Origin of the sequence: Myroides gitamensis (genome assembly GCF_029894455.1) — a bacterium.
GTDB lineage: Bacteria > Bacteroidota > Bacteroidia > Flavobacteriales > Flavobacteriaceae > Flavobacterium > Flavobacterium odoratum.
Window position 1 is genome coordinate 3,747,334 of record NZ_JARYHN010000001.1, and the last position, 115,343, is coordinate 3,862,676.

91 protein-coding genes, 6 tRNA genes and 3 pseudogenes (2 of these 100 only partly in view) are annotated in these 115,343 nt (G+C 36.4%); 70 read left to right on the forward strand and 30 right to left on the reverse strand.

Annotated elements, in window-relative coordinates:
- Nucleotides 1-1,641: the 5' portion of a lysine--tRNA ligase gene (lysS, locus tag M2306_RS16640; RefSeq protein WP_259188899.1), read on the reverse strand. Its footprint begins 60 nt before the window's first position; only the first 1,641 of its 1,701 coding nucleotides appear in the window; it begins with the start codon at nucleotides 1,639-1,641; its stop codon lies beyond the left edge, outside the window.
- Nucleotides 1,642-1,838: 197 nt separating this feature from the next.
- Between lysS and M2306_RS16645 the strand changes: the two genes are divergently transcribed.
- The 3 genes from M2306_RS16645 (at nucleotide 1,839) to rpe (ending at nucleotide 3,449) form a co-directional block, all read left to right on the forward strand.
- Complete coding sequence (locus M2306_RS16645) at nucleotides 1,839-2,003, forward strand: YqaE/Pmp3 family membrane protein (protein ID WP_115091784.1); 165 nt, start codon at nucleotides 1,839-1,841, stop codon at nucleotides 2,001-2,003.
- A gap of 10 nt (nucleotides 2,004-2,013) precedes the next feature.
- Nucleotides 2,014-2,718, forward strand: coding sequence for a lipoyl(octanoyl) transferase LipB (gene lipB, locus M2306_RS16650; RefSeq protein ID WP_115091783.1), 705 nt, complete (start codon nucleotides 2,014-2,016; stop codon nucleotides 2,716-2,718).
- A gap of 71 nt (nucleotides 2,719-2,789) precedes the next feature.
- Nucleotides 2,790-3,449 carry a ribulose-phosphate 3-epimerase gene (gene rpe / locus M2306_RS16655; RefSeq protein WP_115091782.1) on the forward strand — a complete coding sequence of 220 codons (660 nt, stop codon included), beginning with the start codon at nucleotides 2,790-2,792 and terminating at the stop codon, nucleotides 3,447-3,449.
- A 101-nt stretch (nucleotides 3,450-3,550) separates the two neighbouring features.
- Here the strand turns inward: rpe and groL are convergent.
- From groL to miaB, 7 genes and pseudogenes are all read right to left on the reverse strand, one after another.
- Nucleotides 3,551-5,180 (reverse strand): annotated as a pseudogene (groL, locus tag M2306_RS16660) (chaperonin GroEL).
- A 41-nt stretch (nucleotides 5,181-5,221) separates the two neighbouring features.
- A complete protein-coding gene (locus M2306_RS16665) occupies nucleotides 5,222-5,497 on the reverse strand; it encodes a co-chaperone GroES (protein ID WP_002987642.1) in 276 nt (91 codons plus the stop codon).
- A gap of 155 nt (nucleotides 5,498-5,652) precedes the next feature.
- Nucleotides 5,653-6,042, reverse strand: coding sequence for a preprotein translocase subunit SecG (gene secG, locus M2306_RS16670; protein ID WP_002987641.1), 390 nt, complete (start codon nucleotides 6,040-6,042; stop codon nucleotides 5,653-5,655).
- 2 nt (nucleotides 6,043-6,044) lie between these two features.
- The gene (locus tag M2306_RS16675) at nucleotides 6,045-7,031 is read right to left on the reverse strand and encodes a tetratricopeptide repeat protein (RefSeq protein WP_115091779.1); all 987 of its coding nucleotides are present in this window, start codon (nucleotides 7,029-7,031) and stop codon (nucleotides 6,045-6,047) included.
- A gap of 19 nt (nucleotides 7,032-7,050) precedes the next feature.
- Nucleotides 7,051-7,554, reverse strand: a complete 504-nt coding sequence (locus tag M2306_RS16680; RefSeq protein WP_002987639.1) for an LptE family protein — start codon at nucleotides 7,552-7,554, stop codon at nucleotides 7,051-7,053.
- Between the two features lie 3 nt (nucleotides 7,555-7,557).
- A complete protein-coding gene (locus M2306_RS16685) occupies nucleotides 7,558-8,856 on the reverse strand; it encodes a sigma-54 interaction domain-containing protein (protein ID WP_115091778.1) in 1,299 nt (432 codons plus the stop codon).
- Between the two features lie 37 nt (nucleotides 8,857-8,893).
- Nucleotides 8,894-10,345 carry a tRNA (N6-isopentenyl adenosine(37)-C2)-methylthiotransferase MiaB gene (gene miaB, locus M2306_RS16690; RefSeq protein ID WP_115091777.1) on the reverse strand — a complete coding sequence of 484 codons (1,452 nt, stop codon included), beginning with the start codon at nucleotides 10,343-10,345 and terminating at the stop codon, nucleotides 8,894-8,896.
- A gap of 657 nt (nucleotides 10,346-11,002) precedes the next feature.
- Here miaB and topA point away from each other — a divergent pair.
- The 11 genes and pseudogenes from topA (at nucleotide 11,003) to M2306_RS16745 (ending at nucleotide 25,029) form a co-directional block, all read left to right on the forward strand.
- Entirely contained in the window at nucleotides 11,003-13,528 is a 2,526-nt protein-coding gene (topA, locus tag M2306_RS16695; protein WP_498882901.1) for a type I DNA topoisomerase, read from the forward strand.
- A 14-nt stretch (nucleotides 13,529-13,542) separates the two neighbouring features.
- Nucleotides 13,543-14,691, forward strand: a complete 1,149-nt coding sequence (locus M2306_RS16700; protein WP_259188891.1) for a formimidoylglutamase — start codon at nucleotides 13,543-13,545, stop codon at nucleotides 14,689-14,691.
- A 128-nt stretch (nucleotides 14,692-14,819) separates the two neighbouring features.
- Nucleotides 14,820-16,220 (forward strand): T9SS ring complex lipoprotein PorK/GldK, encoded by a 1,401-nt coding sequence (gene porK / locus M2306_RS16705; RefSeq protein ID WP_115091774.1) that lies wholly within the window; start codon nucleotides 14,820-14,822, stop codon nucleotides 16,218-16,220.
- A 55-nt stretch (nucleotides 16,221-16,275) separates the two neighbouring features.
- Nucleotides 16,276-16,947, forward strand: coding sequence for a type IX secretion system motor protein PorL/GldL (gene porL, locus M2306_RS16710; RefSeq protein WP_060873966.1), 672 nt, complete (start codon nucleotides 16,276-16,278; stop codon nucleotides 16,945-16,947).
- A 26-nt stretch (nucleotides 16,948-16,973) separates the two neighbouring features.
- Nucleotides 16,974-18,539, forward strand: a complete 1,566-nt coding sequence (gene porM, locus M2306_RS16715) for a type IX secretion system motor protein PorM/GldM (protein ID WP_115091773.1) — start codon at nucleotides 16,974-16,976, stop codon at nucleotides 18,537-18,539.
- 36 nt (nucleotides 18,540-18,575) lie between these two features.
- Nucleotides 18,576-19,463 (forward strand): type IX secretion system ring subunit PorN/GldN, encoded by an 888-nt coding sequence (porN, locus tag M2306_RS16720; RefSeq protein ID WP_002987631.1) that lies wholly within the window; start codon nucleotides 18,576-18,578, stop codon nucleotides 19,461-19,463.
- A 55-nt stretch (nucleotides 19,464-19,518) separates the two neighbouring features.
- Nucleotides 19,519-20,588: pseudogene (locus M2306_RS16725) on the forward strand (NAD(P)/FAD-dependent oxidoreductase).
- Nucleotides 20,589-20,593: 5 nt separating this feature from the next.
- Nucleotides 20,594-22,514 (forward strand): annotated as a pseudogene (locus tag M2306_RS16730) (ABC-F family ATP-binding cassette domain-containing protein).
- 97 nt (nucleotides 22,515-22,611) lie between these two features.
- Nucleotides 22,612-23,181, forward strand: coding sequence for a hypothetical protein (locus tag M2306_RS16735; protein WP_259188888.1), 570 nt, complete (start codon nucleotides 22,612-22,614; stop codon nucleotides 23,179-23,181).
- Complete coding sequence (locus tag M2306_RS16740; protein WP_259188887.1) at nucleotides 23,174-23,812, forward strand: alpha/beta hydrolase; 639 nt, start codon at nucleotides 23,174-23,176, stop codon at nucleotides 23,810-23,812. Before M2306_RS16735 ends, M2306_RS16740 begins: the two co-directional genes overlap by 8 nt.
- Nucleotides 23,813-23,997: 185 nt before the next feature.
- Nucleotides 23,998-25,029 (forward strand): SseB family protein, encoded by a 1,032-nt coding sequence (locus tag M2306_RS16745; protein WP_259188886.1) that lies wholly within the window; start codon nucleotides 23,998-24,000, stop codon nucleotides 25,027-25,029.
- Between the two features lie 62 nt (nucleotides 25,030-25,091).
- Here M2306_RS16745 and M2306_RS16750 read toward each other — a convergent pair.
- The 4 genes from M2306_RS16750 to M2306_RS16765 form a co-directional block, all read right to left on the reverse strand.
- Nucleotides 25,092-25,164, reverse strand: a tRNA-Met gene (locus M2306_RS16750).
- A gap of 121 nt (nucleotides 25,165-25,285) precedes the next feature.
- A complete protein-coding gene (locus tag M2306_RS16755) occupies nucleotides 25,286-25,903 on the reverse strand; it encodes an NAD(P)H-dependent oxidoreductase (RefSeq protein ID WP_259188885.1) in 618 nt (205 codons plus the stop codon).
- A 4-nt stretch (nucleotides 25,904-25,907) separates the two neighbouring features.
- The gene (locus tag M2306_RS16760; protein WP_259188884.1) at nucleotides 25,908-26,861 is read right to left on the reverse strand and encodes an alpha/beta hydrolase; all 954 of its coding nucleotides are present in this window, start codon (nucleotides 26,859-26,861) and stop codon (nucleotides 25,908-25,910) included.
- Between the two features lies 1 nt (nucleotide 26,862).
- Nucleotides 26,863-27,810, reverse strand: coding sequence for an NADP-dependent oxidoreductase (locus M2306_RS16765; RefSeq protein ID WP_259188954.1), 948 nt, complete (start codon nucleotides 27,808-27,810; stop codon nucleotides 26,863-26,865).
- Nucleotides 27,811-27,897: 87 nt separating this feature from the next.
- On the opposite strand from M2306_RS16765, the gene M2306_RS16770 reads away from it, so the two are divergent.
- Nucleotides 27,898-28,746: a helix-turn-helix domain-containing protein gene (locus M2306_RS16770; protein ID WP_259188882.1), complete on the forward strand. Its 849-nt coding sequence runs from the start codon at nucleotides 27,898-27,900 to the stop codon at nucleotides 28,744-28,746.
- Between the two features lie 53 nt (nucleotides 28,747-28,799).
- Here M2306_RS16770 and M2306_RS16775 read toward each other — a convergent pair whose 3' ends face one another.
- The 3 genes from M2306_RS16775 to M2306_RS16785 all read right to left on the reverse strand — a co-directional run bounded on the left by M2306_RS16775 (nucleotide 28,800) and on the right by M2306_RS16785 (nucleotide 30,640).
- The gene (locus tag M2306_RS16775; protein ID WP_115091765.1) at nucleotides 28,800-29,432 is read right to left on the reverse strand and encodes a peroxiredoxin-like family protein; all 633 of its coding nucleotides are present in this window, start codon (nucleotides 29,430-29,432) and stop codon (nucleotides 28,800-28,802) included.
- A 335-nt stretch (nucleotides 29,433-29,767) separates the two neighbouring features.
- Nucleotides 29,768-29,840, reverse strand: a tRNA-Met gene (locus tag M2306_RS16780).
- Nucleotides 29,841-29,983: 143 nt separating this feature from the next.
- On the reverse strand, nucleotides 29,984-30,640 hold the full coding sequence (locus M2306_RS16785; RefSeq protein WP_259188878.1) for a CatB-related O-acetyltransferase: 657 nt from the start codon (nucleotides 30,638-30,640) through the stop codon (nucleotides 29,984-29,986).
- 164 nt (nucleotides 30,641-30,804) lie between these two features.
- On the opposite strand from M2306_RS16785, the gene era reads away from it, so the two are divergent.
- The 3 genes from era to M2306_RS16800 all read left to right on the forward strand — a co-directional run bounded on the left by era (nucleotide 30,805) and on the right by M2306_RS16800 (nucleotide 35,896).
- The gene (gene era / locus M2306_RS16790; protein WP_002987618.1) at nucleotides 30,805-31,692 is read left to right on the forward strand and encodes a GTPase Era; all 888 of its coding nucleotides are present in this window, start codon (nucleotides 30,805-30,807) and stop codon (nucleotides 31,690-31,692) included.
- Between the two features lie 66 nt (nucleotides 31,693-31,758).
- Nucleotides 31,759-33,072: a ribosome biogenesis GTPase Der gene (der, locus tag M2306_RS16795; RefSeq protein ID WP_002987617.1), complete on the forward strand. Its 1,314-nt coding sequence runs from the start codon at nucleotides 31,759-31,761 to the stop codon at nucleotides 33,070-33,072.
- Nucleotides 33,073-33,133: 61 nt separating this feature from the next.
- Nucleotides 33,134-35,896 carry an outer membrane beta-barrel protein gene (locus M2306_RS16800; protein WP_259188877.1) on the forward strand — a complete coding sequence of 921 codons (2,763 nt, stop codon included), beginning with the start codon at nucleotides 33,134-33,136 and terminating at the stop codon, nucleotides 35,894-35,896.
- A 54-nt stretch (nucleotides 35,897-35,950) separates the two neighbouring features.
- On the opposite strand, the gene M2306_RS16805 is transcribed toward M2306_RS16800, so the two are convergent.
- From M2306_RS16805 to M2306_RS16825, 5 genes are read right to left on the reverse strand one after another with little or no spacing between them, the layout of a single operon-like run.
- Nucleotides 35,951-36,775 carry a TPM domain-containing protein gene (locus M2306_RS16805; protein ID WP_002987615.1) on the reverse strand — a complete coding sequence of 275 codons (825 nt, stop codon included), beginning with the start codon at nucleotides 36,773-36,775 and terminating at the stop codon, nucleotides 35,951-35,953.
- A 6-nt stretch (nucleotides 36,776-36,781) separates the two neighbouring features.
- Nucleotides 36,782-37,222, reverse strand: coding sequence for a TPM domain-containing protein (locus M2306_RS16810; RefSeq protein ID WP_115091761.1), 441 nt, complete (start codon nucleotides 37,220-37,222; stop codon nucleotides 36,782-36,784).
- A 6-nt stretch (nucleotides 37,223-37,228) separates the two neighbouring features.
- The gene (locus M2306_RS16815) at nucleotides 37,229-37,813 is read right to left on the reverse strand and encodes a LemA family protein (protein ID WP_002987613.1); all 585 of its coding nucleotides are present in this window, start codon (nucleotides 37,811-37,813) and stop codon (nucleotides 37,229-37,231) included.
- A gap of 15 nt (nucleotides 37,814-37,828) precedes the next feature.
- Nucleotides 37,829-38,158: a MerR family transcriptional regulator gene (locus tag M2306_RS16820; RefSeq protein ID WP_002987612.1), complete on the reverse strand. Its 330-nt coding sequence runs from the start codon at nucleotides 38,156-38,158 to the stop codon at nucleotides 37,829-37,831.
- Nucleotides 38,158-39,135 carry a M23 family metallopeptidase gene (locus M2306_RS16825; RefSeq protein WP_115091760.1) on the reverse strand — a complete coding sequence of 326 codons (978 nt, stop codon included), beginning with the start codon at nucleotides 39,133-39,135 and terminating at the stop codon, nucleotides 38,158-38,160. Before M2306_RS16825 ends, M2306_RS16820 begins: the two co-directional genes overlap by 1 nt.
- 217 nt (nucleotides 39,136-39,352) lie before the next feature.
- On the opposite strand from M2306_RS16825, the gene alaS reads away from it, so the two are divergent.
- Genes alaS through M2306_RS16840 form a run of 3 tightly spaced genes read left to right on the forward strand, consistent with a single transcriptional unit; the run spans nucleotide 39,353 to nucleotide 43,651 of the window.
- Nucleotides 39,353-41,989, forward strand: coding sequence for an alanine--tRNA ligase (alaS, locus tag M2306_RS16830; protein WP_259188874.1), 2,637 nt, complete (start codon nucleotides 39,353-39,355; stop codon nucleotides 41,987-41,989).
- A gap of 60 nt (nucleotides 41,990-42,049) precedes the next feature.
- Nucleotides 42,050-43,006, forward strand: a complete 957-nt coding sequence (locus M2306_RS16835) for a GSCFA domain-containing protein (RefSeq protein WP_115091758.1) — start codon at nucleotides 42,050-42,052, stop codon at nucleotides 43,004-43,006.
- Between the two features lie 12 nt (nucleotides 43,007-43,018).
- Nucleotides 43,019-43,651, forward strand: coding sequence for a DUF4230 domain-containing protein (locus tag M2306_RS16840; protein ID WP_259188873.1), 633 nt, complete (start codon nucleotides 43,019-43,021; stop codon nucleotides 43,649-43,651).
- A gap of 1 nt (nucleotide 43,652) precedes the next feature.
- Here the strand turns inward: M2306_RS16840 and M2306_RS16845 are convergent, their stop codons facing one another.
- On the reverse strand, nucleotides 43,653-45,401 hold the full coding sequence (locus M2306_RS16845) for an aromatic amino acid hydroxylase (RefSeq protein ID WP_115091756.1): 1,749 nt from the start codon (nucleotides 45,399-45,401) through the stop codon (nucleotides 43,653-43,655).
- 361 nt (nucleotides 45,402-45,762) lie between these two features.
- On the opposite strand from M2306_RS16845, the gene M2306_RS16850 reads away from it, so the two are divergent.
- Entirely contained in the window at nucleotides 45,763-46,908 is a 1,146-nt protein-coding gene (locus tag M2306_RS16850) for a hypothetical protein (RefSeq protein ID WP_259188872.1), read from the forward strand.
- Nucleotides 46,909-47,296: 388 nt separating this feature from the next.
- Here the strand turns inward: M2306_RS16850 and M2306_RS16855 are convergent, their stop codons facing one another.
- Complete coding sequence (locus M2306_RS16855) at nucleotides 47,297-47,857, reverse strand: DUF4136 domain-containing protein (protein ID WP_115091754.1); 561 nt, start codon at nucleotides 47,855-47,857, stop codon at nucleotides 47,297-47,299.
- Between the two features lie 20 nt (nucleotides 47,858-47,877).
- Entirely contained in the window at nucleotides 47,878-49,866 is a 1,989-nt protein-coding gene (hutU, locus tag M2306_RS16860; protein ID WP_259188869.1) for a urocanate hydratase, read from the reverse strand.
- 218 nt (nucleotides 49,867-50,084) lie between these two features.
- On the opposite strand from hutU, the gene M2306_RS16865 reads away from it, so the two are divergent.
- From M2306_RS16865 to hemL, 3 genes are read left to right on the forward strand one after another with little or no spacing between them, the layout of a single operon-like run.
- Entirely contained in the window at nucleotides 50,085-50,969 is an 885-nt protein-coding gene (locus M2306_RS16865) for a 1-aminocyclopropane-1-carboxylate deaminase/D-cysteine desulfhydrase (protein WP_115091752.1), read from the forward strand.
- A gap of 4 nt (nucleotides 50,970-50,973) precedes the next feature.
- The gene (locus tag M2306_RS16870; RefSeq protein ID WP_259188867.1) at nucleotides 50,974-51,897 is read left to right on the forward strand and encodes a glucosaminidase domain-containing protein; all 924 of its coding nucleotides are present in this window, start codon (nucleotides 50,974-50,976) and stop codon (nucleotides 51,895-51,897) included.
- Nucleotides 51,898-51,903: 6 nt separating this feature from the next.
- The gene (gene hemL, locus M2306_RS16875; RefSeq protein WP_259188864.1) at nucleotides 51,904-53,184 is read left to right on the forward strand and encodes a glutamate-1-semialdehyde 2,1-aminomutase; all 1,281 of its coding nucleotides are present in this window, start codon (nucleotides 51,904-51,906) and stop codon (nucleotides 53,182-53,184) included.
- Nucleotides 53,185-53,248: 64 nt separating this feature from the next.
- On the opposite strand, the gene rnhB is transcribed toward hemL, so the two are convergent.
- Complete coding sequence (gene rnhB, locus M2306_RS16880) at nucleotides 53,249-53,848, reverse strand: ribonuclease HII (protein WP_259188952.1); 600 nt, start codon at nucleotides 53,846-53,848, stop codon at nucleotides 53,249-53,251.
- Nucleotides 53,849-54,293: 445 nt separating this feature from the next.
- On the opposite strand from rnhB, the gene M2306_RS16885 reads away from it, so the two are divergent.
- The 11 genes from M2306_RS16885 (at nucleotide 54,294) to M2306_RS16935 (ending at nucleotide 75,038) form a co-directional block, all read left to right on the forward strand.
- A complete protein-coding gene (locus M2306_RS16885) occupies nucleotides 54,294-57,350 on the forward strand; it encodes a SusC/RagA family TonB-linked outer membrane protein (protein WP_259188862.1) in 3,057 nt (1,018 codons plus the stop codon).
- Between the two features lie 6 nt (nucleotides 57,351-57,356).
- Nucleotides 57,357-58,874, forward strand: coding sequence for a RagB/SusD family nutrient uptake outer membrane protein (locus M2306_RS16890; protein WP_259188860.1), 1,518 nt, complete (start codon nucleotides 57,357-57,359; stop codon nucleotides 58,872-58,874).
- 756 nt (nucleotides 58,875-59,630) lie between these two features.
- Nucleotides 59,631-62,813 carry a SusC/RagA family TonB-linked outer membrane protein gene (locus M2306_RS16895; protein ID WP_259188858.1) on the forward strand — a complete coding sequence of 1,061 codons (3,183 nt, stop codon included), beginning with the start codon at nucleotides 59,631-59,633 and terminating at the stop codon, nucleotides 62,811-62,813.
- Between the two features lie 13 nt (nucleotides 62,814-62,826).
- Nucleotides 62,827-64,287: a SusD/RagB family nutrient-binding outer membrane lipoprotein gene (locus M2306_RS16900; protein WP_115091744.1), complete on the forward strand. Its 1,461-nt coding sequence runs from the start codon at nucleotides 62,827-62,829 to the stop codon at nucleotides 64,285-64,287.
- 361 nt (nucleotides 64,288-64,648) lie between these two features.
- Nucleotides 64,649-67,672 carry a SusC/RagA family TonB-linked outer membrane protein gene (locus M2306_RS16905; protein WP_259188856.1) on the forward strand — a complete coding sequence of 1,008 codons (3,024 nt, stop codon included), beginning with the start codon at nucleotides 64,649-64,651 and terminating at the stop codon, nucleotides 67,670-67,672.
- Nucleotides 67,673-67,677: 5 nt separating this feature from the next.
- The gene (locus tag M2306_RS16910; RefSeq protein WP_259188854.1) at nucleotides 67,678-69,132 is read left to right on the forward strand and encodes a RagB/SusD family nutrient uptake outer membrane protein; all 1,455 of its coding nucleotides are present in this window, start codon (nucleotides 67,678-67,680) and stop codon (nucleotides 69,130-69,132) included.
- A gap of 123 nt (nucleotides 69,133-69,255) precedes the next feature.
- On the forward strand, nucleotides 69,256-71,286 hold the full coding sequence (locus M2306_RS16915; protein ID WP_259188852.1) for a putative porin: 2,031 nt from the start codon (nucleotides 69,256-69,258) through the stop codon (nucleotides 71,284-71,286).
- Between the two features lie 104 nt (nucleotides 71,287-71,390).
- Nucleotides 71,391-72,680 carry a DUF2851 family protein gene (locus M2306_RS16920; RefSeq protein WP_259188851.1) on the forward strand — a complete coding sequence of 430 codons (1,290 nt, stop codon included), beginning with the start codon at nucleotides 71,391-71,393 and terminating at the stop codon, nucleotides 72,678-72,680.
- 28 nt (nucleotides 72,681-72,708) lie between these two features.
- On the forward strand, nucleotides 72,709-72,930 hold the full coding sequence (locus M2306_RS16925) for a hypothetical protein (protein WP_002987586.1): 222 nt from the start codon (nucleotides 72,709-72,711) through the stop codon (nucleotides 72,928-72,930).
- 54 nt (nucleotides 72,931-72,984) lie between these two features.
- A complete protein-coding gene (locus M2306_RS16930) occupies nucleotides 72,985-73,884 on the forward strand; it encodes a ComEA family DNA-binding protein (protein ID WP_259188849.1) in 900 nt (299 codons plus the stop codon).
- Nucleotides 73,885-73,895: 11 nt separating this feature from the next.
- Nucleotides 73,896-75,038, forward strand: a complete 1,143-nt coding sequence (locus M2306_RS16935; RefSeq protein WP_002987583.1) for an acyl-CoA dehydrogenase family protein — start codon at nucleotides 73,896-73,898, stop codon at nucleotides 75,036-75,038.
- 78 nt (nucleotides 75,039-75,116) lie between these two features.
- Here M2306_RS16935 and M2306_RS16940 read toward each other — a convergent pair whose 3' ends face one another.
- Nucleotides 75,117-76,301, reverse strand: coding sequence for a dicarboxylate/amino acid:cation symporter (locus M2306_RS16940; RefSeq protein ID WP_259188843.1), 1,185 nt, complete (start codon nucleotides 76,299-76,301; stop codon nucleotides 75,117-75,119).
- Between the two features lie 343 nt (nucleotides 76,302-76,644).
- Between M2306_RS16940 and M2306_RS16945 the strand changes: the two genes are divergently transcribed.
- From M2306_RS16945 to M2306_RS17075, 27 genes are all read left to right on the forward strand, one after another.
- The gene (locus M2306_RS16945) at nucleotides 76,645-78,777 is read left to right on the forward strand and encodes a TonB-dependent receptor (RefSeq protein WP_259188841.1); all 2,133 of its coding nucleotides are present in this window, start codon (nucleotides 76,645-76,647) and stop codon (nucleotides 78,775-78,777) included.
- An 83-nt stretch (nucleotides 78,778-78,860) separates the two neighbouring features.
- Nucleotides 78,861-79,499: a tetratricopeptide repeat protein gene (locus M2306_RS16950; protein WP_259188838.1), complete on the forward strand. Its 639-nt coding sequence runs from the start codon at nucleotides 78,861-78,863 to the stop codon at nucleotides 79,497-79,499.
- A 29-nt stretch (nucleotides 79,500-79,528) separates the two neighbouring features.
- A complete protein-coding gene (locus M2306_RS16955) occupies nucleotides 79,529-80,605 on the forward strand; it encodes a sensor histidine kinase (RefSeq protein ID WP_259188837.1) in 1,077 nt (358 codons plus the stop codon).
- Nucleotides 80,606-80,610: 5 nt separating this feature from the next.
- Nucleotides 80,611-81,357 (forward strand): LytR/AlgR family response regulator transcription factor, encoded by a 747-nt coding sequence (locus tag M2306_RS16960; protein WP_259188836.1) that lies wholly within the window; start codon nucleotides 80,611-80,613, stop codon nucleotides 81,355-81,357.
- A gap of 160 nt (nucleotides 81,358-81,517) precedes the next feature.
- The gene (gene rpsU / locus M2306_RS16965) at nucleotides 81,518-81,712 is read left to right on the forward strand and encodes a 30S ribosomal protein S21 (RefSeq protein WP_115091733.1); all 195 of its coding nucleotides are present in this window, start codon (nucleotides 81,518-81,520) and stop codon (nucleotides 81,710-81,712) included.
- A 68-nt stretch (nucleotides 81,713-81,780) separates the two neighbouring features.
- Nucleotides 81,781-82,680: a tyrosine-type recombinase/integrase gene (locus M2306_RS16970; protein WP_259188834.1), complete on the forward strand. Its 900-nt coding sequence runs from the start codon at nucleotides 81,781-81,783 to the stop codon at nucleotides 82,678-82,680.
- 22 nt (nucleotides 82,681-82,702) lie between these two features.
- The gene (gene hpf, locus M2306_RS16975; RefSeq protein ID WP_060874009.1) at nucleotides 82,703-83,002 is read left to right on the forward strand and encodes a ribosome hibernation-promoting factor, HPF/YfiA family; all 300 of its coding nucleotides are present in this window, start codon (nucleotides 82,703-82,705) and stop codon (nucleotides 83,000-83,002) included.
- Between the two features lie 93 nt (nucleotides 83,003-83,095).
- Nucleotides 83,096-83,169: transfer RNA gene (locus M2306_RS16980), tRNA-Thr, on the forward strand.
- A gap of 29 nt (nucleotides 83,170-83,198) precedes the next feature.
- A tRNA-Tyr gene (locus M2306_RS16985) sits at nucleotides 83,199-83,279 on the forward strand.
- Between the two features lie 23 nt (nucleotides 83,280-83,302).
- Nucleotides 83,303-83,374: transfer RNA gene (locus tag M2306_RS16990), tRNA-Thr, on the forward strand.
- 58 nt (nucleotides 83,375-83,432) lie between these two features.
- The gene (gene tuf, locus M2306_RS16995; RefSeq protein WP_259188833.1) at nucleotides 83,433-84,620 is read left to right on the forward strand and encodes an elongation factor Tu; all 1,188 of its coding nucleotides are present in this window, start codon (nucleotides 83,433-83,435) and stop codon (nucleotides 84,618-84,620) included.
- A 58-nt stretch (nucleotides 84,621-84,678) separates the two neighbouring features.
- A tRNA-Trp gene (locus tag M2306_RS17000) sits at nucleotides 84,679-84,749 on the forward strand.
- Nucleotides 84,750-84,764: 15 nt separating this feature from the next.
- Nucleotides 84,765-84,962, forward strand: a complete 198-nt coding sequence (gene secE / locus M2306_RS17005) for a preprotein translocase subunit SecE (RefSeq protein ID WP_115092778.1) — start codon at nucleotides 84,765-84,767, stop codon at nucleotides 84,960-84,962.
- A gap of 12 nt (nucleotides 84,963-84,974) precedes the next feature.
- Nucleotides 84,975-85,529: a transcription termination/antitermination protein NusG gene (gene nusG, locus M2306_RS17010; protein WP_060874010.1), complete on the forward strand. Its 555-nt coding sequence runs from the start codon at nucleotides 84,975-84,977 to the stop codon at nucleotides 85,527-85,529.
- Nucleotides 85,530-85,583: 54 nt separating this feature from the next.
- Nucleotides 85,584-86,021: a 50S ribosomal protein L11 gene (rplK, locus tag M2306_RS17015; RefSeq protein WP_115091730.1), complete on the forward strand. Its 438-nt coding sequence runs from the start codon at nucleotides 85,584-85,586 to the stop codon at nucleotides 86,019-86,021.
- Between the two features lie 18 nt (nucleotides 86,022-86,039).
- On the forward strand, nucleotides 86,040-86,729 hold the full coding sequence (gene rplA / locus M2306_RS17020) for a 50S ribosomal protein L1 (protein ID WP_115091729.1): 690 nt from the start codon (nucleotides 86,040-86,042) through the stop codon (nucleotides 86,727-86,729).
- Between the two features lie 22 nt (nucleotides 86,730-86,751).
- On the forward strand, nucleotides 86,752-87,240 hold the full coding sequence (gene rplJ, locus M2306_RS17025) for a 50S ribosomal protein L10 (RefSeq protein ID WP_002987566.1): 489 nt from the start codon (nucleotides 86,752-86,754) through the stop codon (nucleotides 87,238-87,240).
- Between the two features lie 85 nt (nucleotides 87,241-87,325).
- Entirely contained in the window at nucleotides 87,326-87,694 is a 369-nt protein-coding gene (rplL, locus tag M2306_RS17030; protein ID WP_002987565.1) for a 50S ribosomal protein L7/L12, read from the forward strand.
- A 127-nt stretch (nucleotides 87,695-87,821) separates the two neighbouring features.
- On the forward strand, nucleotides 87,822-91,634 hold the full coding sequence (gene rpoB / locus M2306_RS17035) for a DNA-directed RNA polymerase subunit beta (protein ID WP_002987563.1): 3,813 nt from the start codon (nucleotides 87,822-87,824) through the stop codon (nucleotides 91,632-91,634).
- A 71-nt stretch (nucleotides 91,635-91,705) separates the two neighbouring features.
- Nucleotides 91,706-96,001, forward strand: coding sequence for a DNA-directed RNA polymerase subunit beta' (rpoC, locus tag M2306_RS17040; protein WP_259188829.1), 4,296 nt, complete (start codon nucleotides 91,706-91,708; stop codon nucleotides 95,999-96,001).
- 3 nt (nucleotides 96,002-96,004) lie between these two features.
- Entirely contained in the window at nucleotides 96,005-96,316 is a 312-nt protein-coding gene (locus tag M2306_RS17045) for a DUF3467 domain-containing protein (RefSeq protein WP_259188828.1), read from the forward strand.
- Nucleotides 96,317-97,359: 1,043 nt separating this feature from the next.
- Nucleotides 97,360-98,358 carry a pyruvate dehydrogenase (acetyl-transferring) E1 component subunit alpha gene (gene pdhA, locus M2306_RS17050; RefSeq protein ID WP_259188827.1) on the forward strand — a complete coding sequence of 333 codons (999 nt, stop codon included), beginning with the start codon at nucleotides 97,360-97,362 and terminating at the stop codon, nucleotides 98,356-98,358.
- A 9-nt stretch (nucleotides 98,359-98,367) separates the two neighbouring features.
- Nucleotides 98,368-99,984 carry a pyruvate dehydrogenase complex dihydrolipoamide acetyltransferase gene (locus tag M2306_RS17055; RefSeq protein WP_259188826.1) on the forward strand — a complete coding sequence of 539 codons (1,617 nt, stop codon included), beginning with the start codon at nucleotides 98,368-98,370 and terminating at the stop codon, nucleotides 99,982-99,984.
- 119 nt (nucleotides 99,985-100,103) lie between these two features.
- Nucleotides 100,104-101,051: a M28 family metallopeptidase gene (locus M2306_RS17060; protein ID WP_259188825.1), complete on the forward strand. Its 948-nt coding sequence runs from the start codon at nucleotides 100,104-100,106 to the stop codon at nucleotides 101,049-101,051.
- A 2-nt stretch (nucleotides 101,052-101,053) separates the two neighbouring features.
- Complete coding sequence (locus M2306_RS17065; protein WP_259188824.1) at nucleotides 101,054-101,731, forward strand: SDR family NAD(P)-dependent oxidoreductase; 678 nt, start codon at nucleotides 101,054-101,056, stop codon at nucleotides 101,729-101,731.
- An 11-nt stretch (nucleotides 101,732-101,742) separates the two neighbouring features.
- Nucleotides 101,743-102,366, forward strand: a complete 624-nt coding sequence (locus M2306_RS17070; RefSeq protein WP_002987555.1) for an ImmA/IrrE family metallo-endopeptidase — start codon at nucleotides 101,743-101,745, stop codon at nucleotides 102,364-102,366.
- Nucleotides 102,367-102,376: 10 nt separating this feature from the next.
- The gene (locus tag M2306_RS17075; protein WP_259188823.1) at nucleotides 102,377-103,447 is read left to right on the forward strand and encodes a mannose-1-phosphate guanylyltransferase; all 1,071 of its coding nucleotides are present in this window, start codon (nucleotides 102,377-102,379) and stop codon (nucleotides 103,445-103,447) included.
- Between the two features lie 31 nt (nucleotides 103,448-103,478).
- Here the strand turns inward: M2306_RS17075 and M2306_RS17080 are convergent, their stop codons facing one another.
- The 3 genes from M2306_RS17080 to M2306_RS17090 are packed head-to-tail and all read right to left on the reverse strand — an operon-like array spanning nucleotide 103,479 to nucleotide 106,848.
- Nucleotides 103,479-103,658, reverse strand: a complete 180-nt coding sequence (locus M2306_RS17080; RefSeq protein WP_498882902.1) for a hypothetical protein — start codon at nucleotides 103,656-103,658, stop codon at nucleotides 103,479-103,481.
- Nucleotides 103,651-105,273: a cytochrome c peroxidase gene (locus M2306_RS17085; RefSeq protein WP_498882903.1), complete on the reverse strand. Its 1,623-nt coding sequence runs from the start codon at nucleotides 105,271-105,273 to the stop codon at nucleotides 103,651-103,653. Before M2306_RS17085 ends, M2306_RS17080 begins: the two co-directional genes overlap by 8 nt.
- Nucleotides 105,274-105,333: 60 nt before the next feature.
- Entirely contained in the window at nucleotides 105,334-106,848 is a 1,515-nt protein-coding gene (locus M2306_RS17090; RefSeq protein ID WP_115091721.1) for a hypothetical protein, read from the reverse strand.
- Between the two features lie 222 nt (nucleotides 106,849-107,070).
- On the opposite strand from M2306_RS17090, the gene M2306_RS17095 reads away from it, so the two are divergent.
- A complete protein-coding gene (locus tag M2306_RS17095) occupies nucleotides 107,071-107,805 on the forward strand; it encodes a sterol desaturase family protein (protein WP_115091720.1) in 735 nt (244 codons plus the stop codon).
- A gap of 74 nt (nucleotides 107,806-107,879) precedes the next feature.
- Here the strand turns inward: M2306_RS17095 and purE are convergent, their stop codons facing one another.
- The gene (gene purE / locus M2306_RS17100) at nucleotides 107,880-108,362 is read right to left on the reverse strand and encodes a 5-(carboxyamino)imidazole ribonucleotide mutase (protein ID WP_002987549.1); all 483 of its coding nucleotides are present in this window, start codon (nucleotides 108,360-108,362) and stop codon (nucleotides 107,880-107,882) included.
- Nucleotides 108,363-108,365: 3 nt separating this feature from the next.
- Nucleotides 108,366-109,520 (reverse strand): 5-(carboxyamino)imidazole ribonucleotide synthase, encoded by a 1,155-nt coding sequence (locus tag M2306_RS17105; RefSeq protein WP_115091719.1) that lies wholly within the window; start codon nucleotides 109,518-109,520, stop codon nucleotides 108,366-108,368.
- Nucleotides 109,521-110,127: 607 nt separating this feature from the next.
- Here M2306_RS17105 and hpt point away from each other — a divergent pair.
- The 6 genes from hpt to M2306_RS17135 form a co-directional block, all read left to right on the forward strand.
- Nucleotides 110,128-110,661 carry a hypoxanthine phosphoribosyltransferase gene (gene hpt, locus M2306_RS17110; protein ID WP_002987547.1) on the forward strand — a complete coding sequence of 178 codons (534 nt, stop codon included), beginning with the start codon at nucleotides 110,128-110,130 and terminating at the stop codon, nucleotides 110,659-110,661.
- A 33-nt stretch (nucleotides 110,662-110,694) separates the two neighbouring features.
- Complete coding sequence (locus tag M2306_RS17115) at nucleotides 110,695-111,270, forward strand: adenylate kinase (RefSeq protein ID WP_002987546.1); 576 nt, start codon at nucleotides 110,695-110,697, stop codon at nucleotides 111,268-111,270.
- Nucleotides 111,271-111,323: 53 nt separating this feature from the next.
- Nucleotides 111,324-112,325 carry a GTPase ObgE gene (obgE, locus tag M2306_RS17120; protein WP_259188815.1) on the forward strand — a complete coding sequence of 334 codons (1,002 nt, stop codon included), beginning with the start codon at nucleotides 111,324-111,326 and terminating at the stop codon, nucleotides 112,323-112,325.
- Between the two features lie 173 nt (nucleotides 112,326-112,498).
- The gene (locus M2306_RS17125) at nucleotides 112,499-114,817 is read left to right on the forward strand and encodes a putative monovalent cation/H+ antiporter subunit A (RefSeq protein ID WP_259188814.1); all 2,319 of its coding nucleotides are present in this window, start codon (nucleotides 112,499-112,501) and stop codon (nucleotides 114,815-114,817) included.
- Nucleotides 114,798-115,238 (forward strand): Na+/H+ antiporter subunit B, encoded by a 441-nt coding sequence (locus tag M2306_RS17130; RefSeq protein WP_115091716.1) that lies wholly within the window; start codon nucleotides 114,798-114,800, stop codon nucleotides 115,236-115,238. The genes M2306_RS17125 and M2306_RS17130 overlap by 20 nt, the downstream gene beginning before the upstream one ends.
- 18 nt (nucleotides 115,239-115,256) lie before the next feature.
- On the forward strand, nucleotides 115,257-115,343 hold the 5' portion of the coding sequence (locus M2306_RS17135) for a Na+/H+ antiporter subunit C (protein ID WP_002987540.1). The gene runs 267 nt beyond the window's last position; 87 of the gene's 354 nt are visible here — the first part of the coding sequence; the start codon lies at nucleotides 115,257-115,259; its stop codon lies beyond the right edge, outside the window.

The following is a 115,343-nucleotide window of genomic DNA, read 5'->3' on the forward strand; positions in this document are numbered from 1 at the left end:
TGAGGAAAGCGCTTTCATGGCTTTATCCCATTTCTTACCACTTAAAGCGGCTTGTTCTTTTAGTGAACCTAGCTCCACTTTATTTTCGTTTTTCTCTAGAATTTGGATGATGATTTTCTCTTCATCTGATAATTCTACAGTTGGAGCTGTTTTCTCTGGTCTCATTTGAGGGAAGAACAATACTTCTTGGATTGAAGGATTATTCGTTAAGAACATGGCTAAACGATCCATTCCAATCCCCATTCCAGAAGTAGGAGGCATTCCGTATTCTAAAGCGCGTAAGAAATCTTGATCAATGAACATCGCTTCATCATCTCCACGATCCGCTAAAGCCATTTGAGCTTCAAAACGCTCTCTTTGGTCAATCGGGTCATTTAACTCTGAATATGCATTGGCTACTTCTTTTCCACAAACCATTAATTCAAAACGCTCGGTTAGTTCTGGATTATCACGGTGTGCTTTGGTTAAGGGAGACATTTCTTTTGGATAATCTGTGATAAATGTAGGTTGGATGTAGTTCCCCTCGCATTTTTCACCGAAAATCTCATCGATTAATTTTCCTTTCCCCATCGTTTCATCTACTGGAATACCCATACCTAAAGCAGCTTGACGAATTTCATCTTCTGTTTTTCCGGTAATGTCAAAACCAGTAAATTCTTTAATCGAATCAGCCATAGTGATTCGTTTATAAGGGGCTTTAAAGTCAATCTCATGTTCGCCAAAAATAGCTTTTGAAGAACCGTTTACTGCCATTGCACAATGCTCTAATAAACGCTCTGTGAAGTCCATCATCCAGTTGTAGTCTTTATAAGCTACATAGATTTCCATTACGGTAAATTCTGGATTATGGGTTCTGTCCATTCCTTCGTTACGGAAGTTTTTAGCGAACTCATAAACTCCGTCAAAACCACCTACGATTAAACGCTTCAAATACAATTCGTTTGCGATACGCAAATACAATGGAATATCCAAGGCGTTGTGATGAGTCATGAATGGACGTGCAGCAGCTCCACCAGGGATAGACTGTAATACAGGTGTTTCAACCTCCATATAGCCAGATTCATTGAAGAATTGACGCATAGCGTTAAACAACTTCGTACGTTTAATAAACGTCTCCTTGATTGAAGGATTAACAACTAAATCTACATAACGCATTCTGTAACGCAATTCAGGATCTGTAAAAGCATCGAATGTATTACCTTCTGCATCTGTCTTAGGCAATGGTAACGGACGTAAAGATTTACTCAATAGAGAAAGCCCTTGTACACGTACTGTTTTTTCTCCTACTTGCGTTGTAAATAATTCCCCTTCGATACCAATGATATCTCCTAAGTCAATTAGTTTTTTGTAAACTTCGTTATATAAATCTTTGTTCTCACCTGGACAAAGTTCATCTCTGTTGATGTATAATTGAATCTTTCCTTCACTGTCTTGAATGGTTGCGAAAGAAGCTTTTCCTTGAATACGAGAAGACATTAATCTTCCTGCCACAATTACCTTCTTACCTTCTTCAAAACCGTTCTTTATCTGCTTGGATGTATGATTTACTGGAAATAAGTTAGCAGGATAAGGATTCACACCAAGCTCTTGCAATTTTGCGAGCTTCTCTCTTCTGATGATTTCTTGTTCTGAAAGTTGCATAATAATTGTGAATTATGAATTAATTTATAAAGTGCAAATATAGGTAATCTTTAAAAATTAGTACCCATTGTATCTCGCCAAATGTCAGTTAATTAGTCAATTGATCTTTTTGAGCGGATTTCAAGCGTGGGTTTAACTGAATTTATAGCCGTAATTCATAAAAAATGACGAAATTTGTAGTATATAAATAAGTGATTATGAGTATTTGGAGAGTAATCTTGTCTATTATTTTTCCGCCTATCGCTGTGTTTGATAAAGGGTGCGGATCCATAATAATTGTTTTTCTTTTAACCCTAGCAGGTTGGATTCCTGGTGTTATCGGAGCGTTAGTTATTCTTAATAATCCAAAATATAACCGCTAAGTTTGTAAACATGAATAGAGAAGTGACCCTAATTGATTTAGGTGAAAAAGACTATAAAGATACTTGGGCGTATCAAGAAGAACTTTTTCAATCGGTTTTAGATATCAAAATCAAGAATAGAAGAGAGGAAACGGAAGAGCCAACACCCAATTATTTTTTGTTTGTTGAGCACCCTCATGTATATACCTTAGGAAAAAGTGGAGATATGGAGAATCTTTTGCTGGATGAAGAACAATTAAAAGCAAAAGGAGCGACATTCTATAAGATAAATAGAGGAGGAGATATTACGTATCACGGACCAGGTCAGATTGTAGGGTATCCCATTTTAGATTTAGAAAACTTTTTTACTGATATTCACAAGTATTTGCGTTTGTTAGAAGAAACGATGATTCTTGTACTGAAAGACTATGGTATTGAAGCAGGGAGAAGTGAAGGGGAAACAGGCGTTTGGTTAGGCGTAGGAACCCCGTTTGCAAGGAAGATATGTGCGATGGGTGTACGTGCTTCTCGCTGGGTAACAATGCATGGTTTTGCCTTGAATGTCAATTCAGATTTAGGATATTTTGACAATATTATTCCTTGTGGAATCCGCGGAAAAGGGGTGACTTCTTTGCATGTGGAATTAGGAGTAAATTACGTAGATGAAGATGAGGTACGCGCTAAAATTATCAAGTACTTTGCCGAATTATTTGAAGCGACTATAAAAGAACAATAACATAATTTATAAAATCCTGAGCGGACTTTCCTCTTCGGATTTTTTTATCTTTGTACAAACAACACAACAGTATGAAAAATATAAAGATAGCGCCATCAGTTTTGGCTGCCGATTTTGCAAATCTACAACGCGATATCGAAATGATTAATGAAAGCCAAGCAGATTGGTTTCACGTTGATATTATGGACGGAGTTTTCGTACCAAACATCTCTTTTGGAATGCCCGTTTTAGCGGCAATCAATAAACATGCAAAGAAAACATTGGATGTGCATTTGATGATTGTAGATCCCGATCGTTATATCAAAACATTTAAAGAATTAGGTACAGATATTTTAACGGTACACTATGAAGCTTGTACACATTTACACCGTACAATACAAGCCATCAAAGCGGAAGGAATGCAAGCTGGAGTAGCCTTAAATCCACATACACCAGTTGCTGTTTTAGAAGACATCATTCAAGATCTAGATTTAGTTTTGATTATGAGTGTAAACCCAGGGTTTGGCGGACAGAGCTTTATTGAAAATACGTATGAGAAAGTGCGTAAGTTAAAAGCGATGATTGATGCTAAAGGAGCAAATGTAATCATTGAGATTGACGGAGGTGTAAATAGTAAGAATGCCAAAGCATTAGTTGATGCAGGTGCAAGTGCCTTAGTAGCAGGAAATTTTGTGTTTAGTGCTGCGGATCCGATGGCAACAATTGCTGATTTGAAAGAAATCGTTGGATAGAAAATAGAGAAAAGAAATGAGTAAGGGAAAACATCTCATTACCTATAATAAAAAAAGGCTTGAACATTTGTTCAAGCCTTTTTTTATTATAGGGTGTGAAATTACATCATTCCTGGCATACCTCCGCCCATTGGCATTCCTCCACCGTTTTCGTCTTTAATATCAACTAAAGCACACTCTGTGATAAGGATCATACCTGCAACTGAAGCTGCGTTTTCTAAAGCAACTCTTGTTACTTTCTTAGGATCGATTACACCTGCTTGTAGCATATCGATGTATTCGTTTGTTTTTGCGTTGTATCCGAAGTTATTGTTTCCTTCTAATACTTTAGCCACAACTACAGAACCTTCTAAACCTGCGTTTTCAACAATCGTTCTCAATGGAGACTCTACTGCTTTAGCGATGATTTGGATTCCTGTTTCTTCGTCTGCATTAATTGCGTTGATGCTGTTTAAGTTTGCTTTTGCTCTTAGTAAAGCAACTCCACCACCTGCAACAATTCCTTCTTCGATTGCCGCTCTAGTAGCATGTAAAGCATCGTCAACTCTGTCTTTTTTCTCTTTCATCTCTACTTCCGTAGCAGCTCCTACATATAATACAGCAACACCACCAGCTAATTTAGCTAGACGCTCTTGTAATTTTTCTTTATCATAGTCAGATGTAGTTGTTTCCATCTGTGCTTTGATTTGGTTAACTCTGTTTTGAATCATATCTGATTCTCCACTTCCGCTAACGATTGTTGTGTTGTCTTTGTCAATGTTTACACGCTTACATGTACCTAACATTTCCAATGACGTATTTTCTAACGTATATCCTTGCTCTTCAGAAATTACTACACCACCAGTTAAGATAGCGATATCTTCTAACATTGCTTTTCTTCTATCACCAAAACCAGGTGCTTTTACAGCAGCAATTTTTAAAGCCCCTCTTAATTTGTTTACAACTAAAGTAGAAAGTGCTTCTCCATCAACATCTTCAGCGATGATCAATAGTGGTTTTCCAGACTGAGCAACAGGCTCTAATACAGGAAGTAATTCTTTTAAAGAAGATACTTTTTTGTCGTATAATAAAATGTAAGGAGAATCTAGTTCCACTTCCATTTTTTCTGAATTGGTAACGAAATAAGGAGATAAGTATCCTCTGTCAAATTGCATTCCTTCTACTACATCAACAAATGTTTCAGTACCTTTTGCTTCTTCAACTGTGATTACTCCTTCTTTACCAACTTTTTCAAAAGCTTGAGCGATTAATTCTCCGATGAATTCGTCGTTGTTTGCAGAAATAGAAGCGATTTGTTGGATTTTATCCATTGATCCACCTACTTCTTGTGCTTGGTCTTTTAAATGGCTTACGATTACTTCAACCGCTTTGTCCATTCCGCGTTTTAAGTCCATTGGATTTGCTCCAGCAGCCACGTTTTTCAATCCTTCTTTAACGATAGCTTGCGCTAATACCGTAGCTGTTGTTGTTCCATCTCCAGCTAAATCGTTTGTTTTAGAAGCAACTTCTTTTACCATTTGAGCACCCATGTTCTCTAATGCATCTTCTAACTCTACTTCTTTAGCTACAGAAACACCATCTTTCGTTACAGTTGGAGCACCAAATGCTTTTCCGATGATTACGTTTCTTCCTTTTGGTCCTAAAGTTACTTTAACAGCATTTGCTAAAGCGTCAACACCGCGTTTTAAACCTTCGCGTGCTTCAATGTCGAATTTAAATATCTTTTGCCATGATTTAGTCTTGTTTTACTTTGTGTGTTATTATTCAATTTATTAAACAATCGCTAAGATGTCATCTTCACGCATGATTAGGTAATCTTTACCTTCTAATTTCAGCTCTGTTCCTGCATACTTACCATACAATACTGTATCGCCTACTTGTACCGTCATGTTGTGGTCTTTTGTACCGTTTCCTACAGCGACTACTGTCCCTTTTTGTGGTTTTTCTTTCGCTGTGTCAGGAATAAAAAGACCAGAAGCAGTTTTTGTTTCTGCTGGTTGAGGTTCAATAAGAACTCTATCCGCAAGTGGTTTAATGTTTAATGCCATAGTGTTTATAGTTTATAAAAATTGAATTATTTATATTAGTTCTAAATGCTATATAAATAGTCATAAAGTGTGCCAAACCTTGTATTGACACCTATTGCCAAAAAAAAATGCCAACTTGACAGCTGGCATTCTATAACGAAAAGTAAAATACTTTCTTATTCTTGTGTAGTTTCAGGTGTTGAAGTCTCGCTAGTAGCTGGAGCCTCAGTTCCTGTTGTTGATTCTGTCGTGTTTTCTGTGTTAGCTGCAGCAGGAACAGTAGGTTGTGCTGGCATTGCTGCGTTAGGATCTAAAAGTTTAGAATCTCCAACTGCACCACCACTAAAGCTAATGCTCGACATTAAGATTAGGATGATTAACACCGCTCCTAAAGTCCAAGTACTCTTATCTAAGAAGTCATTCGTGTTTTTTACACCTCCTGCAACAGTAGATCCTCCAAAAGATGAGTCTAAACCTCCACCTTTAGGATTTTGTACCATAATAACCACAATTAATAAAAAACATACGATAGCAATCAATACTAAAAATACTGTAAATGTGTTCATGCTTATAAACTATTATGTTGTTGTAACGCTTTTATATCTAATATTTGGTTTGCAAAGAAACTACTTTTTTCTGGATATTTCAAAATTAAAATCTCATAAGCTTGTATTGCTTTTTGATATTTTTTTTGCTCCAAATAAATTTTGGCTAAGGTCTCCGTCATTAAACTGGTATTCTCTTGTACCGATAATTCAACATTTATGGGGCTTGCCGTAACTTTTTTTGTTGGGATAATTTTAGGATTTGTTTCGATGAATTTATCAATCATGGCTTGTTTTTTCTCCAAACTTTTTTGAAAATTTTTTTCATCTTCCGTAATTATCTCTTCTTTTTCTTCCTTTTCAGCCTGTATTTCCTCGTTTTTTGTGTCCAATTCACGGACAATTGGCTGTTGTTTGGAAAGCTTTAACCATTCTTGAAACGAGTATTTTTCTCCTGCTTCAAAAGCTAAAGGTTTCCCAATTTCTAGCTTATCTTCCAATTCTTCAACAGGAGAAACTGTCATTTGTTCTTCTTGAACTAGAGGTTCTACTATTGAGATGGATTCCAATTGTACCGTTTCTTCTTCTATTTCTTTTTCCTTGTCATCCACCAAAGAAGGGCTTTCTTGTACGATTTCATACGCAACTTTGGAGATATTTTGCAACAATGTGCTGATATTCTGCTCTGGATCTTTGTCTTTTTCCTTTACTTCAGGCTCAATTTCTTCCTCAATTTCATCTGCTATTTCGATAGATAAAGGAGTGTAAGCAGTAAAATCATCTGAAACAATGAAGCTAAATAAAATATCGCGGTCTAGGGTATAGGCAGCGGTTTTTTTGAGCTCTTGGTTGTATGAGGTGCTTTCATTTGAATAAAGGGCTTTCAGGTACAAACTGCGTATAGCCTGTACATAAGGGTACTGCTCAAGTAATTGTTTTAATTCTTGAATGTCTGAACGCTGTACTTGTGTTGGATCAGCTAAGTAAGTATGTAAAGTAGCTATATTCAAATTAATTCTTATTGATCTTTTACCATTTTGCTAGGGATTCATTGAATACATCTTGCGTAATTCTTTCGTAAATTTCGTCTAAGGCTGTATTTAATGTGGCTCCTACTAATTGTGCATTAGCATCATAGTCATAATAGAAAGAGAATCGTTTTTCAAAATCATCTTCTGCATTTCGTTTGTTTGTAAAGCGCACGTTAATGGCAATATACAAACGGTTTTGTGCGGCTCTCTGATCCGCAGTTGCTGTCATCGGGCTGATTCGGTAATCGACAATTTCACCTTCATAAACTAAATCTGCATCAGAATTAGTTAGGGTTAAACTGGTTTGATTCTGAATCAAATCTTGCAAGGCTAGGGTGAAGGTACGTTCAATTCCTGGCTCAACCAATGGCGCATTATTTTGAAAATAATTCACTTGGAAAGAATCAGCATCAATTTTTCCTGTTCCCGTAAAGTTATAGTACTTACAACTTTGTAAGCCTAAAGTTATAAAAAGAATGATAAGAACTGGTTTAAACTTCATCATTTATAAGTTATATTGTTTAATCTTTCGATATAAAGTTCGTTCTGAAATACCGAGCTCTTCGGCAGCCGCTTTTCTTTTTCCCTTGTTGCGTTCCAAAGATTTACGGATTAATTCTACTTCCTGTTCTTCCAGATTAAGCGGTTCGTCTTCCACTGTTTCTGCAATTAGGTAGTTGTCATCATCATCTTCATTTTCAATAATGGTAGGATGATACGTAGGATGAACTGGCTGTGAAGGATGGGCAGCATGTGAATTACTGTTTTCCAACTGTAGAATATCCGAAGGATTAGTCGGATAATCCACCGATTCATTTTTACTGCCATAGATGCGTTGAATCAGGTGCTGATTACTCTCTTGTACCTGGCCTTTATCTTGTTTTAAGAGCTCTAAGGTCAGTTTTTTTAGATCTGTAATATCATTGCGCATGTCAAAGAGAATTTTGTATAAAATCTCTCGTTCTGTACTGAAATCGCTCTCCGCTTTTTTACTCTGTACGACAGAAGGTAATTGTCTGTCGTGGTTGGGTAAATACGTCTGTAAAATCGGAAGTGTAATTTCTCTGTTTGTTTCCAATACAGATATTTCCTCTGCCACATTTCGCAATTGTCTGATGTTTCCATCCCAGCGATAGCGAATTAAAAAATTAGCTGCATTCGCATCTAAGCGAACAGGAGGCATTTTGTATTTATGTGCAAAATCCGAAGCGAATTTTCTAAACAACAAATGAATGTCTTCTCCTCTTTCTCGAAGTGGAGGCAAGCTAATCTCAATGGTACTCAAACGGTAGTATAAATCCTCTCTAAATTTACCCTTTTGTATTGCCTCAATCATATTGACATTGGTCGCTGCAATAATGCGAATATCCGTTTTTTGAACACGTGAGGAACCTACTTTAATAAATTCTCCATTTTCCAAAATACGCAATAAACGAACCTGCGTAGTGAGCGGCAATTCACCTACTTCATCTAAAAAAATAGTACCGCCATTCGCTTCTTCAAAATAACCTTCTCGCGTGCTAATTGCACCCGTAAAAGCTCCTTTTTCGTGACCAAATAGCTCACTGTCAATTGTTCCTTCAGGAATAGCACCACAGTTTACAGCAATGTATTTGCCATGCTTGCGGTGGGATAGGGAATGGATGATTTTGGGAATACTTTCTTTCCCAACTCCACTTTCTCCTGTAACTAAAACCGAAATATCCGTTGGCGCAACTTGTATTGCTTTTTGGATCGCACGGTTGAGCTTAGGATCATTACCTATAATTTCAAATCGTTGTTTAATCGCTTGAACATTTTCCATGTAGTGAACTTTTTCGTACTATTTTTTCAAAAGGTGATTAATCTTCTTGCATTGGTGAATAACCAACAGCCTTACCGATTAAGGTGGCAGAAGTACAATCTTCAACGTAAACTTCTACAAAGTCACCTACTTTATAATTTTCTTTCGGGAATACAACTGTTGTATTCTGTGAATTTCTTCCACTCCATTCTAAATCTGAACGCTTTGATGTTTTTTCAATCAAAACCTCTACGGTTTGTCCTACAAAACGCTTTGTACGTTCTAAGCTAATCTTACCTTGTACTGCGATAATTTCGCTTAAACGGCGTTTTTTCACTTCTTCTGGAATGTCGTCTTCTAGTTTACGTGCAGCTAATGTACCTGGACGTTCTGAGTAAGCAAACATGAAACCAAAGTCGTAGCGAACATGCTCCATTAATGAAAGCGTATCTTGGTGGTCTTCCTCTGTTTCTGTTGGGAAACCTGTAATCATATCTTGTGAAAGAGAAATATCTGGAATTAACGCGTAAATCTTGTCTACTAATTCGATGTATTCTTCTCTTGTATGTTGACGATTCATCTCTTGTAAGATACGAGTACTTCCTGATTGAACAGGTAAGTGAATGTATTTACAGATGTTGTCGTGATTTGCAATGACCTCAATTACTTCCATGTGCATATCCTGTGGATTTGAAGTCGAAAAACGAAATCTCATCTTCGGGAATTTTGTAGCACATAAGTCTAAAAGCTGAGCGAAATCAACCGCTGTTGCTTTTTGAATTTCTGAGGCTTTGTCGTAATCTTTCTTTAATCCTCCTCCATACCAAAGGTAACTATCTACGTTTTGACCTAACAAAGTAATTTCTTTGAAGCCTCTTTCGTATAAATCTTGAATTTCTGAAATAATACTGTGTGGTTCTCTACTGCGTTCACGTCCTCTTGTAAAAGGGACAACACAAAACGTACACATATTGTCACAACCTCTTGTAATCGATACAAAAGCAGTAACCCCATTACTTTGTAAACGAACAGGAGCAATATCACCATAGGTTTCATCTTTCGATAAAATTACATTGATGGCATCTCTACCTTCATCTACTTCTTTTAACAGGTTAGGAAGATCTTTGTAAGCATCAGGTCCTACAACCATATCCACAATCTTCTCTTCTTCTAAGAATTTACTTTTTAGACGTTCCGCCATACAACCTAAAACACCCACTTTCATTCCTGGATTTTTTTTCTTTACTCGGTTGTATTGGTCTAAGCGTTTGCGTACTGTTTGTTCAGCTTTGTCGCGTATAGAACAAGTGTTTACTAAAACTAAATCAGCTTCTTCTAAGTTATTGGTTGTATTGTATCCTGCGTCAGATAAAATGGAAGCAACGATTTCACTATCTGAAAAATTCATTTGACAACCATAGCTCTCAATAAAAAGCTTTTTAGTGTTGTCTCTATTCTGTTCTAGCTGTAAGCTCGTTCCTTGTTTATTTTCGTCAATTACCTTTTCCATATGATTATTTAAAAGGGAGTTTTATTTTAAGTCACAAAGATAGTTTAATTTTATTTGCTGACAAGTTGACAGCTTTATATTTAAGAAGCTCTTAGCGATTTTATTGCAATGAAGAGGTAATCTTTTATTCCGGAGGTTCTATTTGAACGGAACTGCTGCTTTAAATGTGCGGCTAATAGAATTTTGAAGCACAGTTGAGGAATGGTTTGAATAGGTCGTGAGAAAACTAAAAAAAGAGTTACGCAAGCTTTTTTTAGTAACAAAAGTTGAGTTTTACGCAGAGATGAACTACGATAATTAATACCAGTAGAAATATGAATTTTGCGATGAAAAGGAGTAGTTATTACTAAGTGAAAAATCGTTTTTTTTAGTACAGAAATAAGCGGATTTTCCTTATATTATAGGTGTTCTGAATTTATGTAAGAAGTAAAATACACAAGAAGGTATGCGTTAATTACTTTTGTTTTTTTACTTTTGAACGAATTTCTGATTATATAAGGTGTTGGGTAAAAAAAAGAATTTTTTTCTAATCAACGTTAAAAAAGTGTATATTTTTTAAATCATCGGAAAGGATTTTAAGAGAAAGTATGAATTATATCGGTTGAAGTAGAAATATTAAGAAAAAACGCATATTTTTGCTTCACAAAAGAATGAAGTATGGCAAAGAATTTAGTGATCGTGGAGTCGCCTGCAAAGGCAAAAACAATTGAGAAATTTTTAGGAAAAGATTATCAGGTAGAATCTAGTTATGGACATATAGCGGATTTACCTTCTAAAGAGATAGGAGTTAATGTAGAAGATAATTTTAAACCCAAATATGAGGTTTCTAGTGATAAGAAAGCAGTAGTAAAGAAACTAAAAGATCTTTCTAAAAATGCAGAAGTTGTTTGGTTAGCTTCCGATGAGGACCGTGAGGGTGAGGCTATTGCTTGGCATTTGGCAGAAGAGTTAAAACTAGATCAAAACAAAACAAAACGCATTGTTTTTCACGAAATTACTAAGTCAGCAATTCTAAAAGCGATTGATAACCCAAGAGGGATTAATTATAATTTAGTAAATGCACAACAAGCTAGACGTGTATTAGACCGTTTGGTGGGGTATGAGTTATCACCCGTATTGTGGAAAAAAGTAAAAGGAGGGTTATCTGCTGGACGTGTTCAGTCTGTAGCTGTTCGATTAATTGTTGAAAGAGAGAAAGAGATCAACGATTTTAAAATCGAATCTTCTTATATTATAACAGCAGAATTTAAAACTGCTGAAGGCAAAGTTGTCAAAGCAAGATTATCAAAGAATTTTGCTAGTGAACAAGAAGCCAAAGATTTTTTAAACCTTAATATAGGAGCAAACTATGCCATTAAGGATTTAGAAACAAAACCCGCTAAAAAATCACCAGCCGCACCATTTACAACATCAACATTACAACAGGAAGCAGCGCGTAAGTTGTATTATTCTGTTGGACAGACTATGATGTTAGCACAGCGTTTGTACGAAGAAGGATATATCACCTATATGAGAACCGATAGTGTGAATTTATCTGAAGAAGCGACCAAAGCTGCTGCTGCTGAAATTGCAAAATCATATGGTGCAGAATATGTACAATCAAGAAGTTATGTAACAAAGAGCAAAGGAGCACAAGAAGCGCACGAGGCAATTAGACCTACGAATATGGCTTTGCACTCTGTGCCTTTGGATAGAGATCAAGCGCGTTTGTACGATTTGATCTGGAAACGTACGTTAGCTTCTCAGATGAGTGATGCTAAATTGGAGCGTACGAATGTGAAAATCGGTGCGAATAAATACAGCGATTTATTCGTAGCTACTGGTGAAGTGTTGTTATTTGACGGGTTCTTAAAGGTATACTTAGAAGGACATGATGACGAAGAAGAAGAAGTTGAAGGAATCTTACCACACTTAAAAGTAGGAGAGTCACTTTTATCTAATGCAATTGTGGCAACACAACGCTTTAGTAAACCTGCTGCTCGTTATACAGAAGCTTCTTTAGTAAAGAAACTAGAAGAATTAGGAATTGGACGACCATCTACCTATGCACCAACGATTTCTACAATCATTGCACGTAATTATGTAGAAAAAGGAACAACAGAAGGAAAAGAGCGCAATTATAAAGTAATGACGCTAGCTCAAGCTGCTGTGACTGAAAAAGTGTTGGTTGAAAAAACAGGGTCAGATAAAGGAAAAATGATTCCGACTGATATTGGAATTATTGTCAACGATTTCTTAGTGAAGAATTTCAAAACAATCTTAGATTATAACTTTACGGCGAAAGTAGAAGAAGATTTTGATGCTATTGCTGCAGGAGAAGAAGAAGATTGGGCGAAGATGATGCGTGAGTTTTACGATCACTTTCATCCAACAGTAAAAGATGTTGAAGAAAATGCAGAGCGTGAATCAGGGGAACGTATTTTAGGTACGGATCCTGCTTCTGGTAAACCAGTGCTAGTTCGTTTAGGGAAATTCGGGCCTATGGCTCAAATTGGTGATGCTGAAGATGAAAATAAACAATTTGCAAGTTTAGCGCCAGATCAAAATATAGGAACAATCACTTTAGAAGAAGCATTAAAGCTATTCTTATTGCCTCGTATGTTAGGGGAATATAAAGGAGAAGAAGTAGAAGCAAATAATGGACGATTTGGTCCTTATGTACGCGTTGGAAAAACGTTTATTTCTTTGCCGAAAGGGTTAGAACCACTAGATGTGTCTTACGAAAAAGCGTTAGAGTTTATTCAAGAAAAAGAGGAAGCAGATAGGCCAATTGCTACTTATCAAGATTTACCAGTACAAAAAGGTGTAGGGCGATTTGGTCCTTACTTGAAGTGGAATAATATCTTTATCAATGTCAATAAGAAATACAACTTCGATAATTTATCGAATCAAGATATCACTGAATTGATTGAAGATAAAATTCAGAAAGAAAAAGATAAGGTCATTCACGATTGGACAGCAGAAGGTATTCGCGTGGAGAAAGCAAGATGGGGAAGATCAGTTATCTTAAAAGGTAAAGTAAAAATAGAGTTATCTAAGGATGTAGATGCACAAGCTTTAACCTTGGATGAGGTCAAAGCAATGATTGAGGCGAAAACACCTGCGAAGAAAACAAAGGCTACAGCAGCTAAAAAAACAGCAGCTAAAAAAGCTACAACTAAGAAAACAACGACCAAGAAATAATTGAATAGTAAGGCATGTTAGAACTTTTACGTCCAGTTAGTATTGAATTTAGAAATTACATCGATGGATTACCTAGCCAAAGTTTAGGTAAAAAAGTTTATTTCCATTCCGGTGGTACTTTCGATAAGTACGAGCAATATAAAATCGCTATTATAGGTGTAACTGATAATAGAGGATTAGCTTCGGAACCTGCTATGGTGGACCTGATGAAAGTTAGAAAAGCTTTTTATACGTTATTTCCTGGGAATTGGAATGTTCGAATAGCAGATTTAGGGGATATTACACCCGGTGAATCGATGGAGGATACTTATTTTCTATTAAGGAAAATTGTAGAAGATTTAGTAAAGAACGGAACAATTCCTGTGGTGATAGGAGGAAGCCAAGATTTGACCTATGCGTTATATCGAGGTTATGATAAATTAGAACAAATGGTAAACCTCGTTTGCATCGATCATAAATTAGATGTAGCAAAAGATGGAGGCCATGCGGCAGAAAGTTTCCTGTCGAGAATTATTCTAGAAGAACCGAATAATTTGTTTAATTTTTCAAACTTAGGCTACCAAACGTATTATAATTCGCAAGAAGAGATCGATTTAATTGAAAGTTTATACTTTGAAGCGTACCGAGTTGGAGAAATTATTAATAATATTGCATTGGCGGAACCAGTATTGCGCGATGCGGATATTGTAAGTATCGACGTCAACGCTGTAAAGTCAAGTGATTCAGGGAATTTTGCTACCTATAATCCCAACGGATTTGATGGAAGAGAGATTTGTTCTTTGGCTCGTTATAGTGGATTAAGCGATAAAGTTAGTACTTTTGGTATATTTAATTATAATAATCAAACAAATGAAACGTTATTATTAGGACAAATATTGTGGTATTTTATTGAAGGAGTTAATTATCGCTACAATGAATATCCATTTGCCTGTAAGGATAATTATATAAAATATATAGTGCCTTTTGATGATTACGAGAATTTGATATTTTACAAGAGCGATATTTCCGGAAGGTGGTGGATAGAAGTGAATGTTGGGACGGGTGTTAATGAAAAGTTAACAAAGAAAATATTGCTGCCTTGTAGCTATGAAGATTACGAAAAGGCGACCGCTCAGCAATTACCTGATAGATGGTGGAGAGCATTTAAAAAGAGTTTAGTTTAAGCTTGAAAAATTTAACATTTACATATGTTAAATATAAACTAAATTTTTTATAGCTTTGTTTTTGAAAATTAAAAATAATTGAATACGTTTACATTTTTAAGAAGTATATAAGAAAACCTAAATAATATATGAAGAAGATCATTACGTTAGGAGCAGTTTTAGCTTTGGTATGCAGCTGTGGTACTGGAGATCGAGGTGAGTTGTTAGGCGGAGTAGAAGGTAAGAGATGGTCAACTACGAAGCCTCATGGTATGTCTTTAGTTCCAGGTGGAACTTTTACAATGGGACAATCAAACGAAGATTTCCTTGGTGCACAAGATGCTCCAACAAAAACGGTAACTGTTGGTTCATTCTACATGGATGAGACTGCTGTTACAAATAACCAGTACAGAAAATTTGTGGATTGGGTAAAGGATTCGGTTATCCGAACTCGTTTAGCTATTGCTGCGGATGATATGGGATTGACTCCAGATGGTGGTGGTATTGGTGCTTATGCATTTCTAGATAATGAAGAAAATCTAGATCGTATGACGCCTTATCAAAGATATATGTATGAAAACTACTACAGCATGGATAGCAGCGATGATATGTATGCAGGTAGAAGATTGAATAAAAAAGTGAACTTACCTGTATCGGTAGATCGTTATCCAGACGAATATTATGTTGAAGTAATGGACTCTTTATACATTCCAGCTTCTGAAACATATAACGGATTAGGTATGTTTGATGCTTCTAAAATTAAATTCAAATACACGTATGTGGATTTAGAAGGAGCAATGAAAGATAAAGGAGTTGATCCTCGTGGAAAACGTAGCAGACATTTAAAAACGGAAACGTTATTAATCTATCCTGATACAACACGTTGGATTAAAGAATTCCAATACTCTTATAACGAGCCAATGCACAATGATTATTTCTGGCACGAAGCTTTTGGTGAATATCCTGTTGTGGGTGTAAACTGGAATCAAGCTAGAGCGTTTGCAGCATGGAGAACGTTATATAAAAACACATTCTTACGTTCAAAACGTTTACCTTCTGAAGTACATGAGTACAGATTGCCAATGGAAAGCGAATGGGAATTTGCAGCTAGAGGTGGTTTAGAAGGAGCTATGTATCCTTGGGGTGGTCCATATACAACAGATGAAAAAGGTTGTTTTATGGCAAACTTCAAACCTAGTCGTTTTGACTATGCAGCGGATGGAGCTACTTATACAGCTGAAGCACGTGCTTATCCACCAAACGGATATAATTTATACAATATGTCTGGAAACGTAGCAGAATGGACAAGTTCACCATATGATTCATCATCGTATGATTTCATGTCAAGCTTAAAACCAAAAAACAGAAGATCAGATACGCCATTAAAAGTAGTTAGAGGGGGATCTTGGAGAGACCCAGCTTATATGTTACAAGTTGCTACACGTGATTCAGAATACGCAGATTCTGCTAGATCATACATCGGATTTAGAACAGTACAATCTGTTTCAGGATCTATGTCTAGAAGCAATGCGTCTAAAATGGCTAGATAACCAGAACCAAAACAATTATAGATTATAGACAAACAATTAAAACAATTAAAAAATTATGGCAATACCTAAAAAAGTAATGAACTTCTGTTATGGAATGGGGGCTTCAGTTGTGATTATCGGTGCATTATTTAAGATTACGCACATGGAGTTAGGTCCAATTAATGGAAATAATATGCTAACTTTAGGATTGGTTGTAGAAGCTCTTATTTTTGCGATATCTGCTTTTGAACCAGTTGATGACGAGTTAGATTGGTCTAAAGTGTATCCAGAATTAAAAGGTGGAGAACCAACACAAGTTAGAGGTGGTGGTAGTGCTGTAGGATTTGTTGGCGGTGGAACAACAGAAGAACAAGGTATGTTATCTAAAAAATTAGATGATTTATTGAAAGAAGCGAAAATTGACGGAGAGTTAATGAATAGTTTAAGCAAAAGTATCAGAAACTTTGAAGCAGCATCAAAAGAGATTGCTCCAACAGTTGACTCTGTAGCTTCTACTAGAAAATATGCAGAAGAAATGTCAATGGCTGCTGCTCAATTGGAATCTTTAAACTCAATGTATAAAGTACAATTGGAAAGTGCTACTCGTAACGCTGAAATCAATAAAGAAGTTGCCGAAAATAATATCAAATTAAAAGAGCAAATGTCTGCTTTAACAAGCAACTTGTCTTCTTTAAACACTGTTTATGGAGGTATGCTTTCTGCAATGGGAAACCGTGGTGCTAATTAATTTATAATCAGATAAAGTTATAAATAATGGCAGGAGGAGCAAAATTGACGCCTAGGCAAAGGATGATTAACCTTATGTATCTTGTGTTCATCGCGATGATGGCACTTCAGATGTCAAAGGAGGTTTTATCAGCTTTTGGTATGGTAAACGATAAATTTGAATCGGCGAACGTTTCGGCGATAGACAATAATGACAGATTATTAGGAGGTTTAGAAGCTAAATCAGCGGATGATCCAACTCGTTTTGGCGAGCCTTATAAGAAAGCTAAGCAAGTAGCTGCTGTAACGAAAGAGTTTTACGATTACGTTGCTACAGTTAAAAAACAAATTACAGATCCATTAGAAGCACAACGTATTGATGGTAAACTACCAGCGGAGCGTATGGAAAAAGGGGATGTAATTGATCAAGCTTGGTTTAGTGGCGATAAATACTCTACACAAGGAGAGGAATTTATTGGAGCAATTGAAAAATATAAGAGTGCAATTTTAGGTATAGTAGGTGAAGACGTTAAGTTTCAACCAATTGTTGTAGATTTGCAAAATAGATTTGATATTTCTGATGTAAAAGACGGAGAAGGAGTTGTAAAGCCTTATTTAAATTACAATTTCCAAGGATTTCCAGCAATTGCATCATTGACGAAATTATCTACGATGCAAAATGATGCAATGGTTATTGAGCACGAAATTTACAATAGCTTATTAGGGAATACATTGAGTCAAGCGGCTTCAATGCGTAACTATGCAGCTATCGTAATTCCTGAGAAATCGGCTTTCTTTGCTGGAGAACAGTTTAAAGGTAAAGTAGTATTAGGTCGTTATGATAAATCTACAGTTCCTACGGAAGTAATTGTAAATGGACAAAAAGTTGATTTATCAAAAGCTTTAGAAGATGGACAAGTAAACTTGAGCTTTGGAACTGGTAACGTTGGTGAGCATGATGTAAAAGGTAAATTTACATTCATGGAAGACGGAAAACCAGTTGAAATCGACATCAAAGGAAACTATGTTGTTGTACCAAAACCAAATTCAGCGAATATCTCAGCAGATAAAATGAACGTGGTGTACCGTGGGGTAACAAACCCAATGACAATTTCTTTTGCTGGTATTTCTGATGATAAAGTAGTAGCTTCTGCTCCTGGTTTATCTAAAGGAGGAAAAGCAGGACAGTATAACATGCGTCCACAAGCAGGTAGAGAAGTTACAATTAATGTAACTGGAAAATTACCTGACGGAACATCTGTAAGCGATAAAAAAGTATTTAGAATTAAAGATATTCCTGCACCTCGTGGTACAGTTCGTGGTGAATACGCTGCGAAAGGACCTAAGTCTAACTTAGAAGTGGTTACCATCGGTGCAAAATTAGAAGATTTTGATTTTGAATTAGGTTTAACAGTTACAGGATTTGTATTGCAAGTTCCAGGACAACCATCTGTGGTAGTTCAAGGGAATAGAATGAATGACAGAGCGAAAGCTGCGATTTCTAAAGCAAGACTAGGAGATGTGGTTGTTATTTCTGATATCAAGGTACGTTTAGACGGTGCAAGTGATTATGCATTGAAGAAAACAGCACCTTGTACATTCGAAATCATGTAATTTCGAAATAAATAAAAGAAGAAAACTTTGAATAATATGAACTGGAAAAAAATTTCACTATTTGTAGCATTTTCAATATTCTCATTGCAATCATTTGCACAAAGCAACTTATTAAATGCTAAGTCTGCTGAGGAAATTGGAATGAAAAGTATTCAAGATATATACGTACAAAGCGAAGGACCAATTCCATACGGGTATGTAGCAGATAAGGATATCCTATTTGGTATTAAAGTATGGGAAAACATTTCTCTTGAAGAGAAAGCTAATGAGTCTTATTACTATCCAATCGAAGAGGTATCTGGAGATGGAAGAAAATCAATGTTCCAAGCTTTGATTGATGGTATTAAGTCTGGAACTATCACAGAAGTATACGATGATAGTGACTTTAAAAGAAAAAGAACATTAAAGGAACTTGAAACATCTTTCGTGAAAGTTGATACTACAGATGCTGGTATTGAATACTATAATGCTGGTGAAAAAATTCCAGAGGAATATATTCAACGTATTGAATTACGTCCATCTGATGTAAAATCGTATCACGTGTTGGGATTGTGGTTTTTTGACCGCAATGAGGGACAGTTAAAATATCGTTTATTAGGAATTGCTCCAGTAGTAGTTGACTTATACACGAAAGGAGCTGATGTAGAAAACGCAGTAGAGCTTTTCTGGATTTTCTTCCCAGATGCTAGAACTACTTTGTTTGATGCTCAGGTATTTAACTCTAAAAACCCAATGAATCCTATGAACTTTGATCATTTGTTAAATGCTAGACGCTTTAGCTCTACGATTTACAAAGCAGATAATCAATATGGGGATTCTCGTATTAACGATTACATCAAAGGTGGAGAGTTAAGTCAATTATTTGAAGGCGAACGCATCAAAGAATTGATCAGAAACCTTGAAGATGATTTATGGAATTACTAATTTTGTAATTACTAATTTATAAAGCTCTTATCTAAATTAGATAAGAGCTTTTTTTATGATTTCAATTATGGTGGATTATATTGTTGTAGGAACGGGATTAGCTGGTATTGCTTTCACAGAAAAGCTAGCACAAGAAGGGAAAACGTTTGTTGTGATTGATTCAGAAGAACGTTCTTCTTCGTTAATTGCTGGAGGTATGTACACAATCCTGTTGTACTCAAACGCTTTACGGATGTTTGGAAAGTGAAGGAGCAATTAGTTATAGCTGAAGTGTTTTATCCTGCCTTAGAAGCAAAATTACAAGTGAAATGCTGGTATCCGATGGACTTATACCGTCGTCTCGCTTCTATTGAAGAACAGAATAATTGGTTTCAAGCAGCTGATCGACCAAATTTAAATACCTTTTTATCGCCCGAAATTGTAAAGATGCAACTAGATGGTGTAGATTTGTCCTTCGGTTTAGGAAAAGTAAAGGCAACAGGGTATCTGGAAACAGATGATTTAATTCCTGCTTATCGCCGTTATTTGACACAAATTGGATGTTACAAAAGGGAAACTTTTGATTACGACCAGTTGGTATATCATGAAAATGGTATTTCATATAAAGGAATAGAAGCTGGACGCATTGTCTTTGCAGAAGGTTTTGGTCTATTGCAAAATCCCTTTTTTAAAGAATTGCCCTTGGATGGAACAAAAGGAGAGCTGATGATTGTTAAAATTCCAGGTTTGAAATGTGATTTTATGTTGAAAGCAGGTGTATTTTTGATTCCGATTGGAGAGGATAAATACAAACTAGGCGCTACATATAACTGGGAGGATAAAACAGATGTTCCTACAAAAGAAGGAAGAGAAGAACTAATCGAAGGGTTGAAGAGTTTTATTGATTTAGATTTTGAAATAATAGAACACATTGCGGGGATTCGTCCTACGGTGAAAGATCGCCGTCCTTTGTTGGGAAGAAGTTTAGAATCAGATCGTATTTTTGTGTTGAATGGATTGGGGACACGTGGGGTTTTACTCGCACCTTATTTAGCAGAACAATTATATAATTACATAGAAAAAGATAGGGCGTTGGAGGAAAATATCTCCATCCATCGCTACAAAAAGTTTAAATTAAAGAAGTAGTATTTATGTTGAATATACATAATTTGTCTGTTTCGTTTGCAGGAGAATATTTATTTGAAAGCGTAACATTCAAAATTGGGGCTGGTGACCGTGTTGGTTTGGTTGGAAAAAATGGAGCTGGAAAGTCAACGATGTTGAAACTTTTATCCCGCGATATGGAACCCGATACAGGAAGTATCGCAATGGAAAAAGAGCTTAAAATTGGGTTTTTACGTCAGGATATTGATTTTATTCCTGGAAGAACGGTACTAGAAGAAGCTTACCAAGCCTTTGTTGAAATTAAAGAAGTTGAAGCGGCATTAGATCGCGTGAATAAAGAATTAACTGAACGTACCGATTATGAATCAGAATCGTACAGCGAGTTAATTGAGAAATTAAGTGATTTAACCCATCGTTATGAAATTATCGGTGGATATAATTACGTGGGTAATACAGAGCGTATCTTACAAGGATTAGGATTTAAACGTGAAGATTTTGAGAACCTTACAGATACCTTTTCTGGAGGATGGCGTATGCGTATCGAATTAGCAAAATTGTTGTTACAAGATAATGATGTGCTTTTACTCGATGAGCCGACCAAACCACTTGGATATTGAAAGTATTATTTGGTTGGAACAATTTCTAAGAAGTTATCCAGGAGCCGTGGTGATTATTTCCCACGATAAAATGTTCTTGGATAATGTGACGAATCGCACCATTGAAATATCATTAGGTAAGATTTACGATTTTGATAAACCGTATTCTGCCTATTTGTTGTTGCGCGAAGAATTGCGTGAAATGCAATTAGCGACTCAAAAAAATCAAGCAAAAAAAATAGAGGAGACTGAGAAGCTAATTGAGCGTTTCCGCTACAAAGCTTCCAAGGCAGCAATGGCACAATCGCTAATTAAGAAATTAGACAAGGTTGAGCGTATTGAGGTTGATGAAGATGATAATGCTGTAATGAATATTTCGTTTCCAGTGAGTATTGATCCCGGTAAGGTTGTATTGGAAATGGAAGGAGTTACAAAGCGCTTTGGTGATAAAGTCATTTTTAAAGATGTCGATTTCTTAATTGAACGCGGAAGTAAGATTGCGTTTGTTGGACAAAATGGACAAGGAAAATCTACATTGATTAAAGCGGTGATGAAAGAGTTTGAATATGATGGAGCAATTAAATTGGGACATAACGTTCAAATTGGATATTTCGCTCAGAATCAAGCAGACTATCTAGATGGAGAGAAAACCCTTTTAGATACGATGTTAGACGCTGCAACTGATGGAAATCGCGTAAAAGTACGCGATATGCTAGGTGCTTTCTTATTTAGAGGGGATGATGTAGAGAAGAAAGTAAAAGTGCTATCTGGAGGAGAGCGAAATCGCTTGGCTTTATGTCGTATGTTACTTTCTCCTATCAATGTCTTGCTGATGGATGAGCCGACCAACCACTTGGATATAAAATCGAAGAATGTGTTGAAACAGGCGTTACTAAACTTTAAAGGTACCTTGATTTTGGTTTCACACGACCGTGATTTCCTACAAGGATTAACTAATTTGGTTTATGAATTCAAAGACCAAAAGATTAAAGAATACTTGGGGGATATCAACTATTTCTTAGAAGAACGCAAAGCGCAAAATATGCGTGAAATCGAAAAGAAAAGTGAGAAGAAAGAGCCTCAAGTTGAAGTGAAAGTCGAGGTAAAGAAAGTCGAAGCTTTATCATACGAAGATCAAAAGAAGCAAAAAACGCTTCAAAATAGATTGAGTAAAATAGAAAGTGAAATCAATGAGCTTGAAAAGAAAGTCGCTAAAGACGACGAACGATTAGCCGCTGATTATGAAAAACTGATGCAAGATGAGAGCTTTTTTAAAGCCTATGAGCAGAACAAAAAGAAAATAGAAGCATTGATGCAGGAATGGGAAGATGTAGCTGCAGAGTTGATGTAAATGGATATAGAAAAGGTTTGTGTGATTCACACAAACCTTTTTTTATGGTCTCGGTTTAAGATTAGTTGTTTTTGCTTACATTTAATAAAAAAATACAATGAAAGTATATCGAACATTTTGGGTTTTAGGTATGGTTTGCCTCGGGTTATGGAGCACAACAACTACCGCGCAAACGAAACAAAAAACAGATTTGTCAGCTGCAATGCCAACTAAGGTTGGGCTTCAAGATATAGATAAGTTGCATTACAATTTTGCAATTGAAGTGGAAAACCAACTGTATGGTGGATATAGTTTATTGGGCATAAACCCAAAGAGTTTTGCTACTGTCAAAGTAGAGGAAGGTCTTTTTCCAGTTGGGACGACTACTTATGAGAAGAAGATTATCCTGCCACTGAAAGAAGGACATAAATCGAATTTAGTGGTCTTGGAACAGTGGGCCAAACAAAATATCAGCTACAAAGGGAAATTGATTTTTATGATCGATGGAGTGGTGTTGAATACGCAACCTAATTTGGTGCTATTGGACCAAAATTATATTGTGGATTACGCCGTTATTCCCTTGGATCAATTGGATTTGACAGAAGTTACAGCTGTTGTTCAGTTGAGAATGAAATCTGCAGCTAATGTTAAGGCGATGTCTGCAGCGAAAAAAAGGAAGCGTGAATAAAATTTATGTTCTTAGTGGGTTAGGAGTAGATGAACGTGTGTTTGATACGTTTGGATTTAACGATAGTATTGTTCATTTTATCTCTTGGATGCCTCCTTTGAAGAAAGAATCGTTGGCTGATTATGCCAAGCGTATTGCCATGCAAATCGAAGATGAACATCCCGTTATTATTGGTCTATCTTTCGGAGGTATGGTTGCAGTGGAGATTGCTAAAATTCGGAAAGTAAAGAAAGTAATCATATTGGCTTCTGCTAAAGAAAGAGCAGAATTACCTAAACTATATCTTTTTATTGGCCAATGGAGATTACATAGGCTTATGCCTTCATTTGTATTAAAACAATGTAATTTTTTAACGTACTGGTTTTTTGGAGTGGATACCGAAAAAGAAAAAAAATTGCTTCAAACGATTATATTAGATACAGATGAAAGATTTCTAACATGGGCAATTCATGCTATTCTTACTTGGCAAAACAAAGAAATACCCGCTAATTTAGTTCATATTCATGGTAGCGAGGATCGTATTTTACCTTGCAATCTGGTTAAGTATGATTATTTAATCGAGGATGGCGGGCATTTTATGACAGTTAATCGCGCGCAAGAAATTGAACAGATAATACGAGCGGTGATTTAAACCTAGTTGGGAAGTTCAATTTGTATGGCGCATTGTTAAACGTTGGTGATGCTTTGGTATGCAATAGTTGGAAGGAAGATTAAAAGTGTTGTATCTTTAGTGGTTACAGCTAAACGCTCAACGTTATTCAATTATGAATATAGAGGAGTGCTAAACGCCAATGAAACAAGTCTAAAAGAAAGTAAATGAAATTATTTGATATTTTTAAAAAGAAAAAAGAACAACCCTCTACTTTTCCTGAAAATGAATTAGAACGTTATTTAATAGAAGGAGCATCTAGTATTGATGCACAGAAATATTTTTACCAAAAGTTAATGTGGAATCAACTGATTGTGTTGACTCCAGATGGTATGGAATTGGAAGAAGGAGAGCAAATGGTCGGAGGAAATACCACTGTCAAATTGGTGTCTTTTGATGGAGGGTATATTCCTGTATTTACCTCGTTGAATCGCGTTTTTGATCAGGATATTATGAAGGAAAAAGTATCCTACATTAGTTTGAAGGGACAAGATTTATTCAGTATGACTAAAGGTTCTACTTTCATTTTAAATCCTTATTCACCTTATCATAAAGAATTATTACCTGCGGAGATTGAGCAGTTGATGAATGGTACGATATACGATCAAATTGATGCAGACGAAGCAGAAAGACAACATATTGAACAATTCAATACCCTCTATGATCTAGCTTGTGAAAAACAAAAGGACCTGATACTATTAGGTGGGTACCGCATGCAGGAATTGAATGCTAAAGATCAAGTAAGATTAGAAGAGTCTGTACATTATTTTGAACAATGTCTAGCGTTAATTGAAGATCATTGGCCTAGTATGGTGTTGATGGCAAAAGCATTGCAGCGCTTGGAACGTCATGAAGAAGCATTTGCCTTATTAGAAAAAGCATTTGTGATTAATGAAGAGAATCATTCTATTCCGATGGAAGCTGCTTTAGAGGCCGTTCATTTACAAGATTTGGAAAAGGCTTTGTACTATTCAGCAGCGTCTATGGAACGAAAACCCAATGATTTTGCTTTAATGGGCAATCACGCCATGAATTTGGTATTGGCAGAACGTGATGGGGAAGCCTTGGCATTGATTGAAGAAGCCTTAGTATTAGCACCCAAGGATGAAGTCAATGAAAATATAAAAAACTTAATTAAGGATGTGATGGCAGGTGATCGTAAACGACCTACAATGGAGGAAACTGTGAACGGTAAATAGTAAACCGTTCACCATAAACCAAAAAAAAAGACCTAATCGTTAGATTAAGTCTTTTGGCTTAGTAGCGGGAACAGGACTCGAACCTGTGACCTTCGGGTTATGAGCCCGACGAGCTGCCTACTGCTCTATCCCGCGCTATTGTGGTGCAAATATACAAACTAATAATGGTATAAAACAAATAAAAAGAACAAATAGTTTTAAAAAATATTTGAATTATATTGTAACTGGTTGGTTGTTAGTTTTATATGTAATTTTTTTAATTCAAAATATCGCTTGATACTGCTGTAAAAAGGTGTTTTTTGACATCTTCTTTCGCTTTTTCCTTCATTTGTAAGAGGAGTTGATGAATATCATTCGGGCTATAATCATTCAACGGGCCAAAAACTTCCGCTTGTTCTACTTCTACACCACAATAAGCTAATATGCCTTCTTTTAAAGGAATGGAACCACTAGCGTGATATACGGATTGATGAATTTCTGGAGATAAATCGCCCATGGTTACTATAATACGTGCTGTTTTACCTTGTAAAAGCCCTTCAGTATGTGTTGAAGTATGATGCTTAAACACTAATCCTGGTAAAAATAGACGATCAAAGAATCCCTTCATGATTGCAGGCATGCCCACCCACCACATCGGATGTATCCAAACTTGATGAGTACTCCAATAGATATCATCTAATGCACGGAGTAAATCAGGTTCTAATTCCATGCGTTTTGCATAGCCGTACTGGAGGTTGGGATTAAAGTGTAATTCACCAATAGCGAGATAGCGCACAGTGGCGCCTAAAGCTTGAGCAGTTTCGATATAGGTTTGTGCTAAGGTAGCATTAAGACTAGTTGGATTTGGATGTCCATTGATGACTAAGAGATTCATGTGATTATCGGATAAAAATGGTTTTTAAATAAGTAAGTTGTTCTTGCCAAAAGTCGCGTGCCATGGCGGTTGGAAAAAAGTCAAATACATGCGTTGCACCTTTTACTTCAAAAAAGGTTGTTGGAACTTGAGCTTCCTTGAGTTGATCAACATATTGTTTAGCCTCATCCTTGAGGGGATCAAACTCCGCTACAATTAAAGTAGTTGGAGGAAGATCTGCAAAATTTGATTGCAGGTAAGGTACAGCATATGGAAGTGGAGTCTCATGATGGGGGGCTAAATAGTACTTCCACATGAAAGCGGCAGCAGCTTTGGTTTGCATAGGAGCATCAGCTAAGGTCTGCATGGAAGGCGTGAGCAAACGATGGTCCATCGGAGGATAGAGCAAATATTGATGCTGTAGTACAACTTCTTGTTTGTCTCGAGCAAGATGAGCGAGCGAAGCTGCAATAGTCCCACCCGCACTACTTCCGCCAATGCTGATGTTTTCTTTATTTCCTCCCAATTGGCCTGCTTCTTGCGCCACCCAAAGTAATACATCATAAGCATCTTCTAAGGCTGCGGGAAATGGATGTTCAGGTGCTAAACGATAATCAACAGATACAATTGAAATATTCAAGGCTACCGCCATAGGGTAAAAAATAAAATCATATTGTTCTGGTGTACCGTAAATAAAAGCACCCCCATGAAAATACATTAACAAGGGAAGATTGCTTTGTCCCAATGGTCGATAGGTTCTTAATCTGATGGTTCGATTAAGCTCTCGAGAGGGGATTTCAAGGTTTTCAACGACTAGACCCTCTGGAATTGCTAAAGGCTCTTCGGTATCTGCTAATTGTTGTTCTTCGATGCGAATTTGCGCAGGGTTATGAGCCAGTAGATAGTCATAGTCAATTTGGTTATAAGGACTTTCATTAATGGCTTGTAGCAGCTCGATGGAAATATCTTGTTGTATCATATTAAAATTCAATTACTATTTTTCCTACGGTATGTCCGCTTTCTAGTTGGAGATGGGCTTGTGGTAATTCGTCAAAAGAATAAATGTGCGACAGATGGGGTTTGATATGACCTGCTGCTAATAGTTGAGTAATCTGCTTCATATCCTCTTGACTAGAATACACTGACATAAAATAACAAGCGTGTAGAAATTTAGCTTGTGCCTTTTGTTCATCTTCTTTTGTATACCCAGAGGGTAGAGCGACAATGGTTCCAAAAGGTTTGAGTATCGCAACGGATTTTTGAAAATTTGAACCTCCAATAGATTCTAAGACAAAATCAAGGTTACTCAATTCTTTTTCAAAATCAACTTGACGGTAATCCAGATGCTCGTCTGCGCCCAAAGAAAGTACAAAATCTTTATTGACTGCGGAAGATGTTGCAATAACGTACGCACCAAGGTATTTCGCGATTTGTACAGCAAAATGCCCAACACCACCAGCAGCGGCATGAATAAGTAAGCAATCATGAGGGCGTAATTTCCCGTAAGCTGTAAAAGCTTGCCAAGCCGTCAGTGCAGCTAGTGTGCTCGCAGCAGCTTCTGCATGGGAAATATAGGTAGGTTTTAATGCTAAATGATGGGCGGGTGCAGCGACGTATGCTGCATACGTTTGGCCGTGCCCTACAAAGTTGACCATACCAAATACTTCATCTCCAATGGAAAAATCAGTCACAGCACTACCTATTTGTACGACAACTCCTGAAATATCCCATCCTAAAATTAAGGGATGATGTTGAAGTAGCTGTTCAGCTAAGGGAGCTTGACGGGTGCGAACTTTTACATCTACTGGATTGATGCTAATTGCTTTGGTTTGAATGAGTACTTCATTCGCTTGCAGTTGGGGAATTGGAATATCTTTATACTGGAGGTGTTCAATTCCTCCAAATCCTTCTAATGTAATGGCTTTCATCATCTTCTATTTTGTTTTATACAAAAATAGACTGATATGATGAGGTTTATTAGGTATAAATCAAGTGTATTTCGGTATCTTTGCAGTATGGCAAAAGAGAATATGTACCAGGCCCTTGAGGTGTATTATGAAAAAGTAGAGGTTTGTCCTTTGCGCGATAGGCAGTTTAATTTTTTTGAACTCGTTTATGTCATTTCAGGAAAAGGGAGTCATGCTGTAAATGGCAATCGCATTTCATATAAAGTAGGAGATCTGTTCTTGATTACTCCCCAAGATTGCCATGAATTTGATTTAGAGGGGATGTGTGAATTTATGGCGATTCGTTTTGGCGAATCCTATGTCAAGGAATATCAATGGAAGAGTATTGATCATATCGAATGCTTGTTGTATTATGCTTCTCATTTATCAGCTTCAGTGTTAGTGCACGAAGAAGATAAACGTCTTGTCACTCAATTGATGCACACCCTACAAGAAGTATTGAAGGTAGAGTTGATGTATAATGAAGATTTAATTCGACCAATTGTCAATGCGATATTGGTGATTGCCGCTCGCAATATAGCTCGAATTCAGTTGAAGCCGATGGGGGTTACTACTGATGCGAAAATTGTGCAAATACTCAGCTATATCCAAGAACACATTCGCGAACCAGAACAGTTGAAAGTGGCCGTAGTTGCAGCGCATTTTGGACTTTCAGAAACATATTTAGGGAGTTATTTCCGCAAACAAGCAGGTGAATCCTTTCAAGCGTATATTTCAGCATATAAAATTCGACTAATCGAACATCGTTTGCTCTTTAGTGAAATGCGAATCAATGAAATTGTCCATGAATTTGGATTTGCAGATGAAAGTCATTGCAATAAATTTTTTAAACGACACAAAGGGATGAGTATGTCAGCTTTTCGAAAAGCCAATGTGGCGGTAACGAAGATAGCTTGATTCGCCTCTATAAAAACAAGGAAGGTCTATGCATGCATAGACCTTCCTTGTTTTTATAGAGATTTTATTATTTCATCTATATCAACTCGATTCATATAATTAGAATCGATAAACGTATAAGTAATGGTTCCCGTTTGATCCAATACAAAAACAGCAGGAACTGGTAGTTCGTTGTTCTCATTTTCATTGAAAGAAGAAAGTGTAATACCTAAATTTTGATAGATAGGTAGTACGAAGTCTTGCAAGGGAAAAGATATACCCAATTGTTTAGCTAAACTATTGTCTGGATCGGTCAATACATCAAAACCTAGCGCATGGTTGTTTTTTAATTCTTCATTATACGTTGCCATCTGTGGTGAAATAGCAACTAATGTAGCTCCTTTTAGGTCGTGTAAACGATCTTGTAAAGCTTTTAATTCAAGATTACAGTACGGACACCAATTTCCTCGAAAGAAAGCAAGGATAACGTTTCCTTTTTTCAAGAGTTCTTTTAGTTCAACTGGCTGATTAAACGTATTCGGAAGTTTAAAATTAGGAAAAACTTGGCCTACTTTTGGAGCTTGATTTTCTAATCCTTGACTTTTTAAATCGGCAATGGATTGACCAAAAGCTTCCAGTATTTCTGGAGGTAATTGAGAAGCTAGATTTTCATTTAGCGCTTCAATTTGTTGGACTAATGTTGTCATGTTTACGATATTTTACCTGCAAATTTTTTGAAATAAAAGCAAAATAACAATACCGCATATTTTTGTCCCTAAGGGATAAAAAAGTCAATATTAAAGTAGGGGAGGGATGTCGTCAAAAAAAGATAAATAAAATTTGATAGCCGAAGAGGTAGTCCTTTATCATCTCAGGGAATGTGAATGGATAAAAATATAATTTTTACACCATTTCCTATTTTACTCTTGGTCCATTCACCGTAAACTGTGCTTGCTCTAAGTTTTTTTGTACTTGATCTGCCAGCAGTTCACCGTAAACCAAAAAAAAAGACCTAATCGTTAGATTAAGTCCTTTGGCTTAGTAGCGGGAACAGGACTCGAACCTGTGACCTTCGGGTTATGAGCCCGACGAGCTGCCTACTGCTCTATCCCGCGCTATTGTGGTACAAAGATACAAACTAATATGAGTACAAACCAAGTAAATCAAGGAAAAACTTTTGATAAAAAAGTTTGAGTTAGTCTTTGTTTGTTCTAATCTGCTGGGCAATAGGGGGATGTGTGGCGATATTTTTTTTAAATTATTTGAGTATGTTGTTCGTTTGGTCGTATAATTGGCTTTTTTCCTCTAAAACAGCAATAGCATTGGCACTGATGTAAGGTTGTAACGTTTTAAATTTCGCTTCAGGCCAATCATAAAGGTTTAATTGTAGTAAGCGTGTGATGGTTGCTTCATCAAATCTCGTTTTGATGGGCTTTGCAGGATTGCCTGCTACAAGTGTATATGGAGCTACATCTTTAGTGACTACTGCTCCGGAGGCAATTATAGCTCCTTCTCCTATCGTAATGCCAGGCATAATCATTGCACGCATACCAATCCAAGCTCCATCCCCAATGAGGGTATCTCCTTTTCCTTCATAAGATTCTACTATGGTTTCAATAAAGGGATATAAGCTGAACCAATCAGTGCGGTGTGTATTATTACCCCCCATTAAGATTACGGCTTCTGCAGCAATGCAAACATAAGAACCAATATAAAGTTGATCAATGGGCCAAGCGGGTTCCCATTGGCTCGCACTATAAGCATCTCCATATAAATAGCGTACAACACTTTCTTCAAATGAACCACTCCAAGCGGCACTGTAATAACTTGTACTTCCTTTAATGTGTATATTGGGATTTTTAACCGTTTCGTGTAAATATTCTACTATCGACCAATGTTTTTGGTTTGTAATCATAAAATTGTATTTGCTTTAAAAAAGATAAAGCTAGTAAAATCGCATATAAATCAAAATTTTGATCCCTAAAAAAGCCTTTTGGGAAGGATTTAAGTCGAGTTCTTTCATTTTTTTTCAACTATCTCATTGATAAAAACTACCTTTGTAGCGAAAAATATATTTTTATGGCACATAAAGCTGGATTTGTGAACATTATAGGTAATCCCAATGTAGGGAAATCTACCCTAATGAATGCATTAGTAGGAGAGCGATTATCAATAATTACATCAAAAGCACAAACAACAAGACATCGTATTCTAGGAATTGTAAATGAAGAGGAGTATCAAATTGTATTTTCGGATACCCCTGGTATTATTAAACCAGCGTATGAATTACAAGCTTCGATGATGGACTTTGTAAAATCTGCTTTTGAAGACGCAGATGTCTTGATTTATATGGTAGAGGTTGGAGAAAAAGAATTGAAAGACGAAGCTTTTTTCAATCGCATTATTCACTCTAAAGTGCCTATCTTATTGTTGTTGAATAAAATTGATAAATCCAATCAAGTTCAATTAGAGGAACAAGTAGAATTGTGGACATCAAAAGTGCCTAATGCTGAGATTTTTCCTATTTCGGCTTTAGAGAAATTTAATACACAAGCCGTATTTGATCGCATTTTGGAGCTAATTCCAGAATCGCCCCCTTATTATGCAAAGGATGCTTTGACAGATAAATCAGAACGTTTCTTTGTTAATGAAATCATTCGCGAGAAGATTTTATTGAATTACGATAAAGAGATTCCGTATGCTGTAGAAGTTGAGACAGAAGAATTCTTAGAAGAAGAGGAGATCATTCGCATCAAAGCCATTATTATGGTGGAACGCGACACACAAAAGGGAATTTTGATTGGTCATAAAGGAGCTGCATTGAAAAAGGTAGGAATTGCTGCCCGTATAGAAATGGAGAAATTCTTTGATAAAAAAGTGCATTTAGAGCTTTTTGTGAAGGTGAATAAAGATTGGAGATCGAGCGATTATCAGTTGAAACGTTTCGGATACAATCAAAAAAAATAGAGAAATTAAATAATAGCGTCAAATATTGCATTGAAATATTAACTTTGCGAGATATTTAAATAGTATATGAGTAGTATAGTAGCCATAGTTGGGAGACCAAACGTAGGGAAATCCACTTTCTTTAATCGATTGATTCAAAGGAGAGAGGCAATTGTAGATTCGGTTAGCGGGGTAACCCGTGATAGAAACTACGGCAAATCAGAATGGAATGGAAGAGAGTTTTCTGTCATTGATACAGGAGGATATATAAAAGGTTCTGATGATGTTTTTGAAGAAGAAATCAGACGCCAAGTAGCATTAGCTATTGAAGAGGCTGATGTTATCATATTTGTAGTTGATGTAGAGGAGGGAATTACTCCAATGGATGCTGAGGTAGCTAAATTATTACACCGTGAAACAAAACCTGTTTTTGTTGCAGTGAATAAGGTAGATAGTGGAAAGCGCATGGAAGATACCTATGAGTTCTACAATTTAGGATTGGGTGAAATTTATCCAATTGCCGGAATGAGCGGTAGTGGAACAGGTGATTTATTAGATGAAGTAATCAAAGTATTGCCAGAAGAGGAAGTAAGAGAAGAGAGTGAAGATGGAGAACTACCTCGTTTTGCAGTAGTAGGACGTCCAAATGCTGGAAAATCAAGTTTTATCAATGCTTTAATTGGCGAAGATCGTTATATCGTAACAGATATTGCTGGTACAACAAGAGATGCCATTGATACGCGTTTTACGCAATTCGGATTTGACTTTAATTTAGTTGATACTGCGGGGATCCGTAGAAAGACAAAAGTAAAAGAAGATTTAGAGTTCTATTCTGTTATGCGTTCTATTCGCGCCATTGAACACAGTGATGTTTGTATCCTGATGGTAGACGCTACGAGAGGGTTTGAAGGACAAGATCAAAATATTTTCTGGTTAGCAGAGAAAAATAGAAAAGGAATTGTTATTTTAGTAAATAAGTGGGACTTGATTGACAAGGACACACTAACGTCAAAACAATTCGAGGATAAAATTCGCGAAAGCATTGCTCCGTTTACGGATGTGCCTATTGTGTTCACGTCAACTATTACAAAACAACGTTTATTAAAAGCGTTAGAAACTGCAGTTCAAGTATATGAAAATAGAAAAAATCGCATTTCTACGTCTAAATTTAATGAAACGATGTTGCCAATCATTGAACATACTCCTCCTCCAGCAATCAAAGGAAAGTATATCAAGATTAAGTATTGTATGCAGTTGCCAACACCATCGCCTCAATTTGTGTTTTTTGCTAATTTACCTCAATACATTAAAGATCCTTATAAAAGGTTTGTTGAGAATAAATTACGCGAAATCTATGACTTTAGCGGTGTGCCTATTGATATCTATTTTAGACAAAAATAATTGTAATTATACTAAAATATACGGTCTTTGTTTGTGAGAACAAAGACCGTTTTTTATTGCTATGAAGAAACTAATTTGCATCTTAACTGTTTTTATTACCCAGCTGATATTCAGCCAATCAACAGTTATCTTCAAAGGCCAACTGACGGATTCTGTGAAAAATCCATTAGAAGCCGTTACGGTTTATCTCGTGAAAGAAAAAGACAATGCTGTACTAGAATACAATATGTCGAATGCGGAAGGAAAGTTTGATTTAAAAATAAAACTACCAGAGGAAAAAATACTCTTCAAAGCCAGTATGGTTGGATTTAAACCTTATACTAAAGCAATAGAGAAAACAGGAGAATCAACCTATGACTTAGGGGTAATACGCTTACAAGAATTGGTAACGAGTTTGGATGAGTTAGTCATTACGGCAGATGTACCTCCAATTCGCGTGAAAAAAGATACCTTGGAGTTTAATGCGTCTTCTTTTTCCGTTCGCCCTGATGCTAATCTTGAGCAATTGTTGAAGCAATTGCCCGGTTTTCAGATCGATGAAGACAAAAAAATTACAGTAAACGGCAAGGAAGTAAAGGAGATATTGGTTAATGGAAAACCGTTTTTTGGAGAAGATGGTAAAATTGCTTTAGAAAATTTGCCTTCGGAAATTATCAATAAAGTTCAGGTAACAGATAAGAAAACGAAAAAAGAAAAATTTACTGGAGAGCGAGCAAAATCAGAAGATGCCAGTATCAACATTACGATTGATGAAGAGCATAATAAGGGATACTTCGGAAAGATAACTGGAGGGTATGGCTCAGATGAACGATATGAAAGTAGTTTGTTCTTTAATACGTTTTTCGATAAAACTCAGTTGAATGTGATAGGTTCTGCCAATAATATTAATGCTATGGGTTTTTCAATGGATGAGGTGTTTGATAATATGCGGATGGGGAAGAGCTCGGGCGGAATTACAGAATCGAGAATGTTAGGGGTAAACTTCTTACAAGATATCAATACCAAGCTGAAGGTTAACGGTAGTTATAATTACAATTTTTCGGATACTGAAAGTAAAAATCGATCAACAGTAACACAGTTTTTACCTTCTGGAGAGTTTGTGAATAATTCGGAATCGGCATCTAATAGCGACTCGGAAGGGCATTCTGCGAATGTGTCGATAGATTATATAGGGGAGAAGGATTCCTTTTATATTATGCCTAATTTTCAAACCAACTATTCCCGTTCAGTAACGAGCTCGAAAGATCAAGCCCTTAATGAAGTAGGGGAGTTGTTGAATGATAGCGAATCTAATGCAACAAGTAAGGGGGATAGTAATTCTTTTTCCAATGCGATGCGCTATATGCGAAAATTGAAAAGAGATCGACAGTTCTTTACACTTGAATTTATGAACACAAATAGTGTAAATACGAGTGATGCGCTACAAGAATCAACGACGCGTTTTTATAAATCGGAACAAGAAGATGATATTCGCCGTCAGTTTCAAGCACAAAATAATACCAATGATACCTACCGTTTTGCGATGGAATATAGTCAGCCGATTACAGATTCATTGACGTTGTTGGTGGGGAGTAATTGGGATCGAAATCAAACAATTACGGATTCAAAAGTATTTGATTATGATGAAGCAACACAGGAGTATTCAGAGTTAAATACATTGCAAACGAATCGTTATAATACGGTTCAGACAACAGTAGCACCCTACGTAGGATTGAATTATAAATATAAAAAGTGGTTTGCTGATTTTAATACGTCTACGAATATTGTTAAGAATAGTGTAGAGGCCTTATATAACAATCAGATTTACTCTTTAGATAAGAAATATATCGACCCGAATGTGCGTCTTAATTTGAGTTATGCTATGGGAAAGGGGAGTTATTTCTGGATGATGTATAACTATAATGTCAGCTATCAAAGTGCAACGCAATTGTTGGATATTGTAGATATAAGTAATCCACTACATACGTCGGTAGGAAATCCTGATTTGCGCCCAACAGGGAATCATGGGGTGAATCTGAGTTACCGATCATATAACTTCCAAACGCGATCGGGTTATTCGCTGAATGGTAATATCAACTTCATGAATAATAGCATTGTGAATGCTGTAGATTACGATGAGGATAGAAAGAGTATCTCTACGTATAAAAACGTTTCTGGAGCATATAATTGGTCTTTATATGGGTCTTGGTATCGATCAGAAAAATGGGAGGCCTTGACGATGCGTTATGGTATTAATTTGCGTTACAATCAGAATGTCAATAAAGGATATATTGATGGAGTAACGTATGATGCAATTACCAATGGAATAAGCCCAAGGGTATATGTAAATTTGGATTACGGAGAATTGTTTCGAATTTCACCTTCATACAACTACAATAGAAGTTGGTCGAGCTATAAGAATTTTACTATAGATCGTGCAAGTAATTTCGTTCACAATGCAGCATTGGAAACAGTGGTGTATTGGCCGAGTAAATTCACCATAGGGAATGATTTTACGTATACCTATAATTCTCAAATTGCTTCAGGCTACAATCGAGATTTTTATATGTGGAATGTGAGTTTAGCATATGAGTTTTTTAATGACCGCTTTAAAGCTAAAGTTAAAGTATATGATATGTTGAATCAAAATACAAGTTCAAGACGAACAATTGATGCGACATCTATTGTGGATTCAGAAAGTTTAGTGCTTAAACGCTATGTGATGTTTTCTTTGACGTATAGTTTAAAAGCGTTTGGAAGTAAAGAAATGAGAGGGAATAGAGGAAGCTTTGGTGGGCCAGGAGGCGGCCGTAGAGGAACTGTTATACAAAGAGGAGGATATTAAAAATAAATAAGGGGGATGTTGATCAACATCCCCCTTATTGTTTTATTTGATGGATTACCAGCTTCCACTTGATCCACCACCAGAGAAACCTCCACCTCCGAAGCCGCCGCCGAATCCGCCGCCGCCGCCAAAGCTTCCACCTCCACCAAAACCTCCGCCTCCGGAGCTTCTGCCAAGGTTACTGAGGATAACCATGCTGGTTAAATCATCTAAGAAACCACGGTGACCAGAGTTGCCTCGACCACCTCCATTGTTTTTACCTTTGTTAAATAGAATCGTACCCACTATCAAAGCGATAATCGCTATCAAGCAAAATAATCCTCCTATTTCATTGTCGCCATCCATACGAGCATCTTTATCTGCTTGGTATGTTCCGGCAAGCATTTCCATAATTCCATCTACTCCTTCATTAAGACCCGCATAGTAATCCCCTCGTTTAAACTCTGGAATAATCCTATTTCGAATCAATTCTCCTCCTTGTCCTGCTGTAATTTGCACTTCAGCACCATACCCAGGGTAAATGCCTATTTGCCTTTCTTCCGCAGCCATTAGGATTAAAACACCATTGTCTTTCCCCTTTTGACCAATACCCCAAGTTTGCCCCCATTTAGGCCCTAGGATACCAATACTCTCTCCTTTTAGAGAAGGAATGATAATGACTACAATCTGCGTTGAGGTTGTATCACTATAGTTGATTAACTTTTGTTCTAATGCTTTATTTTGTTGACTGCTTAGAAGTTGAGCATAATCATATACTGCTGTTTGTTTCGTACCCGTGGGCTTGGTTGGAATATCAAATTGCGCATAATTGACTTGTGACCAAAGTAAAAGGAAAGCAAATACAACAAATGATAGGACTCTGTTCTGTAGTTTTCGCATGTTGAGTTAAGCTTTTGATATTTCGTTTGATAGTTCATTTTTGTTTTCGCCTTCAGCAGGGAAATACACTTTTAATTGACTACCTGCTTTGAGAATCCCATAAATAAGTCCCTGTTTGAATAATCCTTGTTTGAAGTGATTAATAACAAGTTCTTTGGTTCCTTCCCAAAAATTTTCTGCCTTTACGCGTTGATCAATTCCTTTGTCGCCAAGAATCACAAAAGCTTTGGAGCTTAAACAGATATAGAACAAAACCCCATTTGCATGTGTGGTTTTGTCCATAGCAAGTTCAAAAAATACCTCCTGAGCTCTTGTATAGGGTTCTTTTGTTGTTTTTGTTTCAATGTGAACCCTGATTTCTCCTGTGGTATTTTTCTCCGCTTGTGTAATGGCCGCTATAATTTCTTGTTCATCCGAAGGACTTAGAAATTGATGAATTGGTTGCATAATCAATTAGAATTTTACTTTTGGTGCATTTTCAGCTCCAGCTTCTGCTTTAAAGAATGGTCGTTCTGCATAGCCATTCAAGAAAAATTTATTAGGTACTTTTAAAATATATCCATTATACACTTGTACTGTCTCATTGAAGCGACTACGCTGTGTAAAGATTTGATTTTCAGTACTCGCTAATTCATCTTGTAATTTCAAGAAGTTTTGATTCGTTTTTAAGTCAGGGTATTTTTCTACCGTAACTAATAAACGTCCCAATGCACTAGAAACTCCAGATTGAGTTTGTTGGAAGTTTGCTAATTGTGCTTCTGTCATATTTGTTGGATCAATAGAAACAGAAGTTGCCTTCGCTCTTGCATTCACAACTGCTTCTAAGGTTGATTTCTCAAAATCAGCTGCTCCTTTTACTGTTTCTACTAAGTTTCCAATTAAGTCATTTCTTCTTTGGTAGGCACCTTCAACATCTGCCCATGATTTATCCACGGCTTGTTTGTGTCCTAAAGCTGTATTTTGATAATTCATGGATAACAAGAAGTATCCCCCAATTAATACAACTAATACGATGATAATAGGTAACGCTTTTTTCATTTGTTTTTTTCTGTTTTAAAGTTCGTTTTTTATACTTATTAATGTTTCTTTGATGTATTCTAATCGCTTGATAATTTCAAGGTTGTCCACGGCTTCTTTTGGTTTGAGTTTCAGTTGTTCCTTGGCTCCCTCTAAGGTGAATCCTCTCTCTTTGACTAGATGGTAAATTAATTCAAAGTTTTTGACATCCTGTTGCGAGAACATGCGATTCCCTTTGGCATTCTTTTTGGGCTTGATGATGTCAAATTCTTTTTCCCAAAAACGAATCAAAGAAGTGTTGACGTCGAAAGCTTTTGCAAGCTCGCCAATACTGTAATATCTTTTTTCAGGTAAATTAACTTTCATTAGTCTAGAGATTGATTTTCGTGATTAGCTTCTTGTAATAATAATTCAAATTCTTTGGCTGAAATATCGCCATAGTAGTAATTCAATGGGTTCACAGGATTTCCTTTGTAGTGAACTTCATAGTGTAAGTGCGGACCAGAACTTCGTCCTGTACTTCCTGCATAACCGATGATATCCCCTCTTTTTACGGTCTGTCCTTGTTTAACATTATACTTACTCAAGTGGGCATAACGTGTTTGATAGCCATATCCGTGTTCCACCTCAATTAAATTTCCATAACCAGAAAGTTGGTTGTTGGCTCTTGTTACTCGTCCATCTCCCGTTGCATAAATAGGCGTTCCGATGTTGACAGAAAAGTCCATACCCGAGTGAAACTTCTTAATCTTCGTAAAAGGGTCACTGCGATAACCATACCCTGAAGCCATGTGTTTTAAACTTTCATTCTTTACGGGTTGAATAGCCGGAATAGCTGCTAATAATTTTTCTTTTCCTTTTGCTAGATTAATGATATCATCCAATGAACGTGATTGTATTGCGGTTTGTTTAGCAATGAGATCGATTTTTTCAGTCGTCAATCGCAATAATTTTTCGTTTTGTAAATTCTTAAACTCTTTATAGCGATTAATTCCTCCCAATCCCGCTTTGCGTTGCTCCTCTGGAATAGGAGCGGTGTTGAAGTAAGCCCTGTAGATTTCGTTATCACGAACTTCAAGTTCATCTAAAACTTCCGCAATAAGATCAATTTTTTTATTGAGTAAGGTATAGTTGGTTTTAAATTCTGCAACTTCTCTCTCTAACATTTTCTCTTTGGGTGTCGCTAGGATATTTGAATTAATTAAAATAAATAATCCCAATAAACCAAAGACAGCCGCAGATAGAATAAACAAGAATATGTTTACGATTCTCTTAGAAGATTTGGGACGTATTCTGTGAAACGCTAACTTTTCGGAATCGTAATAATATTTTACCTTAGCCATAATTTAAAAAACACTATTTTTGCACTAATTTTGTAGACACCCTTGTTTGGTTTAAAAAGGCGTTAAACAACAAATTTAAACAATGTTTTGGTTTAATACTTGGTTAAATAACAAATGGGAATAAAAAATTAACACATTTTGTTGGTCAATACAGGGTTATGCAATATAATTAGCAAGTTATTTAAATGTTTGATAGAAAATATTAGTTTCCGAAAATATGAAATCACAAGAAATTCGTCAGAAGTTTTTAAACTTTTTTGAAGAAAAGGGACATTTAATCGTTCCTTCAGCACCGATCGTTTTAAAAGACGATCCAACTCTAATGTTTAACAACTCTGGGATGGCCCAGTTTAAAGAATATTTTTTAGGAAACGCCACGCCGAAAAGCAAACGTATAGCAGATACACAAAAATGTTTACGTGTTTCTGGAAAGCACAATGACTTAGAAGATGTAGGTTTCGACACGTATCACCATACGATGTTCGAGATGTTAGGGAACTGGTCATTTGGAGATTACTTCAAAAAAGAAGCAATCGCTTGGGCATGGGAATTTTTAACGGAAGTTTTAAAACTAGAAAAAGATCGCCTATATGTGTCTGTTTTTGAAGGAAATCCTGCTGAAAATGTACCATTTGATCAAGAGGCTTTTGATCTATGGAAACAGTATGTAGCCGAAGACCGTATTATTCTAGGAAATAAAAAAGATAACTTTTGGGAAATGGGAGATCAAGGACCTTGCGGACCTTGTTCTGAAATTCACATTGATTTGCGTACTGATGCAGAAAGAGCAGCCGTTTCAGGTTTCTCTTTAGTTAATGCGGATCACCCTCAAGTAGTAGAGATTTGGAATAACGTATTCATGGAATTCAACCGTAAAGCGGATGGTTCTTTGGAGAAGTTACCAGCACAGCATGTGGATACAGGAATGGGATTTGAGCGTTTGTGTATGGCTATGCAAGGCGTAACATCTAATTATGATACAGATGTATTTACACCTTTAATCCGAAAAGTAGAAGAAATTACTGGATTGAAATACACAGACAATACAGTAAAAGACATTACAGAACAACAAAATAAAACCAATATTGCCATTCGCGTAATCGTGGATCACGTTCGTGCAGTTGCTTTCGCTATTGCTGATGGACAATTACCATCAAATAACGGAGCTGGGTATGTTATTCGCCGTATTTTACGTCGTGCAATTCGCTACGGATTTACGTTTTTAGGCACAAAAGAACCTTTTATCTACCAATTAGTTGAAGTGCTAGCCGTACAGATGGGAGCTTTCTTCCCTGAAATTGTTGCACAAAAAACGTTGGTTGAAAATGTAATCAAAGAAGAAGAAGCTTCATTCTTACGTACGTTAGAACAAGGGTTGCATTTATTGGATCAAGTGATTGAGAAAACGAATGGAAAGGTAGTAGATGGAGCAAAAGCATTTGAATTGTATGATACTTTTGGATTCCCTATTGACTTAACAGCGTTAATCCTAAGAGAAAAAGGATTCGAATTAGATGAGAAAGGATTTGAAGTTGCCATGAATAAACAAAAAACACGTTCAAGAGCAGCATCAGAGGTATCTACCGATGACTGGACGATTCTAATTAGCGGTAATGTAGAGCAATTTGTTGGTTATGATCAATTAGAAAACCAAGTAAAAATTACGCGTTACAGAAAAGTAGATAGCAAAAAAGATGGACAATTATTCCAATTGGTACTTGATGCAACGCCATTCTATCCAGAAGGTGGAGGTCAAGTAGGAGATTGTGGATTAATCGTTTCTGCGAATGAGGCTATTCAGGTTATTGATACTAAAAAAGAAAACAATTTAATTTTACATATTGTAAGAGAATTACCTGCTAATGTAGAAGGAACTTTTACAGCAAAAGTAGATGTAGATGCTCGTCAACAATCCATGGCCAATCACTCGGCAACTCACTTATTACACCAAGCGTTGCGTACAATTTTAGGAACGCATGTGGAGCAAAAAGGTTCTTTAGTGTCTCCTACACATTTGCGTTTTGACTTTTCGCACTTTGCTAAAGTTACTGAAGAGGAATTACAACAAGTGGAAGATTTCGTTAACAGTCGTATTCACGAGCAATTACCGTTAATTGAAAGACGCAGTATTCCTTTTAACCAAGCAGTAGCTGAAGGTGCAATGGCGCTTTTTGGTGAGAAATACGGAGATGAAGTACGTGCTATTCGCTTTGGTGAAAGTATGGAATTATGTGGAGGAACGCACGTTCAAAATACCGCTGATATTTGGCAGTTTAAAATTGTAAGTGAAGGGGCTGTAGCAGCTGGAATTCGCCGTATTGAAGCGATTACCAATAAAGCGGCAAGAGCTTTTTATGCAGACCAAGAAAATACGCTGAAAGAATTAAAAGCAGTTTTGAAAAATCCACAAGATACGTTGAAAGCAGTTGTGGCTCTACAAGATGAAAATGCAAAACTTAAAAAACAAGTCGAGCAATTGTTGAAAGAGAAAGCTAAGAATCTAAAAGGAGAGTTGAAAGGACAAATTCAACTGATTAATGAAGTGTCTTTCTTAGCTGTAGAAGTAGATTTAGATGCGAATGGAGCAAAAGATTTAGCTTATGAATTAGGAAGTGAGTTGACTAATCTTTATGTGGTGTTTGGATCTAATGCCAATGATAAACCAATGTTAACGTGTTACGTTTCTAAAGAAATTATTGAGGTAAAAGGATTAAATGCAGGTCAAATCGTTCGTGAATTAGGAAAATACATCCAAGGGGGTGGAGGAGGACAAGCTTTCTTCGCAACAGCAGGAGGTAAAAATCCAGCTGGAATGAAAGAGGCTATCAGTCATGCGATTGATTATTTAAAATAATATAATGATAAAAAAAAGATTCCTATTCGTAGGAATCTTTTTTTCTTATACCTAGTAGAAATGAATTTTAGTACCGTTGTTCCCTTATCCTATACAGGAAAAAAGATTACTTATGAAGATAAAATCCTTTGTCTAGGCTCTTGTTTTGCCGTTAATATTGGAGAAAAGTTTAAAGCGTACCAATTTCAGCAAACTATCAATCCTTTTGGTATTTTATTTCATCCAAAGGCTATAGAAAAGTTGGTGGAATATGCAGTGAAAGGGTATGAGTTTACTGCTTCAGATGTTTTTGAACATCAAGAAATTTGGAGTTCTTTTGTTGCGCATTCAGATTTAAATGAACTGGAACAAGAGGATATCGTTACTAAATTGAATGTCAAATTATTCGATTTACAGGTAGCCTTACGAGAAAGTACTTTCATTACGCTTACTTTTGGTACAGCTTGGGTATATGCAGTAAAAGAAACTGGAGAGATTGTAGCAAATTGCCATAAAGTACCGAATACACAGTTTGAGAAACGTTTGCTCTCTTATGAAGAAGTGTTGGCGAGTTATCAACACATCATTACATTGATTCGCACAGTGAATAGTGAGGCTCAAATTTTGTGTTCTATATCACCTGTACGTCATATCAAAGATGGTTTTGTGGAGAATCAACGCAGTAAAAGTATTTTACTTGCTGCTTTGCACTGTGCATTTGATGCTTTACAAGATACGAAAGTAAGCTATATTCCCGTTTATGAAATGATGATGGATGAATTACGCGATTATCGTTTCTATAAGGAAGATTTGATCCATCCCAATGCTATTGCGATTCAATACATCTGGGAACGCTTTGTTGCGCATTATATCGATGAACAAATGTATGCTGTAATGAAAAAAGTCGATGAGGTTCAGAAAGGATTGAATCATCGTCCTTTTAATCCAACTGCAGAACAACATTTGAAGTTTTTAGATACGTTAATTGAAAAAATTGACGATTTATTAGAACGCTATCCGTTTATGAGTTTTAGATAATTAATGTAAGTTATGAGAAAAGTATTCAAAGTTGTATTTTCTTTCTTTATTGTGCTATTCTTCATGTTTATGGGAGTAGTGGTTTATCAATATACATTCGGTAAATCAACGAGTAACGTAGAATATAATTCGGATTTGATTCAGGAACAATTGAAAAACGTGAGTAAATTGATTGTAACTGAGGCGAATTATACACAAGTCATGACTTATCAAGATCAACAGAAGTATTTGTTGAATCTTGTTTCTTTTACAAAAAAAGCAGTAGTTATTGTTAATGCAAAAGCAACTGTTGAGTATGATTTAACGCAGTTGCAATACCAAATTGACGAAGAACGCAAGGTAGTTCAGTTGTTGCATATTCCAGAACCAGAAATTCACATTTATCCAGATTACAAATTATACGACGTAGAAACGAGTACATTCAATCCATTTACTGGAGCAGATTACAATAAGATTAATGCCAAGATAAAAGAGGATTTACAACGCAAGATTGAGCAATCTAGCTTAAAGTCAAATGCAGAAAATCGTTTGACAAGTGAATTGGGAAAATTATTAGTCGTGACTAATATGATGGGATGGCGTTTGGAATATCAAGGAAATACCATAAAAAAAGAAAGTGACTTGTCAGTCACTTTCCCTATGTAATTTATGCTTGTTCAATGATACTTACTCCGTCTACAATCAAATGAGCAACCTTTGGTCTTTCAACTTTCAATTGTTTTAGGCGATTCATCGCTTTTTGATAGAGCGCTTCCTCTTTGTTTCGTTTAGCTAGTTCTAGAATCTCAACAGTTAACAACCAATCTGAAGAATAAGTTGAAATCAACGTATCTAAAATGGTGTTTAAATCGGTTGCTTTGTTTTCTTCACGCATCAAACGAACCGCTTGGTAAAGTCCTTCTAATTTTATTTTTTCTTCGTCTCTTTTGGCTTTAATTGTTTTAGATGAAGGAACGTGGTTGACTAAATCAAAACTCTTATAGTCTGCAGGTCCAGAAAAAGCAGAAATTATATCTGCACCCACGGCCATATCATACGTACCCCATTCAGGTTGGAATAAAATCGTATCACCGTGTTTAACCGTACAATCTCTAAAGCTAATTAAAATAATTTTGCCATGGATATTGCGGATACCTGTAATATTTGTTCCAGAGACAGTAATATCGCCCTCAAATTCTAATGTCACAGGTTGTCCTTCAAATAAGTTATAGGCTTTTAAATCACGTGGACTCATATCTTCAATGGCTAAGTTGATGCCTTTTAAACGACCTAAAGCCGTACCAAAACCATGAGGATGTGTTTCTGTTCCGTGTCCAACGAGTTCTTTTTCTCTATAAGATAATGCTGTGGCTCCAGTTGTTTGTACATATGCAGGTTTACCTTCATGCTCAATTACATTAGTAAAGTGTCCTGAAATCTGAATACCCGTATTCAATTCAATAGTACCTAAGGCTTTGGAGTCGATTAATTTCTGAATACCCTCTAATCCACCTTTGCGCAATGCCATTTTGTTGGCGAAATTCTCTAAGACTTCACTTAAAAATGCGAAATCTGGTGTTACATAGAGTTGTGGTTGAGGTTTAGTGATGTCAAAACCTTGAGTGGCTGCTTCAATTGTGTATGGCAGTTTAACTACGTTATCCGTCATACACCAAGCGCTCTCGCCAATAGAAGATAAAAGTCCAGCCCCATAAATTTTAGGATTGTCCACGGTTCCAATTAAACCATATTCTACAGTCCACCAGTGTAAGTTTCGAATTAAAGCCATTTCTGAAGGTGCTGTTGTAATTGCTTGTAAGCGATCAACTTCATCTTCTGCCTTTTTAATATCTTCTTCAGCTACACCTTCAGCTTCTTTTAAGATCGATAATAAACGGATAGCTTCGTAAATTTCATAATCATGAGCGGATGAAATGGCTTTACAACCAATTTCTCCAAAACGTCTTAAGTATTCTGCGTATTCAGGATTAGCAATAATAGGTGCGTGTCCAGCTCCTTCGTGAATGATGTCAGGAGCAGGGGTGTATTCAATATTTTCTAATTGTCTAATGTCTGAAGCAATAACAAGTACTTTGTAGGCTTGAAATTCCATAAAGGCATTAGGTGGAATAAAACCATCTACTGCGACAGCTGCCCAACCAATTTCCTTTAAGATTCTATTCATACCATACATACTTGGAATTGATTCAACCGAGATTCCTGTTTTACTTAATCCTTCCAAATAAGTGTCGTGAGCTACTTTAGATAGGTAGTCGACGTTTTTACGCATGACGTAGCGCCATACCGCTTGGTTGATAGGAGTATAATCCTCATAGTCTTGTGGCTTGATAAATTGCTTCAAGTGAGGAGGTAATCGGTCTATTAATTCGTTGCTTTCGTATTCTTTTGCGTTCATAGTATTCTAAAAGTAGTTTGGTTGCGGTAAATATAAGGAAAAAGATGAATGTATTAAAAGCTCTTATCTTTTCTAGCGATAAAGATGTAAAAGTTGAAATAAAAGGAATATTTTACGATTCGCTAAATGTTAAAATATAATAATGATAATTATATGGTTAAATATTTTGTTTTATAATAATTAATGTGTTAAATATTTTAGCTAAAAACAAGGTTTATTATATAATATTCGGGTGTTAGTGTAGAATGTTAGGGAACATTAAAGATAATATTAACTAATTTTTTTTTTAGTTTCAAAAATGTTTTTATATTGCAACACAATTATTAACTAATTAAAGCAAATATTTATGAAAAAATTATTTATGTTTTTGGCTGTAGCTGGTTTGGCTACATTCGGAGCTTCTTGTAGTAGCGACGATAGCAAAAATGATGATCCAAAGCAAAAAGACTTAGTCTTATCAGGAAAAACTGACGTAAAAGAAGGTGACGCTGTTACATTTACAGTAAAAGTAGGTGACAAAGCAGAAGCTGGAACTGATCTTTATGTTGCAGGTGAGAAAGTTTCAAATCCATACACTTTTACTAAAAAAGGAGAATTCAAAGTTCAAGCTAAGAAAAATGGTTTCAATGACAGTAATGTATTAACTGTTAAAGTATCAGATAAAGATGTTGTAGGTCCAGATCCTAAAACATTAGTGTTGTCAGTAGTTGGTGGTAATGAAGTTACGGTTGGACAAGAGGTTGTTTTCCTTGTGAAAGACAATGAAGGAGCTACTGTGACTGGTGCAACTATTAAGAAAGCTAATGCTACAGTTGCTAATCCATGGACTGCAACAGAGGCAGGTACATTTAAATTTGTTGCTTCTAAAGATGGATATGAAAACAGTAATGAAATATCTGTTGTTGTAAAAGAAGCTCCAGTTCTAGGAGAAAATTTTGTTAAAATTGGAAATGATGCTCAAAGTATTACTGTAGCTCAAATGAGTGTAAATGCTCAAAATATTAATGGGCAATGGGCAATTTATGAGTATGAAAATGAAGAAGATCCTACTGCAGCGCCTTATGCAATTTTCAATGTTAGATTAGGTTCTGTAGATGCAGCAGGTGAAAACTGGGTGTATCAAAATAATAACTTATTAGTGGTAGAGCAAACAGATCCAGAGTATTATCTTTTCCCAGGAAGTTCAGAAAATAATGTATTATTTGGATCTTCTAGAATGATTAATTTTACAAATCCTCAAAATCCAGTTGTAATTCAATTTGCTTTTGCAGATTTAACAAATATGAGATTTACTAGAATTGAGCAAGGACAGTCTGCAGAGACAAAACTTGTTTATGCGATAGGTAATAATGAGGCTGAAGTAGATTTCAACGGAAGTTTAGGTACTAGTATTGGAGTTATTCCAGTTGATGCTAATGGTAATCCAGTGGCTACTGCTAGATCAAATGATGGACGTAAAGTATCTTCTATTACTATTCCAGTTTCTCAGTTAGTAAGAAAAAAATAATTTAGATTAGGAATAATTAATATCTTATAAAAAAGAGGGTGACCCAAAAAGTCACCCTCTTTTTTTGTAAAATATCCCATCTTGAAATAAGGATGTTTGATTAAAATGCACTCAAAAATATTATAGCTAAGTTTAAGAAATAACACTTACAGAGAGTTGAGTCTTTCCGAGACAAAATTAGATTGGAGTTTTACTTTGAGTTAGTTGCCCTTATTTGATTGCAAAAATAGAATCACTTGGATTGTGAGAATAAAAGTTAGTTGAGCAAGGGTTTCTGAAGTTTTGTTTATGTGGCGGTTGAAGCAAAATGAATATGTTTTTTGCAAAAAAAAACAGTAGTAAAATTCATTTACTACTGTTTAATGCTTTTGCTTTAAATTGAAGTTATTTATTTCTTTACTTCAGGCGGATACGTACTCAATATCTTCTGTACAAAGTCCTGAATTTTAGCTTCTTTCTTTTCAGGTGTATTGGCGTTGTCTATATAGCCTGTCCCAATACCTTGCCAGATTAAAGCCTTTTTATTTGTGTCGATGAAATCAATATAGAGTTTTCCTTCTATTGATGTGGATACTGTTGTTGAATTAGGACCCCAATAAGGAGCATAACCCCATCCATAGTAGCCATATCTCGAGTAGAAGTAATCGTTGTTTGTGGTAACGTTTACTTGCTGTTGTGATTTAGTAAAAATATTTACTAACAATTGAGGGTTACTATCTGTTTTAGTAAAACCTTTAGCCGTCATTTCTTGGTCAATCGCAAGAAGAATGCGTTTTTTATCCAAGTCGTTTAATTTTACATTGTCAATACCTTCTTTAAAAAAAGCATAGGTTTTGTATGCTGTAAAATTGATGTTTTTGTCATAATCGGCACTAACACGTACACTACTACAAGAAGCTGTAAAAATACTGACAGCTGCAAGAATTAGAAATTTTGATACCGTTTTCATCGCTTACTTATTTTTGTGAGTTAATTTAATAAACTATCATCAACGATATTTGGGATAGTAACTTTTAATAGCGGTTCAATCTCCATGGCACGCTTAATTGCAAAAGTAGCCTCTTTGTTTCGAGCCCAATTGCGTCGTGCAATACCGTTGTTTACATCCCAGAATAACATAGATCTTAATTTTTCATCGGATTCTTTAGAGCCATCTAAAAGCATGCCAAATCCTCCGTTGATCACTTCTCCCCATCCAACGCCACCACCATTGTGGATAGAAACCCAGGTAGCACCTCTAAAGCTATCGCCAATTACGTTTTGAATAGCCATATCAGCGGTGTATCTAGAGCCGTCATAAATGTTGGATGTTTCACGGTATGGGGAATCTGTTCCCGATACATCGTGGTGATCACGCCCCAATACTACTGGGCCAATTATTCCTTCTTTAATCGCTTTGTTAAAAGCTTCTGCAATTTTAATTCGACCTTCTGAATCAGCATATAAAATACGTGCTTGTGATCCAACAACTAGTTTGTTTTCTTGTGCACCTTTAATCCAACGGATATTATCAGCCATTTGTTGCTGAATTTCTGTTGGTGAGTTTTGCATAATATCCTCCAATACAAGGCAAGCAATTTCATCTGTTTTAGCTAAATCTTCTGGTTTTCCTGAAGCACATACCCATCGGAAAGGACCAAATCCATAATCAAAACACATCGGTCCCATGATATCTTGTACATAACTAGGATATTTAAAATCGATGCCATTTATAGCCATTACCTCTGCTCCAGCTCTAGAGGCTTCTAGAAGAAAGGCATTTCCATAGTCAAAGAAATAGGTTCCTCTAGCGGTGTGTTTATTAATTGCAGCTGCTTGTCTGCGTAATGATTCTTGTACTTTTTCTTTGAATAAAGTTGGGTTATTAGCCATCATGTCATTTGCTTCTTCAAAAGATAGCCCTACAGGGTAATATCCTCCAGCCCAAGGGTTGTGTAAAGAGGTTTGATCAGATCCTAAATGAACAAATAGGTTGTCTTCTGCAAATTTCTCCCATACTTCAACAATATTTCCTTGGAAGGCAATTGATACGATTTCTTTGTGCTCTTGTGCTTGTTTTACGCGTTGTACTAATGCATTGAGGTCTGTAACCACTTCATCCACCCAGCCTTGAGAATGTCTCGTGTGTACTGCTTTTGGATTTACTTCCGCACAAACGGTAATACATCCTGCAATATTCCCTGCTTTAGGTTGTGCTCCACTCATTCCTCCTAATCCAGAAGTTACAAATAACTTACCTGCTAGGTCTTCACCATTTTTAGCAATTTTACGACCTCCATTTAATACAGTGATTGTTGTTCCATGCACAATTCCCTGTGGGCCGATGTACATATAACTTCCAGCTGTCATTTGACCATATTGCGTTACACCTAAGGCATTGAACTTTTCCCAATCATCTGGTTTAGAATAGTTCGGAATCATCATTCCGTTGGTTACTACGACGCGTGGTGCTTTAGCATGTGAAGGGAATAATCCCATCGGGTGCCCTGAATACATGACTAACGTTTGTTCGTCCGTCATTTCAGCTAGATAACGCATGGTTAGTAAGTATTGTGCCCAATTTGAAAAAACGGCCCCATTACCACCATATGTGATCAATTCATGTGGGTGTTGTGCAACTGCATAATCCAAATTATTCTGAATCATCAACATAATTGCTTTAGCCTGTGTAGAATTTCCTGGATATTCTTCTATTGGTCTTGCATACATCTTGTAATCGGGTCTAAAGCGATACATGTAAATACGACCATATGTTTCTAATTCTTCTTTAAACTCTTGGATTAACTCGGAATGATGTTTAGCATCAAAATAACGTAAAGCATTTCGCAAGGCAAGTTTCTTTTCCTCTTCTGTCAATATTTCTTTGCGTTTCGGAGCGTGATTAATTGCCGGATCATACTCCTTCTTTGCCGGTAGCTCATTTGGAATTCCTTGTAGAATTTGTTCCTTAAAAGTCATTTTCTGAGTTTTTTGTGATTAATTATTTATGTGTTTTTTAAGTAAAAACCTAAAAACTATTAACTAGTTTTGTTGCGTAGTCTAGCTTTGGATTTTGACTCGTTTTTGCGTAGGTAAGTTACTAAAAACTCTTGTATTATTTATTTTAATATTTATACAAAAAAAAACGTTTTTAGTTAAACCTATCGTAAATTAATCGATTGTAAATGTGATAGGTAATGATAGATTTGTTTTCAAAAGAGGAGGTGCCAACGGTAAAAGTAGAACGTTCATTCCACAATGGAATTGAATTGTTTATTCGCAGAGAAGATCTGTTGCATCAGGAAGTGTCGGGTAACAAATTCCGAAAATTGAAATACAATATGGAAGCAGCTGTGTCAGAAGGGCATCGGCAAGTGTTGACTTTTGGAGGAGCGTATTCCAATCATATTGCAGCAACAGCTGCTGCTGGAAGAATTCTTGGCATGCAAACCATTGGTGTAATTCGAGGAGAGGAAATCCAAGAAAACTACCGAGAGAACCCAACGTTGAAAAAAGCGGAAGAGGATGGAATGCGTTTTAAATTCGTAACGCGAACAGAGTACAGAGCGAAAGATTCAACTGCTTTTCTAGCCAAGTTAGCAGAAGAGTTTGGCGATTTTTACATGGTTCCAGAAGGAGGAACAAATGAAAAGGCAATCAAAGGGACGGAGGAAATTTTGAAGGAAGAAGATGGAATTTATGATTATGTGTGCTGTGCAGTAGGAACTGGAGGTACGATAGCAGGAATTATCAATCGTTCTTTTTCACATCAGCAGATTATTGGTTTTCCTGCATTGAAAGGGGATTTTCTAATGGAGGAAATTAAGAAATATGTAAACAAAGAAAACTGGAGATTGGAAACAGCGTATCACTTTGGAGGATATGCGAAGTATAATGCAGATTTACTGCAATTTATACGCCATTTTGAACGGGATACGGGAATTCTTTTAGACCCAATTTATACAGGTAAACTACTTTTTGGTATCTTTGATTTAATTGAACAAAATCAATTTAAAAAAGACAGTAAGATTCTCGCTATTCACACGGGGGGCTTGCAGGGGTGGAATGAAAAAATAAAATAGCTATATGATTAAAAAAATCCTTTTACTGTTCTGTTTACTCGCACTTGTAAGTTGTGGGGTGAAGAACAATTCCAAACTTACGGGGAGGAAGTCGAAAACGAAAGAGTTGGTCTCTAAGGAGCAATATCGAGCACAACAAAAAAAGGTTGAAGAACAACGTCGCATTCAAGATGATGCGAAACGAGAACGAGATAAACGTACAGCAGCTAAAAATAGTGAGACTTTAGAAGCTACTTCGCGAATTTCAGTGACTGCTGATATGATTCAGGATTATATTTTACAGTATAAAGACATTGCGAAGGACAACATGTCTTCTTATGGTATTCCTGCAAGTATTACCTTGGCACAAGGGGTATTGGAATCTGGATCAGGACAGGGAACGCTGAGTCGAAATGCAAACAATCACTTTGGGATTAAATGTCATAAAGAATGGGATGGACCATCTGTTCGTCATACCGATGATGCGCCAGATGAGTGTTTTAGAAAATATGATGCGCCAGAGGAATCTTATCGCGATCACTCTCAATTTTTGGTGTCACGTAGCCGTTATAATGATTTATTTCTCTTAGAAAAAGACGATTATGAAGGATGGGCACATGGTTTGAAGAAAGCAGGTTATGCAACAGATCCTAAATATGCTAATAAGTTGATTAGCTTGATTGAACGTTATACTTTGGATCAATATGATCGTGAAGTATTGGGATTGACTTCACCAAGACCTAAGAAAGAAATAGAGAAGAAAGCAGAAACGAAAGTGGAGACCAAAGTGAAGGCAGAAACTAAAGCTGGAGCTAAAACCCATGTCGTTCAAAAAGGAGATACCTTGTATTCGATATCAAAAAAATACAATACAACTGTAGCAAAACTACAGAAAACAAATAAACTTGATGGGACTAATCTATCGATTGGTCAACGCTTAAAATTATAAAACACTATGTTATATCAAAGAAGTAGTCAGCTTTTTGCAGAAGCTGAAAAAGTTATTCCTGGTGGAGTAAACTCACCAGTTAGAGCATTCAAATCTGTAGGGGGAACTCCTATATTTGTTCAAGAAGCTAAGGGAGCTTATTTGTATGATGTGGATGGAAATAGACTCGTTGATTATATTAATTCTTGGGGTCCAATGTTGTTGGGACACGCGTATCCACCTGTAGTGGAAGCGGTAATTGAAAAAGCTAAAAAGGGTACTTCTTTTGGGATGCCGACAGAAATAGAAACAGAAATTGCTGCATTGGCGGTTTCTATGGTACCTAATATTGATAAAATACGCTTTGTGAACTCTGGTACAGAAGCGTGTATGAGTGCGATTCGTTTAGCGAGAGGCTATACAGATAGAGAAAAGATAATTAAATTCAAAGGGTGTTATCATGGACATTCTGACTCCTTTTTAATTCAAGCAGGTAGTGGCGCGGTAACATTTGGTTCGCCCAATAGCCCTGGTGTAACACAAGGAACGGCAAAAGATACTTTATTAGCTACGTATAATGATTTAGCAAATGTTGCTTCTATTTTAGAAGCCAATAAAGGCGAGGTAGCGGCTATTATTATTGAGCCTGTTGCTGGAAATATGGGATGTATTCCTCCAAAGCCTGGTTTTTTAGAAGGATTACGTCAGTTATGTGATACGCATGGAACGTTGTTAATTTTTGACGAAGTAATGACGGGGTTCCGTTTGGCACGTGGTGGAGCACAAGAATTATTTGGTGTTCGCGCTGACTTGGTTACTTTTGGAAAAGTAATTGGGGGTGGATTGCCAGTGGGAGCTTTCGCAGGTTCTGCTCAAGTAATGGATTATTTAGCGCCTGTTGGACCTGTATATCAAGCGGGAACACTATCAGGTAATCCTTTAGCAATGGCTGCTGGATTGGCGATGTTACAAGCAATTAACAATGATTTAGCGGTGTTTGAGCGCTTAGAAGAAAAAACAGCGTATTTAGAACAAGGAATACGTCGTGTATTGGAAGCAAAACAAGTAAAGTATACGATTAACCGCGTAGGATCCATGATTTCTGTGTTCTTTGATGAACGAGAGGTGGTCGATTTTGATACGGCAGGTTATGGGAATAATGATCAGTTTAAAACATTCTTTCACGGCCTGCTAAAAGAAGGGGTATACATTGCTCCATCTTCTTATGAAACGTGGTTTATTACGGATGCTTTGACGTATGACGATTTAGACTTTACGATTCAAGCAGTTGAGAAAGTATTCGCTTAACAATAGGATACAAGCATATAAAAAAAGACTCTTTTTACTAGTAAAAAGAGTCTTTTTTTATATGCTATAATTCTAATTTTAACTGATCAGGTAAAAGTTTGAATGATTTTCGATGATATTTACAAGGACCGTATTCTAAAATAGCCGCTCGGTGTTCTTGGGTTGGATATCCTTTATTTTTTTTCCAATTGTACATAGGGAATTCTTCGTGGATTTGATTCATGTAATCATCCCGATACGTTTTTGCTAATACAGATGCAGCAGCTAAACTTAGGTATTTAGCATCTCCTTTGATAATACACTGATGAGGAATAGAGGGAATGGGGGTAAATTTATTTCCATCTACGATTAAGAAATCAGGTATAGGATGTAGTTGATGTACACTTTCATGCATGGCTTTTATGGCAGCATGTAAAATGTTTAATTCTTCAATAACATCTTCGTGTAAATGAGTTACGCCATAACTTAGAGCCTGCTCTTCAATAATGCTTCTTAAAGCATAACGATTTTTAGCCGAAAGTTGTTTGGAATCATTTAAGATCTCATTGGCGAAATCTGGAGGAAGAATGACAGCAGCAGCAGTTACTGGGCCAGCAATACATCCTCTACCAGCTTCATCTGTTCCGGCCTCATATTGTGATTCTGAAAAATGATGTAATAACATAAGCAAAAATATGAAGAACAAAGGTAAGGTTCTACAAGTGAATCCAAAGGCTGAAAAGGTAATATTTGCTAAGAAATCCATTAAATAAATCATAACAACTTAAAATTTAACATTTGATGAAAGTTATAGCCTTTTGGCTTGTTTTGCCTTTGTTCGTTGATAGCTAGTTGGTTGTGTTTTTTTGTGAAAACACGAGCGATTTTGTTGCTGTTAAATGTGAAGAGAATGATAAGGCTTTATTAAGTTTTTTAATGAAAGGTGGTGTGTGAATTATTTGAATTTTTAATTTGTTTTTTTATTGATTTATTGTTTTTTGTACAATTTTATTGATTTTATTTCCATTCTTTAGTAACTCATTGGTTTGTTTCTAGTTAATGATAGGAAAAGTTAACTAGGTTTTAGTTTAGTTTTTTATGTTTGCGAACTAACTAATTCAATTTAAATAATGAGATCAAAGTTAAAATGGACTTTAGTGCTATTTATGGCACTATTTGTGCAACTTTCATTCGCTCAGGAAAAAACGCTAAAAGGGGTTGTGACTGAGGATGGATTCCCTTTACCTGGGGCGACGGTTGTTATCAAAGGAACAACAATGGGTACTCAAACCGATTTAGATGGAAATTATTCCATTCAAGTGAAAGAAGGAGAAGTAGTGTCTTTTTCTTTTATCGGTTTAAAAGATGTTACATATAAAGTAGGTGCAGCTAACACGTACAATGTAACGATGACAGCAGTAGAAGATATGTTAGAAGAGGTTATTGTTTTAGCCTACGGACAGGTAAAAACAAAAAACCAAGTAACAGGAAATGCAGTTGCTATTAAAGGGGATGCAGTAGCTGCTACACCAATGGCTTCTGCTGATCAAGCATTACAAGGACGTGTTGCCGGTTTGCAAATGTCAGCTTCATCTGGTTCACCAGGAGCAAAGCAAAATATTCGTATTCGTGGGCGTAACTCTATGACTGCTACGAATGAGCCATTGTATGTAATTGATGGTATTCCAATGTATGATGGTGATTTCTCAGGAGGAAATCAAGGAACAGATTCACCTTCAACATCTTTATCTTTATTGGCAACAATTAACCCAGCAGATATCGAATCAATGACTGTGTTGAAAGATGCTGGTGCAACCGCTGTATACGGTGCGCGTGGTACAAATGGAGTTATCTTGATTACTACAAAACGCGGTAAATCAGGAGCAACAAAATTCAATTTTAGTACTCGTGTAGGTTTCCAAAATAATGCAGTAAAAGGACCTCGTTTATTGTCTTCTAATCAGAAAGAAGAAATTTTCTTAGATGGATTATATAATACATTTGGAGGTAATGGAACTGTATTTACACGTGAACAAGCTGGAGAGTATGCTTTAGCTAACTATTCTAAATCTGGAAATTACGGAAATTGGGTGGCTGCAGGTCGTCCAGATAATGATTGGGGAGATTATGTGAAAAATAACGATGCTCCATTGACTAGTATTAACTTCTCTGCAACCGGAGGAAGCGAACGTCATAATTTCTATGCTTCATTATCTCATGATAAAATAGAAAGTACAGTGATTGGGTCAGATTTTAGACGTATTGGAGCTTCATTGAGCTTTATGCAAAAAATTACGGATAAAGTGGAGTTCAATACAAGTATTAAAGTGACAAATACCAAACAAAATGGTATTTCTGAGGGAGGAGCTTACTTCTCAAACCCGAACTATATTAAGTTAGTAATGAACCCTTGGAATCCTTTATACAATGAAGATGGTTCTTATTTCTTACCTAATTCAGGGTATCACAATGTGGTTTATACCACTCAAAATAACCAAACATTAAATGACGTAACACGTGTAATTAATTCGAACTCGATTAGTTATGCTATTACAGATGATTTGAAATTTACTTCTTCTATGGCGATTGACTATACATTGGCTGATTTCTCAGAGTATAGAAACCCAGTTCATGGAGATGGTAAAAACTACGGTGGTACAGCGGCTAAAGCGGTTAGAAATAACTTCAATTATGTAGCGCAAAATGGTTTAGATTATAAATTCTATTTAGGTGAAAACCACCAATTCAACACTAAAGTTTTGATTGAATACCAAAAATCGAAACGTCGTTTCTTAGAGGGATCTGGACAAATCGTGTTGGATGGATTTAATTCGTTAGCAGCAGCAGCAGCTAATAAAGATGCAGCTTATGATTTCTTAGATGATGCTAACTTAGGTTATGTTGGAATTATCAACTATAATTATCAAAATAGATTCTTAGTTGATTTAACAGGTAGACGTGAAGGGTCTTCTAAATTTACAGATAGAATCGGTTATTTCTACTCTGTAGGTGGTGCTTGGAATATGCATTTAGAAAATTGGATGGCAAACCAATCTACAATTTCAACGATGCGTTTTAGAGGATCGTATGGAACAAATGGTAACTCTCAAATTAATCCAAACCAATATGTACGTCGTGCAGACATCGTTTCTTATGATGGTGAAGCAGCTTTAATCCCTGTTCAAATTGGTGGACCAATTGGATGGGAGAAACAGCAAAAGATGGACTTTGGTTTCATGTTAGGTATGTTTGATGATCGTATTACTTTAGGTGCAACGTACTTTGAAAGTAAAACAAGCGACTTATTGTACAAGAAAACATTGTCAAAAATGTCTGGATTTGAGTCTCAAATGATGAACATGGGAGCAATGAATAACCGTGGTATTGAGCTTGAATTAAATGCAGATATCGTAAGATCGAAAGATTTCAATATTTCAGTTGGAGCTAACTTTGGAACGGTTCGTAACAGAATCACAGAAATGCCTATTATTGATGGTATAGAGATGGAAGATTATAAGTCTTACACTGCTGATGTTAGAGGACATGCTGTTTCAGAATGGTATATGCCTGATTGGGCGGGTGTTGATCCTCAAACAGGTCAGCCGATGTGGTTTGATAAAGACAATAAGGCTACGTCAGATTACTCTAAAGCCGAATCAAGATTCCAAGGAGCGAGTGCTTTACCAAAGTTTACTGGGGGTGCTAACTTACACGTAGACTATAAAGGATTCTTCTTAGATGGTATGTTTACTTTTGCAGGAGGACATAAAGTATATGAGCAATATGCATTCAAAACTGCGGGAACAACAAGTGCGCTTGTATCTTCAAATGCTTCTTCTGAAATGTTAGATAGATGGCAAAATCCTGGAGATATTACAGATGTGCCAATCGTTCAGTATAAAGCTACAGGAGGGAATGTTAATTTTACTAGCCCATCTTCAAAATTTTTACATGATGGTGACTATATCAGATTGAGAAATGTAACCTTAGGGTATAATTTTAATCCAGAGATCCTTAGAACATTAAGAGTAGACGGTTTATCGCTTTCTGTAATTGGTACTAACTTATGGACTTGGGTTAAAGATAGTGGATTAAAATACGATCCAGAAGTAGATGCTTTAGGATATGTAAATGTGGCTACTCCACCTGTGAAATCAATTGTATTCTCACTTAATGTTAAGTTTTAAAAAATTATGAAAAAGATTATATTTTCAATTTTAGCAGTAACGCTATTGTCTTCTGGACTGACTAGTTGTTCAGATGATCGATTAGATGCTACTTTAGAAGGGGCTCGTGATATTGAAGCAAAACCCCTCGAAACGCTAACGGATTTACGTGCAGCTGTATCAGGTGCTTACTATCGAATGGTAAATGCAGCTTATTACGGTCGTGATATTATTGTATATAGTGAAGTTCGTGGAGATAACGCTTATGCAGCAGCTGGTTTTTCTAACCGTTTCCAAAATGTATCAGGATTTGACTTGACACCAACGCATGCATTTCCTGCAGATACGTGGAAGAAAATCTACGAAGTGATCAGTTCTGCTAATTTAGCGATCGGATCGGATATCAAAACAGGAAATGAAACTGATATTAAGCAAGGAAAAGCAGAAGCTTTCGCTATCCGTGCTTTGGCTCATTTTGACTTATTGCGTATTTACGGTCAACAATATGTTGATGACCAAGGATTAGATGCTTTAGGTATTCCTTATATTACTCGATTTGGAGAATTAGATATGAAAAACTATAACCGTATTTCAGTGAGAGAGGTTAGAGATAATATCTATAAAGATTTAGATGAAGCATTGAAATTAGTAGATAAAAATGCTTCAAATAAAAAGCGCTTTACAGCACAATCTATTCATGGAGTGAAATCGAGAGTAGCTTTATTCTTCGGTGCTTTTGATGAGAATGATTATGCAATTGCTTTAGAAAGTGCAAAAACAGCTATGGAATTAGGTGGAGGAATCGTTCAACGAAGTGCTTATATAGCTTCTTTTAGAGCAGAAGAACCACAAAGTAATTCTGTGTTCGAATTAGCGCAAGACAATATTAATAACCCTGGAAACAATTCATTATATAATATTTTCTCCTATGATGGATATGGGGATGTTGTTGGTTTAGGTGAGAATTTACAGGATTTATTCGAAGACCAAACCGATATCCGTTCTTCTACTGAAATGCAAGGGTATAATAATCTAGCTCAAAATGCGAAAGGAAACTACAAAAAAGTAGGTCCTTATAAGTTTATTAAATTGACAAAAGAAGAGTTAGAGGGGACTGTTGCAGTAGATCCTGCTATTCGTTATAACTTAGAATACTACCGTAACTTTGGGAAATACACAGCTATTAGCTCAAATATCAAAGTGATGCGTTATGAAGAGTTAGTCTTTAACTTCATTGAAGCAGCAGTGCGTACCAATACAGAAGGAGGCGTAGCGTTAAACTTATTAAATCAGGTGGCTTCTGAACGTTATGAAGGTAATCCAGCAGCAAAGTATACATCACTTACTTTGGCAGATGTATTGATGGAAAGACGTAAGGAGTTAGTATTTGAAGGATTCCGTTTTGAGGATAAAATGCGTAGTAAAGAAAATCTAGCTAGTACACCAATTGCAGAAAAGGTAAAATATGGAGCTTTTCAATTAGCTTTCCCTATTCCGCGTAATGAGATTAATGCTAGTAAAATTGATCAAAATAAAGGGTACTAATTCCATCTTTTATTTATAGTATCAAGAAAAGCAGTGCATAAATAAGCTCTTAATATATAAACCCCCACCGTTTGAGTGGGGGTTTTTTAGTTTTGTAAAGATTGTATAATGTATAAAAAGCAGTTAATGCAGGAAAGGTTTCTCGGTGTTGTAAGAATAATAAAAAAGGGATTGAAAGGAAAGAATAGATGGCATCATACAGCCAAGCTATTTATAAACAAAATAGCCCGCATCAAAGACTTTAACTATCAAATAAACCACCCAAAATACCTTAGATTATAGTGTAAACCAATGGTTTTTAGAAAGGTGCCTGGTCCTTAAGAATCAGACACCTTTTTGTTTGCCATCAGAAGTGGTCTGGCTAATTATTTATTTTTTAACAGTAGTGGGGTTATTAAGGAAAATATAGAAATCATTTTTGAATTTCTTTCTATGTATCGAGAATTTGTTTGTATTAACGCTCTTTTTTAATAGCTATTATGAGAAAAATGTTAGGTAGTGTTCGTTAATGAAAAAATAGGAATAATGCTAAAAATATATTAAATGTTTGCTTAGTCTAATATTTGGATACTTGATGTTAGTGTTTGGGATTGTGTTTAAAATGATTGTATTTTTATTAAATTGGTAATAAATGTAAGAATTATATATATTTATTTCGTTAGTGTTTGTTTTTTTGTTGATGTGGCGTGTGTATGCTAAAACGGTTCTACTAAAAAATGTTTAGATTTGTTTAACTAACTAATCAATTTTTTAAGAATGAGATCGAAGATTAAGTGGATTTATGCGTGCATCATGATCTTACTGGTACAAGTAGGATTTGCGCAGGAAAAAACACTATCGGGAGTGGTGTCAGAAGAAGGTATGCCACTACCAGGGGTGACGGTTGTGATTCAAGGAACCCAGATGGGGACACAAACCGATTTAGATGGTAAATATTCCATAAAAGCTAAGCAAGGTGAAGTGCTTGTCTTTTCGTTTATTGGAATGAAAGATGTGAAGCACACCGTTGGGGGTGCTAATGTGTTTAACGTAGCCATGGTTGCTGATGAACATCAATTGGAGGAAGTAGTGGTTACCGCTATGGGAATCAAGCGAAGTGCAAAAGCTTTAGGATACGCAACACAAGAATTAAAAGCGGCTGATATCAACAAAACTGAAAACAGTAGTTTATCAGGTGCTTTACAAGGAAAGCTAGCAGGTGTTCAAATCACTCCATCAAGTGGTGCGCCTGGAGCGTCTTCTCAAATTGTAATTCGTGGAGCTCGTTCTTTTACAGGGAATAATACGCCTTTGTACGTAATTGACGGAATGCCAATCGAATCAACAGCGCCAATTTCTACGGGAAATAGTACGTCAGGAGCAGATATTGCTAACCGTGCGATTGATATTGATCCGAGTGATATTGAAACAATCAATATCTTGAAAGGACAAGCGGCTTCTGCTTTATATGGTATCCGTGCATCTAATGGAGTAGTGGTAATTACAACCAAAAGTGGTAGAGGGCTAAAAGAAGGAAAACCTGTAATTAGTTTTACGTCAACGAGTAGTTTTGAGACCTTATCTAAAAAACCTAGTTTACAAAAAACCTACGCGCAAGGGGTAGATGGAAAATATGACCCTACAAGTTCTATGTCTTGGGGACCTAAAATTTCTGAATTACCATATGATCCTAAATATGGAGGAAATGTAGCTAATGATGTAAATGGAGGTGTTTTGCGTCCAGGACAATACTATGTACCTCAATTGGCAAAAGCAGGGTTAGATCCTTGGGTGAAACCAGGAGTATACGACAACATTGATGATTATTTTAGAACAGGTAAAACTCTAACGAATAACTTCAATATTAGTCAAAACACAGGGAAAACAAATTACTCGTTTGGTTTAGCAAATACAACACAAGAAGGGATTATGCCAGGTACGGAAATGAAACGTACGACGATTAAATTCTCGGGTGAAACGAAGTTAAACTCAGAATGGACTACTGGTTTTGCAGGTAGTTATATCACAAGTGATGTACAAAAAGCTTCTGCAGCAAATAATTCTGTATTGCCAGGAGTTTGGGGAGCACCTGTAAGTTATAATCAAAAAGGAACCCCAATTCATACGCCAGAGAGTATTTATGAACAAATACACTTTAGAACAGGTTCATTTAATAATCCTTTTTGGGCAGCAGAACACAATGAGTTTTCTGAAAAAACAGGACGTTTTTATGGAAATGCCAATATTGCCTATGCACCAGAAATTAGTACAGATGGTTCTAAAAACTTAACCTTCCGTTACCAAGCTGGGGTAGATACGTATACAACACATTATCGCGATGTATATGAATTTGGATCAGGACATAATATGGCTGGAACTACAGCGAATTTGAACTTATATGGAGTGACTAATACGGTGACGAACTCCTTATTTACTATCAACTACGATATGCTATTGGGAGACGATTTCCGTTTTGACATCATGGTTGGAAATGAATTTAATGAGACTAGCCTAAAAATGTATGATGATTTTGGAGGAGGACTGAATTTTGGAGGATGGCCAACGATTGGAAATGCGGTGTCGGTAACTTCGGAAGAGACACGTCGTATGAAGCGTAATGTTGGTTTTTTCTCGAATGTAGGTTTCTCATACCGTGATATGTTATTCTTGAATGGTACAATTCGTAAAGATATTGTGTCTACTATGCCAAGAGGAAATAGAGACTTTGTATACCCTTCGGTATCTTTAGGTTTCGTGTTGACAGAACTTGAAGGATTAAAAGGAAAGAGTGGTTTGAGCTTTGCAAAGCTAAGAGCATCTTATGCTGAAGTAGGACAGGCAGGAGATTATTACAATGATTATTTCTACACACCTAGCTATGCTGGTGGATTCTGGTCTAGTAATCCTGTATTGTATCCACTAAATGGAGCGGCGGGTTATATTCCATATTCAACAATTTATGATCCCAACTTAAAACCGCAAAATACCAAATCATGGGAGTTTGGTGGAGACTTTAGATTCTTTGATAATCGTTTTGGAATTGACTATACTTTCTCACGTCAAGACGTGAAGGACCAAATTTTTCCAGTGCCTTTAGCGGGATCAACAGGAGCATCTAGTTTTATGACAAATGGTGGTAAAATTCATACAATTGCGCATGAAATTACCGCTTTTGTAACAGCGGTTCAAACACAAGATTGGCAATGGACCATCAATGCTAACTTCTCTAAAATTGATTCTAAAGTAGATGAGTTGAAAGAAGGGGTTGAAAATATCATGTTAGGAGGATTTGTGGAACCACAAATTCGTGCGCAAGCAGGAGATCGTTTCCCTGTAATTTATGGAAACTCATTCGCTCGTAACGAACAAGGAGATATTTTAGTGGATGAAAATGGTATGCCAATTCTCGGAGTAACAAAAGCATTAGGAGAAGTAGCACCTAAATTTATCTTAGGAGGTTCTACGAGTTTAACTTGGAAAAGTTGGAACTTAAGTGCAACAGTGGAATGGAAAAACGGTGGAAAAATGTACAGCGGATCAAATATGGGAATGAAGCTATATGGAACAGCTGCAAGTACAGGAAATCGTGATCAATCATTCGTATTCAATGGGGTTCGTGAACAAGCAGATGGATCTTATGTGAAAAATGACGTAGCAATTACAAGTGAGACACGTGCAGATTATGAAAATGTGATGAGTAATATTACAGAGAGTAATGTATACGATGCGAGCTTTGTGAAACTACGCGATGTAAGCTTGGGGTATAAGTTTGAGAAAATTTGGAAAGACAAAGTGGATTTGAGAGTATCTGCTTTTGCACGTAATTTATTGTTGTGGTCAAAAATGCCAAACTTAGATCCAGAAGCTTCTCAAGGAAATAATAACATGAGTGGTGGTTTTGAACATTATTCTATTCCTCAAGCCAAAAGTATTGGTTTCTCAGTAAATGTTACATTTTAATTAGAAGTGAAAAATGAAAAGAATTAAATATATTTTAGCAAGTATCGTCATTGGAGCTTTGTCCTTGCAATCGTGCTCCGAAGATAAAATGGACGATATCAATAAAAACAAAAATAATCCTGAATTTGTTGAGTCTCGATTTATTCTTACGGAAGTAATGACGAAAACAGGATTCTATGTTACGGGATCAGATTTAGCTTTTTATGCATCAATTTATACCGAACTACTAGGAGGCGCTCATGCTCAGTTTTATAATGCTCAAGAGCGTTTAGGAGAACCATCTTTAAGTACTACGTATAATAATCTTTGGAATGCTATCTATGTTAATCTTCGTAGCTTGAAAATGGTTGAACAAAAATGTTCAGAAGGTGGAGCAGAAGCGGGAAATTATAATGCATTGGGTGTTGCTCAAATTTTAAAAGCATATAATTTAGCTTTACTAACGGATTTGTTTGGAGATGTACCTTATTCGGAAGCACTAGAACCTTTAAAGAATCCTCAAGCAAAGATAGATAAGCAAGAAGATCTCTATAAAGAAGTTTTTCGCTTGTTAGATGATGCTATTGTTAACTTAGCAAAAGATTCGAAATATCCGAATTTAGGAAAACAAGATTTGATTTATGGAGGTGGGAATTCAGAAAGTTGGATTAAGGCTGCGCATGGATTAAAAGCGAGATATTTAATGCGTTTGTCTTTTGTAAATGCTGATTATCAAGGTGTTATTGATAATGTAAATAAGTCTTTTGCTAATAGTATTGAAGATTTTAACTATCAAGTACCAGGAGTTGATTATCCTTTTTATACAGTATTTCAAGCTAGAGAAGGTATGTTTTCATCTAAAACATATTATGATTTAATGAAACGTTTAGATCCAAAGGATCCGCGTTTAAATGATTATTTTGTAAAAGTAGGAAAGGAAAATCCAACAGTAGTATTAGTAGATCATGGTGGAAGAGTAACTCAATCACAAAGTACATATTCACCATCAGGATTAAGTTGGGGAACGAGTAGTGATTTAGCTAATGCAACTAATGCTGTTTACTTAATGAGTTATCACGAATTGTTGTTCTTGAAAGCGGAAGCTCAGGCGCGTTTAGGAGATTCTGATGCAGTAACAACATTGCAGTTAGCAGTGAATGCAGGATTAAATAAGAAACAAAAGTTTAGATACTTAAATTACAATCGCGAAATACCAACGAATTTAACGGGAGAAGCGCTATTAAAACGCATTGCTGAAGAGAAGTATTTATCTGCTTTTGAAGTAGAAAGTATTGAAATGTACAACGACATCAGAAGATGGAAGGCAATGGGAGAAAATTTAATTGAGTTGCAACATAAAGACCCAACTAAATTTCCTAAGCGCTTTGCATACGGAAACTCAGATGTGTCAAACAACCCACACGTAAGAGCTGCTTACGGTGATGGAAGTTATGTATACACAGAAGATGTTTGGTGGGCAGGTGGAACTAGATAAACTGAAACAGTAAACTAGTTTAGATATAGAAAAGAGGAAGTCGAGAGACTTCCTCTTTTTTTATGAATATAACTTAAAAAATAGTTTATCGAATAACTGATACTAAGGATAGGAGGAGACAATGAAGTACGCTGTTTTTTACTCGCTAACGCAGATGAAATAAAGGATTTCTAATTCATTTAGTTAATAATTTTATTTGTTTAAATTGTGTTTTTATTATGAATAAATACGGGCGTTATTGGGTTGTTCGTGGTAAATATGGTAATGATTTAGAAAAAACGATAATGAATAGTTAATTTATCTCTGGGATTTGTTAAAAATATTGTTTAGATTTGTTTAACTAACTAATCAATTTTTTAGAATGAGATCAAAGATTAAGTGGATGTACACGTGCATGATGATCTTACTGGTACAAGTAGGATTTGCACAAGAGAAAACACTATCTGGAGTGGTTACAGAAGATGGTATGCCACTACCAGGAGTGACGGTAGTGATTCAAGGAACTCAATTGGGTACACAAACCGATTTAGATGGTAAATATTCCTTAAAAACAAAACCAGGACAAGTGCTTGTGTTTTCTTTTATTGGAATGAAAGAAGTGAAACATACGGTTGGAAATGCCAATGTGTTTAATGCTGCGCTTCATGCAGAAGGGAATGAATTAGACGAAGTGGTTGTATTGGCGTATGGTCAAGTTAGAAAAAAGAATGAAGTTACAGGTAACGTTGTTGCTATAAAAGGGGATGTTGTTGCTGAAACACCGATTGTGTCTGCAGATCAGGCGTTACAAGGTCGTGTAGCTGGTTTACAGATGGCTACGACGTCTGGTTCACCAGGATCGGTGCAAAATATCCGTATTCGTGGACGTAACTCCGTTTCTGCAACCAATGAACCATTGTATGTTATTGATGGAGTGCCTATAATTAATTCAAATATCTCTAATTCAGCAGATGTAACAAGTTTATCACCATTGTCATCTATTAATCCAGATGATATCGAATCGATGACGGTTTTAAAGGACGCTGGAGCTACTTCTGTATATGGGGCAAGAGGATCAAATGGAGTAATTTTAATTACTACAAAGAAAGGAAAACAAGGGAAACCAAGTTATAACATTAGATCTTCAATTGGATTCCAAAATAGAGCGGTTAAAGGCCCTAAATTTTTATCAGGAGAACAAAGAGCAGAACTGTGGATGGAAGCTATAGCTAATGGAAATGATTTAGATGTAGATTATGTAAAAGACAATTATGCTGATTTAATGGGGGAGGACTTATATGTGTATTGGAATAATAATGGGAGACAGCATTATGATTGGCAAGAAGCTGTACGTGTTAAAAATGCACCGATGTCTAGTTTGAATTTCTCTGTAAATGGAGGAGATGAAAACGGAACATACTTTGCTTCAATTGGTCATGATAAATCAGATGGAATTATCATAGGAACAGATTTTAGAAGAGTTACTGGTAATTTTAGTTTTACAAGAAAGCTTAATGATAAAATTGATATCAAAATTGGAGCGAATGTTTCTAATATCAAACAAAATGGTATTCTAGAAGGAGGATCTTTCTTCGGAAACCCTAACGTAACTAGTAAATTAATGAACCCTTGGGCTTCACCTTATAATGCTGATGGATCCTATAATATTGAGTCAGGATTATTAGGAGGAGAATTACCTAACTCATTGTATACTGTAGCAAATGATATTGTGCAAAATGATATGACAAGAGTTATATCAAGTAATTCATTTGGATATAAGATTTTAGATAATCTGAGATTCGAATCAACAATCGGATTGGATTATACGTTGGTTAATTATCAAAATTACCAAAATGCGGTACACGGTGATGGGCGTGGTTATGGAGGGATTTCGGCTCAATCTGATCGAAGAATATTTAACTATGTCTGGCAAAACTCATTGAACTATAATTTCTACTTAGGAAGTAATCATCGTTTTGATGTACGTGCTTTAATGGAGTTCCAAAAAAATAAATATAATATGTTATTTGCTGATGGGCAAGTTTTACCTCCAGGGTTGATTACACTAGGGGGAGCTGCGGCAAATTACACAGCTACTTCCCAGTATTATGACTGGACTCAGTTGAGTTATTTAGGGTTGTTAAACTACTCTTATGCTAATAAATATTTAGTAGATTTAACCATTAGACAGGAAGGATCTTCGCGTTTTTCAAGTGATAATCGATGGGGGACATTCTGGGCAGTTGGTGCTGCATGGAATATCCACCAAGAAGATTTCTTATTAGATTCTAATGCAATTAGTACGTTGCGCTTAAGAGGGTCTTATGGTTCTACAGGTAACTCATCTATTGATCCAAATGTGTATCAGCACTTATTAGAATCTGTTTCATATAATAATGAAGCTGGTTTAGCCTCTAAGCAAATTGGTGGTAAATTGGGATGGGAAAAACAAGATAAATTAGATTTCGGATTAGAATTTGGTTTCTTTAATGATAGAATTACAGGAGGAATCGCTTTCTACCAAAGTAAAACAAGAGATTTATTATATCGTTTACCACTTTCTTATACTTCTGGATTTGATGCTAAATGGATTAATCAAGGAAAACTTAAGAATCAAGGATTTGAAGGAGAATTAGATGTGAAAATTTTCGATTTAAAAGATTTTAAATGGTCTATTGGTGGAAATGTAGGAGTTGTTAAAAATGAATTAACAGAAATGCCTACTACATATAAATCATATACGGCAGATAAAGTAGGAAGAGCTATTAATGAGTGGTATATGCCAAACTGGGCAGGAGTTGATCCTCAAACAGGAGCAGCACAATGGTATGCAGCAGATGGTACAAAAACTTCTAATTACGGACAAGCGGAATCTCGATTCCAAGGTGCGAGTGCCTTGCCAAAAGTAACAGGAGGTGTAAATACTCATATTGAATACAAAGGTTTTTATGCTGATGCATTGTTTACTTTTGCAACAGGATATAAAGTATATGATTATTGGTCACAAGTTACAAGTGCTCCAGAGGCAACAACATTATATTATTATAATGGAAATGAAGAGTTAATGAATCGTTGGCAAAAGCCAGGTGATATTGCAGATGTTCCAATTTTAACAGACGGTGCTGTTGCTGGAAATGCATATTTTACTTCTCCATCTACACGATTTTTATATGATGGAGATCATATTAGATTGCGTCAGTTAACTGTTGGTTATAATTTTACTAATCAAGCGGCCAAGTTTATTGGAGTAGATGCTATTAATATTTCTGTTGCAGCGTTGAATCCTGTTACATGGGTTAAAGATGGTAAGTTGAAATTTGATCCTGAAGTTGATGCAACAGGATATGTAGAATTTGCTTCACCTCCTTTAAAATCAGTTGTGTTTTCGGTTAACGTTAAATTTTAAGTAAGATGAAGAAGTCAATAATAGTTTTATACGTTTTAGCACTATTTAGTAGTGTAGCTATAACATCGTGTTCATTAGATACAAAGCTTTCAGAAGAGGTAGATTTTGATAAAAACCCTATAAGTACTTTTGCTGAACTAGAGGCTGGAATTAATGGAGCCTATGCTCGAATGAAAACAGCAGAGTATTATGGTAACAATATCATAGCCTTTTCTGAAGTTAGATCGCAAAATGCATATTCAAACAATAGAAGTAACCGTTTAGGTAATGTAAGTGGATTTACTATGACACCTACAGCAGCCTATGCAGTAGATACTTGGTTTCAAGCATATAAAGTGATTTCACAAGCAAATCGCGTGATTGAAGCTAATTATCCTGGTATGGATGACAAAGAGGATATGATTAAAGGTCAAGCTTATGTATTAAGAGCCTTAGCTCATTTTGATTTGTTGAAGAATTATGGTGAACAATATGTCAACGGTCAGGGGTTGAAAGCTTTAGGGGTTCCTTATATTGTTACTTATGCGGATATTGAGGCTAAAGTCGTTCGTCCAACTGTTGAGGATAATCGCACAAGTATATATGCTGATTTTGATAAAGGGATTGAGTTGTTGACAAAGAGTAATTCTGGTAGTAAAGTAAAGGTTAATCTTGCCGCTGCTTATGGATTAAAAGCACGTGCCGCATTGCTGTTTTCTAATTGGGATGCTGAAGATTTACAAGTTGCAAGAAATAATGCAGAGCTTGGAATGTCTGTCGCAGATGGAGGTGTAGTGTCTCGATCAGCTTTTAGAGATACTTTTAAGTCAGATGATCCTCAAAGTAATTCAGTATTTGAAATTAAATTTTCTGGAACGGATAATCCAAGTTCGGATTCTTTGTACTATTTGTATAATCTTACCTCAGATGGTGTGGGATATGGTCCAATTCTAATTAACTTTTCAGTAGCCGATTTATTTGGAGCGGATGCGCCAATTGAAGCTACTGAAGATCAGGAAGCAAAAGAAGCAAATGATATTCGTGCTGATATTACCATGATTGGTGAAAACTTTAAAGGTGGTGGGATGCGTAATATTGGAAAGTATGTGAAAATAAGTTCTAATGTGAAGATTTTAAGATTTGAAGAGATGCTATTAACTTTTGTTGAGGCGGATTTTAGAATTAATAATGGAGTTACAGGAGAGGCTTTAGCTTTGCTTAATCAATTAAGAGAAAACCGCCTAGCAACATACACTCCAGTTACAACATATACACTTGATGATATTAGAATTGAAAGACAAAAAGAATTAATGTTTGAAGGTACTGGGTTTGAAGATGCAATGAGATTTCATTTAGATATTGAAAATCCTAGTATAGCAACTCCCGGGTTTATAGCTTATGGAAATCCGAAATTGGCATTTCCTATTCCACGAACTGAAATTAATGTAAGTGGTATTCAACAAAATCAAGGTTATAGATAATTTAAATTATAAAAATGAAAAGAGCTATCCATTTAAGGATAGCTCTTTTTTTATTCCCTTAAATTATCCCACTATCACCATTATAATAAAAATAAATTTACCTTTGCTTAAATTTAGAATTTTATGCGAAAGTATCTTTACTTGGTTTTCTGTTTCCTGAGCTTTGGTTTCTTAGCTCATGCTCAGTTTCAACCAACGAGACTGGATCGTGGTAATACAACGAATTTTGGAGATCCAAATGACCCTTATAATAATTTTGGTAATCAAAACAACCAAAATCCACAAGAAGAAAATAAAGAACCAAGAAGTTTAAGAGAAAAAGTAAAGAAAGATTCTATTGCTCCCATCAAGGATTATAAGATCATTACAATCCTACGTGATACGATTGCTGTGGATACTGCCCTTACTTTAAAAAGCTATTATAAGTTTAATTATCTACGCAAGGATAATTTTGGTTTATTACCCTTTGCCAATGAAGGACAAACCTATGCTACTTTAAAATATAGTCAAAAAGAAAATAATGTTCTCCCTGGTTTTGGTTTTGAAGCCAAACATTTCAATTATATGAAAGCCGAGGACATCACGTACCATTCAAGCCCAACACCACGTACAGAATTGTATTATAAAACGGTGATGAAGCAAGGACAGAGTTTAGATGCATTCATTACGTTGAATACTAGTGAACACCTGAATATGTTTTTGGCATATAAAGGAATGCGTTCCTTAGGAAAGTACATGAGCCAGTTGTCTTCTACCGGGAATTTCCGCATAGGAGGGAGTTATTATTCCCCAAATAAACGATATGTATTGTTTACCCACTTTGTTGCTCAAGATATCTTGAACCAGGAAAATGGAGGAATTACAGACTTAGATTTATTTGAAACCAGTGAAAAGCCCTACAACAAACGCGAACGCCTCAATGTGTACTTTCGCGATGGAGAATCGCTTTTGAAGGGAAAACGATTGTTTTTACACCACGAATATCAGCTGAATAGTTCATTGGCTAATGGGATTTTATTGACGCATGAATTTACCTATGAAGATAAATTCTTTGAATATTATCAGAAGGATCTAAATAGTACCTATACTCAAAAAGATCGATTCGGTGCTTCTTTTAAATCTACGATTTCCAATAAAACAAAGTATTATACACTTTCTAATAAAGTGGGAGCTGCATTTCAATCAGGCCTTTTAGGAAGAGTAGAAGTATATGCGGATTTTTATAAATATAACTACCAATACAACAGTGTAGCGAATATCAATGGAGGATTCATTCCTAACCTACTAGAAAAAAACATGACGCTAATAGGAGGGAAGTATACTTATAAGAAAGAAAACTGGAACGCTTTTTTATTGGTCTATAATTCATTAGGAAACGATAATACAAGTAATATCCAAGCAAATATCGATTATGCCTTAGCAGATAATATTGGATTACAAGCGGGCTATCAAAAGTTGAGCCGCATGGGGAATTTAAATTACTATTTGTATCAAAGTGATTATTTACATTACAATTGGAACAATAGTTTCAATAATGAAAAAATCAACCAATTTGATGCAACCCTGACAACACCTTGGGTAACGCTAGAGGGAAGTTATCAGGTGATTAAAGATAAGTTGTATTTCTCCAATGACAATCCAGTGTACAATGATTTTGGTATAGCGAAGCAATTGTTGATTACACCCAAACAATATGGTAAGACAATTAACTTCTTATCGCTACAAGCATCCAAAGAGATTAAATTTGGACGATTCGGATTGGATAATACCATTTTGTACCAAGAAGTAGATCAAGAAGACAATATCCTCAATGTGCCCAAATTGCTAACACGTAATACCTTGTACTACAGAGGAGCTTTATTTGATAAAGCACTGAAATTTCAAACGGGAATTACATTTACCTATTTCAGTAAATTCTACGGGAATGATTATAACCCTGTAATTGGAGATTTCTATGTACAAGACAAAGTGAAAATAGGGGATTATCCAGTCTTCGATTTCTTTATTGATATGAAAGTGCGTACAGCGCGTATTTATTTAATCCTAGAGCATTTTAATGCGAGTATGTCTGGATATAAATATTACACCGCACCCAATTATCCCTATAAAGACTTTACGTTTAGATTTGGTTTAGTTTGGAACTTCTTTAGTTAAAATAGAGTAAGGTTGGCCAGTAGGTCAACCTTTTTTTATTCCAAGTACGCGCTTTGGTTAGGTTTTTGTTGCTGTAGTATTACCAACCAGCAAAACAGACGATAATGAAAGAAGTTTTTGTACAATATGTTTGGGAGAAGCAATTGTTTACCACGCCATGCTTGCAAACAATACAAAAGCAAGAAATTAGGGTGATCTACCCTGGACAGTGGTCTACCTTAGCAGGTCCCGATTTTTTTAATGCACAAGTGTCAATTGAAGGACAAGTGTGGGCAGGGAATGTTGAAATTCACTTGCAATCATCGGATTGGTTCCGTCATCACCACGAACAAGATAGTCGATACGATAATGTGATTTTACATGTAGTCTGGGAATACGATACTCCAGTGTTTAATTCGAGAGGAGAAGAAATTCCGACTCTTGTTGTAGCTACTTATGTACAGCCTTCCATATTGAATCAAAAAGAACGACTTTTTACCCCCAAGGCAACCATCAATTGTCAATCACTTGTAAAAGAGAGTTTATCCCCTATCGCTTGGTTCAAGTGGAAAGAAACTTTGTATGTAGAACGCTTGGAAGACAAAGCCATAAAAATACAGTTGCTTTTACAGGAAACAACCAATGATTGGAATCAGGTGCTATGGTGTTTCTTGGCTAAAAATTTTGGATTAAATATCAATGGAGATGCTTTCTTGTCCATCGCAAAAGCTTTGCCGATTCAGATTTTACTCAAGGAAGGAGATGAATTGCTGCATATCGAAGCCTTGCTCTTTGGAATGGCAGGTTTTTTAAAAGAAGACCAAGAAGAAATACTAGATCGCTATTATTGGGATCTAGTGAAACGATGGAAGTTTTATCAACAGAAATATCAATTACAAGAGCGCAATGCAAAAGAACTGCACTTCTTTAAACTTCGTCCAATCAACTTTCCCACCATTCGTTTAGCACAATTAGCATATTGGTTTTACCATCAGAAATACAATTTTGCCGTATTGCTTCAAGCGCGAGACAGTAAAGAGTTAAAGCAGCTACTCCAAGCAGATGTTAGTCCGTATTGGCAAGAACACTATATGTTTGGGAAGGAAGGAAAGCGAACCGCAAAGCGGTTGTCCAATACCTTTCAAGAACTTGTACTGCTCAATACAATCATTCCGATGCAATATGTATTTGCATGCCACAAAGGAAGTATAGAGGATGTGGAACGCATTGTTGAAATGAGCAGACAACTCAAAATGGAGTCCAATGCAATTACGACTTTATTTCAGAAGGAAGGTGTGAGTTTAGAAAGCGCTTTTGATTCACAAGCCATGATTCAATTAAACAAAAACTATTGTGTGATGAATAAATGTTTGTCTTGCGCGGTTGGCTTAGCAATTTTAAATAAAAAGAACTAAATTTGTATTACGACAAAGAAGTTAGAAGATGATCAATAATTTGCGTTATTTTTTGGAAAAACACGGATTCAAAGTATCTACCCGTCTGGGAGATCGCTTGGGGATTCGCGTTTCCAATATTCGCCTCTTTTTTATTTATCTCTCCTTTTTTACTTTAGGGTTGGCTTTTGCACTTTATCTTACTTTAGCTTTTGTGGTGCGCTTGAAAGATCTAGTTTATACCAAACGAAGCTCTGTTTTTGATCTGTAATTCAAGTGAAGTAAACCCAATCTTTGTGAAGTAATACACATGTATACATGTCGTATGAAATGGAACAAATACTTTTATCATTGGTATTATTATACCCAATCCCAAAAGCGAGGGTTCATCGCTTTATTAATCGTCTTTTTTGCTGTACAATTGTTGTTGTATTGGTATGATTACCAACCACGCAATAGAGGAAGAGAAGTGAGTTTAGTTGAAGGGCAACACAAAATTCAAAAGGAGATGGATAGCTTGCGTTTACTACAAATAGCAAAGAAAGATACCATTTATCCTTTTAACCCGAATTACCTTACCGATTATAAAGGATATATACTCGAATTAACCTTAGAAGAATTGGATCGTTTGTTTGCTTATCGAACGGCGAATCATTATGTCAATTCCAGTCAAGAGTTTCAAGAAGTAACAGGTGTTTCTGATGCTTGGATTGCAAAATATAGCCCATATTTTGTCTTTGGGAATCGACGGAAATACACTTCAGCAACCGACGATGCGCGAGAATTAGTAGGCAAACCCAAAGAGAAGGCTAAACCAATAGTTGTGCAAGATATCAATCGCGCAACAATAGAAACATTGCAAGAGATTTATGGTATTGGACCCGCATTGTCCAAGCGAATTATTGATGATCGCACCAAATGGGGTGGTTATGTTCACATCGATCAGGTAAAATTTGTCTATGGATTATCGGAACAAGTAATTGCTTCGCTTTTACAACAATATGTAGTCCTTTCTTCCCCTCCGATTACACCAATTGATTTGAATAATGCAACTGTAAATGATTTGAAAAATATACCTTATTTAAATTATTATCTCGCAAGAGAGATCATTAAATATAGAAGTTTACACGGAGATTTCGTTAATAAAGAACAATTAAAAGAAATTGAAAAAATTCCACTTGACAAGATTCATATAATTAGTTTATATTTGGAAATTAGGAATTAAATTAAACAACCATGAATTTTGAATACAATGAAACTCAAGCAATGATTGCTGAGTCTATTAGAGATTTTGCAGAACAAAATATTCGTCCATATATTATGGAATGGGATGAAGCGCAGATTTTTCCAGTTGATTTATTTAAGAAATTAGGAGAAATGGGATATATGGGAGTGCTTGTTCCAGAAGAATACGGAGGATCAGGACTTAATTATCATGAATATATTACAATTGTAGAAGAAATATCAAAAGTAGATTCATCAATTGGTTTATCAGTTGCTGCTCATAATTCATTATGTACCAATCATATTTTGACGTTTGGTAATGAGGAGCAAAAGAAAAAATGGTTGCCAAAATTAGCTACAGCAGAGTGGATTGGTGCTTGGGGATTGACAGAGCACAATACAGGATCTGATGCTGGAGGAATGAATACAACAGCAGTAAAAGATGGAGATCACTGGGTGTTAAATGGAGCGAAAAACTTTATTACACACGCAATTTCTGGAAACGTAGCAGTTGTAATTGCTCGTACAGGAGAAAAAGGAGATTCACGCGGAATGACTGCTTTCGTTATTGAAAAAGGAACACCAGGATTCTCTAGCGGTAGAAAAGAAAATAAATTAGGAATGCGTGCTTCAGAAACAGCAGAGTTGATTTTTGACAACTGCCGTATTTCAGATGCAAACCGTTTAGGTGAAGTTGGCGAAGGATTTATCCAAGCGATGAAAGTGTTAGATGGTGGTCGTATTTCAATTGGAGCTTTATCTTTAGGAATTGCTAAAGGAGCTTATGAAGCAGCATTGAAATATTCAAAAGAAAGAGTGCAGTTTGGAAAACCAATTAGCGATTTCCAAGCAATCGGATTCAAATTAGCAGATATGGCTACAGAAATCGAAGCATCTGAATTGTTATTACACAAAGCAGCTTTCTTGAAAAACAACAATAAACCAATGACAAAATTAGGAGCTATGGCTAAAATGTATGCTTCTGAGGTTTGTGTGAAAGTTTCTACAGATGCAATCCAAATCCACGGTGGATACGGATATACAAAAGATTTCCCAGTAGAGAAATTCTTCCGTGACTCTAAATTATGTACAATTGGAGAAGGAACAACAGAAATTCAAAAACTAGTGATTTCTAGAAATATTTTAAAAGAGTAGTTTCTTATAGATAAATTAAAAAAGGTCAACCCAGCGGTTGACCTTTTTTTATGTGTATTTTTTGAAGATTCATTGGATCTAGATTGCTTCCTCAGTTATATTTTCAGATTTGCCTTCACTGAACTTCGTAACCATTAAACTCAAAGCGCCATCTCCCGTTATATTACAAGCTGTACCAAAACTATCTTGTAAAGCAAAAATGGTTAAGGTCAAAGCGATTCCAGCATCGTCAAAACCAAGTACAGAACTGATGATTCCCAAAGATGCCATAACTGTACCTCCAGGAACCCCAGGAGCACCGATAGCAAAAATCCCCAATAACAAAATAAAGAGAATCATCGTGCCAAGATCAGGCATCGTACCGTATAATACTTGAGAAACGGTCATCACAAAAAACACCTCCGTTAGTACAGAACCACACAAGTGAATATTGGAAAAGAAAGGAATAGTAAAGTTAGTAATAGAAGGACGAAGTACTTTGCTCTGATGTGCAGAATGTAAGGCTACCCCTAATGTAGCCGCTGAAGACATCGTTCCTACAGCGGTTAAATAAGCCGGACCATAGTGCTTCAAAACTTCCCATGGATTCTTTTTGCTGTAAATCCCCGCAATCGTATAGAGTACCGCTAACCAGACAAAATGAGCAACAATAACAATTAGAATCACAGTTAAGAATACAGGAAGTTGAGATTGAATCGACCCTTCATAACTAAGTAGAGCAAAATTACTCATGATATAAAAAGGAAGGATGGGAATCAACACGCGATTGACTAATAACAAGACAATATCCTTAAATTGATCAAAAGCCTTTTCCAAGGGTTTGGCTTCTGTCCAAAGTATACCAATACCAATCATTAAAGCTAACGTCAAGGAAGTCATTACACCAAATACAGGTGGAATATCTAACTTGAAAAGCATCGCCGGAAGTTCCTTTAAATCATTCGCAGAATTCGCGATTTCTAATCGAGGAATCAGTTCATAACCCAATGTTGAACTGAAAAAACCAGCTCCAATACTCGATAGGTAGGCAATTAAAACAGAAAAACTGATAATCTTAACCGAATCCTTATTGAGTTTGGTAATGGATGATACAACAAATCCTAAGATAATGAGGGGAACCAAAAACAAGATGAGTTGCCCCAAAATATGACGCATCGATAGAATAATCTGCAGGAGCGTATCATTCAAGTACCCTCCAATTAATAGCCCTACAATAACTCCGAGTAGCAATCGAAAGATGGTATTGTTTAGTATTTTTTTCATAGTCAATATTTGAATAGAATTAAAGGTAAAAATAAAAAGTGAAGATTGGTTTTATAGCAAAAGAAAAGTAAAATACCATATAGATGGTAGACGTAGAAATTACGATGGAGACGGATGGTTATGATAATCAAATATTTTGATTCAATTTATTCTTTAATCAAATATAAATTCGAAGGTAGAGTAAGGCAAGTAAAAAGTAAAAGTAGGGATGAATAACTGTTGTACGGTGTTTGGATCCTCCTCGTTTACCGTTCGCGCATCTAAATATACCGTTCACGCATCCTTTTTTGGGGAAGGATTGGTTGTAAACTACGTTTGCATTGTAATTGAGAATAGAAAAAAGATGAAAACACTGTTTGGTTTGTTGCTGGTTTTTGGTTGGTTTACAATACAAGCTCAACATAGGCAACTATCAGGAATTGTACGAGACAAGAAAAACAAACCGATTGAGCAGGTGAATATATACCTGGAAGGAAGTTTTGATGGAGCGTTGTCTGATGCACAAGGTTATTTTTCATTTGAAATAGAAGATAGTCTTGTGGAAGGGGTATTGAAATTGAAACATCCACACTATCGTAGTTTAACTGTTCCTGTTCAATTTCAACAAAAGGAGGTATATGAATTTGTTATGGAGCAAGGGGAAGATGTATTGGGGGAGATTGTAATAAAAGCAGTAGGGAGTGCTAAAAGAGGGCGAACAGAAGCTCTTGTTTTTACGGCCATGGATGTAGTGAGTACGGCTGGGAGTCCAGGTAATATCATAGGAGCCTTGAGTACCCTACCAGGTGCTCAAGTTAATGGGGAAGATGGAAGATTATTAATCCGCGGTGGGAAAGCAGATGAAAGTGCTATTTATGTGAATGGTATTAAGGTTGCTCAACCTTATACAGCCGCTGTCGGTACTATGCCCGTACGTTCAAAATTTAACCCTTTTCTGTTTAAAGGAATGTCTTTCTCAGCCGGAGGATACAGTGCAGAATTTGGAGATGCATTATCGGGAATTTTGCAACTAGATATTGCGGAGGATATTGATCCTTCACGTAAGGATATATCAATCTCAACAGTTGGAGCGAGTTTTGGAGAAACGCGCCAATGGAAGAAAAATTCATTGTCCTATCATTTGAATTATCTCAATTTAGGTGCTTATACGGCTGTGGTCAAACAGCGATACAAAAGTAAAAAACCGTTTTCCACAAGTTCTGGTGAGGTGATATATAAACGAGCGATTCAAGAGGGTGGATATATGCTGTATGCAGCAGCGGATTATACAACAATGGCATATGAGCAAATGGTAAAACCAAGTTATCGCGTGGATACGCTCGCCCTTCGAGCGAATACAATCGATGTAAATAGTTTGTATTTTAAGAAACTCTCTCCTTTTATGCGACTGGATATCGGAACGGGGTTTGGGTATTCCAAGAATAGAGGCGAACAAAATGAAGGATACCTCCATAGTGAACGTTGGAATCTCAATCAAAAGATCAAGTTGTCTTATCAATGGAGTGGACGTTTGCAATCCATAGGGGGTATGGATATCCAAGTGGGGCAAGTGGATTTTGTTCAAGGGATGAAACAGCTAAAAAAGCAGGACAAAATACAAACAAATCAATTTGCTTTGTTCTTCGAAAATCAATGGCGTATCAACTCTGATTTAACATGGAGAGCAGGAGTGCGCATCAATAAGGCAAATTCAATTTCGAAAGGAGTGATTGAACCTCGAACGATGTTGACGTATCAAGTTGACTCCAAGCAACAGTTATCTTTCTCTTATGGTATCTTTCATCAAGCGTTGAATGCAGAACAAATGCGTTATACTGAACAAGAGGATTGGATGCAAGCTCATCACTACATCTTAAATTACACCTATACTTTTAGAAAGCGGGTATTGAGAGCTGAAGTCTTTTATAAAGACTATCACAAGCTATTATTGACGTCATCAACTGGAACAGCTGCTTACACGCAAGATGGAACGGGATATGCTAAAGGATTTGATATTTTTTGGAAAGATAATACCACGTTTAAAAACTTCAATTATTGGATTACCTATACCTACTTGGATTCTCAAAGAAAGGAAATGCAAAGAAGGGAGTGGAGACAGCCGTCTTATGTAACCAAGCACAATCTTGCTGTGGTAACAAAGTATTGGATAGATGCTTGGAAGTCTCAAGTAAGCATGACGTATAACTATAGTTCACCACGCCATTTTTACAGCGGAGACGCAAACCTATCGGCATCGTATGCCAGTAGCCCTATTCACAATGTAAGTATGAGTTGGGCCTATGTGTTGCAAGCACAAAAGATCGTGTTTGTTTCTGTGGATAATTTATTAGGACGCAATCCGACTTATGCATACCAGTTCAATGCAAAAGGGGGGCAACCCGATTTAGTTCAACCTTCGGCAAAGCGATTTATCTATGTAGGGTTTATGTGGACAATTAGCGCAGATAAGAAAGCAAATCAAATAGAAAATTTATAACAACGAATTAGAGGAACGAACGATTCAACTTGCAAAGGTCTCTACCACCAATCGAATTTATTTTACATCTTAAATTTATTTTTATGAAAAAGGTTTTACTTTTAATTTTTAGTTGCTGTAGTTTGATGTCCTTTGGGCAGACAACTTATGAGAAAGGAATGCAAAAAGCCATGCAAGAATGGCAAGGCGGAAATAGCCAAGGAGCTTTAGCTATTTTAGAGCGAATTGCAGATGCTAACCCAGAGGATTGGATTCCGGCCTATTACCAAGTGTTTATTGCAATAACCCAAGGATTTCAGAACCCTCAAGACGAAGCAGTAGAAGAAAAGGTAATGAATAATCGCTTTGTAATTGAACGATGGTTGGCTCAAGGAGGTGAGGAATGGTATGTATTGCAAGGAATGAATGAGACGCTAGATCTTATGACGGATCCAATGAATAAAGGAATGAAGCAAAGCGGAGTAATTATCAAAGCGTATGAAAAGGCATTGGAGTTAAACCCTGCTAATCCTAGAGCCCTTTATAGTTTAGCTAGTTTTTATTTAAATAGTTCTAAATTTATGAAGGTAGATACAACATACTGTATGAGCTTATTGAATAAAGCGATAGTACAATTTGATCAACAAAAAAGTGAAGTGCCTTTTTATCCTAAATGGGGCAAAGAATGGGCACTCAAGACACAAGCGTCATTTGCTAATCAGCAGGAGACGTCGAATAAATAAAGCATTGTTATTTAGAACAAGAAGAGGATATGAAGATTAATTGGTATCGACATCTAGCATTGGCTATTAATTTTGGAGTGATGAGTAGCTTGTCTACGTCGTATTATTATTTTAATAAAGGAAAACATTTAACGCAAGCTTCTTTTTCGGATTATATCTTTTCAAAAAATGCCTTGCTTTCTTTTCTGATTACCATGTGCATTTATGGAACTAATGTTGCAACGAGTTTATTGTTGAGTTTTTACTTGGATAAGAGAGAACAAAAAACGCAAGTGCCACTGAGTCGAAAAGTTCGAAATATTTTATTTTTCAGCAATGGATTAGTAGTTTCTATTGTATCGTACTATTTCTTTTTGAGTGTGCTGTTGTGGTTTTTTTACAACGTTCCTTTTCAATCTTTTTATGCTGGAGAAAATCTCCATTTTAGTGATTTCTTAGGTGTTGTACTCATTAGCTTTTTTATTATCATGATCGTCTTTGTATTTTCGTATCATGACCAGCTGAGAGTACTCGAAATAAAAAACAAAGAAATGGAAATTGCGCTGCAGAAGAGTCAGATTGCGCACATGAAAGAACAGCTTTCCCCGCACTTTTTATTTAACAACCTCAATGTACTCATTAGCACGATTCAAGAAGATCCGGTCAAAGCAGAGCAATTTGCTCGTTCTTTTTCTAAAATCTACCGCTATGTATTAGAGCGATTGGATTATGCTTCTTGTGCCTTGGAGGAAGAAGTCGCTTTTATTCAAGATTATGTCTATCTTTTAAATGTGAGATATGATCAGGCTGTTGATTTTAAAATTAGTGATGAGGTAGCTCAATGGGGAGCAACGCAAATACCTACCTTGAGTTTGCAATTGCTGATAGAAAATGTAATCAAGCACAATGCAATTCCATCTGAGGGGAAAATTGCAGTAACTTTGAGTGTTGTTGATGGAAATCTAGTCATGAGCAATGAAAAATATGCAAAACCCAAATTAGAAGATTCTACAGGATTGGGGTTGCAAAATTTATCCAATCGCTGTCAATTGCTATTTCATAAGAAAGTCGAAATAGAAGATGTGGCAAATCATTTTACAGTGCGTATTCCACTACATAGCAAGTAAAGTATATGAACATAGTAATTATAGAAGATGAAAAACCAGCAGCAAGATTATTGACTAGAGAGCTGGCTAAAATAGGATTTGATGTACAAGAAACCTTGCATTCGGTTAGTGAGGCAATTCCTTGGTTGATGCAAAACGAAGAGCCCGATTTGATATTTGCCGATATTCAATTGACAGATGGATTGTCTTTGGAAATATTCGAGCAAATAAAATTGAAACACGCGGCTATTATTTTTGTAACGAGTTTTGATCATTATGCTATCAAGGCATTTAAATTGAATAGTATTGATTATTTGTTGAAGCCTATTGATCCTGCAGAATTAGTAAGAGCTATAGGGAAGTATAAAACCCAATACCATAAAATAGGACAACAAGTAGAGGTATTGAAGCAGACGTTGCAAGGAACGAGTTACCCCAAGCGATTAATTGTCAAGTTGGGGATGCAACTAAAAGTGATTTTGGTGGATGAGGTGGTTTGTTTCTATAGAGAAGACCGAGGAGTGTATAGTGTAACGAGAGAGGGGAAAACACATCTTCTAGAAGAGCCGTCTATTGAGGCAATTTTAAAGATGGTGGATCCTTCTAAATTCTTTCGCGTGAATCGCTATCAGATTGTAGCGATTGACTGTATTGAGCAAATCATTCAATTATCGACGGCTCGACTGAAACTAGTTTTACTGAACTATGACGAAGAGGTGATTGTCAGTAGGGAGCGTGTTGTGGAATTTAAGCTGTGGTTAGGGGCAAATTAGGACTCCCCTTTACTTGTTTTAAATTGTTGTTGAAGGACTTAATCAAAAGAAATGATAATAGCGTAATAAAAAAAGGTAGAATAAAATTTTATTTTTTTGTTGCGTTGTATAAAAAAAGCTTTACTTTTGCATCACCAAATGAGAGGAGGTGTATGAAAACATGTTGATCATTCCAATTAAAGACGGAGAAAATATTGATAGAGCACTAAAGCGCTACAAAAGAAAATTTGACAGAACAGGTACGTTACGTCAATTAAGATCTCGTCAGCACTTTACAAAACCATCTGTCGTAAAAAGAGACAAGATGCAAAAAGCAGAGTATATCCAACACTTAAGAGATTCAGTAGAAATCTAGACTTAAACGATGGATTAAATTATAAGGCCGTTGTAATAAAGTATTATCTTTGTTACAACGGTTTTTTTATGGACAAAAATTTAGAGAAATTTCTGGAGTACTTACAGAAGGAGAAAAATTATTCTTCTCATACCATAGAGGCATATCAACATGATATCGCTTCTTTTTTGGTTTTTGTAGCGGAATCAGAGCAAGATTATTTGATAATCAAATACGATGCAGTGCGTTTGTGGATTGTTGCTTTGATGGAAGTGAACCTAAGCAAGCGTTCCATTAATAGAAAAATGAGTGCACTTAAAGCGTTCTATAAATTTTTGATGAAGATAGGAGAGGTAGAGGTGAGTCCATTGCAACAACATAAAACACTCAAAGTAGAAAAGAAGTTGCAATTGCCTTTTTCTGTAGCTGAGGTTGATGCTGTTCGATTGTCTTTGGAGAATCAAGAAGGATTTGATGCACTACGGGATTTGGTCATTGTAGAAATGTTATACTGTTTAGGACTGCGAAGAAGCGAGCTTTGTGGGGTACAGGTGGCTGATGTCGATTTTTATACGCGTATGATTCGCATAACTGGAAAGGGAAATAAGGTTCGCTATGTGCCCATGATTGACCAATTGCTTGTGCTTTTAAAACGCTATAAGGTAGAGCGAGAGATAGTTTTGAGGGATGTTCAGAAAATTAACGATTTTTTAATAGATGGTAAGGGTGCTAAAGTTGATGAAATATTTGTTTATCGAGTGATTAATTTATATTTTAGTAAGACAACAACAAAGGAGAAAAATAGTCCTCATATGTTGAGGCATGCTTTCGCAACGCATCTCTTAGAAAATGGTGCAGATATCAACTCCATTAAAGAGTTGATGGGGCATCAAAGCTTAGCTTCGACAGAAGTATATGCTCATGTCAATCTGAAAGAATTGAAAGAGACTTACATGAAGACGCATCCTAGGTTGAAGAAAAAAAAATAGAAAACCTTAAAAACAGAAAGTTATGAAAGTAAACATTCAAGCCGTTAATTTTAACGTAGATCGTAAGTTAGTAGATTTTATCAACGAAAGAATGCTGAAAGTAGGTAAGTTTTACGATAAAGTGATTTCTGTCGATGTATTTTTGAAAGTAGAAAATACCAATGAGAAAGAAAATAAAACAGTTGAGGTGAAATTATTAGTTCCAGGAGACGATATTGTTGCTAAAAAAACATGCAAAACTTTTGAGGAGGGGGTTGATTCGGGTGCCGATGCGATTGAACGCATGGTTGTGAAGTATAAAGAGAAAATGAAAGCACATTAATGGAAAAAAATCAGTAAATTGTTTTTTTTAATCAATAAAATATATACATTTGCAGTCCGTTAGAAATAGCGGACTTTTTCTATTGAGTAAAATGCCGGTGTAGCTCAGCTGGCTAGAGCAGCTGATTTGTAATCAGCAGGTCGTGGGTTCGAGTCCCTCTATCGGCTCAAGGAAAAGAAACAAACACAAGGTTTGAGGGGAGATACTCAAGCGGCCAACGAGGACGGACTGTAAATCCGTTGGGAAACCTTCGCAGGTTCGAATCCTGCTCTCCCCACGACTAAATATAAAAATGCATAAGCCGGTGTAGCTCAGGGGTAGAGTGCTTCCTTGGTAAGGAAGAGGTCACGGGTTCAAATCCCGTCATTGGCTCAGGTTTTTTTATTATATTTGAACACTAATTATATAACTAAGATTAAATTATTAGATCATGGCAAAGGAAACTTTTGATCGTTCGAAACCGCACTTAAACATCGGTACTATCGGACACGTTGACCACGGTAAAACTACTACTACTGCTGCTATTACTAAAGTTTTAGCTGACGCAGGATTCTCAGAAGCTCGTTCATTTGATTCAATTGATAATGCTCCAGAAGAAAAAGAGCGTGGTATTACAATTAATACTTCTCACGTAGAGTACCAAACTAAAAACCGTCACTATGCACACGTTGACTGTCCAGGTCACGCGGATTACGTGAAAAACATGGTTACTGGTGCTGCTCAAATGGATGGTGCTATCTTAGTAGTTGCTGCTACTGATGGACCAATGCCACAAACTCGTGAGCACATCTTATTAGGACGCCAAGTAGGTATTCCTAGAATTGTTGTTTTCTTAAACAAAGTTGACTTAGTAGATGACGCTGAGTTATTAGAGCTTGTTGAAATGGAAGTTAGAGATTTATTATCTTTCTACCAATATGACGGTGATAATGGACCAGTAGTTCAAGGTTCTGCTTTAGGAGCTTTAAACGGAGAGCAAAAATGGGTTGATGCATTATTACAATTAATGGATGAAGTTGACGCTTGGATCGAAGAGCCAGTACGTGACAACGAAAAACCATTCTTAATGCCAGTAGAAGACGTATTTACAATTACAGGACGTGGAACTGTTGCTACAGGACGTATCGAAACTGGAGTTGCTAATACAGGAGATGCTGTTGAAATCATCGGTATGGGAGCTGACAAATTAACTTCTACTGTAACAGGAGTTGAGATGTTCCGTAAAATCTTAGACCGTGGTGAAGCTGGAGATAACGTAGGTTTATTATTGAGAGGTATTGACAAAACTGATATCCGTCGTGGTATGGTTATTTGTAAACCAGGTTCAGTAAAACCACACGCTAAATTCAAAGCTGAGGTTTATATCTTGAAAAAAGAAGAAGGTGGACGTCACACTCCATTCCATAACAATTACCGTCCTCAATTCTACGTTCGTACAACTGACGTAACTGGAACAATCATGTTACCAGAAGGAACTGAGATGGTTATGCCTGGAGATAACTTAACTATCAATGTTGAGTTGTTAAGCCCAATCGCATTATCATTAGGTCTACGTTTCGCTATCCGTGAAGGTGGTAGAACAGTAGGTGCTGGTCAGGTAACTGAAATTTTAGACTAATTTTTTAGTATAAATAAATTTTTAAAGTCAGCGGGATAACCGCTGACTTTTATAACAAACGGGTGTAGTTCAAGGGTAGAATAGCGGTCTCCAAAACCGTTGATGGGGGTTCGAATCCCTCCACCCGTGCAAAAACAATATAACATGGCAAAGGTATTTAATTACATATCAGAAGCTTTTACAGAACTTAAATCAAATGTAACTTGGTCTCCTTGGGCTGAAGTGCAAAAGTATACAATCGTGATTGCAATTTTTGCAATTATATTGGCACTTGCTACTTGGGGAGTGGATAGTTTATTTGGGGACTTGTTAGGGAAGTTTTATAATTGGATAAGATCATAAGGAGATAATATTATGGCTGATACAAATGTCAAAAAATGGTATGTGGTTCGTGCGGTAAGTGGACAAGAGAACAAGGTTAAGAATTATATCGAAACTGAAATTTCTCGTTTAGGGTTGTCAGATTATCTTTCGCAAGTTTTAGTACCAACTGAAAAAGTGGTGTCTGAAGACAAGAATGGTAAGAAGAAAACAACGGAACGTGTCTATTTTCCAGGCTATGTGATGATTGAGGCTAACTTGACAGGTGAAGTTCCGCATGCTATTAAATCGATAACAGGAGTTATTGGATTCTTAGGAGAAACAAGAGGGGGTGACCCAGTTCCTTTGAGAGAATCAGAAGTAAATCGCATGTTAGGAAAAGTCGATGAATTGGCTGTTAAAGTTGATTCAGGTACAATTCCTTATGAAGTTGGTGAGTCAGTAAAAGTGACTGATGGTCCATTTAAAGGTTTCGATGCAACCATCGAAAACATAAATGAAGACAAGCGTAAGCTAGAGGTAATGGTGAAGATTTTTGGAAGAAAGACACCTTTAGAATTAAGCTTTACACAAGTAGAAAAAATATAATGTTACATAGACGCATCTTTGCTTCCAAAAGAGATGTGCTAAATTTTTTTAGAAATGGCAAAAGAAATTAGTAAAGTAGTTAAACTACAAGTTAAGGGAGGTGCTGCGAATCCTTCGCCACCGGTTGGACCTGCTTTGGGGGCTGCTGGAGTTAATATCATGGAGTTCTGTAAGCAATTTAATGCTAGAACACAAGATAAACCCGGTAAAGTTTTACCAGTACAAATTACTGTGTACAAAGACAAATCATTTGAATTTGTTGTTAAAACGCCACCTGCTGCTGTTCAATTATTAGAGGCTGCAAAAGTGAAATCTGGATCTGGTGAGCCTAATAGAAAAAAAGTAGCTAGCGTAACTTGGGAACAAGTTCGTGCTATCGCAGAAGACAAAATGCCGGATTTAAACGCATTTTCTGTTGAATCAGCGATGTCAATGATCGCGGGTACTGCAAGATCTATGGGTATATCAGTAACGGGAACAGCTCCTTTTTAATTGTAAAAGAAAAAAGAAATGGCAAAATTAACAAAAAAGCAAAAGGAAGCTGCTGCTAAAATTGAAAAAGGTAGATTTTATTCTTTAAAAGAAGGTTCTACTTTAATTAAAGAAGTTGCTTCTGCAAAATTTGACGAATCTGTTGATATCGCAGTGCGTTTGGGTGTAGATCCACGTAAAGCAAATCAAATGGTGCGTGGGGTAGTTACTTTACCACACGGAACTGGAAAAGATGTTAGAGTGTTAGCATTAGTTACTCCAGATAAAGAAGCTGAAGCTACAGCTGCTGGGGCAGACTATGTTGGATTAGATGAGTACCTACAAAAAATTAAAGACGGTTGGACAGATGTTGATGTAATTATCACTATGCCTGCTGTTATGGGTAAATTAGGACCATTAGGACGTATTTTAGGTCCTAGAGGATTAATGCCTAACCCTAAAACTGGTACTGTAACTATGGACGTAGCGAAAGCAGTTCAAGAAGTGAAAGCTGGTAAAATCGATTTTAAAGTTGATAAAACGGGAATCGTTCACGCAGGTATTGGAAAAGTATCATTTAGTGCTGATATGATTCAAGAGAACGCAGCTGAATTGATTCAAACATTAATCAAATTAAAACCAACAGCAGCTAAAGGTACTTATGTTAAGTCTATTCATATATCTAGTACTATGAGCCCTGCTATTGCTTTAGACCCTAAAGCAGTATAATTGGTAGAAAAAATTTTTACTTATGACTAGAGAACAAAAAGCAGTAGCGATAGAAGACATTAAAGGAAAATTAGCTGATGCTAATATCTTTTATATTGCTGATATTTCAGGATTAAATGCAGAGGTTACTACTAACTTGAGAAGAGCTTGTAACAAAGCTGGAATCAAAGTTGAAGTAGTTAAGAATACGTTGCTTGCTAAAGCAATGGAATCATCTGAGAGAAACTATGAGGATTTAGCTTCAGTATTAAAAGGAAACAGTGCTATCTTTATTTCGGACGTTGCTAACGGACCGGCTAAAATCATCAAAGATTTTAGAAAGAAAAGCGACAAACCTTCATTAAAAGGAGCTTATATTAACGAAGAAATCTACATTGGTGATAATCAATTAGACGCGTTAGTAGCTATTAAATCTAAAGAGGAAGTTATTGGAGAAATCATCGGATTACTACAATCACCAGCTCAAAGAGTTATCTCAGCTCTACAAAATCAATTCAAAGACGAAGAATAAAAAAAGATTCTTGTGATTGAATGTTCCATAAACGAACGCACATTAATAAATTATATTTTTACAAATCATTTAAACGATAGAAAAAATGGCAGATTTGAAACAATTCGCAGAACAATTGGTTAACTTAACAGTTAAAGAAGTTAACGAATTAGCAACTATATTAAAAGACGAATACGGAATTGAGCCTGCAGCTGCTGCTGTAGTTGTAGCTGCTGGTGGAGACGCTGGAGCTGCTGAAGAGCAAACTGAATTCACAGTTGTATTAAAAGAAGCTGGTGCTTCTAAATTAGCAGTAGTTAAAGCTGTTAAAGAATTAACTGGTTTAGGTCTTAAAGAAGCTAAAGATATGGTTGATTCAGTTCCTGCAAACATCAAAGAAGGTGTTTCTAAAGATGAGGCTGAAGGTCTTAAAAAAGCATTGGAAGAAGCTGGAGCTGTTGTTGAGCTTAAATAAGCTTATTAACCAAAATATTTTAGGTTTAGGTCTTGGGAGCAATCCCAAAGGCCTAAACCATTTTGCGTATAAAGTGATTTGTGCGTAAATCTTATTAAACATTATAAACAAAATTTATTGTCCATTGATGATCACAAATCAGAATGAAAGATTAAATTTTGCCTCTACAAAGAATATTCCTGCGTATCCAGATTTCTTGGATATCCAGGTTAAATCTTTTAAAGATTTCTTTCAGTTAGAAACGAAATCAGAAGAAAGAGGTAATGAAGGTTTATATAATACCTTCATGGAGAACTTCCCGATCACTGATACGAGAAATCAGTTTGTATTGGAGTTTCTTGATTACTTTGTTGATCCTCCTCGCTATTCAATTGAAGAATGTATTGATAGAGGACTAACGTATAGCGTTCCGTTAAAAGCGCGTTTAAAATTATACTGTACTGACCCTGAACACGAGGATTTTGAAACTATCGTTCAAGATGTGTATTTAGGAACAATACCGTATATGACGCCTAGCGGTACATTTGTAATCAATGGAGCTGAGCGTGTGGTAGTGTCTCAATTACACCGTTCACCTGGTGTGTTCTTTGGACAGTCATTCCATGCTAATGGAACTAAGTTGTATTCGGCGAGAGTAATTCCTTTCAAAGGATCATGGATTGAGTTTGCTACTGATATCAATAGCGTAATGTACGCATACATTGATAGAAAGAAAAAATTACCTGTTACTACCTTATTCCGTGCTATCGGATTCGAAAGAGACAAGGATATCCTAGAGATTTTCGACCTAGCAGAAGAGGTTAAAGTATCAAAAACAGGGTTGAAAAAATACATCGGTCGTCGTCTTGCTGCACGTGTGTTAAATACATGGCATGAGGACTTCGTAGATGAAGATACAGGAGAAGTAGTTTCAATTGAGAGAAATGAGATTATCTTAGACCGTGATACAGTCCTAGATAAAGATAATGTCGAAGAAATCATTGAGGCAAACGTTAAGAATATCCTCCTACATAAAGAAGACAATAATCAGGCAGATTATGCCATCATTCATAATACATTACAGAAGGACCCTACAAACTCTGAAAAAGAGGCTGTAGAGCACATCTACCGTCAGTTGCGTAACGCAGAACCGCCTGATGAGGAAACTGCACGTGGTATTATTGATAAATTATTCTTCTCCGACCAACGTTACAATCTAGGTGAGGTAGGTCGTTACAGAATGAATAAGAAACTTAATCTTGATACCCCAATTGACAAACAGGTATTGACAAAAGAGGATATTATCACTATTGTTAAATACTTGATTGAATTAATTAACTCTAAAGCTGAAATTGATGATATTGACCACTTATCAAACCGTCGTGTACGTACTGTAGGTGAGCAATTATCAGCACAATTTGGTGTTGGTTTAGCACGTATGGCTAGAACAATTCGCGAGCGTATGAACGTACGTGACAACGAAGTGTTTACTCCAATCGACTTAATTAACGCGAAGACGTTATCGTCAGTGATTAATTCATTTTTCGGAACAAACCAGTTATCTCAGTTCATGGACCAAACGAATCCATTGGCAGAGATTACACACAAACGTCGTTTATCTGCTCTAGGACCTGGAGGTTTATCTAGAGAAAGAGCCGGATTCGAGGTACGTGACGTTCACTATACACACTACGGACGTTTATGTCCTATTGAAACGCCAGAGGGACCAAACATTGGTTTGATTTCATCTCTTGCGGTGTATGCAAAAGTGAATAATATGGGATTCATCGAAACACCTTACCGCCCAGTTGTGGATGGAAAAGTGGATATCGTGAATGCTCCAACTTATTTAAGTGCTGAAGAAGAAGAAGGAATGTTAATCGCGCAAGCGAACGTTCCGATGGATAACGAAGGAAACATCACAGAAGAACGTGTAGTTGTAAAAGAAGAAGGGGATTTCCCAGTGGTTGAACCGAAAGACTTACACTATACAGACGTTTCTCCAAACCAGATCGCTTCTATCTCAGCTTCATTGATTCCATTCTTAGAGCACGATGATGCGAACCGTGCGTTGATGGGATCGAACATGATGCGTCAGGCTGTGCCTTTATTACGTGCGGATTCTCCAATCGTAGGTACAGGTTTAGAAAGACAAGTTGCTTCAGATTCACGTGTTTTAATTAACGCAGAAGGTGAAGGTGTTGTTGAGTATGTAGATGCACAGAAAATTATTATTAAGTACGATCGTACGGATGATGAGCGTTTAATCAGCTTTGATCCAGACGAAAAAGTATATAATCTAATTAAGTTTAGAAAAACGAACCAAAGTACTTGTATCAACTTGAAACCTATCGTTCGCAAAGGAGATAGAGTAACAAGAGGTCAAGTATTATGTGAAGGATATGCTACACAAAATGGAGAGTTAGCTCTTGGACGTAACTTACAAGTGGCGTTTATGCCATGGAAAGGGTACAACTTCGAGGATGCTATCGTAATTTCAGAGAAAGTAGTACGTGAAGATATCTTTACTTCTATCCACATCGATGACTATACCTTAGAGGTGAGAGATACAAAATTAGGAAACGAAGAGTTGACTAATGATATCCCGAACGTAAGTGAGGAAGCAACGAAGGATTTAGATGAAAACGGTATGATCCGCATCGGTGCTGAAGTGAAGCCTGGTGATATCCTTATTGGTAAAATTACACCGAAAGGTGAATCTGATCCAACACCTGAAGAGAAGTTATTACGCGCAATCTTCGGTGATAAAGCTGGAGATGTTAAAGATGCATCGTTAAAAGCTTCACCTTCATTAAGAGGGGTGGTATTAGATAAGAAATTATTTGCAAGAGCTGTAAAAGACAAACGCAAACGTTCGAAAGATAAAGATGATTTAGCTTTACTAGAAACTAAATTCGAAGTGAAGTTCAATGAATTGAAAGATCGTTTAGTTGAAAAATTATTCTTCATCGTGAATGGTAAAACATCTCAAGGTGTATTGAATGATTTAGGAGAGGAAATCTTACCAAAAGGAAAGAAATTCACTCAAAAAATGTTACATGCAGTGGATGATTTCGCTCACTTAACGAAAGGACAATGGACAGTTGATGAAGAAACAAACAGTATGATTACTGACTTGATTCACAACTACAAAATTAAGTTGAATGACTTACAAGGTGCTTTACGTAGAGAGAAATTTATGATTACTGTTGGGGATGAATTACCATCAGGAATCTTAAAACTTGCAAAAGTTTATATTGCTAAAAAACGTAAGTTAAAAGTTGGGGATAAGATGGCAGGACGTCACGGTAACAAAGGTATTGTTGCTAGAATCGTTCGCGATGAAGACATGCCATTCTTAGAAGACGGTACACCAGTTGATATCGTGTTAAACCCATTAGGGGTACCATCTCGTATGAACATTGGTCAGATCTATGAAACTGTTTTAGGATGGGCTGGACAAAAATTGGGTAAAAAATATGCTACTCCAATTTTCGACGGTGCAAACTTAGATCAAATTAATGCCCTTACAGATGAAGCTGGTATTCCTAGATTTGGACATACTTATTTGTACGATGGAGGAACTGGAGAGCGTTTCCACCAAAGAGCAACAGTAGGAGTTATTTACATGTTGAAATTAGGACACATGGTTGATGATAAGATGCACGCGCGTTCAATCGGACCATACTCTTTAATTACGCAACAACCATTAGGAGGTAAAGCTCAATTTGGAGGTCAGCGTTTTGGAGAGATGGAGGTTTGGGCTCTAGAAGCATACGGAGCATCAAGTACATTACGTGAGATTTTGACGGTAAAATCAGATGACGTTATTGGTAGAGCGAAAACTTACGAAGCTATCGTTAAAGGTGAAACTATGCCAGAACCAGGATTACCTGAATCATTCAATGTATTAATGCATGAATTAAAAGGTCTTGGATTAGACATCAGATTAGAAGAATAAACTATAGATTTTAGAGTAAGCAGTTTTTTGCTGCTTACTCTTTATCATACACTTTAACAAGTAAGTTTACCATGAATAGAAATAAAGAGAAAAATACCGTAAAAAGGTTTAATAAAATCTCAATTGGTTTAGCTTCACCTGAATCGATTCTTGCTGAATCAAGAGGGGAAGTTCTAAAGCCAGAAACAATTAACTATCGTACGCATAAACCAGAACGTGATGGTTTATTCTGCGAGCGTATTTTTGGACCTGTAAAGGATTACGAGTGTGCTTGTGGTAAGTATAAAAGAATTCGCTACAAAGGGATCGTTTGTGACCGTTGTGGTGTTGAAGTTACTGAAAAGAAAGTACGTAGAGATAGAGTAGGGCATATCAACCTTGTTGTGCCTATCGCACATATTTGGTATTTCCGTTCTTTACCTAATAAAATTGGTTACATCTTAGGGCTTCCTTCTAAGAAGCTTGATATGATTATTTACTACGAGCGATATGTAGTAATTCAACCAGGTATTGCTAAAAATGCCGAGGGTGAACAATTAAATCGCCTTGATTTCTTAACAGAAGAAGAGTATTTGAATATTGCAGATTCTCTTCCGATGGAAAATCAATTCTTAGATGATAATGATCCAAATAAATTCATCGCTAAAATGGGTGCTGAATGTATCATGGATTTATTAGCAACAACTGATTTAGATCAATTGTCGTATACTTTGCGTCATGCTGCTAATAATGAAACGTCTAAACAAAGAAAAACTGAAGCATTAAAACGTCTTCAAGTGGTTGAGGCTTTCCGTGAATCAAACGAGAATCGCGAGAACAGACCAGAATGGATGATCTTAAAAGTTATTCCAGTTATTCCACCTGAATTACGTCCATTAGTGCCATTAGATGGTGGTCGTTTTGCAACGTCGGATTTGAACGATTTATATCGTCGTGTAATTATCCGTAACAACCGTTTAAAACGATTAATGGAAATTAAAGCTCCTGAAGTAATCCTACGTAATGAAAAACGTATGCTTCAAGAGGCTGTGGATTCATTGTTCGATAACACTAGAAAATCTTCTGCTGTTAAAACAGAATCTAACCGTCCATTAAAATCATTATCTGATTCATTAAAAGGTAAACAAGGACGTTTCCGTCAAAACTTACTAGGTAAGCGTGTGGATTATTCTGCTCGTTCGGTAATTGTCGTTGGACCTGAATTGAAATTATATGAATGTGGATTGCCAAAAGATATGGCAGCTGAACTTTACAAACCTTTTGTTATCCGTAAGTTGATTGAAAGAGGAATTGTGAAAACAGTAAAATCTGCGAAGAAAATTATTGATAAAAGAGAACCAGTAGTTTGGGATATCTTAGAAAACGTAATTAAAGGTCACCCAGTTCTATTGAACCGTGCTCCTACGTTGCACCGTTTAGGTATTCAAGCATTCCAACCTAAATTGATTGAAGGTAAAGCGATTCAGTTGCACCCATTAGTGTGTACGGCGTTTAACGCGGATTTCGATGGTGACCAGATGGCCGTTCACTTACCGTTAGGCCCTGAGGCAATCTTGGAATCTCAATTATTAATGTTGGCTTCACATAATATTTTGAACCCAGCGAATGGTGCACCTATTACAGTACCTTCTCAAGACATGGTACTTGGTCTTTACTATATGACTAAGTTACGTAAGTCTACACCAGAAGAAATTGTAAAAGGAGAAGGATTAATATTCTACTCTGTAGAGGAAGTACACATCGCAATCAACGAAGGGAAACTTGACTTGAATGCTGGGGTAAAAGTACGTGCTAAAGATTATAACGAAAAAGGTGAATTAGCGTATAGAATCATTGAAACAACGGCTGGACGTATTTTGTTCAACGAGGTAGTTCCTGAAAAAGCAGGTTATATCAATGAGGTATTAACGAAAAAATCACTTCGTGATATTATTGGAGGTATTTTAGCTACAACTGATGTACCTACAACAGCTGCATTCTTAGATGATATCAAAGGAATGGGGTATGGTTACGCTTTCCGAGGAGGATTATCATTCAGTTTAGGTGATATTATCGTTCCAGAGAAAAAACAAGATTTGATTGATGATGCAAACCAACAAGTAGATCATATTACAATGAACTATAACATGGGGCTTATCACAAATAATGAGCGTTATAACCAAGTTATTGACGTTTGGACTTCAACGAACGCCATGTTGACTGAATTAGCAATGAAGAACATTCGCGAAGATAAACAAGGATTTAACTCAGTATACATGATGTTGGATTCTGGAGCGAGGGGTTCTAAAGAGCAGATTCGTCAGTTAACAGGTATGCGTGGTTTGATGGCTAAGCCGAAAAAATCAACAGCAGGTGGTGGTGAAATTATCGAAAACCCGATTCTTTCTAACTTTAAAGAAGGTCTATCGATTTTAGAGTATTTCATTTCTACACACGGTGCTCGTAAAGGTCTTGCGGATACGGCGTTAAAAACAGCGGATGCTGGATATTTAACTCGTCGTCTACATGACGTTGCACAAGATGTTATCGTTAACTCTGTAGATTGTGGTACTTTAAGAGGTATTGATGTAATGCCATTAAAGAAAAACGAAGAGGTAATCGAAACGTTAGGAGAAAGAGTATTAGGACGTGTTGCGTTAAACAACGTAATTAATCCATTAAACTCAGAAGTAATTGTTGGTGCTGGTGAGGAAATCACTGAAGCTATTGCTAAAGCAATCAACGCTGCTCCTATCGAATCAGTTGAAGTTCGTTCTCCATTAACTTGTGAGGCTAAAGTTGGTATCTGTGCAAAATGTTATGGACGTAACTTAGCTACGGCTAGAATGGTTCAAAAAGGGGAAGCTGTAGGAGTTGTTGCTGCTCAATCAATTGGGGAGCCAGGTACACAGTTAACACTGAGAACGTTCCACGTAGGGGGTACGGCAGGTAATATTTCTGAAACATCTACAATCAACACTAAATTCAAAGGTCGTTTAGAGATCGAAGAACTTAGAACAGTTGAAGGTGAAGATAATGATGGAAAACCAATTAATATTGTAATTTCTCGTTCTACAGAGGTGAAATTGTTTGACCCAAATACTGGAATTTTGTTAACTACAAATAATATTCCTTATGGTTCTACAATTTACGTAAACGATGGTGATGTGGTTGAAGAAGGAACTTTAATCTGTAAATGGGACCCTTATAACGGTGTAATCGTTTCTGAGTTCACAGGTAAAGTGGCTTACGAAGATATCGAGCAAGGACAAACGTTCATGGTTGAAATCGATGAGCAAACAGGTTTCCAAGAGAAAGTAATTAGCGAATCAAGAAACAAAAAATTAATTCCTACTTTATTAATTTATGGTAAAGATGGTGAGTTAATTCGTTCATACAACTTACCAGTAGGTTCTCACTTAATGGTAAACGATGGGGAGAAAATTAAAGCTGGTAAAGTATTAGTTAAGATTCCTCGTCATACATCAAAAGCAGGGGATATTACAGGAGGTTTACCTCGTATTACAGAGCTTTTAGAAGCGCGTAATCCGTCGAATCCAGCTGTGGTTTCTGAAATTGATGGAGTTGTATCTTTCGGTAAAGTGAAGAGAGGTAACAGAGAAATCGTTGTTGAATCTAGAACAGGTGACGTAAGAAAGTATTTAGTTAAACTTTCTAACCAAATCTTAGTACAAGAGAATGACTTCGTAAGAGCTGGTGTACCTTTATCAGATGGAGCAATTACTCCAGATGATATTTTACGTATCCAAGGACCTTCTGCTGTACAGCAGTACTTAGTAAACGAGATCCAAGAGGTGTACCGTTTACAAGGGGTAAAAATTAATGACAAACACTTTGAGGTTGTTATTAGACAAATGATGCGTAAAGTTCAAATCCAAGATCCAGGAGATACCTTGTTCTTAGAAGATCAATTAGTTCACACAAGTGACTTTATCGTTGAAAACGATCGTTTATTCGGTATGAAAGTAGTTGTTGATGCTGGTGAATCTGAGAACTTGAAAGAAGGACAAATTGTTTCAATGAGAGAATTACGCGATGAGAATTCATTATTAAAACGCGAAGATAAAAACCTAGTGATTTCTAGAGATGTTATGCCAGCAACTGGTACACCAATTCTACAAGGTATTACTAGAGCTTCCCTACAAACGAAGTCATTTATCTCTGCAGCGTCGTTCCAGGAAACTACAAAAGTATTAAACGAAGCAGCAGTTGCTGGTAAGATTGATACATTAATGGGATTAAAAGAAAACGTTATTGTTGGACATAGAATCCCTGCAGGTACTGGTATGCGTGAGTATGAAAGTATCATTGTTTCTTCAAATGAAAACGGAGATTTATTAACGCAAGAACAAGAATTAAATTTCTAAACCATGGCTGAAGAACAAAATAATTTCAACATTGAGTTGGATGAAGTAACGGCAGAAGGAACCTATTCAAATCTGGCAATAATCAATCATTCAAATACTGAATTTGTTGTCGATTTTGTTAACATTATGCCAGGTGTACCAAAAGCAAAAGTGAAGTCGAGAATCATCTTAACTCCACAACATGCAAAAAGACTTTTACGAGCTCTAGAAGATAATATCAATAGGTTTGAACAGTCAAATGGTGAGATCAGAGATTATGAAACTAGTAATAATACAATGCCACCGATTAATTTTGGACCCAAAGGAGAAGCTTAATTAGCGCTATATAGAAAAGCCTCGCACGAAAGTGCGAGGCTTTTTTTATGTTTACTGAGGAATGACGCCGTTTGACAAAAATGATGGTTTACAATTTCTTGATGTTTTCGTTGCATGTATTTGTAAAAAGGTGAAATGTTATCCTAGTATTAAAGTTGTTAGGATGACGCTTTAATTGTCTTTTTACTGCTGTAGCGGCCGTTTTTATGCTAAATGTGAGGTTTATATTCCCGAGGGGAGGATTGTATTGCATTGTTTGTTTAAAATTGGGGAGTTGGTCTGAAAGTATAGGAGAATCAAATCCACTTGTTGAACGTGATGTAGCTTGGATTTCATAACCTAAAATTGATATAGGTTAACTATAGCTTAATCCAATTTTATTGGAATTACCACCGAAATAGATTTGTTTTGTTCTAGCAAAATGAAAGAACTACGCAACACAACGTGTATAGGTGTAAGTGTAAGGAAATACAAAAATAGCAAAGCTAAATGTGAGCGATAGTGCATTTCATCTGACCTTACAATAAAGCCAAAATTAGGATAGTCGTTGTTACCACCCGGTTTATATTCGTATAAAAAGAAAGTAATGACCTAATTTATATTTTATTTTAAGCGTGAATCGAGCCCTTTGAAGAGAAATTCTCTAGAAGGGCTTATTTTTTGGAATAAAGAGAACCTTTAGACGGGGAGATGAGAAAGAATTTAAGGTTTAATTCTAGGGAGAAATTACGGTGAATTTTAGGAATAGAAAGTAGAAGTAAATTTGGACTACTTCTTTCGTATAAAAAAGAGGAAAGGACTGTGAATAATTGGATGAAAAGGAGATTGTGGGGCTATATTTGTAGTAGTGTTAAGGGGATATGTTTAGCTAAAATTAAATATTTTCTTAAAATATATAAAGAATAATAACTGTAATTTAAAATACTTCAAATAAATTTTTCAATCTAAAGTAGATGTGCTATTTTTGCCTTTCCACAGTATAGTGGGTATTTAGCAAAGTCTGTATTTAGAGTAGCTGATCTACTCATGAAAAGTAAAGTCATATGAAAGAAATTACAAAAGAAGTTTATCTAAAGTGGTATGAAGACATGCTATTTTGGAGAAAGTTTGAAGATAAACTTGCCGCTTTATATATTCAACAAAAAGTAAGAGGATTCTTACACTTGTATAATGGGCAAGAAGCTGTTTTGGCTGGAGCTTTACACGCAATGGATTTGTCAAAAGACAAAATGATTACAGCATACAGAAATCACGTACAACCAATCGGATTGGGTGTTGACCCAAGAAGAATCATGGCAGAGTTGTTAGGAAAAGGAACAGGTACTTCTCAAGGTTTGGGAGGATCGATGCACATCTTTTCTAAAGAACACAACTTCTATGGTGGACACGGTATTGTAGGTGGACAAATTCCTTTGGGAGCTGGATTAGCATTCGCAGATAAATATTTTGATAGAAAAGCAGTAACCATGTGCTACTTCGGTGATGGTGCAGCGCGTCAAGGATCATTGCATGAGACTTTCAATATGGCAATGAACTGGAAATTACCAGTTGTATTTATTATTGAAAATAATGGATATGCAATGGGAACTTCTGTTGAGCGTACAGCAAATCACTCGGAAATCTGGAAATTGGGATTAGGATATGAAATGCCTAGTGGACCAGTAGACGGAATGAACCCAGTAAAAGTAGCAGAAGCTATGTACGAAGCAATCGAAAGAGCGCGTCGTGGAGATGGACCTACTCTACTAGAAATGAAAACATACCGATACAGAGGTCACTCGATGTCGGATGCACAAAATTACCGTTCAAAAGAAGAGGTTGAAGAATACAAAAAAATAGATCCAATTACGCAAGTTTTAGATGTGATTAAAGCAAATGGTTACGCTACAGAAAGCGAAATCTCGGCTATGGATCAACGTGTGAAAGACTTAGTAGTTGAATGTGAGAAGTTCGCTGAAGAGTCTCCGTTCCCTGAGTTGAACGTAATGTACGACGTAGTATACGATCAAGAGAATTATCCTTTTTTACCTCATAGATTATAATAAAATAATATGGCAGAAGTAATTACAATGCCACGCTTAAGCGACACCATGACAGAAGGTGTTGTTGCAGCTTGGTTAAAGAAAGTTGGAGATAAGATTTCTGAAGGAGATATCCTTGCTGAAATCGAAACAGACAAAGCAACAATGGAATTTGAATCTTTCTATGAAGGAACATTGTTATACATTGGATTACAAGAAGGAGAAGCTGCTCCAGTTGACTCGCTTCTTGCTATTATTGGAAATGAAGGTGAAGATATTTCTGCTTTAATTGGCGGAGGTGCGGCTCCAGCTGCTGAAAAAGTAGCAGAAGTTGAAGCTCCCAAAGCAGAGGAAAAAACCACTACTGCAGCACCAGCTATTCCAGCAGGTGTGAAAGTAATCACGATGCCGCGTTTAAGTGATACGATGACAGAAGGAACTGTGGCTAGCTGGATTAAAAAAGTAGGAGATAAAATTGAAGAAGGTGATATTTTAGCGGAGATTGAGACAGATAAAGCAACAATGGAATTTGAAGCTTTCGAATCAGGAACGTTATTATACATTGGAATACAAGAAGGTGAATCAGCGCCTATTGATAGCGTATTAGCTATTTTAGGGCCTGCAGGAACTGATGTTACTGCTATAGTTGAAGGAGCGAAAAACGGTGGAGTTGCTACAACAGCAGCTGAGACGCCAGTTGAAGCACCAAAAGCAGCGGAATCTGTAGCAGCACCAGTTGCAACAGAAACTGCAACAGGAGGAAGAGTATTCGTTTCACCTTTAGCTAAAAAGATAGCTGAAGAGAAAGGAATTAACTTGGCTCAAGTAAAAGGTTCAGGTGAAAACGGACGTATTATCAAACGCGACGTTGAAAACTTTGCCCCAACAGCAGCGCAAACAGCTGCCCCAGTTGCACAAGCAACGGCAACAGTAGCGGCAGTACAACCATTTATTCCTGCTGGAGAAGTAAGTTCAGAAGAAGTGAAGAACTCGCAAATGCGCAAAACAATTGCACGTCGCTTAGCAGAATCTAAATTTACTGCCCCTCACTATTATTTAACAATCGAAATTGACATGGATAACGCTATGGCTTCTCGTAAGTTAATTAATGAATTACCTGACACAAAAGTATCGTTCAATGATATGGTGGTTAAAGCTTGTGCAATGGCCTTGCGTAAACACCCTCAAGTAAATACACAATGGACTGATAATGCTACTATTTACAACCACCACATCAATGTTGGAGTTGCAGTAGCGGTAGAAGATGGATTAGTAGTGCCTGTATTGCCTTTTACAGACCAAATGTCGTTAACTCACATTGGAGCAAAAGTAAAAGAATTAGCAGGTAAAGCGAAAACGAAAAAACTTACACCTGCAGAAATGGACGGTAGTACGTTTACAGTTTCTAACTTAGGAATGTTCGGAATCCAATCGTTTACTTCAATTATCAACCAGCCAAACTCTGCAATTTTATCTGTAGGAGCTATTGTTGAAAAACCAGTAGTGAAAAACGGACAGATTGTAGTTGGTAATACAATGACTGTTACATTGGCTTGTGATCACAGAACAGTAGATGGTGCTACAGGAGCACAATTCTTACAAACATTAAAAAGTTATATTGAAAACCCAGTTACGATGCTGGCGTAATCAAAAAATATAGAATTGAAATAAAAAGCTTGCATTTTGCAGGCTTTTTTTTGTTTTTTTAGTATTAGTTTCTACGAAAAGGCTGTAAAATACCAAGTGTATTTTGTATTTTTGATACCATGTTTAAAGTGAGATATTTTAGTTTTTTATTAGCGATTTTAGCTACTTCATGTGGTGTATCGTCTAAACTGTCAAGTGAACAGGAAAGAGAGGTTTCTGCATTGAAAATTCAAACTACCTTGAATTATTTAGCTTCGGATGAATTGCTAGGTAGAGATTCTGGACAGGATGGAAATGTACAAGCTGCTACATATTTAGCGAAAGAACTTCAAGCGTATGGCATCAAACCGTATTTTACAAGCTATGAAGATAAGTTAGTAGAAGTGGAAAATACGTGGAATGTGGTTGGGGTTATTCCTGGACAAGATCCTGAATTGAAGAATGAAGTTGTTGTCTTAGGAGCACATTATGACCATATCGGTATTCAAAAACCAGTAGCAGGAGATTCTATTGCAAATGGAGCAAATGACAATGCTTCGGGAGTGAGTATCGTATTAGAGCTAGCGCGAAATCTAGCAAAAAAAGAAATGAAACGCACAGTTTTAGTTTGTTTCTTTACTGCGGAAGAATTAGGGCTTTTAGGTTCAACGCACTTAGCGAATCGATTAAAGGAAGAAGACGTAAATGTCGTTATGATGTTGAACTTTGAGATGCTAGGGGTTCCAATGCAACGAGAATATACAACCTTTATTACTGGATATGACCAAAGTAATTTGGCAACCAAAATAAATGAAATAGCAGGCGAAAATTTAGCTGGACGATTTGAGGATGCAGAAGCAATGCAATTGTTTAAGCGTTCTGATAATTATCCTTTTTATTCAGCCTTTACTATACCAAGTCAAACCTTCAGTTCTTCTGATTTTGAGAATTTCAAATACTATCATCATGTCAAGGATGAAGCGCATTTGATGGATGTACCCTTTATGACAGAACTAACTAAAAAATTTATTCCTGTCGTAGAAAAATTGATTAACTTACCTTCTGGTGAAATTAGATTGAAAAACTAAAGATGAAACATATAATTGTTACGGGAACAAGCCGCGGTATTGGTTTAGAAACCGCAAAAATATTAGCGAGCAGAGGACATAAGATTTTAGCCGTTTCTCGAAAAAAAGCAGCTGAATTAGTAGCTTATAAAAATGTTACCTGTCTAGAAATAGATCTTACTATTGAGGCAGATCTTCAAAAAGTAAGCAACTATGTAGCTACGGAATGGGGGCATATTGATATTCTGATAAATAATGCAGGGGCTTTAGTAAATAAACCTTTTGAAGAAATCACAACAGAAGAATTCGAATGGGTATACAAAGTCAATGTATTTGGTTTGGCACGTTTAGTACAATTGTGTATTCCGCATTTTGTAGTAAATAGTCATGTTGTGACTATTAGCAGTATGGGCGGAGTACAAGGAACAATGAAATTTGGTGGTTTAGCGGCTTATAGTTCAAGTAAAGGAGCAGTTATCATCTTAAGTGAATTGTTAGCAGAAGAATACAAAGAGATGGGAATTGCATTTAATGTGATTGCCTTAGGAGCAGTTCAAACAGAAATGTTAGAAGAAGCTTTTCCAGGGTATCAAGCTCCTTTGATGCCAGAGGAAATTGGAGAATACATAAGTGATTTTGCACTTACAGGAAATAAATATTTTAATGGTAAAGTACTACAAGCATCTAGTACGACTCCTTAAAAATAAATAGATTGATTACGATACTCAGGCCTTATTTACCGGAATCAGCCTTAGAGGCAGCTTTTGAATTAATCAAGCATTACCACATTCATTTGAAAATAGTGAATGAAAGAGTAACGCGACATGGGGATTATACTAGAGGATTAGATGGCAAGCATTTAATTACCATCAACTCCAATTTAAATCCCTATCGCTTTTTAATGACTTTAATTCACGAGATCGCTCATTTGGTTGCTTTTCAAAAATATGGACGTCATATCAAGCCACATGGAGTGGAGTGGAAACAAACGTTTCGCTTGCTTATGTTGCCTTTTTTAAGACCAGAGGTTTTCCCAGATCGATTGTTGCCTCTTTTGGCTAATCATTTTAGAAACCCTTCGGCAAGTAGCGATACTGATGAACGCTTGTCGATTGCCATGCGCATGTACGATAAAGTAGAAAAAAGTAGCAACCATTGTTTTGTATATGAAATTCCTTTGGGAAGCCATTTTAAAACCTATAATGGCAAAGTGTTTAAACGCGGTCCATTGCGTGTAAAAAGATTTGAGTGTTTAGAAGTAGCAACAGGGCGATTATTTGTCTTTAAGGCAAACGCTGAAGTTGAAATGATGACACATTATGTTGTAAAACAATAAGAAGAATAGTATGAGTTCGAATTATTATGCTGTTGTAATGGCGGGAGGAGTTGGTTCGCGTTTTTGGCCAGTAAGTACTCCAGAATTTCCTAAACAGTTCCACGATATGTTGGGATCAGGTGAAACACTGATTCAAAAAACATTCATGCGATTGTCTCAGTTAATACCGAAAGAGAATATCTTGATCTTAACCCATGAGAATTACAAAACAATTGTTCAGGAGCAATTGCCTTCAGTAGAACCCGATAATATCATTTTAGAACCTGCCATGCGAAATACCGCACCGTGTATTTTGTATGCTGCAATGAAAATTAAAAAACTCAATCCCGATGCAGTGATGGTCGTTGCACCAAGTGATCACTGGATAGAAGATGAACTTCAATTTGTATCGAATTTACAACGTACGTTTGATGTTTGTGAAAGAGATCAAGTATTGATGACATTGGGAATTTTACCTACTTTTCCTAACACAGGATATGGGTATATTGAATTTAATAAATTGGATTCTAGACCCATCAAAAAAGTAGTACAATTCAGAGAGAAACCGGATTATGTAACCGCAAGAAAGTTTATTCAAAGTAGACATTTTCTGTGGAATTCAGGAATTTTCGTGTGGAGTGTGAGTGCAATATTGGATGCGTTTTCGAATTTTCAACCAGAAATGACCGCACTTTTTGAGGCGGGTTATGATTTGTTTAATACAGATCAAGAGAAAGCGTACATTGACGAGCATTATTCAGAAGCAGAGAATATCTCTATTGATTATGCGGTGATGGAAAAAGCCAATAATGTTTATGTTTTACCCGCAACTTTTGATTGGAATGATTTAGGAACTTGGGGATCGTTATACGAAAAACTGCCAAAGGATATTTCAGACAATGCAGTGGTAAATGCTCAGGTGTATTTCAATAATGCAACCAACAACATCGTGCGCACCGATAAAGGAAAGTGCGTAGTGGTTGATGGATTAAATGATTACATTGTAGTAGACAAAGAAGATATCCTCTTAATCTATCCAAAGAAAAAAGAACAAGAAATTAAAACGGTTAGTCAATACATAACGACTAAAAAAGAGAAATAAAAAAAAGTCCTTGGCATGCCAAGGACTTTTTTTATGCTTGATCACTTAGTGCCTTCATAAAGGCTACTATAGCTTGAATTTCTTGATCGGTTAAATCTAACGGGGTGTCAGGAAGGGTTTGATTTTCTACATCCAATCCTAAGCCCAGACCACCTCCTTTGTTGTAGAAGTCCATAACTTCTTCAAGCGTTTCATATACTCCATTATGCATATAAAGGACCACTTTCGTTGATATTTCGAACGGTAGGTGTTTTAAATGAGTGCTTCAATTGGTCCAAATCCGTATTGAATACATAACGCCCCAAATCACCATCTAATTGGGTACCTGCTTTGTCTTTTGGAACACCGAGAATCTCTTGCTCAGAACTTCTGAAGTAAGGAGAAACAGTTCCATTAAATACAGGCAAAAAGTGACAAGTAGCACATTGAGCTTTTCCTACAAATAGATTAAACCCTTGTTGTTCTTGCGCGGTCATAGCTGTTTTATTTCCTCTCATATATTGATCAAATCGAGAGTTGAAAGTAGAAAGCGAACGGATATAAGAAGCCAGCGCATTTTCTACTTGCCAAACAGCAATCGGAGCATCGGTTTGATAGGCTTGAGCAAAGTGTTTTTTATAGGTCTCACTTTGATTTAATACCTGGACAATCTCTTGTAAATTACCGTGCATCTCATCCTTATTGGTAATGACATCTGACGTTTGACTTTCTAGTGTCACACTGCGCATATCCCAAAATTGGCCGTGATAGTAAGCGGCATAATTTAAAGATAAAGCATTTCTGTGTAAAGGATTCCCAGTTAAATCCAGTGAGGTTTTTCTGTTTTCACTGAAAGCTTTATCAGGATGGTGGCAAGTGGCACAACTTCTCGTGTTCTCTTTCGATAATTGCTGATCAAAAAACAATTCCTTCCCTAACGCAATTTTAGTTGATGTTGGATAATAAGTACTATCCGGTAAAAAAGCATTGAGATTAATCGTATTGGCATCGAGTAAAGAACCTGTTTCACCGCCAATGACTTGATTGGTTTGTAAAAAAGGAATCGCTAATTCGCGTTGTAAAGTAACAATCTCTTGGGCTAATGGATCCAAATACTTCAAAATGAAGGTAAGGTAGTCAAAGGAGTTTTTAGCAGGATTAGTCTGGCATAAGGCAATTGCTTCTGTTAGCAATTGATCGATTGTCGCATAGGCTTGTGTGTGAGTCCATGCCTTAGAGGTTTGTATCGCCTGACCAACGCCTGATAAACTAGCGGTCGCTTCGATAAATTGCAGTTTACTTGCAGGGGTATCAAAACCTGTAATACCTAAAGTAGTGATTTGGAAAATCTCCAATTTCAGAGCCTCTAATACAGAAGCAGGTTCAAAGGTTATTGCCTCAAAGTTTTTGTGGATTTTGTTTGATAAGTTTTTGAGCTTTCGCGCTTGTATCAACAATTCTTCTTTTGAGGTGCTATCATAGACGGGATAAAGGAATTCTTCGACCACTTGAAATCCTTCTGCAGGAATGAATTTGTTTTCGTCTAAATCGAGTTGATCTAATGCAGGGCCGTTAATAGCCGCTGCTGTATGTGGTAGAAAATAGGATACCGCCCATTCAATTTTTTTATAAGCAAGTCTGCTGGCAATAAACGTTTGTCTAATTTGCGTACTGTCTTGATTATGTTCTATAGCGTGAATAAGTTGGTCGATGTTGGAACTAAGTGTATCCACTTGTTCTACCAAATAAGTATTGTAAGTAAGGGATTGATAGGTGTCTTTTTTTTGACAACTTGTGATTCCAATTGCAAGCATAAGCAAAAGGAGGTAGGATTTTAGGTGCTGCATAGTATAAAAAAAGACACTTTACATGCTAGTTATAGCATGTAAAGTGTAGTAAATGGTTTATTATTTTTCGACGTTGCGAATGATTACGACTTGTCCGCCTTCTTTGTTTTTGTTTACGCCAGCTTTATCTGCGTTCATAAACTCCTCTTTTTGCCAAGTATGAGAGTGAATATTCACAGCAAACGTATTTGGAATCCCTGTTAAGTCAGAAATATCTTCCATAGCACCAAATTCCCAAGAACCAAACTTTTGTAAATTTCCTGATTGGTTGTAATTTGCTTGCCATTGCGCATCTTGTCTGTTGTGTTTCATGTTCAACCACGGCTTGTATGTTCCATCTGAAATTTTATATTGCCAGATATAAGAATCGTGTTTCGCATCTGCGTAGTAAGAATCACCGTCTTCTTGAATGTAAACGTAGTTTTCTGTTACACAAAGGTTATCAGGGTTGATAAGATTATGTCCTGGGTTGCTATCTCCTTCTGCCGCAACAGATAGTTTACCTGTTAGCATATTATTTTTGTCTAAAACTAATTTGTATACACGTCCCCACATGGTGAAGCCGTCTACTGGATTCCCACCACTAGCTTGTCCCGTTGCAGTGAAGTACATTTCGTTTCCTTTATTCGCTCCTTTGCGGTAATCGATGTCTTCTACACGTGAAAAACGAATCACACCCAACTCCATATTTTTTTGATTGATTTGTGCACCCGTTAGATTCTTAGCATTTGGGATTTCTACGAATTCTACATCATATTCCATTCCTTTCGTCATATCCATTTCCGTATATCCACCAGATTTTCTCTTTAGTGCATATAATTTTCCATCGTGTAAATCGCCTTGATTTCCTACATACATCAATAGTTGTCCTGCGCTTTGGTGGCTTGAACCATACCCTTGATCCTCTCCAATTACGATATAGGTTTTCCCTTTAGATACATCCATAGGTAAAGGAACAGCATTTTCCATACTCGCTTTTCCTAAAGCAGGTAAAACGCGATCTGTTGATGATTTTAAATCTGTTGAACCTAAAGGATCAATAGCATGTACCATACTTTCTTCACCAGATTCTCCTGCCGTTAAAAATACAGGACCGAATCCGTGTAGTTCTGGTTTAGCTAAGGTTGCGGAACACAAACGCGTGATTCCACCAATTCCATCTACAATATATTCTCCTTTGACAGGCTTGAAGGTTTTATCTAAATAAACACGAGAAACAGATTGCATGATTTCATGATTCGTAATCATTAAATAACCCTCTCCATTAGGATCTTTCATAAAACCAGCACCATCAGGTTGACCGCCAAATACAAATTCTGGAGATCCTTCTAATTGATCTTCACTAGAAATAAGAGAAAAGATTTCTAAGTTGCTAAAACCAGGCATTGCATAGACAAAGGCTGGAGTTTTAGAATGGTCTTTTAAAACCACAGGATTTTTAGGATCTACCGGTTTAGGCTCCTCTGTAACAGGATCTTTATCCGTTACTTTGTTGTCGTCATTGTTACACGATGTGGTAGCAAGGGTCAATAGGAAACTTGCAGTCAATACCGTTAGTGTGTTGTTTACTTTCATTTTTGTTTATTTTTGTTAGAGCAAACATAGGGGTTGAAAGTATCTGTAGGGTTATTGATACTTTACCAAATCTTTAACAAAAAAGAGTAGGGGTGTTGGTTTTTTAAGCGAGGAATTGACTTGGAAAAAGTAGAAGAAATACACTCAAAAGGGAGTTAAAACTTTTATTATCCACACATTAATGCGTACTTTGATTATTCCTATTTTATAAAAACAAAGGCAATGAATCCGATGGAAATGATATTAACTCAAGATTACCGCTCAATTGTAGGATTTGCATTCCTGCTTAATCTGGCCTTGATGTTGGGATCAATCTTGTTTTACCTCTTTTGGCATGCTTTAAAAAAGAGCCATACTGAAGTTAATGCGTATCAACCGATCGTTTCATCTGATGTTTGGGCGGTAGTGACGACATTGATTTGCAATATTGTCGTCTTTGTTTTAGGCGCTTTTTTGTGGAGAGAAGGATATTTGTCAGTTGATTTCAATAAAGAAAGTGTTGGGACAATATTCTTACAACTATTGATTTTGATTTTAGTAGTTGATTTTTGGATGTATGTCTTTCATAAACTAGCACATAGTAAATTCCTATATCGATTTATTCACGAAAAGCATCATGAACACGTAGGTGTAAACGCGTTAAGTCTATTTGTGCTTAGTCCTTTAGAGGCAACAGGCTTTGGGGTTATGTTGCTGGCCATCTTGCTGTGTTATCCCTTTCACTATCTCAGTGTAGGATTGTATTTTTTCATTAATGTAGTATGGGGAACCATTGGGCATTTTAATCGCGTACAAACTGTTGCACGTAAAGGATGGATGACTTGGCTAGGTACAGCAAGTTTTCACAATATGCACCATATTGAACCACAGAGGAACTTCGGATTTTACACCACCGTATGGGATCGATTATTTCAAACACATCGAGCAACAACGTATAAAGGGAATAATAAGGCATAAAAAAACCAGTAATTGCTATTACTGGTTTAGTATAAAGTTAAACGCACTTGGAAAAGTGCGTTTTGTTATTTGATTTATTGTTTAAGACTTGCTGCTGCTTTTAAAACTGCATCTCTTAATCCATTTTTATAAGCAATCATCTGATTGCGAATTTCTTCATTTTGGCTACCTAAAATTTGCAAAGCTAAAAGACCTGCATTTTTTCCACCATTTAGAGCCACTGTCGCTACAGGTACTCCACCTGGCATTTGTAAGATAGAAAGAACGCTATCCCATCCATCAATTGAATTGCTTGACTTTACAGGTACTCCAATTACAGGAAGTGGAGACATCGAAGCAACCATACCTGGTAAATGCGCTGCACCACCAGCTCCTGCAATAATAACTTGAATTCCTCTGTTGTGTGCGTGAGAAGAAAAATCAACTAATTTCTCTGGCGTACGGTGTGCTGAAACAATATCAACTTCCACTTCAACTCCAAATTCTTTGATTATATCGATGGCATCTTGCATGATAGGCATATCTGAAATACTGCCCATTACTACGGCTATTTTCATATCTTATTGACTGATTACTTTAATCGTTTCTTTTACTTTTTGAGCGATTTCTCTCGCTTTATTCATATCGCTATTTACGATAGTAACATGGCCCATTTTACGGAAAGGTCTTGTTTCTCTTTTACCATAAATATGAGGTGTAACTCCAGGAATAGCTAAGATTTCATTCATTCCCTCATAGTATACCTGTCCGGTGTGTCCTTCTGCACCTACTAGATTCACCATAACACCAGCAACTTTGCTATCTGTATTACCTAAAGGTAAGTCTAAAATAGCGCGGATGTGCTGTTCAAATTGTGAAGTATAACTCGCTTCAATAGAATAATGACCTGAATTATGAGGACGAGGAGCAACTTCGTTGACTAAAATTTCGTCCTCCTGTGTTTGAAACATCTCCACAGCTAATAATCCAACGTGGTTGAACTTCTCAGAAACCGTTAAGGCAATTGCTCGTGCTTTTTCTGCAACAGTTGCATCAATACGCGCTGGGCAGATTACATATTCGACTTGATTCGCCTCAGGGTGGAATTCCATTTCTACCACAGGAAAAGTTTTAATTTCTCCAGATGCTGAACGCGCTACAATCACAGCTAATTCATTTTTGAACGGAATCATAGTTTCAGCAATACACTCTACTTCTGGTAATGCAGTAAGATCTGCAATAGAACGAACAACTTTTACGCCGTTTCCATCGTACCCAAATTGTGCCGATTTCCATACAAATGGAACGGATACCGTTTGTTGATTTACTGCAGCAACTAAATCTGCTTTAGATGTAAAACGAACATAAGGAGCAGTAGGAATATGGTGTGAAGTATAGAAATCTTTTTGTTTGCCTTTGTTTTGAATCAAACGCAAGGTCTCAGGAGCAGGATATACTTTTACGCCTTCTTGCTGTAATTGATCCAACGCTTCTAGGTTCACTCCTTCAATTTCAATGGTTAAAACATCTACTTTTTTTCCAAAGCGATAAACCGTTTCATAGTCCATTAAGTCTCCTTGAAAAAATTGGTGTGCACCAAATTGTGCCGGAGCTTCTTTACTTGGATCTAATATGAAAGTAGCAATGTCAAATTTGCGTGTATCATATAAAAGCATTTTGCCTAGTTGTCCGCCTCCTAATATTCCCAAGCGAAAATCAGTTGAATAATAATTCATTGTGTTGTTGTAATTGTGTTTATGCAAAGATATACTAAATCAAATGGTGTACATAAAATAGAATCAAAAAAAGTGGTTTAGGCTTGAGATAAGATAATACTAGCTAGATGAACAAGCAATAAGGCGTGTAGTAGGAGAATGTAGTAGTTTTAACTTTTATTGATTTGTTTTATTGTTTTTTGAAACCGAACTTGTTTTTAATTCTAATACGCGAGTTTTATTAGTGTGAAAAAAAACTTAAAACAAAACTTGTTTAGTTAAAAAATTAACTTATATTTGAAATCGATATAACATGGTACAACGTATTAGAAGATAATATATACCCTTGATCTGGTGTATAAAAAATAATCTTAACAATAAAACTTATTAGCTTTGGTTTTAGAGTTAGATTGAATTAGTTTGTTTTAGACGTAGCGTTTGAAGAAAGCGCTACGTTTTTTTTGTTTATAGGTTCCGGTTTGTTCTTTGCGCGATTTTACCAACTTCAGCTTTTCATCCTCTCACTAAGCTCACCTAACAAAATGAATTTGTTTGGAATTCATCTGTTAAGGAGTATAAATGTGCTGTATCTTTTTTGTATATTTGCAAATTATCAATTCAATTGTTTATGGAAATTCAAGTTTTAGACAAGACTTTTGTTCCTTTTATTTCGGAAAAACAGATTCAAGAAAGATTAGGGGAGATAGCAAATGAGATTTTGCGTGATATGAATGGAGAAATACCAATCTTCATTGGTGTTCTGAATGGATCTTTCATGGTGGTTTCGGATTTAGTTAAGCAATATAAAGGCAGCTGTGAGATGAGTTTTGTAAAGATGGCTTCATACATCGGGACTCAATCAAGCAATCAAGTGAATCAACTTTTAGGTTTGGATATTGATGTAACGGATCGACGTGTAATTATTATTGAAGACATCGTGGATACCGGAAATACATTAGTAGCCCTAAAGAAACTTTTTGAACAACAACGTCCAAAAGAAGTTAGAATTTGTACGTTGTGCTTAAAGCCAGAAGCTTACACCAAAGACATTAAACTAGATTATGTCGCTTTTGAAATTGAAAATAAATTCATCGTGGGGTATGGGATGGATTATGATAAACACGGAAGAAACATTCCGGAAATTTATCAAATTAAAGAGTAATAAACAGTAACAGCATAAATAAAGTATAGTAGCATGATTGCAATAGTTTTATTTGGAAAACCTGGTGCAGGAAAAGGTACACAGGCAGAATTTCTTAAAGAAAAATACAATTTAACTCATATTTCTACCGGAGATGTGTTTCGTTATAATCTAAAAAATGGAACAGAATTAGGAAAACAGGCCAAGGTCTTTATGGATAGAGCAGAATTGGTACCAGATTCTATTACAATTGATATGCTTGCAGATGAAGTAGAAAAAAACATGGATAAGGCTGGGTTCTTATTTGATGGTTTTCCACGTACAATTCAACAAGCAGAAGCATTAGAAGCTTTATTAAAAGAAAAAAATATTCGTTTTGTAGGAACAGTTGGATTAGAAGCTAACGATGATGTTTTAGTACAACGTATCCTAGAAAGAGGAAAAACAAGTGGAAGAGCAGATGACCAAGATGAGAAAATCATCAGAAGTCGCTACGAAGAATACAACGAAAAAACAGCGCCATTAATTGACTATTATACAGGGAAAAACTGCTATAATTCAGTAGATGGTATCGGAACTGTTGAAGAGATTACAACGAGATTAAGCGGCGTAATTGACCGTTTGATTTAATCGATCTCTTGAATAAAAAAGACAAAAACAAAGAGAAGGTAATAAAATAAAAGATGACTGAAGGGAATTTTGTAGACTACGTAAAAATCTATGTGGCCTCTGGAAAAGGTGGAAGAGGTTCTACGCATTTACACCGTGAAAAATTTATTGAAAAAGGAGGTCCTGATGGTGGAGATGGTGGACGTGGAGGTCATGTCTATATTGTCGGTAACGAAGGACTATGGACGTTATATCACTTAAAATTCATGCGCCATATCAAAGCGGGGCACGGAGGTGATGGTGGTAGTTCAAGAAGTACAGGTGCTGACGGAGATGATCGAGTTATTGAAGTACCTTTAGGAACAGTTGTAAAAGATAAAGAAACAGGAGAAATTCTGTTCGAAATTACTGAACATAACGAGAAACGAATCCTTGGAAAAGGAGGAAAAGGAGGTTTAGGAAACTGGAATTTTAGAACGTCAACGAACCAAACCCCTCGTTATGCACAACCAGGTATGCCAGGAGAAGAACTCGATATTATTTTAGAGTTGAAAGTATTGGCGGATGTTGGTTTAGTAGGATTTCCAAACGCAGGTAAGTCAACGTTGTTATCCGTGCTAACTTCTGCAAAACCAAAAATTGCAGATTATCCTTTTACAACGCTAAAACCTAATTTAGGAATTGTGGCTTACCGTGATTTTAAATCTTTTGTGATTGCAGATATTCCTGGAATTATCGAAGGAGCTGCAGAAGGAAAAGGTTTAGGACATTATTTCTTACGTCATATTGAACGAAATTCTACCCTTCTTTTTATGGTGCCTGCGGATGCAGAAGACATTAAAAAAGAATACGAAATTCTTTTGGATGAGCTGAGACGATACAATCCTGAAATGTTGGATAAAGATCGTCTATTAGTCATTACCAAATCAGATATGTTGGATGCAGAGCTTCAAACAGAAATGAAAGCAGAATTAGATGAAGAACTAGAAGGAGTGCCTTATATGTTTATATCGGCAGTTGCTCAACAAGGTCTTCAAGAGTTAAAAGATAAATTGTGGCAAATGTTAAATAACTAGCCCTGAAAGCGAGATTTTAAAATCTCGCTTTTTTTGTGGCTATATCTGTTTAAAAATGGTTATAATTTTGTTAAAAACAGGCGCGTTATTTGGTTTTGATTCGTTTTTTTTTGATTTTTTTATATATTTACCCTCAATAGAAATATTTGAAAAAAGAGAAATAAAGCTCATTTATGCTATTCATTATTTTACTCACTTTTGTACTAGCTTTTAGTACACTTTTTTTGAAGGGGTTAGGACGTTCTAAGTTTACAGGATTATTAACTTTAATACCATTAAGTCTTTTCTTTTATTTCCTGTCCTATTTGCCAAAAATACAGTCAGGAAAAGAAGTCATGCTTTTTAGAAATGAATGGGTACCTTCCTTAGGTATCGCTTTTGACTTTAAACTAGATGGATTATCGCTCTTATTCTCCCTGTTGATTACAGGAATCGGAACACTCGTGTATTGGTATGCGTCTTACTATCTTAAAGGACATGTCTATATTCATCGATTTTTTGCCTACCTCGGACTCTTTATGGGCGCCATGCTTGGTGTCGTACTATCAGATAACTTAATTTCCCTATTTGTATTCTGGGAATTGACCAGTATTACTTCTTTCTTCTTAATCGGATTTAATAACGAAGAAGAGGATTCACGTAAAAGTGCACTATGGGCACTTGGAATTACAGGCCTAGGAGGATTTTTCTTGCTCTCCTTCGCTGCAGTGATGGGAAGTATTGCAGGAAGTTATTCCATTCATGAACTGCTAACGCAATCAGACTTCTTAAAAGAACATGCTTCTTATGGGGTGTTGTTGTTCTTCTTGTTCATGGGAGCCTTTACCAAGTCCGCTCAATTTCCTTTTCATTTTTGGTTGCCTGGAGCAATGAAAGCCCCTACACCCGTATCGGCTTATTTACACTCAGCAACTATGGTGAAAGCCGGAATCTATCTTTTAGCGCGTTTTACGCCTATTTTAGGAGATCATGTGTGTTGGAATACCACTTTGCAAGTAATCGGTGGTTTAACCATGTTATTTGGTGCTATACACTCGGTATTCCGAAAGGATATGAAAGGTATCCTCGCGTATACCACAATTTCAGCCTTAGGACTGATTGTTTTCTTACTTGGGGTAGGATCAGATAAAGCGATTTACGCAGCGAGTATCTTTATTCTAGTACACGCATTGTATAAAGCAACTCTTTTCTTGGTAACAGGAACGGTAGATCATCAAACGCATACTAGAGATATCAATCAACTAGGAGGATTGCGTAAAACAATGCCTGCTTTAGCGGGTGCTGCCTTGATTGCTGCTTTATCTAGTGCGGGAATTCCACTGACCTTTGGATTTATTGGAAAGGAAATCATCTATGATGCAACATATACCTATCCTATTAATGAATGGGCATTAGCCTTTACTGGAGCTGCTGTACTAACGAATATATTCTTGACAGCATCAGGTTTCCTCGTAGGGATTAAACCATTTTTTGGAAAAGTAAAAAAAGCGTGCCAAGATGTGCCTAAACCATCCATCCAAATGTGGTTGCCTCCTGTAATCTTAGCTGTGCTAAGCGTCGTATTTGGAGTATTGCCCCAATTGGTAAATGAAGGAGTACTTGCATCGGTAGTTCGAGCGATTGGTGGAAAACCAATCGATATGGAATTGGCCCTATGGCATGGATTCAATGAAATCGTTGCCCTAAGTGGTGGAACTATTCTCTTGGGGACTGCCTTGTATTTTGTGTTTAAAGGATACAAAAATTCATTAGCTGTAGTTTCGCCTTTCTACAACCTTTCTCCACAGCATATCTTCGGTTTTGCAGTTGAGAAATTCAGAGTATTTGCCTATACGTATACTCGATTATTCCAAAGTGGATATTTGCGTATTTATTTGATGGTGATTATTATATTCTTTATTGGTTTAGTAGGGTATAAGCTATTTGCAGATGTGCCTTTGCGTGTCAATACAGAAGGATTATCTGAATTTAGAGTGTATGAATTGGTTGTATTCTTAATTACGGTTGTTGCTATTTTCTTTGCAATCAATACACCATCTCGTCTGTCTGCCATTGCAGCAACAGGAGTAGTCGGGTATTGTATTTGTTTGATCTTTGTGTTTTACGGAGCACCTGATTTAGCCATGACACAGTTTGCAATCGATACGCTGACAGTGGTTTTATTTGTCTTGGTTTTATTTAAATTACCTGGTTTCTTAAAATTGAGTAATCGCAGAATCCAATTCAGAGATGCTGTGGTTTCCATCGCTTTTGGTGGATTAATTTCCCTAATTACTTTACAAGCCTTAGTATCTCCAGCAGATAAAGAGATCAGTAGATATTATGCTGAAAATGCATACATCTTAGCCAAAGGGAAAAACGTAGTAAACGTAATCCTTGTGGATTTTAGAGGATTTGATACATTAATTGAGACTATTGTACTTTCAATCGCTGCATTAGGAGTATATGGTCTTTTAAAATATAGAACGAAGGATGAGGAAATATCAGAATAAACACCACGTTTTAGATTCAACAATCTTGCGTACGGCAACCAATTATTTATTGCCTTTATTGATTCTGTTCTCCTTGTTTGTGTTGTTGAGAGGACATTATCTTTCTGGTGGAGGATTTGTAGGAGGATTAATCGCTTCTATTGCCTTCGTCTTGCACTCTTTTGCGTATAGTACTAAACAAACACTAGCCTTGTTTCAATTTTCGCCTATGCGTTTAATTGGTATCGGTTTGTCGTTGTCTATCCTAAGCGCAATATTACCCGTTTTTTTAGGGTTACCCGTGATGACAGGGGTATGGTTTGCTGAATCAGTTGCCGTTATCGGCGCAGTAGGTACCGCCTTGTTTTTTGATATCGGGGTTTATCTCGTTGTAATTGGTGTTGTGTTGACAATACTCTTTACCATCGCAGAAAATGTTTAATTAATTAGAAGCATTTACATGGAATTATTACTCGTAGTTTTAGTAGGTATATTATATTCTGCAGGCGTTTATTTAATGTTTCGCAGAAGTATGGTGAAGTTACTC

Bases quoted from the DNA above. Each gene is read 5' to 3' on its own strand.
- M2306_RS16645 (WP_115091784.1), top strand. From the start codon at position 1,839: ATGAGTATTTGGAGAGTAATCTTGTCTATTATTTTTCCGCCTATCGCT.
- lipB (WP_115091783.1), top strand. From the start codon at position 2,014: ATGAATAGAGAAGTGACCCTAATTGATTTAGGTGAAAAAGACTATAAA.
- rpe (WP_115091782.1), top strand. From the start codon at position 2,790: ATGAAAAATATAAAGATAGCGCCATCAGTTTTGGCTGCCGATTTTGCA.
- M2306_RS16665 (WP_002987642.1), bottom strand. From the start codon at position 5,497: ATGGCATTAAACATTAAACCACTTGCGGATAGAGTTCTTATTGAACCT.
- secG (WP_002987641.1), bottom strand. From the start codon at position 6,042: ATGAACACATTTACAGTATTTTTAGTATTGATTGCTATCGTATGTTTT.
- M2306_RS16680 (WP_002987639.1), bottom strand. From the start codon at position 7,554: ATGAAGTTTAAACCAGTTCTTATCATTCTTTTTATAACTTTAGGCTTA.
- M2306_RS16685 (WP_115091778.1), bottom strand. From the start codon at position 8,856: ATGGAAAATGTTCAAGCGATTAAACAACGATTTGAAATTATAGGTAAT.
- miaB (WP_115091777.1), bottom strand. From the start codon at position 10,345: ATGGAAAAGGTAATTGACGAAAATAAACAAGGAACGAGCTTACAGCTA.
- topA (WP_498882901.1), top strand. From the start codon at position 11,003: ATGGCAAAGAATTTAGTGATCGTGGAGTCGCCTGCAAAGGCAAAAACA.
- M2306_RS16700 (WP_259188891.1), top strand. From the start codon at position 13,543: ATGTTAGAACTTTTACGTCCAGTTAGTATTGAATTTAGAAATTACATC.
- porK (WP_115091774.1), top strand. From the start codon at position 14,820: ATGAAGAAGATCATTACGTTAGGAGCAGTTTTAGCTTTGGTATGCAGC.
- porL (WP_060873966.1), top strand. From the start codon at position 16,276: ATGGCAATACCTAAAAAAGTAATGAACTTCTGTTATGGAATGGGGGCT.
- porM (WP_115091773.1), top strand. From the start codon at position 16,974: ATGGCAGGAGGAGCAAAATTGACGCCTAGGCAAAGGATGATTAACCTT.
- porN (WP_002987631.1), top strand. From the start codon at position 18,576: ATGAACTGGAAAAAAATTTCACTATTTGTAGCATTTTCAATATTCTCA.
- M2306_RS16735 (WP_259188888.1), top strand. From the start codon at position 22,612: ATGAAAGTATATCGAACATTTTGGGTTTTAGGTATGGTTTGCCTCGGG.
- M2306_RS16745 (WP_259188886.1), top strand. From the start codon at position 23,998: ATGAAATTATTTGATATTTTTAAAAAGAAAAAAGAACAACCCTCTACT.
- M2306_RS16755 (WP_259188885.1), bottom strand. From the start codon at position 25,903: ATGAATCTCTTAGTCATCAATGGACATCCAAATCCAACTAGTCTTAAT.
- M2306_RS16760 (WP_259188884.1), bottom strand. From the start codon at position 26,861: ATGATACAACAAGATATTTCCATCGAGCTGCTACAAGCCATTAATGAA.
- M2306_RS16765 (WP_259188954.1), bottom strand. From the start codon at position 27,810: ATGAAAGCCATTACATTAGAAGGATTTGGAGGAATTGAACACCTCCAG.
- M2306_RS16770 (WP_259188882.1), top strand. From the start codon at position 27,898: ATGGCAAAAGAGAATATGTACCAGGCCCTTGAGGTGTATTATGAAAAA.
- M2306_RS16775 (WP_115091765.1), bottom strand. From the start codon at position 29,432: ATGACAACATTAGTCCAACAAATTGAAGCGCTAAATGAAAATCTAGCT.
- M2306_RS16785 (WP_259188878.1), bottom strand. From the start codon at position 30,640: ATGATTACAAACCAAAAACATTGGTCGATAGTAGAATATTTACACGAA.
- era (WP_002987618.1), top strand. From the start codon at position 30,805: ATGGCACATAAAGCTGGATTTGTGAACATTATAGGTAATCCCAATGTA.
- der (WP_002987617.1), top strand. From the start codon at position 31,759: ATGAGTAGTATAGTAGCCATAGTTGGGAGACCAAACGTAGGGAAATCC.
- M2306_RS16800 (WP_259188877.1), top strand. From the start codon at position 33,134: ATGAAGAAACTAATTTGCATCTTAACTGTTTTTATTACCCAGCTGATA.
- M2306_RS16805 (WP_002987615.1), bottom strand. From the start codon at position 36,775: ATGCGAAAACTACAGAACAGAGTCCTATCATTTGTTGTATTTGCTTTC.
- M2306_RS16810 (WP_115091761.1), bottom strand. From the start codon at position 37,222: ATGCAACCAATTCATCAATTTCTAAGTCCTTCGGATGAACAAGAAATT.
- M2306_RS16815 (WP_002987613.1), bottom strand. From the start codon at position 37,813: ATGAAAAAAGCGTTACCTATTATCATCGTATTAGTTGTATTAATTGGG.
- M2306_RS16820 (WP_002987612.1), bottom strand. From the start codon at position 38,158: ATGAAAGTTAATTTACCTGAAAAAAGATATTACAGTATTGGCGAGCTT.
- M2306_RS16825 (WP_115091760.1), bottom strand. From the start codon at position 39,135: ATGGCTAAGGTAAAATATTATTACGATTCCGAAAAGTTAGCGTTTCAC.
- alaS (WP_259188874.1), top strand. From the start codon at position 39,353: ATGAAATCACAAGAAATTCGTCAGAAGTTTTTAAACTTTTTTGAAGAA.
- M2306_RS16835 (WP_115091758.1), top strand. From the start codon at position 42,050: ATGAATTTTAGTACCGTTGTTCCCTTATCCTATACAGGAAAAAAGATT.
- M2306_RS16840 (WP_259188873.1), top strand. From the start codon at position 43,019: ATGAGAAAAGTATTCAAAGTTGTATTTTCTTTCTTTATTGTGCTATTC.
- M2306_RS16845 (WP_115091756.1), bottom strand. From the start codon at position 45,401: ATGAACGCAAAAGAATACGAAAGCAACGAATTAATAGACCGATTACCT.
- M2306_RS16850 (WP_259188872.1), top strand. From the start codon at position 45,763: ATGTTTTTGGCTGTAGCTGGTTTGGCTACATTCGGAGCTTCTTGTAGT.
- M2306_RS16855 (WP_115091754.1), bottom strand. From the start codon at position 47,857: ATGAAAACGGTATCAAAATTTCTAATTCTTGCAGCTGTCAGTATTTTT.
- hutU (WP_259188869.1), bottom strand. From the start codon at position 49,866: ATGACTTTTAAGGAACAAATTCTACAAGGAATTCCAAATGAGCTACCG.
- M2306_RS16865 (WP_115091752.1), top strand. From the start codon at position 50,085: ATGATAGATTTGTTTTCAAAAGAGGAGGTGCCAACGGTAAAAGTAGAA.
- M2306_RS16870 (WP_259188867.1), top strand. From the start codon at position 50,974: ATGATTAAAAAAATCCTTTTACTGTTCTGTTTACTCGCACTTGTAAGT.
- hemL (WP_259188864.1), top strand. From the start codon at position 51,904: ATGTTATATCAAAGAAGTAGTCAGCTTTTTGCAGAAGCTGAAAAAGTT.
- rnhB (WP_259188952.1), bottom strand. From the start codon at position 53,848: ATGTTATTACATCATTTTTCAGAATCACAATATGAGGCCGGAACAGAT.
- M2306_RS16885 (WP_259188862.1), top strand. From the start codon at position 54,294: ATGAGATCAAAGTTAAAATGGACTTTAGTGCTATTTATGGCACTATTT.
- M2306_RS16890 (WP_259188860.1), top strand. From the start codon at position 57,357: ATGAAAAAGATTATATTTTCAATTTTAGCAGTAACGCTATTGTCTTCT.
- M2306_RS16895 (WP_259188858.1), top strand. From the start codon at position 59,631: ATGAGATCGAAGATTAAGTGGATTTATGCGTGCATCATGATCTTACTG.
- M2306_RS16900 (WP_115091744.1), top strand. From the start codon at position 62,827: ATGAAAAGAATTAAATATATTTTAGCAAGTATCGTCATTGGAGCTTTG.
- M2306_RS16905 (WP_259188856.1), top strand. From the start codon at position 64,649: ATGAGATCAAAGATTAAGTGGATGTACACGTGCATGATGATCTTACTG.
- M2306_RS16910 (WP_259188854.1), top strand. From the start codon at position 67,678: ATGAAGAAGTCAATAATAGTTTTATACGTTTTAGCACTATTTAGTAGT.
- M2306_RS16915 (WP_259188852.1), top strand. From the start codon at position 69,256: ATGCGAAAGTATCTTTACTTGGTTTTCTGTTTCCTGAGCTTTGGTTTC.
- M2306_RS16920 (WP_259188851.1), top strand. From the start codon at position 71,391: ATGAAAGAAGTTTTTGTACAATATGTTTGGGAGAAGCAATTGTTTACC.
- M2306_RS16925 (WP_002987586.1), top strand. From the start codon at position 72,709: ATGATCAATAATTTGCGTTATTTTTTGGAAAAACACGGATTCAAAGTA.
- M2306_RS16930 (WP_259188849.1), top strand. From the start codon at position 72,985: ATGAAATGGAACAAATACTTTTATCATTGGTATTATTATACCCAATCC.
- M2306_RS16935 (WP_002987583.1), top strand. From the start codon at position 73,896: ATGAATTTTGAATACAATGAAACTCAAGCAATGATTGCTGAGTCTATT.
- M2306_RS16940 (WP_259188843.1), bottom strand. From the start codon at position 76,301: ATGAAAAAAATACTAAACAATACCATCTTTCGATTGCTACTCGGAGTT.
- M2306_RS16945 (WP_259188841.1), top strand. From the start codon at position 76,645: ATGAAAACACTGTTTGGTTTGTTGCTGGTTTTTGGTTGGTTTACAATA.
- M2306_RS16950 (WP_259188838.1), top strand. From the start codon at position 78,861: ATGAAAAAGGTTTTACTTTTAATTTTTAGTTGCTGTAGTTTGATGTCC.
- M2306_RS16955 (WP_259188837.1), top strand. From the start codon at position 79,529: ATGAAGATTAATTGGTATCGACATCTAGCATTGGCTATTAATTTTGGA.
- M2306_RS16960 (WP_259188836.1), top strand. From the start codon at position 80,611: ATGAACATAGTAATTATAGAAGATGAAAAACCAGCAGCAAGATTATTG.
- rpsU (WP_115091733.1), top strand. From the start codon at position 81,518: ATGTTGATCATTCCAATTAAAGACGGAGAAAATATTGATAGAGCACTA.
- M2306_RS16970 (WP_259188834.1), top strand. From the start codon at position 81,781: ATGGACAAAAATTTAGAGAAATTTCTGGAGTACTTACAGAAGGAGAAA.
- hpf (WP_060874009.1), top strand. From the start codon at position 82,703: ATGAAAGTAAACATTCAAGCCGTTAATTTTAACGTAGATCGTAAGTTA.
- tuf (WP_259188833.1), top strand. From the start codon at position 83,433: ATGGCAAAGGAAACTTTTGATCGTTCGAAACCGCACTTAAACATCGGT.
- secE (WP_115092778.1), top strand. From the start codon at position 84,765: ATGGCAAAGGTATTTAATTACATATCAGAAGCTTTTACAGAACTTAAA.
- nusG (WP_060874010.1), top strand. From the start codon at position 84,975: ATGGCTGATACAAATGTCAAAAAATGGTATGTGGTTCGTGCGGTAAGT.
- rplK (WP_115091730.1), top strand. From the start codon at position 85,584: ATGGCAAAAGAAATTAGTAAAGTAGTTAAACTACAAGTTAAGGGAGGT.
- rplA (WP_115091729.1), top strand. From the start codon at position 86,040: ATGGCAAAATTAACAAAAAAGCAAAAGGAAGCTGCTGCTAAAATTGAA.
- rplJ (WP_002987566.1), top strand. From the start codon at position 86,752: ATGACTAGAGAACAAAAAGCAGTAGCGATAGAAGACATTAAAGGAAAA.
- rplL (WP_002987565.1), top strand. From the start codon at position 87,326: ATGGCAGATTTGAAACAATTCGCAGAACAATTGGTTAACTTAACAGTT.
- rpoB (WP_002987563.1), top strand. From the start codon at position 87,822: ATGATCACAAATCAGAATGAAAGATTAAATTTTGCCTCTACAAAGAAT.
- rpoC (WP_259188829.1), top strand. From the start codon at position 91,706: ATGAATAGAAATAAAGAGAAAAATACCGTAAAAAGGTTTAATAAAATC.
- M2306_RS17045 (WP_259188828.1), top strand. From the start codon at position 96,005: ATGGCTGAAGAACAAAATAATTTCAACATTGAGTTGGATGAAGTAACG.
- pdhA (WP_259188827.1), top strand. From the start codon at position 97,360: ATGAAAGAAATTACAAAAGAAGTTTATCTAAAGTGGTATGAAGACATG.
- M2306_RS17055 (WP_259188826.1), top strand. From the start codon at position 98,368: ATGGCAGAAGTAATTACAATGCCACGCTTAAGCGACACCATGACAGAA.
- M2306_RS17060 (WP_259188825.1), top strand. From the start codon at position 100,104: ATGTTTAAAGTGAGATATTTTAGTTTTTTATTAGCGATTTTAGCTACT.
- M2306_RS17065 (WP_259188824.1), top strand. From the start codon at position 101,054: ATGAAACATATAATTGTTACGGGAACAAGCCGCGGTATTGGTTTAGAA.
- M2306_RS17075 (WP_259188823.1), top strand. From the start codon at position 102,377: ATGAGTTCGAATTATTATGCTGTTGTAATGGCGGGAGGAGTTGGTTCG.
- M2306_RS17080 (WP_498882902.1), bottom strand. From the start codon at position 103,658: ATGCATAATGGAGTATATGAAACGCTTGAAGAAGTTATGGACTTCTAC.
- M2306_RS17085 (WP_498882903.1), bottom strand. From the start codon at position 105,273: ATGCAGCACCTAAAATCCTACCTCCTTTTGCTTATGCTTGCAATTGGA.
- M2306_RS17090 (WP_115091721.1), bottom strand. From the start codon at position 106,848: ATGAAAGTAAACAACACACTAACGGTATTGACTGCAAGTTTCCTATTG.
- M2306_RS17095 (WP_115091720.1), top strand. From the start codon at position 107,071: ATGAATCCGATGGAAATGATATTAACTCAAGATTACCGCTCAATTGTA.
- purE (WP_002987549.1), bottom strand. From the start codon at position 108,362: ATGAAAATAGCCGTAGTAATGGGCAGTATTTCAGATATGCCTATCATG.
- M2306_RS17105 (WP_115091719.1), bottom strand. From the start codon at position 109,520: ATGAATTATTATTCAACTGATTTTCGCTTGGGAATATTAGGAGGCGGA.
- hpt (WP_002987547.1), top strand. From the start codon at position 110,128: ATGGAAATTCAAGTTTTAGACAAGACTTTTGTTCCTTTTATTTCGGAA.
- M2306_RS17115 (WP_002987546.1), top strand. From the start codon at position 110,695: ATGATTGCAATAGTTTTATTTGGAAAACCTGGTGCAGGAAAAGGTACA.
- obgE (WP_259188815.1), top strand. From the start codon at position 111,324: ATGACTGAAGGGAATTTTGTAGACTACGTAAAAATCTATGTGGCCTCT.
- M2306_RS17125 (WP_259188814.1), top strand. From the start codon at position 112,499: ATGCTATTCATTATTTTACTCACTTTTGTACTAGCTTTTAGTACACTT.
- M2306_RS17130 (WP_115091716.1), top strand. From the start codon at position 114,798: ATGAGGAAATATCAGAATAAACACCACGTTTTAGATTCAACAATCTTG.